At 68.6% G+C, this 115,033-nt stretch carries 105 protein-coding genes, 2 tRNA genes and 1 pseudogene (1 of these 108 only partly in view); 74 read left to right on the top strand and 34 right to left on the bottom strand.

The genetic code is table 11. The features are described 5' to 3' along the window. Positions 1–60: 60 nt before the first annotated feature. The 3 genes from OG921_RS20840 to OG921_RS20830 are packed head-to-tail and all read left to right on the top strand — an operon-like array spanning position 61 to position 2,229. A complete protein-coding gene (locus OG921_RS20840) occupies positions 61–552 on the top strand; it encodes a hypothetical protein (protein WP_266114433.1) in 492 nt (163 codons plus the stop codon). A 51-nt stretch (positions 553–603) separates the two neighbouring features. Then, positions 604–1,353, top strand: coding sequence for a precorrin-6A synthase (deacetylating) (cobF, locus tag OG921_RS20835; RefSeq protein WP_266114432.1), 750 nt, complete (start codon positions 604–606; stop codon positions 1,351–1,353). A gap of 9 nt (positions 1,354–1,362) precedes the next feature. After that, complete coding sequence (locus tag OG921_RS20830; RefSeq protein ID WP_266114431.1) at positions 1,363–2,229, top strand: Fpg/Nei family DNA glycosylase; 867 nt, start codon at positions 1,363–1,365, stop codon at positions 2,227–2,229. A gap of 8 nt (positions 2,230–2,237) precedes the next feature. Here the strand turns inward: OG921_RS20830 and OG921_RS20825 are convergent, their stop codons facing one another. From OG921_RS20825 to OG921_RS20795, 7 genes are all read right to left on the bottom strand, one after another. Next, positions 2,238–3,716, bottom strand: coding sequence for a carboxylesterase/lipase family protein (locus OG921_RS20825; protein WP_266114430.1), 1,479 nt, complete (start codon positions 3,714–3,716; stop codon positions 2,238–2,240). Then, positions 3,713–5,275 (bottom strand): carboxylesterase/lipase family protein, encoded by a 1,563-nt coding sequence (locus OG921_RS20820; RefSeq protein WP_266114429.1) that lies wholly within the window; start codon positions 5,273–5,275, stop codon positions 3,713–3,715. Before OG921_RS20820 ends, OG921_RS20825 begins: the two co-directional genes overlap by 4 nt. A gap of 22 nt (positions 5,276–5,297) precedes the next feature. After that, entirely contained in the window at positions 5,298–6,734 is a 1,437-nt protein-coding gene (locus tag OG921_RS20815; RefSeq protein WP_266114428.1) for an NAD(P)/FAD-dependent oxidoreductase, read from the bottom strand. Between the two features lie 46 nt (positions 6,735–6,780). Then, positions 6,781–7,035, bottom strand: coding sequence for a DUF2630 family protein (locus tag OG921_RS20810; protein WP_266114427.1), 255 nt, complete (start codon positions 7,033–7,035; stop codon positions 6,781–6,783). A gap of 39 nt (positions 7,036–7,074) precedes the next feature. After that, entirely contained in the window at positions 7,075–7,710 is a 636-nt protein-coding gene (locus OG921_RS20805; RefSeq protein WP_266114426.1) for a DUF4234 domain-containing protein, read from the bottom strand. Between the two features lie 64 nt (positions 7,711–7,774). Beyond that, positions 7,775–9,046 (bottom strand): hypothetical protein, encoded by a 1,272-nt coding sequence (locus OG921_RS20800; RefSeq protein ID WP_266114425.1) that lies wholly within the window; start codon positions 9,044–9,046, stop codon positions 7,775–7,777. Next, positions 9,043–9,804, bottom strand: a complete 762-nt coding sequence (locus OG921_RS20795) for a crotonase/enoyl-CoA hydratase family protein (RefSeq protein WP_266114424.1) — start codon at positions 9,802–9,804, stop codon at positions 9,043–9,045. The genes OG921_RS20800 and OG921_RS20795 overlap by 4 nt, the downstream gene beginning before the upstream one ends. Positions 9,805–9,866: 62 nt before the next feature. Here OG921_RS20795 and OG921_RS20790 point away from each other — a divergent pair, with 62 nt between their 5' ends. Both OG921_RS20790 and OG921_RS20785 read left to right on the top strand, forming a co-directional pair. After that, complete coding sequence (locus OG921_RS20790; protein WP_266114423.1) at positions 9,867–10,466, top strand: TetR/AcrR family transcriptional regulator; 600 nt, start codon at positions 9,867–9,869, stop codon at positions 10,464–10,466. Beyond that, positions 10,463–12,112 (top strand): acyl-CoA dehydrogenase family protein, encoded by a 1,650-nt coding sequence (locus OG921_RS20785; protein WP_266114422.1) that lies wholly within the window; start codon positions 10,463–10,465, stop codon positions 12,110–12,112. Before OG921_RS20790 ends, OG921_RS20785 begins: the two co-directional genes overlap by 4 nt. A gap of 11 nt (positions 12,113–12,123) precedes the next feature. Here OG921_RS20785 and pgi read toward each other — a convergent pair whose 3' ends face one another. Further along, positions 12,124–13,773 (bottom strand): glucose-6-phosphate isomerase, encoded by a 1,650-nt coding sequence (gene pgi / locus OG921_RS20780; RefSeq protein ID WP_266114421.1) that lies wholly within the window; start codon positions 13,771–13,773, stop codon positions 12,124–12,126. Positions 13,774–13,833: 60 nt separating this feature from the next. Here pgi and OG921_RS20775 point away from each other — a divergent pair, with 60 nt between their 5' ends. Next, entirely contained in the window at positions 13,834–15,300 is a 1,467-nt protein-coding gene (locus OG921_RS20775; protein ID WP_266114420.1) for an NAD-dependent succinate-semialdehyde dehydrogenase, read from the top strand. A 124-nt stretch (positions 15,301–15,424) separates the two neighbouring features. Here the strand turns inward: OG921_RS20775 and OG921_RS20770 are convergent, their stop codons facing one another. Continuing rightward, positions 15,425–15,715 (bottom strand): chorismate mutase, encoded by a 291-nt coding sequence (locus tag OG921_RS20770; protein ID WP_266114419.1) that lies wholly within the window; start codon positions 15,713–15,715, stop codon positions 15,425–15,427. A gap of 257 nt (positions 15,716–15,972) precedes the next feature. Between OG921_RS20770 and pcrA the strand changes: the two genes are divergently transcribed. After that, positions 15,973–18,492: a DNA helicase PcrA gene (pcrA, locus tag OG921_RS20765; protein WP_266114418.1), complete on the top strand. Its 2,520-nt coding sequence runs from the start codon at positions 15,973–15,975 to the stop codon at positions 18,490–18,492. Positions 18,493–18,541: 49 nt separating this feature from the next. Here pcrA and OG921_RS20760 read toward each other — a convergent pair. Next, positions 18,542–19,327, bottom strand: a pseudogene (locus tag OG921_RS20760) (M23 family metallopeptidase); the annotation flags it as partial. Positions 19,328–19,761: 434 nt separating this feature from the next. Between OG921_RS20760 and OG921_RS20755 the strand changes: the two are divergent. From OG921_RS20755 to OG921_RS20720, 8 genes are all read left to right on the top strand, one after another. Continuing rightward, positions 19,762–21,519 carry a hypothetical protein gene (locus OG921_RS20755; protein ID WP_266114417.1) on the top strand — a complete coding sequence of 586 codons (1,758 nt, stop codon included), beginning with the start codon at positions 19,762–19,764 and terminating at the stop codon, positions 21,517–21,519. Positions 21,520–21,733: 214 nt separating this feature from the next. Beyond that, entirely contained in the window at positions 21,734–22,903 is a 1,170-nt protein-coding gene (gene sucC / locus OG921_RS20750) for an ADP-forming succinate--CoA ligase subunit beta (RefSeq protein ID WP_266114416.1), read from the top strand. A gap of 14 nt (positions 22,904–22,917) precedes the next feature. Then, positions 22,918–23,832, top strand: coding sequence for a succinate--CoA ligase subunit alpha (gene sucD, locus OG921_RS20745; RefSeq protein WP_266114415.1), 915 nt, complete (start codon positions 22,918–22,920; stop codon positions 23,830–23,832). A 163-nt stretch (positions 23,833–23,995) separates the two neighbouring features. Next, on the top strand, positions 23,996–24,973 hold the full coding sequence (locus OG921_RS20740; RefSeq protein WP_266114414.1) for a DUF5336 domain-containing protein: 978 nt from the start codon (positions 23,996–23,998) through the stop codon (positions 24,971–24,973). Positions 24,974–25,045: 72 nt separating this feature from the next. Then, on the top strand, positions 25,046–26,458 hold the full coding sequence (locus OG921_RS20735) for a DUF6350 family protein (protein ID WP_266114413.1): 1,413 nt from the start codon (positions 25,046–25,048) through the stop codon (positions 26,456–26,458). 83 nt (positions 26,459–26,541) lie between these two features. Beyond that, positions 26,542–27,189: a phosphoribosylglycinamide formyltransferase gene (purN, locus tag OG921_RS20730; RefSeq protein WP_266114541.1), complete on the top strand. Its 648-nt coding sequence runs from the start codon at positions 26,542–26,544 to the stop codon at positions 27,187–27,189. Beyond that, positions 27,182–28,753 (top strand): bifunctional phosphoribosylaminoimidazolecarboxamide formyltransferase/IMP cyclohydrolase, encoded by a 1,572-nt coding sequence (gene purH / locus OG921_RS20725; RefSeq protein ID WP_266114412.1) that lies wholly within the window; start codon positions 27,182–27,184, stop codon positions 28,751–28,753. Before purN ends, purH begins: the two co-directional genes overlap by 8 nt. A 197-nt stretch (positions 28,754–28,950) precedes the next feature. Next, positions 28,951–30,276, top strand: a complete 1,326-nt coding sequence (locus tag OG921_RS20720) for an HNH endonuclease signature motif containing protein (RefSeq protein WP_323182841.1) — start codon at positions 28,951–28,953, stop codon at positions 30,274–30,276. Positions 30,277–30,329: 53 nt separating this feature from the next. On the opposite strand, the gene OG921_RS20715 is transcribed toward OG921_RS20720, so the two are convergent. Continuing rightward, on the bottom strand, positions 30,330–31,037 hold the full coding sequence (locus OG921_RS20715) for a CPBP family intramembrane glutamic endopeptidase (RefSeq protein WP_266114410.1): 708 nt from the start codon (positions 31,035–31,037) through the stop codon (positions 30,330–30,332). 260 nt (positions 31,038–31,297) lie between these two features. On the opposite strand from OG921_RS20715, the gene OG921_RS20710 reads away from it, so the two are divergent. From OG921_RS20710 to OG921_RS20645, 14 genes are all read left to right on the top strand, one after another. Then, positions 31,298–32,683 (top strand): sigma 54-interacting transcriptional regulator, encoded by a 1,386-nt coding sequence (locus tag OG921_RS20710; RefSeq protein ID WP_266114409.1) that lies wholly within the window; start codon positions 31,298–31,300, stop codon positions 32,681–32,683. After that, a complete protein-coding gene (locus OG921_RS20705) occupies positions 32,683–34,680 on the top strand; it encodes a VWA domain-containing protein (RefSeq protein WP_266114408.1) in 1,998 nt (665 codons plus the stop codon). The genes OG921_RS20710 and OG921_RS20705 overlap by 1 nt, the downstream gene beginning before the upstream one ends. Positions 34,681–34,711: 31 nt before the next feature. After that, on the top strand, positions 34,712–35,281 hold the full coding sequence (locus OG921_RS20700) for a potassium channel family protein (protein ID WP_266114407.1): 570 nt from the start codon (positions 34,712–34,714) through the stop codon (positions 35,279–35,281). A 288-nt stretch (positions 35,282–35,569) separates the two neighbouring features. Next, a complete protein-coding gene (locus tag OG921_RS20695) occupies positions 35,570–36,424 on the top strand; it encodes an ABC transporter permease (RefSeq protein WP_266114540.1) in 855 nt (284 codons plus the stop codon). Beyond that, positions 36,424–37,287, top strand: coding sequence for an ABC transporter permease (locus tag OG921_RS20690; RefSeq protein ID WP_266114406.1), 864 nt, complete (start codon positions 36,424–36,426; stop codon positions 37,285–37,287). The genes OG921_RS20695 and OG921_RS20690 overlap by 1 nt, the downstream gene beginning before the upstream one ends. Before the next feature lie 9 nt (positions 37,288–37,296). Next, positions 37,297–38,700, top strand: coding sequence for an MlaD family protein (locus OG921_RS20685; RefSeq protein ID WP_266114405.1), 1,404 nt, complete (start codon positions 37,297–37,299; stop codon positions 38,698–38,700). 2 nt (positions 38,701–38,702) lie between these two features. Then, positions 38,703–39,725, top strand: coding sequence for an MlaD family protein (locus tag OG921_RS20680; RefSeq protein ID WP_266114404.1), 1,023 nt, complete (start codon positions 38,703–38,705; stop codon positions 39,723–39,725). Continuing rightward, entirely contained in the window at positions 39,725–40,792 is a 1,068-nt protein-coding gene (locus tag OG921_RS20675; RefSeq protein ID WP_266114403.1) for an MCE family protein, read from the top strand. The genes OG921_RS20680 and OG921_RS20675 overlap by 1 nt, the downstream gene beginning before the upstream one ends. Positions 40,793–40,818: 26 nt before the next feature. Next, positions 40,819–41,904: an MCE family protein gene (locus OG921_RS20670; protein ID WP_266114539.1), complete on the top strand. Its 1,086-nt coding sequence runs from the start codon at positions 40,819–40,821 to the stop codon at positions 41,902–41,904. Beyond that, the gene (locus tag OG921_RS20665) at positions 41,901–43,007 is read left to right on the top strand and encodes an MCE family protein (RefSeq protein WP_266114402.1); all 1,107 of its coding nucleotides are present in this window, start codon (positions 41,901–41,903) and stop codon (positions 43,005–43,007) included. Before OG921_RS20670 ends, OG921_RS20665 begins: the two co-directional genes overlap by 4 nt. Continuing rightward, entirely contained in the window at positions 43,004–44,182 is a 1,179-nt protein-coding gene (locus tag OG921_RS20660; RefSeq protein WP_266114401.1) for an MCE family protein, read from the top strand. Before OG921_RS20665 ends, OG921_RS20660 begins: the two co-directional genes overlap by 4 nt. A gap of 52 nt (positions 44,183–44,234) precedes the next feature. Further along, entirely contained in the window at positions 44,235–44,801 is a 567-nt protein-coding gene (locus OG921_RS20655) for a hypothetical protein (protein ID WP_266114400.1), read from the top strand. 13 nt (positions 44,802–44,814) lie between these two features. Next, positions 44,815–45,039 (top strand): hypothetical protein, encoded by a 225-nt coding sequence (locus OG921_RS20650; protein ID WP_266114399.1) that lies wholly within the window; start codon positions 44,815–44,817, stop codon positions 45,037–45,039. 81 nt (positions 45,040–45,120) lie between these two features. Beyond that, positions 45,121–45,318 (top strand): hypothetical protein, encoded by a 198-nt coding sequence (locus OG921_RS20645; RefSeq protein WP_266114398.1) that lies wholly within the window; start codon positions 45,121–45,123, stop codon positions 45,316–45,318. Between the two features lie 17 nt (positions 45,319–45,335). Here the strand turns inward: OG921_RS20645 and rpsR are convergent, their stop codons facing one another. After that, entirely contained in the window at positions 45,336–45,596 is a 261-nt protein-coding gene (rpsR, locus tag OG921_RS20640) for a 30S ribosomal protein S18 (RefSeq protein ID WP_266114397.1), read from the bottom strand. Positions 45,597–45,815: 219 nt separating this feature from the next. Here rpsR and OG921_RS20635 point away from each other — a divergent pair, with 219 nt between their 5' ends. The 8 genes from OG921_RS20635 (at position 45,816) to OG921_RS20600 (ending at position 53,749) form a co-directional block, all read left to right on the top strand. Then, a complete protein-coding gene (locus OG921_RS20635) occupies positions 45,816–47,315 on the top strand; it encodes a DUF2079 domain-containing protein (protein ID WP_266114396.1) in 1,500 nt (499 codons plus the stop codon). A 107-nt stretch (positions 47,316–47,422) separates the two neighbouring features. After that, a complete protein-coding gene (locus OG921_RS20630) occupies positions 47,423–48,109 on the top strand; it encodes a response regulator transcription factor (RefSeq protein WP_266114395.1) in 687 nt (228 codons plus the stop codon). Between the two features lie 47 nt (positions 48,110–48,156). Then, complete coding sequence (locus OG921_RS20625; protein WP_266114394.1) at positions 48,157–49,557, top strand: HAMP domain-containing sensor histidine kinase; 1,401 nt, start codon at positions 48,157–48,159, stop codon at positions 49,555–49,557. A 141-nt stretch (positions 49,558–49,698) separates the two neighbouring features. After that, positions 49,699–51,051 (top strand): S1C family serine protease, encoded by a 1,353-nt coding sequence (locus OG921_RS20620; protein WP_266114393.1) that lies wholly within the window; start codon positions 49,699–49,701, stop codon positions 51,049–51,051. Positions 51,052–51,137: 86 nt separating this feature from the next. Beyond that, on the top strand, positions 51,138–51,635 hold the full coding sequence (locus OG921_RS20615) for a molybdenum cofactor biosynthesis protein B (protein ID WP_266114538.1): 498 nt from the start codon (positions 51,138–51,140) through the stop codon (positions 51,633–51,635). 178 nt (positions 51,636–51,813) lie between these two features. After that, positions 51,814–51,945 (top strand): hypothetical protein, encoded by a 132-nt coding sequence (locus tag OG921_RS20610; RefSeq protein WP_323182833.1) that lies wholly within the window; start codon positions 51,814–51,816, stop codon positions 51,943–51,945. A 352-nt stretch (positions 51,946–52,297) separates the two neighbouring features. Further along, a complete protein-coding gene (locus tag OG921_RS20605) occupies positions 52,298–53,014 on the top strand; it encodes an MspA family porin (protein ID WP_266114392.1) in 717 nt (238 codons plus the stop codon). A gap of 51 nt (positions 53,015–53,065) precedes the next feature. After that, the gene (locus OG921_RS20600) at positions 53,066–53,749 is read left to right on the top strand and encodes an MspA family porin (RefSeq protein WP_266114391.1); all 684 of its coding nucleotides are present in this window, start codon (positions 53,066–53,068) and stop codon (positions 53,747–53,749) included. An 80-nt stretch (positions 53,750–53,829) separates the two neighbouring features. Here OG921_RS20600 and mscL read toward each other — a convergent pair whose 3' ends face one another. The 4 genes from mscL to OG921_RS20580 form a co-directional block, all read right to left on the bottom strand. Then, positions 53,830–54,252, bottom strand: coding sequence for a large conductance mechanosensitive channel protein MscL (gene mscL / locus OG921_RS20595; RefSeq protein WP_266114390.1), 423 nt, complete (start codon positions 54,250–54,252; stop codon positions 53,830–53,832). Between the two features lie 119 nt (positions 54,253–54,371). After that, the gene (locus OG921_RS20590; protein WP_266114389.1) at positions 54,372–55,082 is read right to left on the bottom strand and encodes an RcpC/CpaB family pilus assembly protein; all 711 of its coding nucleotides are present in this window, start codon (positions 55,080–55,082) and stop codon (positions 54,372–54,374) included. Between the two features lie 109 nt (positions 55,083–55,191). Further along, positions 55,192–55,512: an FmdB family zinc ribbon protein gene (locus OG921_RS20585; RefSeq protein WP_266114388.1), complete on the bottom strand. Its 321-nt coding sequence runs from the start codon at positions 55,510–55,512 to the stop codon at positions 55,192–55,194. A gap of 73 nt (positions 55,513–55,585) precedes the next feature. After that, on the bottom strand, positions 55,586–56,203 hold the full coding sequence (locus OG921_RS20580; protein WP_266114536.1) for a 5-formyltetrahydrofolate cyclo-ligase: 618 nt from the start codon (positions 56,201–56,203) through the stop codon (positions 55,586–55,588). A 96-nt stretch (positions 56,204–56,299) separates the two neighbouring features. Here OG921_RS20580 and OG921_RS20575 point away from each other — a divergent pair, with 96 nt between their 5' ends. From OG921_RS20575 to OG921_RS20525, 11 genes are all read left to right on the top strand, one after another. After that, entirely contained in the window at positions 56,300–57,241 is a 942-nt protein-coding gene (locus tag OG921_RS20575; RefSeq protein ID WP_266114387.1) for a UTP--glucose-1-phosphate uridylyltransferase, read from the top strand. Positions 57,242–57,369: 128 nt separating this feature from the next. Continuing rightward, the gene (gene glp, locus OG921_RS20570) at positions 57,370–58,629 is read left to right on the top strand and encodes a gephyrin-like molybdotransferase Glp (RefSeq protein ID WP_266114386.1); all 1,260 of its coding nucleotides are present in this window, start codon (positions 57,370–57,372) and stop codon (positions 58,627–58,629) included. A 36-nt stretch (positions 58,630–58,665) separates the two neighbouring features. After that, positions 58,666–59,301, top strand: coding sequence for a GNAT family N-acetyltransferase (locus OG921_RS20565; protein ID WP_266114385.1), 636 nt, complete (start codon positions 58,666–58,668; stop codon positions 59,299–59,301). A gap of 135 nt (positions 59,302–59,436) precedes the next feature. Beyond that, complete coding sequence (gene glpR, locus OG921_RS20560) at positions 59,437–60,348, top strand: gephyrin-like molybdotransferase receptor GlpR (protein ID WP_266114384.1); 912 nt, start codon at positions 59,437–59,439, stop codon at positions 60,346–60,348. Between the two features lie 93 nt (positions 60,349–60,441). Next, a tRNA-Ala gene (locus OG921_RS20555) sits at positions 60,442–60,514 on the top strand. Between the two features lie 323 nt (positions 60,515–60,837). Further along, positions 60,838–61,212: a hypothetical protein gene (locus tag OG921_RS20550; protein WP_266114383.1), complete on the top strand. Its 375-nt coding sequence runs from the start codon at positions 60,838–60,840 to the stop codon at positions 61,210–61,212. A gap of 102 nt (positions 61,213–61,314) precedes the next feature. Then, on the top strand, positions 61,315–61,767 hold the full coding sequence (locus OG921_RS20545; RefSeq protein WP_266114382.1) for a hypothetical protein: 453 nt from the start codon (positions 61,315–61,317) through the stop codon (positions 61,765–61,767). Between the two features lie 7 nt (positions 61,768–61,774). Next, the gene (locus OG921_RS20540) at positions 61,775–62,353 is read left to right on the top strand and encodes a mismatch-specific DNA-glycosylase (RefSeq protein ID WP_266114381.1); all 579 of its coding nucleotides are present in this window, start codon (positions 61,775–61,777) and stop codon (positions 62,351–62,353) included. A 27-nt stretch (positions 62,354–62,380) separates the two neighbouring features. Then, positions 62,381–63,802, top strand: a complete 1,422-nt coding sequence (locus OG921_RS20535) for a bifunctional diguanylate cyclase/phosphodiesterase (RefSeq protein ID WP_266114380.1) — start codon at positions 62,381–62,383, stop codon at positions 63,800–63,802. Between the two features lie 75 nt (positions 63,803–63,877). Continuing rightward, positions 63,878–64,978, top strand: a complete 1,101-nt coding sequence (locus OG921_RS20530) for a glycosyltransferase (protein WP_266114379.1) — start codon at positions 63,878–63,880, stop codon at positions 64,976–64,978. A gap of 99 nt (positions 64,979–65,077) precedes the next feature. Beyond that, positions 65,078–65,923: an SDR family oxidoreductase gene (locus tag OG921_RS20525; protein WP_266114378.1), complete on the top strand. Its 846-nt coding sequence runs from the start codon at positions 65,078–65,080 to the stop codon at positions 65,921–65,923. Here the strand turns inward: OG921_RS20525 and soxR are convergent. Next, entirely contained in the window at positions 65,898–66,395 is a 498-nt protein-coding gene (gene soxR, locus OG921_RS20520) for a redox-sensitive transcriptional activator SoxR (protein WP_266114377.1), read from the bottom strand. The two genes, OG921_RS20525 and soxR, sit on opposite strands and share 26 nt — an antisense overlap. Before the next feature lie 111 nt (positions 66,396–66,506). On the opposite strand from soxR, the gene OG921_RS20515 reads away from it, so the two are divergent. Both OG921_RS20515 and OG921_RS20510 read left to right on the top strand, forming a co-directional pair. After that, complete coding sequence (locus OG921_RS20515) at positions 66,507–67,235, top strand: hypothetical protein (RefSeq protein WP_266114376.1); 729 nt, start codon at positions 66,507–66,509, stop codon at positions 67,233–67,235. A gap of 49 nt (positions 67,236–67,284) precedes the next feature. Continuing rightward, entirely contained in the window at positions 67,285–68,511 is a 1,227-nt protein-coding gene (locus OG921_RS20510) for an arginine deiminase (RefSeq protein ID WP_266114375.1), read from the top strand. A 3-nt stretch (positions 68,512–68,514) separates the two neighbouring features. Here OG921_RS20510 and arsC read toward each other — a convergent pair whose 3' ends face one another. After that, a complete protein-coding gene (gene arsC, locus OG921_RS20505) occupies positions 68,515–68,871 on the bottom strand; it encodes an arsenate reductase (glutaredoxin) (protein WP_266114374.1) in 357 nt (118 codons plus the stop codon). Between the two features lie 39 nt (positions 68,872–68,910). Here arsC and OG921_RS20500 point away from each other — a divergent pair, with 39 nt between their 5' ends. Both OG921_RS20500 and OG921_RS20495 read left to right on the top strand, forming a co-directional pair. Continuing rightward, positions 68,911–69,570 (top strand): SDR family oxidoreductase, encoded by a 660-nt coding sequence (locus OG921_RS20500; protein ID WP_266114373.1) that lies wholly within the window; start codon positions 68,911–68,913, stop codon positions 69,568–69,570. A gap of 10 nt (positions 69,571–69,580) precedes the next feature. Continuing rightward, positions 69,581–69,937, top strand: coding sequence for a GntR family transcriptional regulator (locus OG921_RS20495; protein WP_266114372.1), 357 nt, complete (start codon positions 69,581–69,583; stop codon positions 69,935–69,937). A gap of 54 nt (positions 69,938–69,991) precedes the next feature. Here the strand turns inward: OG921_RS20495 and OG921_RS20490 are convergent, their stop codons facing one another. After that, positions 69,992–71,548, bottom strand: coding sequence for a dolichyl-phosphate-mannose--protein mannosyltransferase (locus OG921_RS20490; protein WP_266114371.1), 1,557 nt, complete (start codon positions 71,546–71,548; stop codon positions 69,992–69,994). A 53-nt stretch (positions 71,549–71,601) separates the two neighbouring features. Here OG921_RS20490 and rsmI point away from each other — a divergent pair, with 53 nt between their 5' ends. Further along, a complete protein-coding gene (rsmI, locus tag OG921_RS20485; RefSeq protein ID WP_266114370.1) occupies positions 71,602–72,441 on the top strand; it encodes a 16S rRNA (cytidine(1402)-2'-O)-methyltransferase in 840 nt (279 codons plus the stop codon). A gap of 318 nt (positions 72,442–72,759) precedes the next feature. Here the strand turns inward: rsmI and OG921_RS20480 are convergent, their stop codons facing one another. Both OG921_RS20480 and metG read right to left on the bottom strand, forming a co-directional pair. Next, on the bottom strand, positions 72,760–73,947 hold the full coding sequence (locus OG921_RS20480; protein ID WP_266114369.1) for a S9 family peptidase: 1,188 nt from the start codon (positions 73,945–73,947) through the stop codon (positions 72,760–72,762). A gap of 47 nt (positions 73,948–73,994) precedes the next feature. After that, positions 73,995–75,536: a methionine--tRNA ligase gene (gene metG, locus OG921_RS20475; protein WP_266114368.1), complete on the bottom strand. Its 1,542-nt coding sequence runs from the start codon at positions 75,534–75,536 to the stop codon at positions 73,995–73,997. Between the two features lie 21 nt (positions 75,537–75,557). Between metG and OG921_RS20470 the strand changes: the two genes are divergently transcribed. The 3 genes from OG921_RS20470 to rsmA all read left to right on the top strand — a co-directional run bounded on the left by OG921_RS20470 (position 75,558) and on the right by rsmA (position 78,582). Next, positions 75,558–76,391: a TatD family hydrolase gene (locus tag OG921_RS20470; RefSeq protein ID WP_266114367.1), complete on the top strand. Its 834-nt coding sequence runs from the start codon at positions 75,558–75,560 to the stop codon at positions 76,389–76,391. Between the two features lie 129 nt (positions 76,392–76,520). Next, a complete protein-coding gene (locus OG921_RS20465) occupies positions 76,521–77,648 on the top strand; it encodes a resuscitation-promoting factor (protein WP_266114366.1) in 1,128 nt (375 codons plus the stop codon). A gap of 61 nt (positions 77,649–77,709) precedes the next feature. Then, positions 77,710–78,582 carry a 16S rRNA (adenine(1518)-N(6)/adenine(1519)-N(6))-dimethyltransferase RsmA gene (rsmA, locus tag OG921_RS20460; RefSeq protein WP_266114365.1) on the top strand — a complete coding sequence of 291 codons (873 nt, stop codon included), beginning with the start codon at positions 77,710–77,712 and terminating at the stop codon, positions 78,580–78,582. Here the strand turns inward: rsmA and OG921_RS20455 are convergent. The 3 genes from OG921_RS20455 to OG921_RS20445 all read right to left on the bottom strand — a co-directional run bounded on the left by OG921_RS20455 (position 78,575) and on the right by OG921_RS20445 (position 82,021). Then, positions 78,575–80,764, bottom strand: a complete 2,190-nt coding sequence (locus OG921_RS20455) for a cation-translocating P-type ATPase (RefSeq protein ID WP_266114364.1) — start codon at positions 80,762–80,764, stop codon at positions 78,575–78,577. The two genes, rsmA and OG921_RS20455, sit on opposite strands and share 8 nt — an antisense overlap. Then, complete coding sequence (locus tag OG921_RS20450; RefSeq protein ID WP_266114363.1) at positions 80,765–80,974, bottom strand: heavy-metal-associated domain-containing protein; 210 nt, start codon at positions 80,972–80,974, stop codon at positions 80,765–80,767. A gap of 78 nt (positions 80,975–81,052) precedes the next feature. Beyond that, entirely contained in the window at positions 81,053–82,021 is a 969-nt protein-coding gene (locus OG921_RS20445; RefSeq protein WP_266114362.1) for a YafY family protein, read from the bottom strand. An 89-nt stretch (positions 82,022–82,110) separates the two neighbouring features. On the opposite strand from OG921_RS20445, the gene OG921_RS20440 reads away from it, so the two are divergent. From OG921_RS20440 to OG921_RS20410, 7 genes are all read left to right on the top strand, one after another. Continuing rightward, a complete protein-coding gene (locus tag OG921_RS20440; protein ID WP_266114361.1) occupies positions 82,111–83,628 on the top strand; it encodes a fatty acyl-CoA synthetase in 1,518 nt (505 codons plus the stop codon). A 53-nt stretch (positions 83,629–83,681) separates the two neighbouring features. Continuing rightward, complete coding sequence (locus OG921_RS20435; protein WP_266114360.1) at positions 83,682–84,614, top strand: 4-(cytidine 5'-diphospho)-2-C-methyl-D-erythritol kinase; 933 nt, start codon at positions 83,682–83,684, stop codon at positions 84,612–84,614. Next, a complete protein-coding gene (locus OG921_RS20430; protein ID WP_266114359.1) occupies positions 84,611–86,395 on the top strand; it encodes an ABC-F family ATP-binding cassette domain-containing protein in 1,785 nt (594 codons plus the stop codon). The genes OG921_RS20435 and OG921_RS20430 overlap by 4 nt, the downstream gene beginning before the upstream one ends. Positions 86,396–86,560: 165 nt before the next feature. After that, complete coding sequence (locus OG921_RS20425; protein WP_266114358.1) at positions 86,561–87,820, top strand: hypothetical protein; 1,260 nt, start codon at positions 86,561–86,563, stop codon at positions 87,818–87,820. Position 87,821: 1 nt separating this feature from the next. Beyond that, the gene (locus tag OG921_RS20420) at positions 87,822–88,754 is read left to right on the top strand and encodes an Abi-alpha family protein (protein ID WP_266114357.1); all 933 of its coding nucleotides are present in this window, start codon (positions 87,822–87,824) and stop codon (positions 88,752–88,754) included. 54 nt (positions 88,755–88,808) lie between these two features. Then, the gene (locus tag OG921_RS20415) at positions 88,809–89,288 is read left to right on the top strand and encodes a nuclear transport factor 2 family protein (protein ID WP_266114356.1); all 480 of its coding nucleotides are present in this window, start codon (positions 88,809–88,811) and stop codon (positions 89,286–89,288) included. Next, complete coding sequence (locus tag OG921_RS20410; protein WP_266114355.1) at positions 89,288–89,959, top strand: pyridoxal 5'-phosphate synthase; 672 nt, start codon at positions 89,288–89,290, stop codon at positions 89,957–89,959. Before OG921_RS20415 ends, OG921_RS20410 begins: the two co-directional genes overlap by 1 nt. Before the next feature lie 150 nt (positions 89,960–90,109). On the opposite strand, the gene OG921_RS20405 is transcribed toward OG921_RS20410, so the two are convergent. Continuing rightward, positions 90,110–91,756, bottom strand: coding sequence for a peptide chain release factor 3 (locus tag OG921_RS20405; protein WP_266114354.1), 1,647 nt, complete (start codon positions 91,754–91,756; stop codon positions 90,110–90,112). Positions 91,757–91,938: 182 nt separating this feature from the next. On the opposite strand from OG921_RS20405, the gene OG921_RS20400 reads away from it, so the two are divergent. Together OG921_RS20400 and OG921_RS20395 are read left to right on the top strand one after the other, a co-directional pair. Beyond that, positions 91,939–93,567 carry a fatty acyl-AMP ligase gene (locus tag OG921_RS20400; protein ID WP_266114353.1) on the top strand — a complete coding sequence of 543 codons (1,629 nt, stop codon included), beginning with the start codon at positions 91,939–91,941 and terminating at the stop codon, positions 93,565–93,567. A 144-nt stretch (positions 93,568–93,711) separates the two neighbouring features. Further along, the gene (locus OG921_RS20395) at positions 93,712–94,476 is read left to right on the top strand and encodes a hypothetical protein (RefSeq protein ID WP_266114352.1); all 765 of its coding nucleotides are present in this window, start codon (positions 93,712–93,714) and stop codon (positions 94,474–94,476) included. A 6-nt stretch (positions 94,477–94,482) separates the two neighbouring features. Here OG921_RS20395 and pth read toward each other — a convergent pair whose 3' ends face one another. From pth to OG921_RS20380, 3 genes are all read right to left on the bottom strand, one after another. Continuing rightward, positions 94,483–95,058: an aminoacyl-tRNA hydrolase gene (gene pth, locus OG921_RS20390; protein ID WP_266114351.1), complete on the bottom strand. Its 576-nt coding sequence runs from the start codon at positions 95,056–95,058 to the stop codon at positions 94,483–94,485. 13 nt (positions 95,059–95,071) lie between these two features. Further along, the gene (locus tag OG921_RS20385; RefSeq protein ID WP_266114350.1) at positions 95,072–95,701 is read right to left on the bottom strand and encodes a 50S ribosomal protein L25/general stress protein Ctc; all 630 of its coding nucleotides are present in this window, start codon (positions 95,699–95,701) and stop codon (positions 95,072–95,074) included. Positions 95,702–95,880: 179 nt separating this feature from the next. Further along, positions 95,881–97,053, bottom strand: coding sequence for an aminotransferase class V-fold PLP-dependent enzyme (locus OG921_RS20380; RefSeq protein ID WP_266114535.1), 1,173 nt, complete (start codon positions 97,051–97,053; stop codon positions 95,881–95,883). Positions 97,054–97,223: 170 nt separating this feature from the next. Here OG921_RS20380 and egtA point away from each other — a divergent pair, with 170 nt between their 5' ends. From egtA to egtD, 4 genes are read left to right on the top strand one after another with little or no spacing between them, the layout of a single operon-like run. Beyond that, a complete protein-coding gene (gene egtA, locus OG921_RS20375) occupies positions 97,224–98,486 on the top strand; it encodes an ergothioneine biosynthesis glutamate--cysteine ligase EgtA (RefSeq protein ID WP_266114349.1) in 1,263 nt (420 codons plus the stop codon). Beyond that, on the top strand, positions 98,483–99,847 hold the full coding sequence (egtB, locus tag OG921_RS20370; protein ID WP_266114348.1) for an ergothioneine biosynthesis protein EgtB: 1,365 nt from the start codon (positions 98,483–98,485) through the stop codon (positions 99,845–99,847). The genes egtA and egtB overlap by 4 nt, the downstream gene beginning before the upstream one ends. A gap of 3 nt (positions 99,848–99,850) precedes the next feature. Further along, entirely contained in the window at positions 99,851–100,603 is a 753-nt protein-coding gene (gene egtC / locus OG921_RS20365; RefSeq protein ID WP_266114347.1) for an ergothioneine biosynthesis protein EgtC, read from the top strand. After that, a complete protein-coding gene (gene egtD, locus OG921_RS20360) occupies positions 100,600–101,583 on the top strand; it encodes an L-histidine N(alpha)-methyltransferase (protein WP_266114346.1) in 984 nt (327 codons plus the stop codon). Before egtC ends, egtD begins: the two co-directional genes overlap by 4 nt. Before the next feature lie 20 nt (positions 101,584–101,603). On the opposite strand, the gene OG921_RS20355 is transcribed toward egtD, so the two are convergent. From OG921_RS20355 to OG921_RS20340, 4 genes are all read right to left on the bottom strand, one after another. Further along, the gene (locus tag OG921_RS20355) at positions 101,604–102,230 is read right to left on the bottom strand and encodes a DUF2461 domain-containing protein (RefSeq protein ID WP_266114345.1); all 627 of its coding nucleotides are present in this window, start codon (positions 102,228–102,230) and stop codon (positions 101,604–101,606) included. A gap of 17 nt (positions 102,231–102,247) precedes the next feature. Beyond that, a complete protein-coding gene (locus tag OG921_RS20350; RefSeq protein WP_266114344.1) occupies positions 102,248–103,228 on the bottom strand; it encodes a ribose-phosphate diphosphokinase in 981 nt (326 codons plus the stop codon). Then, positions 103,225–104,736 (bottom strand): bifunctional UDP-N-acetylglucosamine diphosphorylase/glucosamine-1-phosphate N-acetyltransferase GlmU, encoded by a 1,512-nt coding sequence (gene glmU / locus OG921_RS20345; RefSeq protein WP_266114343.1) that lies wholly within the window; start codon positions 104,734–104,736, stop codon positions 103,225–103,227. Before glmU ends, OG921_RS20350 begins: the two co-directional genes overlap by 4 nt. A gap of 79 nt (positions 104,737–104,815) precedes the next feature. After that, positions 104,816–104,886, bottom strand: a tRNA-Gln gene (locus tag OG921_RS20340). A gap of 291 nt (positions 104,887–105,177) precedes the next feature. On the opposite strand from OG921_RS20340, the gene OG921_RS20335 reads away from it, so the two are divergent. The 4 genes from OG921_RS20335 to OG921_RS20320 all read left to right on the top strand — a co-directional run bounded on the left by OG921_RS20335 (position 105,178) and on the right by OG921_RS20320 (position 111,007). Next, positions 105,178–105,822, top strand: coding sequence for a TetR/AcrR family transcriptional regulator (locus OG921_RS20335; RefSeq protein WP_266114342.1), 645 nt, complete (start codon positions 105,178–105,180; stop codon positions 105,820–105,822). A 39-nt stretch (positions 105,823–105,861) separates the two neighbouring features. Then, positions 105,862–106,500, top strand: a complete 639-nt coding sequence (locus OG921_RS20330) for a TetR/AcrR family transcriptional regulator (protein WP_266114341.1) — start codon at positions 105,862–105,864, stop codon at positions 106,498–106,500. 176 nt (positions 106,501–106,676) lie between these two features. Then, positions 106,677–110,327, top strand: coding sequence for a transcription-repair coupling factor (gene mfd, locus OG921_RS20325; RefSeq protein WP_266114340.1), 3,651 nt, complete (start codon positions 106,677–106,679; stop codon positions 110,325–110,327). Positions 110,328–110,365: 38 nt separating this feature from the next. Continuing rightward, complete coding sequence (locus OG921_RS20320; RefSeq protein WP_266114534.1) at positions 110,366–111,007, top strand: MazG family protein; 642 nt, start codon at positions 110,366–110,368, stop codon at positions 111,005–111,007. A gap of 40 nt (positions 111,008–111,047) precedes the next feature. Here the strand turns inward: OG921_RS20320 and OG921_RS20315 are convergent, their stop codons facing one another. Next, a complete protein-coding gene (locus tag OG921_RS20315) occupies positions 111,048–111,224 on the bottom strand; it encodes a GrpB family protein (protein WP_266114339.1) in 177 nt (58 codons plus the stop codon). Next, complete coding sequence (locus OG921_RS20310; protein ID WP_266114338.1) at positions 111,221–111,538, bottom strand: GrpB family protein; 318 nt, start codon at positions 111,536–111,538, stop codon at positions 111,221–111,223. The genes OG921_RS20315 and OG921_RS20310 overlap by 4 nt, the downstream gene beginning before the upstream one ends. 101 nt (positions 111,539–111,639) lie before the next feature. Between OG921_RS20310 and OG921_RS20305 the strand changes: the two genes are divergently transcribed. Further along, positions 111,640–115,033 carry the 5' portion of a hypothetical protein gene (locus tag OG921_RS20305; RefSeq protein ID WP_266114337.1) on the top strand. It continues 431 nt past the right edge of the window, so the window shows 3,394 of its 3,825 coding nt (coding positions 1–3,394); its start codon is at positions 111,640–111,642; its stop codon lies off the right edge, out of view.

The following is a 115,033-nucleotide window of genomic DNA, read 5'->3' as shown; positions in this document are numbered from 1 at the left end:
CCTTGAGTAGAACACTTCCGATAGATACAGTACTGATACGTATCTATGGGAAGGTTCCCGATGACTCGAAGCAGCAACTCCGCCGTGCGACAACTGGGCATCAGCAATGACATCCTGCTGGCCACCACGCTGTCCGATGTCCTCTACGTCGATGCGCACCTGCTCGAGACCCCGCACGCCGCCGAGCGCACCCCCGAGCAGTGGGCCCGCGTGATGTTGGAGGACATCGGCGAATCAATGCGTGCACAGTTGAATGTGGCGCGGGCGAGGATCGAACTCGAGCTGGCGCCCGGCGTAAAGAACACGATTTCGGGTTGGCGAATCACGTCATCGACGTCCGAATGCATTGTACTGCAAGCGAACTCATCATGGGGGTTCCGCGCCGAGCTTGCCATCATCGTGACCGATGACGCAGTCCGGCTAGCCACGTTCGTCACGGCGAGCGATCCGCAAGCGCGTGATGCCTGGTTCGGTGTGGTTCCGGCGCACCTTGCATTGGTTCGAATGCTTCTCGAGCACGCCGAGGACGGGACTGCCCCGAGTTCAGTTTGACTCGTGGGGTTGAGTTGTTCAGGCCGACCGCACGCTCGATAGGCTGCGACGATGCGCACGCTGTACCTCATCGGCATCGGCGCCGGCGATCCCGACCAGGTCACCATGCAGGCGGTGCGGGCGATGCAGGCCGTTGACGTGTTCTTCGTGATTGGCAAGGGCGAGACCAAGCGCGAACTCCTTGAAGTGCGCACCGCGATTCTGGAAGCGCATGTTCCGTCCGGATACACGCTCGTCGAACTGGACGACCCCCCGCGCGACCGCACGCCCGACGACTACGTCGGGGAAGTCGACGACTGGCACGACCGCCGCGCCGCGCTGCTCGAAGAGCAGTTCTCTGCTGTCGACGGGGTGGGCGGCATCCTGGTCTGGGGTGACCCGTCGCTCTACGACAGCACGCTGCGCATGGTCGAGCGGGTGCTGGCGCGCCGCCGGATTACGTTCGACCACACGGTGATTCCTGGCGTGACCAGTATTCAGGCGCTCTGCGCGAGGCATCGGATCGTGCTCAACCGGATCGGCGAGCCTGTGCATGTCACCACCGGACGGCGGCTGCGTGAGGGCCTACCCGACGGGGTGCTCGACGCGGTGGTGATGCTCGACGCCGATTGCGCGTTCACCACGCTCGAGCCCGAGACGCAGATCTGGTGGGGCGCGTACCTGGGTATGCCCGACGAGGTGCTGATCGCCGGGACGGTCGGCGAGGTCGGCGAACGAATTCGCACCGAGCGGGCGCAGTTGCGCGCCCGCAAGGGCTGGATCATGGATACATACCTGATCAGGCGAGCCATTAACACCTAAGCTGCGGATATGCCCGAACTACCCGAGATCGCGGCGCTGGCGGAGTTCCTCCAGGCCCATGCGGTCGGGGCGGTCGTCGGCCGGGTCGATATCGCGGCACTGAGCGTGCTGAAGACGTTCGACCCGGCGGTGACCGCGCTGCAGGGCCGTGACGTGACCGGTGCCGGACGCTTCGGCAAGCACCTCGGCATGAACTGCGACGGCCTGTGGCTGATCACGCACCTGTCCCGCGGCGGGTGGCTGCGCTGGACCGACAACCCCAGCGCCGCACCGCCGAAACCGGGGAAGGGCCCGCTCGCGCTGCGCGTGCACTTCTTCACCCCCGAGGGCGCGACGCCGGCCTTCGACCTCACCGAGGCGGGCACGAAGAAGCGGCTCGCCGTGTGGGTGGTCGCCGACCCGAAACAGGTGCCGAGCATTGCCCGGCTCGGCCCGGATGCGCTCGAGGTCGGCGAGCAGGAGTTCGCCGGATTGCTCGCGGGCACGTCCCAGCGGATCAAGACCGCGATCGTGGACCAGGCGTTGCTTGCCGGAATCGGCAATGCCTACTCCGACGAGATCCTGCACACCGCGAAGATCTCCCCGTTCGCGAACACCAAGACACTCGACGCGGACACGGTCGCGGCGCTGTACGAGGCGATGCGCACCGTGCTCACCGACGCTGTCGAGCGCTCGGTGGGCCAAGATGCGGCACGGCTCAAGGGGGAGAAGCGATCCGGGATGCGCGTGCACGCCCGGACCGGGCTGCCCTGCCCGGTCTGCGGTGACACCGTGCGGGAGGTGTCTTACGTGGACAAGTCGTTTCAGTACTGCGCGACGTGTCAGACCGGCGGCAAGGTGCTTGCCGACCGGCGGATGTCTCGGCTGCTCAAGTAGCGCACCGCTCAGCGGCGGTGTTTGTAGCCTATCCAGGACTCGCGGACATCCCGCTGCGGATCGTCGCGCATCTCGGACACCTCGTCGATGATCAAGGTCGCGCGGCGCTCGGGAACGTAGGCGTCCCAGCCCGCAACCGGCGTGCCGTGGTGGGCGAAGTGCAGCCAATTGGACTGGAAGGTTTCGGTCACCGCGCGCAGACCGCGCCGCCCGCCGAGCAGGGTCAGGACGATGCCGAACGGGTCGTTGCGAATACCGAAGACCGCGAACAGTTCCGTCGCGTGCGTCGCGCCGAGACCGAGCAATTCGAGCAGCCGCGGGGCGAAGTCGTACCGGTAGGAATAAGTCGGTGCAACGGCTGAGTGTCCTTGCGCCACAAGAACAGTGGGCTCCCAGAAGACGACGTCTCCGGCAAGTTGCGTGCAGGCGCGGGCATTCGGGTAGCCGGGATAGCGGGCCAGGATGCCGTCGCGCAGCGCCGGATCGGTTTCGGCGAACATCTTCGTGATCCGAGCCGGCGTGGTCGGCAGGATGTCGAGCGTGCGGGGGAAGACCCGACCTTCGTGCGCGTTCGTGCCGATGATGAGGGGGACCGGCGCCGCGTCGCCGTTGGCGAACACCTCGAGCGGATCGACCGGGAGTATCTCGCCGTCGACGACCGGGGCGGTGGCGCGTTGTCCCGGGTGTGTCTCGACCTCTTGCCGGGTCAGCGTGTGAGTCGCGGCCACTAGTTCCGCCACCGTCGCGTTGCGCAGCGTCCGTGCGGGATCGGCACTGCCACCGAGGATTTCGACGAACCGCTGCGCCCAGCCCTGGGCACGCTGCGGCCCGTACGTCGACGCCGACGGCGGGCTCTGGGCGATGCCGCGATGGAACAGGCCGCGCGCCGATGGCGTGCACATCAACGTGGTGACCGCATTCCCGCCCGACGATTCGCCGAAGATGGTCACATTGCCCGGGTCCCCGCCGAACTCGGCGATGTTGTCGCGCACCCACTGCAGCGCTGCGACCTGATCGCGCAGGCCGCAGTTCACGTCGAATTCGATATCCGGCGTGGCGAATCCGCGGAAGTCCAGGTACCCCAACCCGCCGATCCGGTAGTTGATCGAGACGTAGACGATATCGCCGCGCCTGACGAGATGATGGCCGCGGTAGAGCCGGTTCGCGCTCGAACCGGAGATGTAGGCGCCGCCGTGGATGAAGACCATTACCGGCCGAGGCGGACCCGGCTGCGCCGGCGCAACGACATTGAGCGTCAGGCAATCCTCGGAAGTGCGCTTGAACCGGCCGTCCTGCGGGGCGGCGGCCCCGAATGTGGTGGCGTCGCGCACGCCCGTCCACGGCTGCACGGGCTGCGGCGCTCGCAGCCGTAGCGCACCGACCGGGGGTGCGGCGTAGGGGATTCCCCGCCAGGTGCGCATACTGCCCAGTCGGCGACCGCGTATCGTGCCGTCGCGAAGCTTGACCTCGAGTGCGTCCTCGCTCACCCCGTCGCCTCCCGTGTCGGATCCGAGTTCGTCGCACTGTCGAGCAACCTCACCGTCTGCGGCCCGGGCATACCGCGCCAGGCCAGCCGCCTGCCGCGGTCGAGATCATTCGCGACCTTCGTCGGGGTGTCGAACACGAGCGTGCGCCTGTTCTGGGTGGTGTAGCGCGGCCACGACGGCAGCGGGCGGCCGTGCCGTGCGAACGAAATCCACTGCGACTGAATCTGCTCGGTGACCTTCAATAGCGCGCGCCGGCCGCCGCCCACGGTGACGGCGCGGCCGATGGCGGAATTGGCGACGCCGAACACGGCCAGCATCTCGGAGGCATGCGTGGCTCCGAAGCCGCTGCGCTGCAATGCCTTCGGCGCGAAGTCGTAGCGATAGTTGTAGGTAGGGGCGTGCGCGCTATGCGCCTCGCAGGCGGCGATGGTTGGGCGCAGGAACATGAAATCGCCGCCGAGCCTGACCGCCTTGGCCGCAGCCGGGTAGCCCGGATATGCCGCAACCACCCGCTGTCGTGCCTCGGGAGCGAGGACGTCGAACATCTCGTCGATCCGCTTCGGCGTCAACGGCAGCTGATCGAACCGGCGCGCGAATAGGGTCCCCTCGTTGCGATTGGTGCCGATGATCAGCGGTACCGGATGTGCGGTGCCCGCGGCCATGGCATCGATCGGGGCGGCGGGCAGGTAGTTGCCGTCCACTACCGGAACCGCAGGCATGTAGCCCGGACAGTCGGTCATCGCGGACCGGACCGCCTTGGCGCCGGCCCGGCGCAGCGACTCCGCGTCGGTGTTCGCCAGCACCTCCGCGGCCGTGTCGTCGGTGGCGCCGAGCAGGTCGACGCAGCGCGCCGCGTAGGCCGCGGCGCCCGCCGAGTCGACCGCCCAGTCCGCCGGTGCACTCTCGGCAATCGCGCGATGAAACAGGCCCTCGGCCGCGGGCGTGGCCAACAGGGTGACCACCGATGCCGCGCCGGCAGACTCGCCGAAGATCGTGACGTTGTCCGGGTCGCCGCCGAACGCGGCGATATTGCGCTGCACCCATTCGAGCGCGGCCACCTGATCGCGCAGCCCGCAGTTGCTGTCGAACGTCCGCTCGTCGGTCGAGTACCGGCTGAAATCGGCGTAGCCGAAGATACCGAGGCGGTAGTTCATCGACACGAGGATCAGGTCGCCGCGCAGCGCGAGTTGGCGACCGCCGTACAGCGCCAGCGCGGACGTGCCGAAGACGTAACCGCCGCCGTGGATGAAGACCATCACCGGCCGCGGTGCGGTGGACGGGCGCAGTGGGGCCGTGACGTTGACGGTCAGCGCGTCCTCGCTGACCGGCTGGACGGTGCGTAGGCCGATCCGCGCGGCGCCCTTGTTCTGGATTGCCGCGTTGCGGAACCGGGTGGCGTCGAACACTCCCGACCAAGGCGTCGGCGGTTGCGGGGCGCGCAGTCGCAACGGGCCGACGGGCGGCGCAGCATAAGGAATCGAGCGCCAGCGTCCCACGCCGCGCTCCCGCGTCCCGCGGGCCGTTCCGTCCGCCATATCGATGTCTATTGTCGACGCCACGCTCGGATCATAACTACGTTTGCTACCGGCGGGTAAGAACTTGTTCCAGCAGCCGCAGCCACACCTCGCTCACCGTCGGATATGCGGGAACCGCATGCCACAGAGTGTCGAGCGGGACCGCGCCGACGACCGCGATCGTGGCGGCGTGGATCAGCTCCCCGACCTCGGTGCCGACGAACGTCGCGCCGAGCAGAGTATCGGTGCGCTCGTCGATTACCAGCTTGGCGTGACCGGCGTAATCGTCCTGAGCCAGCGCCGAGCCTGCGACCTCGATGTCGAGCTCGACGGTCGAGACGTCGAAGCCGTCCGAGCGTGCCTGCGCTTCCGAGCGTCCGACCGCCGCCACCTCCGGAGAGGTGAACACCACCTGCGGCACCTGGCCGTGGTCGGCGGTGGCGCTGAACCGCGCTGCATCGATCGCCTTGCCCTCGGCGCGAGCCGCGATCACGTCGCCGCACACTCGCGCCTGGTACTTGCCCATGTGGGTGAGCGCGATCCGGCCGGTGATATCGCCGACCGCGTAGAGCCACGCTCCCGGAACCCCGATCGCGGTCAGGTGATCGTCCACCGGCACGTAGCCCCGCTCGAGGCCTACGGTGTCGAGTCCGAGGTCGGCCGCGGGCGAGCGACCGGCGGCGACGAGGATCTCGTCGGCCTCGATCTGCTCGCCGCTCACCGTCACCGTCACCGCGCCGCCGTGGATCTTGCCGATCCCGGTGTCCTGCGCGTCGGGGCGTTCGACGGAGGTGAGGTCGGCGCCGAAGACGATCCGCACCGCGTGGTGGTGGAATCGATCGGCCACCCGCTCGCCGGCGAACGGTTCGTTGTTGGCGAGTAGCGCCGAGCCGCGCACGAGGAGAGTGACCTCGGCGCCGAAGGAGCGCAGCCAGGTCGCGGCCTCGCAGGCGACCACGCCGCCGCCGACGATCACGACCCGGCCGGGTACCTCGACGAGGTTCGTGGCGTCGCGCGAGGTCCACGGCAGCGCCGCGCGCAGGCCGGGCACATCGGGCACAGCGGCCGTGGTGCCGGTCGCAAGCACGACCGCGTGCCGCGCGCGCAACGTCTGCCCGCCGTCGACCTGCACCTCCCGCTCGCCGTTCAGCCGACCGGTGCCGCGGACGACGTCGATGCCGGTGTTGTTGGCCCACTGCACCTGTGACGAGTCGTCGCGGGAGTGGGTGAACGAGTCGCGGCGGGCGAGCACGGCGTCGACGTTGAGCCCGCCTGCGGCCATCCGCTCGTTGATACCGTGCATCGCTCTGGTCGTCTCGAGCAGGTGGACGGGACGCAGCAGCGCCTTGCTGGGCATGCATGCCCAGTAGGAACATTCACCGCCGACGAGTTCGTGCTCGACGATCACCGCGGTGCGGTCGCTGCCGCGGATCGCGTAGTCCGCGGCGTTTTCGCCGGCAGGCCCGCCGCCGATCACGATGACGTCATAGGTATCCGCAGCCATGCGATCAAAACTAGGCGCGGCGGGCGTGTTCCGCGCGGGAAACCGGCTACTGCAGGTAGCCCTCCACCCGTTTCACCGGGTTGACGTTGGCGTCGTCGGGGGACTCGCCGGCGTCGATGCGAGCGCGGCGCTGACGCAACAGGTCCCAACACTGGTCGAGGGTCGCCTCGAGTTGAGCGAGGCGCTGCTGCTCGATGGCCGGGTCGAGTTCGCCGGATTCGGTCTTTCTGCGGAGGTCGTGTTCGGTGTCGACCAGTTCGCCGATCCTGGCGATCAGGTCGTCTTGTGTCGCGTCGGTCATGACGCCAGCCTAGGCGCACTCTCTGCCGGCGCCTCGGGTTCAGGCATACAGCGGGACCGGGGTGTGTGCCGGCGCGCCGGGGTAGCGGTCGACCACCTTGTCCAATTCGATCTGCATATAGAGCACGTTCAGGCCGAACACCAACCACAGCAGCCAGCACAAAAGGGGCGAGCAGCTGGCCTCGAGTCCGGCGGCGCGTTGCGCGGCCCTGATGCGGTTACCGGTGTTGTGGAAGCTGATGATCGGGGCGATGAAGGTCCAGCCGAGCAGCAGGAGTACCAGCAGTGGCCCGATAACCGGGACTTCGCGTCGTGGGTCGAACTCGGCCATCTCCTTGTGGATCTTGTAGTACCAGACGAAGTTGTAGATGCCGAGCGTGATGAGCGGCAGTCCGATCCACGCCGCGAAGGGATTTCGCCGTTTCATCGCCAGGCCGTTGATCGGGGCGCCGTACGCCGTCGCGCCCGGCTGTGGTGCCGGATAGGGTGCGGTGCCGGGCGGCGGCGCCTCCGCGGGCGATCCACCCGGTCCCCACGAATACGGTTGCGGTGGAACGGGAGTCGGTGCAGGCGTGGTCTCCGCCGGGCCGGGCGGTGGCCGTTTGGTCCGATCCGGAGGCGTGGCCTGCGTCGGATCTCCGGTTGGGTTGTTCGGTTCCTCGACGTTGTCGGTCATTTCGAACCTTCCAGGAGTCGATGATCCCGGTCTGCTGTTGTCGGTATTCGGCAAGGCTACCCGGCTACCAGGGGCTGCCGGCAACGCCGAGGCGCGCAAGTTCGGTCAGGGCGAGCTCCCGGAGGTGTGCGTCGGCGACGAACTCGGCGTCGAAACTGAGCAGGGACAACGTGTAGGTACCGCGGAGCAGGCTGAGATATCCGGACAGGCGAGTGCGCAGTGTGCCGAGTCGGCGCGCATCGAGGCCGGGATGAATTGCGCGGGTGGCCAGCCCGGTGGCGCGATGCGGGCCGAGTGCGGCGACCGAGTCGGGTAGCGCACCGATGTTCGAGCACAGCACATCTCGCTCACCCGCACCGTGCGCTGCGGCATGCGCAAGCCGGTCCGGAAGCACGTGCAGCCACTCGGCGGGCCGGCCGGGCGGGCTGCCCAACGGGGCAGCGTAGGCAGCCCGGCAGCGCTGCACCACGGTATCCAGATCGTCGCCTGCGGAGATGGCGGCCGAACCCATTGTCATTGCGTTGCCGCCGGTTTCGTGGCTGCGGCCGTTGCCCTCGATTTCGCTGTCGCGAAGGCTGATCGGCAGCGCGACCCCATGCGGCTCGTCCGATCCGGCGGCGCGGGCGAGCACCCGCACCATCGTGGCGACGAAAAGGCTGTTCGGGGTGCCGCCGTTGGCTGCGGCCGCCTCGTCCCACTCCGTGCCGTCGCAGGCGATGATCGCGGTCCGGGCCGGTCCGCGTTTGTTGAATGTTGCCGGGAGTTGTTTGCCCCCACTGCTTCCGGATCGGAGTGTGGTGCCGGTGGCGATTCGCTGCCAGGTTCGGCGCGCATCTTTCCAATCCGAACCCGGCTCGCCCAGCCTGGGTTCCGGCTGCCCGGCGAGTGCTCGGTCCACCGCGTCGATCAGGCCGCGCGCGTCGCAGAGCGCATGCGAGCAGGTGAGCGCGACCAGGGCGCCACCATCCTCGACGGGGGCGGTGCGGACATGCCAGCCCGGCCCCTTCGTCGGATCGAGATCGGGCAGATTTGTCTGCGCGAACGACGAAATCTCCTCGGCCGCAATGGGTTCCTCGACGGAGTCGAGCGGATGCGCATTCCCGGCGTCGATCCAGTAGGCACGCGCGCCGGGGATCCACGGCCGCACGACGCTGCGCCCGAGCGCGCCGGTGCGCAGCCGCTCGTGTACGTGCTCGAGCACCGCTCGGTCGACCGGCCCATCGGTGCGCCACAGGCCCTGCAGCGCGATCGGTGTCCCGAATCCGCGGTGCGAACGCAGGAACATCTCGTCGATGACGCCGAGCCGGGAGGTTGGTGGTGGTGGCCCGTCGCTCATGCGGGCGAGCCGTGCCGGCCGGCGCCGGCTGCAAAGCGGTGCGCTCCTTCGAGCGCCCCGCTAGCGAGTGCGACCATGCCGTGGCGCAGTTCGTTGTGTATCGCGTCGGCATCGGACATCGAGTGCTGCTCCAGCGCGGAGAGCCGATCGGAGCGCAGGCAGTGCTGCGGTAGCGCGGCGAGTTCGGCGGCGAGTTGCTCGGCCGCGGAGCGCGCGGTTCCGGTTGGGACGACCCGGTTGGCAAGCCCGACCCGCTGGGCTTCCTCGGCGCCGACCGCCCGGCCGGTGAGGATCATGTCCATCGCGACGCTGGTGCCGACCAGGCGGGGCAGCCGCACCGTGCCGCCGTCGATCAGCGGCACGCCCCAGCGGCGGCAGAACACACCGAAGGTGGCGTCCTCCTCGACCACGCGGAGATCGCACCACAGGGCGAGTTCGAGACCGCCTGCGACCGCGAAGCCCGCGACGGCCGCGATCACCGGCTTCGACAGCAGCATCCGGGTCGGGCCGAGCGGGCCGTCACCGTCCTCGGCTACCCGGTTCGACGCGGGTGTCCCGAGCGCCTTGAGGTCCGCGCCCGCGCAAAAGGTGCCGCCCTCGCCCCAGAGCACTGCAACCGCGGCATCGGGATCGTCGTCGAACGCGCGGAATGCGTCGGCCAGCGCCGCGGCGGTGGGGCCGTCGACGGCGTTCCGGCTGTCCGGCCGCGACAGGATCACGGTGAGGACAGCGCCGTTGCGTTCGGTTCGGACGGGCATCGCCTCAATCTACGACGTGACCGGCGATTGCGAGAAGAAATGAACTATGGTTCACTACTTTGGTGCCGTACCGCCGCAGCGCCACCGTCCAAGCGCGGCTCGACGCTCAGGAAGAGACGATCCTCCGCGTCGCCGTCGCGCTGCTCGCCGACCACGGATACGCCGGCCTGTCGATCGTCGCGGTGGCAGCCGAAGCCGGTGTCGCGACCGGGACCGTGTACAAACACTTCGCGTCGAAAGCGGAGTTGGCGAGCGCCGTTTTCCGCCGCGCCGTCGGTCACGAGGTCGATGCTGTGGTGCGCGCCGCCGCGGGTCCGGGCAGCACCGTCGAACGACTCTCCGCGGCAGTGGAGACCTTCGCGGTGCGTGCCTGCAAGAACCCCAAGCTGGCCTACGCGCTGCTCGCCGAACCTGTCGATCCCGGCGTCGAGCAGCAGCGACTCGCGTTCCGGCGGGCCTATGCCCGCGCCTTCGAGGCCGTCATCCGCGACGGTGTGGCCGATGGTTCGATTCCGGCACAGGACCCGGCGCTGTGCGCCGCGGCGATCGTCGGTGCCGTCGGCGAGACGCTGATCGGGCCACTCGCCGGCGAACCGGTTCCCGAGGCGGTCGTCCCCGAAATCGTCGCCTTTTCCATCCGCGCATTAGGAGTTCGAGAGTGAAGACGCACGAGGTTTTCAACCAGGTCCCCGACCTGTTCCCCACCGATTTGTCGGCGAATCCCGCACTGCTGGAAGGACTCCGGCGTGAGGGTGCGGCGTGGGCCGAGGACGAGGTGCGCGCGCTCGGCGTGCGCGCGGGAAGCGTGCAGGCGCAGAACTGGGGCCGGTTGGCCAACGAGTATCCGCCGGTGCTGCACACCCACGATCGCTACGGCAACCGGATCGACGAGGTCGAGTTCCACCCGCATTGGCATGACCTGATGCAGGTTGCCGTCGAGTCCGGTCTGCACGGCACGCCGTGGCGCGAGGACCGGGCGGGTGCGCACGTGGCACGGGCCGCGAAGTTCTTCACCTGGGGGCAGTCCGATGCCGGGCACATGTGTCCGATCTCCATGACCTACGCGATCGTCCCTGCGCTGCGCCACAATCCGGAACTTGCCGCCCGGTACGAGCCGCTGCTCGCATCGCGGACCTACGACTTCGGGTTGCGCGAGCCGAGCACGAAGGCCGGCCTGATCGCGGGTATGTCGATGACCGAGAAGCAGGGCGGCTCGGATGTCCGCGCGAACACCACCACCGCAACGCCGAACGCGGACGGCAGCTATCGGATCGTCGGGCACAAGTGGTTCACCTCGGCGCCGATGTCGGACATGTTCCTCACCCTGGCCCAAACATCTGGGGGCGAGCGAAGCGACGGGGGAATTGGCACAGCTGGGGTGACCTGTTTCCTGCTGCCGCGCGTACTGCCGGACGGTTCGCGCAACCCGATCCGGATCCAGCGGCTCAAGGACAAACTCGGCAACAAGTCCAATGCGTCCTCGGAGATCGAATACGAGAACGCGATCGGCTGGCGCGTCGGCGACGAGGGCAGCGGCGTCAAGACCATCGTGGAGATGGTCAACATGACCCGGCTCGACTGTGTGATCGGCTCGGCGACGGGGATGCGGGTCGGCACCGTGCTGGCCGCCCACCACGCCCGGCACCGTTCTGCGTTCGGCAAGCGGCTCGTCGATCAGCCGGCGATGCGCAACGTGCTCGCCGACCTCGCGGTCGAGTCCGATGCGGCGACCACCGTGATGATGCGGCTCGCCGGCGCCACCGACCGGGCCGCGGCCGGCGACGAGCAGGAGGCCGCGCTGCGCCGGATCGCGCTGGCCGTTACCAAGTACTGGGTCTGCAAGCGGGCGCCCAGCCACGCGGCCGAGGCATTGGAATGCCTGGGCGGCAACGGGTATGCCGAGGAATCCGGGATGCCGCGGCTGTTCCGTGAGTCACCGTTGATGTCGATCTGGGAAGGCTCCGGCAATGTCGCGGCACTGGACGCGCTGCGGGCAATGGGGCGCCAGCCCGACACCGTGGAGGCGTTCTTCGCCGAGGTGCAACTCGCGGCCGGGGCCGACTCGCGTCTCGATGATGCGATCGCCCGCCTCGGCAAGGAACTGTCGGACTTCGATGACATCGAGTACCGCGCCCGCCGCGTCGTCGAACTGATGGCGCTCGTGCTGCAGGGTGCGCAGCTGGTGCGGCACGGGCATGCCGCCGTTGCGGACGCGTTCTGCGCCAGTCGACTTGGCGGCGACTGGGGCATCGCCTTCGGGACATTGCCGACCAACGTGGACGTGCCGGGCATCCTCGGTCGCGTCTGAGAACCCGCCGGTCAGGCCGAGCGGCCGCGATTGGTGCGGTACCACCGCACCAGTGCGTCGGTCGACGAATCAGATTGCGGTGCGGGCGGATTCGGGTTGCTGAGTACCGGCTCCAGTTCGAGCGCCTGCATTTTGCCCAGCTCCACGCCCCACTGGTCGAACGGGTCGAGTCCCCACACGGTGCCCTCGACGAACACCTGATGCTCGTAGAGCGCGATGAGCTGACCGACCACCGACGGGGTGAGCTTCGGCGCGAGGATCGTCGTCGTCGGCCGGTTGCCCGGCATCACCTTGTGCGGCACCACCTCCGGCGCCGTGCCCTCGGCCGCGATCTCCTCCGCGGTCTTGCCGAACGCGAGCACCTTCGTCTGCGCGAACAGGTTCGACATGAGGATGTCGTGCATGCTTCCGAGGCCGTCGATGGTGGCGAGATCGTCGGTGGGCTCGGCGAATCCGATGAAGTCCGCCGGGATCAGCCGGGTGCCCTGGTGCAGCAGTTGATAGAACGCGTGCTGGCCGTTGGTGCCCGGCTCGCCCCAGAAGATCTCGCCGGTCGGAGTGGTGACCGGGGTTCCGTCCGCCCGCACCGACTTGCCGTTCGACTCCATCGTCAGCTGCTGCAGATACGCGGCGAAGCGCGCGAGGTCATTCGAATAGGGCAGCACCGCACGGGATTCGGCGCCGAAGAAGTTCGAGTACCACAGCCCGATCAGACCGAGCAGGACCGGCGCGTTCGACTCGAACGGGGCGGTGCGGAAGTTCTCGTCGATCGCGTGCATGCCGGCCAGGAAATCCGCGAAGTTCTCCTTGCCGATCGCGGCCATCACCGACAGCCCGATCGCCGAATCCACCGAATAGCGGCCACCGACCCAGTCCCAGAAGCCGAACATGTTGGCCGTGTCGATGCCGAATTCGGCGACCCGCTCGGCGTTCGTCGACACCGCGACGAAATGCTTGGCCACTGCGTCGTCACCGAGCGCGCCGGTGAGCCAGCGCCGCGCCGCGGTCGCGTTGCTCAGTGTCTCCAGCGTGGAGAACGTCTTGGACGCGACCACGAACAGCGTCGTCGCCGGGTCGAGACCTGCGAGCGCGCCGACCAGATCCGCTGGATCGACATTGGAGACGAAGCGGCACGCGATGCCGGCGTCGGCGTAGTGCCGCAACGCCTGATAGACCATCACCGGCCCGAGGTCGGACCCGCCGATGCCGATGTTGACCACCGTCGCGATCCGCTCGCCGGTGGCGCCACGCCACTGCCCCGACCGCACGGCGTCGGTGAACTCGCCCATCCTGTCGAGGACCTCGTGCACATCGGTGACGATGTCCTGGTCGTCGACGGTGAGTTCGGCCGATGCGGGCAGGCGTAGTGCGGTGTGCAGCACCGCACGGTCCTCGGAGGTGTTGATGTGCACGCCGGAGAACATCGCGTCGCGCCGTTCCTCGACACCCGCCGCGCGGGCGAGGTCGAACAGTCGGCGCAGCGTCTCGCTGGTGAGTCGGTGCTTGCTGTAGTCGATGTAGAGGTCGCCCACCGTGACCGTCAACGTCGACGCACGGTTCGGATCGGCGGCGAACAGGTCGCGCAGATTTGCCTCGGATATCGAGTCGAAGTGGGTCCGCAGGGCCTTCCAGGCATCCGTGCCAGTGATGTCGGCGCTCATGCTTGGCAGCCTAGGCGTCCGGGGGTGTGCGCGTGCGCCGATACAGGGCATGCTCGAAGCATGGATTCCAAGCCAGCCGTGCAACGCGCACTCGAATCGGTTCCCACCGGACTCTGGATCGGCGGACGCAGCGTCGACGCGGAGAAGGGCGCGACATTCGCCGTCCACGACCCCGCCACCGGCGAGCCCATCACCCACGTCGCCGACGCGACCCCGGCCGACGCGATCACCGCGCTCGATGCCGCCGCGGCCGCGCAACCGGACTGGGCCGCGACGCCCGCGCGCAAACGCAGCGAGATACTGCGCGCGGTGTTCGAGGCGATCACCGAGCGCGCCGACGAGATCGCGCTGCTGATGAGCCTGGAAATGGGAAAGGCACTGGCGGAGAGCAAGTCCGAGGTGACCTATGGTGCCGAGTTCTTCCGCTGGTTCAGCGAGGAGGCAGTACGGGTGTCCGGGCGGTACCAGTCCTCGCCCGCGGGCAACGGCCGAATCCTGGTGCACAAGCAGCCGGTCGGGCCGTGCCTGGCGATCACGCCGTGGAACTTCCCGCTCGCGATGGGCACCCGCAAGATCGGTCCGGCGCTGGCCGCCGGCTGCACCATGATCGTCAAGCCCGCGTCGGAAACCCCGCTGACCATGCTGCTTTTGGCGAAGCTGTGCAGCGACGCCGGGCTGCCACCCGGCGTGCTTTCCGTGCTCACGACCAAGCACTCGCGTGAGGTGACCGAGCCGCTGCTGAACGACCCGCGGCTGCGCAAGCTCACCTTCACCGGGTCGACGGAGGTCGGCCGGACACTCGTGGAGAAGTCGGCAAAGGGGCTGCTGCGCACGTCGATGGAACTCGGCGGCAACGCACCGTTTCTCGTCTTCGACGATGCCGATCTCGACAAGGCGGTCGAGGGCGCGATGCTGGCGAAACTCCGCAACGGGGGCGAGGCCTGCACGGCCGCGAACCGGCTGCACGTGCAGGACGGGGTGCGTGCGGAGTTCACCGAAAAGCTCATCGAGCGGATGTCGAAGCTGACCCTCGGGCCGGGCACCGACCCGTCGACCGACCTCGGCCCGCTGATCAACTCCGACCAATTGGAGACGGTGTCCGATCTGGTCGAGGATGCCGTGGCCGCCGGCGCGCAGCTGCGGCTCGGCGGTAAGGCGCCGGGCGGGCCAGGCTGGTTTTATCCGGCGACGGTGCTCACCGATGTGCCGGCCAACGCGCGGATCCTGCGTGAGGAGGTGTTCGGACCCGTCGCGCCGATCACCGGGTTCGACACCGAGGAGGAGGCCATCGCAATCGCGAACGACACCGAGTTCGGACTGGTCGCCTACCTCTACACCGAGAGCCTGGACCGGGCCCTACGGGTAGCCGAAGCGCTGGAGAGCGGCATGGTCGGAGTCAACCGCGGCGTCATTTCCGACGCGGCCGCGCCATTCGGCGGTGTGAAAGCGTCCGGGTTCGGCCGCGAGGGCGGGTCCGAGGGGATCGAGGAGTACCTCGAGACGAAGTACATCGCGCTGACCCCGTAAGCGGCACGATCAGATCGACTGAACGGTTCCGTTCAGTCGGTACTGCGTGGCTAGGCCGTGAACGGAAGATTTGTTGCGTTCAACGGAGTGAACGCTTCCGTTCACTCCGTTGAATCCGGATCGGTCAGTGCCCGAGGCGGCCACGCCCGAGGCGCAGCAGCAGCATCGCCAGGGTGTGGCCCTCCTGGCCGAGTTCGCTGAACCGCTCGATGACCTTCATCTCGCGGCTGTGCACCAGGCGGGTGCCGCCGGAGGCCATCCGAGTGCGGCCGATGATTCGGGAGACTTCGGTGCGGCGCTTGATCGCGGCGAGGATCTGCGCGTCGAGATCATCGATCTCGTGACGAAGATTGTCGATCTCTTCTTCGCTGCGGGGCACCGCGTCGGCGTCTGCGGTGTCGGTCGTGGGGGCCATATCGTCTCCTCGGGTGGCAATCCGGACGAGCGTGTCGCGCGTGGCGGCTCGGTCCTGGTTCACCGGCGACGCGACCTCACGGTCGGTCTCGCCGTCGGATCGGCGCGTGGGCGCTGTCGAACGCCGATACGAGTCTGCCACGCCCGCAATGATCGGCCAAACCCGTTTTGCTGGGAGGATGCTGTGAATGCCTTCCGGCGACGCGCGTTGCGGGGCGTGCACGCGGCGTCGGTGCGCAGCGGTAGCGTTGACGAGCGATGAACGACGCTGCTGCCACGCCCAACAATGACACCGCGCCGACGAGGAATCACACCGTCGGGCGAAGCACCGCACGCCGTGACGGGGACTCCGACGAGGTCGTCACCCGCCTGCTCGACGGGCTGAATGCGGAGCAGCGCCGCGCGGTCCTGCATACCGGGTCGCCGCTGCTGATCGTCGCCGGTGCCGGCTCCGGCAAGACCGCGGTGCTCACCCGGCGGATCGCCTACCTGCTCGCCGCCCGTGGCGTGACGCCCGGGCAGGTACTGGCCATCACGTTCACCAACAAGGCCGCCGCGGAGATGCGTGAGCGGGTGATCGGCCTCGTCGGTCCGCGTGCACGCAATATGTGGGTGTCGACGTTCCACTCGAGTTGTGTGCGGATCCTGCGCGCGCAATCCGGGCTGTTGTCGGGGATGAACTCCAACTTCTCGATCTACGACGCCGACGATTCCCGGCGTTTGCTGACGATGATCGGACGCGACTTCGACCTCGATGCGAAGAAGTTTTCCGCCCGGATGCTGGCCACCGCGATCTCGAACCTGAAGAACGAACTGATCGGCCCCGAGCGCGCCGTCGACGATGCGGAGAAGGACGGCGGCGATCTGCCGCGCCTCGTCGCCAGGGTCTACGCCGAGTACCAGCGGCGGTTGCGCGGCGCGAACGCGATGGACTTCGACGACCTCATCGGCGAGACGGTCGCGCTGCTGCAGAGCCATCCACAGGTGGCCGAGTACTATCGCAGGCGGTTCCGGCACGTGCTCGTCGACGAGTACCAGGACACCAACCATGCGCAGTACGTGTTGGTCCGTGAGCTCGTCGGCACCTCCGGTGGCGAGGTGCCGCCGGGAGAGTTGTGCGTGGTCGGCGATGCGGACCAGTCGATCTACGCGTTCCGGGGCGCGACGATCCGCAATATCGAGGAGTTCGAGCGCGACTACCCGAACGCGCAGACGATCCTGCTCGAGCAGAACTACCGCTCCACCCAGCACATCCTGACCGCAGCCAACGCGGTGATCTCGCGCAATGTCGGCAGGCGCGACAAGCGGCTGTGGACCGACGCCGGGGATGGCGAGCTGATCACCGGATACGTCGCCGACAACGAGCACGACGAAGCGTCCTTCGTCGCCCGCGAGATCGACCGTCTCGTCGATGCCGGTGAGGCGAAGTTCAACGACGTCGCGGTGTTCTACCGGACGAACAACAACTCCCGCGCGCTGGAGGAGATTTTCATCCGGCTCGGGCTGCCCTACAAGGTTGTCGGCGGGGTGCGGTTCTACGAGCGCAAGGAGATTCGCGACGTCGTCGCCTACCTGCGGGTGATCGACAACCCGGAGGACACGGTGAGCCTGCGCCGGATCCTCAACACCCCGCGCCGCGGCATCGGCGACCGGGCCGAGGCGTGCGTGGTCGTACATGCCGAGCAGAAGGGCATCGGCTTCGGCGACGCGCTGCGCGACGCGGCGGACGGAAAGGTGTCGCTGCTCAACACTCGTTCGCAGCGCGCGATCGGTGGGTTCCTCGAGTTGATGGACGGGCTGCGCACCGTTGCCGCGCGCAGTGACGAGGGATTTTTCGACGTCGGCGAGGTGGTCGAGGCGATCCTCGACCGCACCGGATACCGGGCCGAACTGGAAGCCTCCAGCGACCCGCAGGACGGCGCCCGGCTGGATAACCTCAACGAGTTGGTCAGCGTGGCAAGCGAATTCAGCTCCGAAGCGCGCAACCTCGCGGCGCTCGCCGAGGCCGACGCCGACGGCAGGGACGCGGTCGATCTGGACACCGCCGAGGATGCGGAGGCCTCCGACGGCGAACCGGAGCCGGGGTCGCTCGCGGCGTTCCTGGAGCGCGTGTCGCTCGTCGCCGATACCGATCAACTCCCGGATTCCGGGGACGGCGTCGTCACGATGATGACCCTGCACACCGCGAAGGGGCTCGAGTTCCCGGTCGTGTTCGTCACCGGCTGGGAGGACGGACAGTTCCCGCACATGCGCGCCCTGGGTGACCCGGCCGAGCTGTCCGAGGAACGGCGGCTCGCCTACGTCGGCATCACGCGGGCGCGGCGGCGGCTCTACCTCACTCGGGCGGTTATGCGCTCGGCCTGGGGCCAGCCGATCTCGAACCCGGAATCACGCTTCCTGCAAGAGATTCCGGGCGAACTTCTGGACTGGCGACGGCTGGATCCGGCTGCTTCGTTCGGCGCACGCGGTGGGCGTGGCGGCCGGCGCGACGACCGGGACGAGGGGTTCGAACGCGACTGGACCCGAACCGAGCGGCCGGGAATGCGCAGCGCCGCGGGGCGGGCCGGCGGCTACGTGCGCCCGGCGCCCGGGTCGAAGCGCAACAACACCGAACTCGTTCTCGACGTCGGCGATCGGGTCAGCCACGACAAGTACGGGCTGGGCACGGTGATCGCCGCCGATGGGATCGGTCCGCGCGCAACCGTGACGATCGATTTCGGCACGGCAGGCAAGGTGCGACTCATGTTGATCGGCGGCGTGCCGATGGTGAAGCTCTAGGGCGTAGTGCGGGGTGCGCCACCGCGCGGCGGGTGAGTGCGGCGGATGGTCAGTCGCGCTCGGCGCCGACGCTGATGCCCCTGGAGGCCAGCCACGGAATGGGGTCGACCTTGTTCGCGCCGTCGAGCCAGACTTCGAAGTGGCAGTGCGGGCCGGTGGAGAAGCCGCGGTTACCCATCTTGGCGATCTCGTCGCCGGCCATCACGTGCTGGCCGACTGCGACCGTGGCCGAGTCGATGTGCCCGTACACGGTGATCGTGCCATCGGCGTGCTTGAGCCGGACCCACATGCCGAAGCCGGAGGCCGGGCCCGCATCGATCACATCGCCGTCGGCCACGGCCCGGATCGGGGTCCCGATCGAGTTGGCGATATCGATGCCGAGGTGCGAGGTACCCCAACGGGCACCGAAACCCGAGGTGTAGGTGCCGTCGGTGAACTTGACGTAGAGCGGGCGGAGCTTGGCGGCCTCTTCGGCGGCACGCTCCTGCGCGAATTTCTGGCCCTTGGCGATCAGGTCGTTGAACTGAGTCAGGTCGACAGGGGCGGCCACGTTGAGCACCTGCGGTGCCTTCTTCGCGGGCGCCGCGGCGGTGTCGTCGGAGCCTGCGGCGGTGGCGGTGGCGGTGGCGGTGACGTCCGGCGCGAGCGCGGAGACCTCCGACGTGCGGCCGGCAAGCGCGATTTCGGTGGATTCGGTGGCCGGAGCCTGGGCCGGGGTGCCTTCGCTCGCCGCCTGCGTGGCCGCGGCGACAGCACCCGCAGCGAGGGCGACTACCGCGGCGCGACTGCGCATACCGTGCGACGGCGCGGCTACGCGGTGCCGACCACCACGAGTTTCGACCCGGGTCTCGTTCGCGGGCTGTGCCACATCGGAGGAGGAAGCGGTTTCGGCTTGCGCTACCGCGGGAAACTCGAGGACACCGCCGGCCAGGGTTTTGAACGAGTAACCCTGCGAAGGGTTAAGGGTGCGGCTCGAACGTGGCTCGAACGGGGCGAGGTCCGCATGCCCGCTCGCCTGGCGCGATGTGCGCCTTGTTGAGCGGTGCGAAGTCAAGGTTCTAGCCTCCCCGTTGTGACCGGAATGTGACTTTGGTAAATCCGACGGTAACGAAATGGTTCCGAGGGGCGCAACCCGATCACCTGGAGGTTTGCCAAGTGTGATGCCAATCACAGCATGGATCAGGGCGTTTCGGGGAATGCGGCCGGACCGCGCGAAACGGTCATCCGGAAGCCGGTCGGTGACCTGTGCGAGACGTTAACGTTACCGGCATGTCCGTTGCAGTCGAGGTCAGCGCACTGCCCGACGGGAAAACTCTCCTTCGGGCGGGCGTCGCCGCGGTTGTTCTGGCCGTCGTCGCCTCGGCGCTCGCGCCCATGATCGGCGTGGCCGGTGCCGCCGCCGGCCCGGATCCCCGCGCCGTCGCTGCGGCGTCGTGGTGCGCGGCCCTGCTCATGCTCACGGTCGCCGGGCTGGCGATATTCGCGGCGATCCGCGGGTGTGCGGCCGCAACCGGAGGCCTGCTCGTCGGGTTCGGCGCGGTGTGCGCGGCGCTACTGGTTTTCGATGCAGGTCTACTGCGTCGCCCGATCGACTCGAATCGTTTCGAACTGCTTCGACCCCTCTCGGCCGCCGACCTGACTTTGTCCGGTGGCGCCTGGCTCGTGATCGCGGGTCATCTCGCCGGCGTCCTCGCGGGCGGGATCGGGCTGGCGCTACTGCACCGCGTGACCCTGCGCGACGGCTATGGCGATTCGGTCGATCCCGACCTGTCCGGGCGGCCGATCGGTGTCCGGCTGGGGCCATGGTTCGCCGGTACGAGCGTCGCGATCGCGTTCGCCTTCGCTATCGCCCTCATTCCCGCCGCCTGGACCGCGACGGATCCGGTGCTGGTCGTGCATCCGTTCGTTGAGTCATCGGCGTCGACCATCGCAGGCACCGTCACGCTCGGGCTCGTCGTGCTGATCGGCACCGGCTTGGCACTCGCCTCACCGGAGGCGTGGACGGCCGCGGGGCTGCTCACCGGCCTCGGACTCACCGCGTGCGCGTTCGCGGCTGCGCGTCTCGGCGCGAGCGCCGATCCCGGCCTCTCGCCGACGCCGGCCGCTCTGGTGGCGGTACTCGCCGCCGCGGCATTGGTGCTGGTCGGCGCCGCGATACCTCCCCTGGTCGCGCGCCGCGATCGTCGCGCGCTGGAGCGAGACGATCCCCAAACCACGCTGCGAGGTCGAAAGTCCCTGTCCACCTTTGTCATTCATGCTCTCGCGGGCGCCATGGGCGTGCTCACCGCGGTGCTGGTCGCGGTCGGTGCGTTGGTGCCCGCGCTGGTGGTGCCTGCCGGGCGAACGGCACCCGAGGTGCTCGCCGACGGTCCGGCACTCGTTGCCGCGCTCGGGTTGGCCGCGACCTGCGTGTGGCTGTTCTTCTCCGAGTTCGCCGCCACGGTCCGGCCCGCGGTGGTCCCGATCGCCGCTGCCGCGGCGCTCGGCGCCACCGGGGTGACGCAGGCTGCGTTGGACGGTGTGCGCATCCCTGGCATCGAGATCGGTGTCGGCGGCGTTTTCGCGATGATCGGGGTGCTCGCCGCGGCCGCGACGGCCGTTCTGGTCGGCTTCGCCGGTGCCGCCGAACGCGACGAGATCGACCTCGCCGACCTGCCGGATCGGGATCCCACGCTGCTCGCAGTCGGTGGTGCCGGGGCCGTTTCCGCGACGGTCGCCCTTGCCCTGCCGATACACCGCGGCGCCACGTCGTTCGACCTGCCTTGGGGCTGGGACACCTGGGGGCATGCGCAACTGGCCGCCGTACTCATCGGTGCCGCCGTGGTCGCGGCCGGCGCTCGTCCGGCCCGGGCGATCGCGCTGCTCACCGGCGCTGCGCTCGCCGTGCTCGGCTATCTTCTCTGGTGGCCGCTGACCGGCGAAAGCCCCGGTCCCGGTGTGCCGTTCGCGGTGGTCGCGATCGTCGCATTCGCCGTTGCCGCGCTGCTGTGCGGACGCCGCGATGCCGCCGCTGGACGCCGGACGTAGAGTCGGACCTGCGACTGGTCGCTGCGCAGGCTCCGCTCCAGCGACTGGTCGCTGCGCAGGCTCCGCTCCTGCGCGTCGCGGGACCGCACGCCGCAGGTGACATGGACCACAAGCAGTCAAGGCGGTGGGTTGTCCCACGATCCCACTGACTAAAGTCCCTACGGGCCCGCCCCTAACCCTCGGGTGGGCGTCAACGCAGACGAGACGGTGAAATATGGATCTCTTCGAATACCAGGCGAAGGAACTCTTCGCCAAGCACGGAGTGCCGTCGTCGGCAGGCCGGGTCACCGACACGGCCGACGACGCTCGTGCGATCGCCGAGGAAATCGGCAAGCCGGTCATGGTCAAGGCGCAGGTCAAGGTAGGCGGCCGCGGCAAGGCCGGTGGCGTCAAGTACGCCGCCACCCCGGACGACGCGCTCACCCACGCGCAGAACATCCTCGGCCTCGACATCAAGGGCCACGTGGTGAAGAGGCTGCTCGTCGCCGAGGCGAAGGACATCGCCGAGGAGTACTACATCTCCTTCCTGCTCGATCGGTCCAACCGCACCTACCTCGCGATGTGCTCGGTCGAAGGCGGCATGGAGATCGAAGAGGTCGCCGCGACCAAGCCCGACCGGCTGGCCAAGGTTCCCGTCGACGCCGTCAAGGGTGTCGACCTCGCGTTCGCGCGCAGCATCGCCGAGCAGGGCCATCTGCCCGCCGAGGTGCTCGACGCCGCCGCGGTGACCATCCAGAAGCTGTGGGAGGTCTTCGTCGGCGAGGACGCGACCCTGGTGGAGGTCAACCCCCTGGTCCGTACCCCGGAAGACGAGATCCTGGCCCTCGACGGCAAGGTCACCCTCGACGCCAACGCCGACTTCCGGCAGCCGGATCACGTCGAGTTCGAGGACAAGGACGCGACCGATCCGCTCGAGCTCAAGGCCAAGGAGAACGACCTCAACTACGTCAAGCTCGACGGCGAGGTCGGCATAATCGGCAACGGCGCCGGACTGGTCATGTCCACCCTGGATGTCGTCGCCTACGCCGGTGAGAAGCACGGCAACGTCAAGCCCGCCAACTTCCTCGACATCGGTGGTGGCGCTTCGGCCGCGGTCATGGCCGCCGGCCTCGACGTCATCCTGAACGACGCGCAGGTCAAGAGCGTGTTCGTCAACGTCTTCGGCGGGATCACCGCCTGTGACGCGGTCGCCAACGGCATCGTCGGTGCACTGCAGACCCTCGGTGACGAGGCCAACAAGCCGCTGGTCGTCCGTCTCGACGGCAACAATGTCGACGAGGGCCGCCGCATCCTCGCCGAGGCCAACCACCCGCTGGTCACGGTGGTCGCCACCATGGACGAGGCCGCCGACAAGGCTGCCGAACTCGCGTTCGCCGCGAAGTAAAGGGACTGGAAACAATGGCAATCTTCCTCACGAAGGACTCCAAGGTCATCGTCCAGGGCATCACCGGTGGCGAGGGCACCAAGCACACCGCTCTGATGCTCAAGGCGGGCACGCAGGTCGTCGGCGGCGTCAACGCACGCAAGGCCGGTACGACCGTGTCGCACACGGACAAGGACGGCAACCCCGTCGAACTGCCCGTGTTCGCTTCCGTCGCCGAGGCGATCGAGAAGACCGGCGCGGACGTCTCCATCGCGTTCGTCCCCCCGGCGTTCTCGAAGGACGCCATCATCGAGGCCATCGACGCGGAGGTCCCGCTGCTCGTGGTCATCACCGAGGGCATCCCGGTGCAGGATTCCGCGTTTGCGTGGGCCTACAACGTCGAGAAGGGCAACAAGACCCGGATCATCGGCCCGAACTGCCCCGGCATCATCACCCCCGGCGAGGCACTCGTGGGCATCACCCCGGCGAACATTGCCGGCAAGGGTCCGATCGGCCTGGTCTCCAAGTCCGGCACGCTGACCTACCAGATGATGTTCGAGCTGCGTGATTACGGCTTCTCGACCGCCATCGGTATCGGCGGCGACCCGGTCATCGGCACCACACACATCGATGCGATCGAGGCCTTCGAGAAGGATCCGGAGACCAAGCTGATCGTGATGATCGGCGAGATCGGCGGCGACGCCGAGGAGCGTGCGGCCGAATACATCAAGGCCAACGTCACCAAGCCGGTCGTCGGCTACGTCGCGGGCTTCACCGCGCCGGAGGGCAAGACGATGGGTCACGCCGGCGCAATCGTGTCCGGCTCGTCGGGCACCGCCGCCGCGAAGCAGGAGGCCCTCGAGGCCGCCGGTGTCAAGGTCGGCAAGACGCCGTCCGCGACCGCCGCGCTCGCTCGCGAGATCCTGGAGAAGGCCGCCGTCTCGGCCTGACAGTTTCGAAACCACCCCGACCGCCCGCACACCAGCAGTGTGCGGGGCGGTCGGGGTTTTCGCGTATTCGGGATGCACGCTCCGGGCACGTCCTCCTCGCCCGTCGGGTCCGGCTAGTAGCGTCGGCAGTGGACGAAACCACACCGCACGATGAGGAGATGACATGTCATACCCAGCCGGGCCCACCGGAGGCGCGACACCCGGTGACGCCACACCGTCCGGCGAGTCCGCGGCGACCGCCGACGAGCGGCTGCCGCGGCTGCTGCTCGCCGCGACGGCCGTGCTCGGTGTGGTGGTCTTCCTGCTCGGCTTCGCGCCGTACGTCACCTTCCACGCGATGTCGGGCATGGGCGGTGCGTCCAGCAGCATCTTCGAACTCGGCTCGGTGACGGCCTTGCTCGGCTTCCTGCTGCTCGGTGGTGTGGCCGCCGGGCTGTCGCTGCTGCCGAAGCAGGATCTGCGCGGCGTGGCCGCGGCCGCAGCGGCGGTCGGCTTCGTGACGCTGCTGGTGCAGTCGCTCAATCTCGGTGAGGGTGTCAAGCTCGCCGGCGCGGCGTACGCGACGCTGGTGATCGCGTTCCTCGAGGCTGCCGTGGCCATTGCCGCGTTCGTGCTCGGCACCGGGCTGGTCACGCTGCCCGCGAAGACCACGCAGCGCGGCTACGCGCCGTTCCAGCAGGGCGGCGGTGGTTACGGGTCCGGCTACGGCCAGCAGGGCTACGGCGCACCGTCCTATGGCGGTCAGCAGGGTTACGGCCAGCAGCCCGGCTATGGCCAGCAGGGCCAGCCGGGTTACGGCCAGCAGGGCCAGCCCTACGGCCGCCCGCAGGGCTACCCGCAGTCGGGCGGTTACGGGGCACAGCCGTCCCCCGGCCAGGGGGCACAGCCGTCCCACGGCCAGGGGGCACAGCCGTCCCACGGCCAGCCGCAGTATCCGCGGCAGGAGGGCTACGGCCAGCAGTACGGTGCCGCCGCGTCCGGCGGCTACCCGGGCCAGTGGCCGTCGTACCCGGCCGGTGAGTCCGCAGGCAAGGACACCTCCGCCGGACCCACCCAGGCGATTCCGACGCAGGACTCCGGGACCGAGGCCGGCGGCGACGCCACGCAGGCGTTCCGGCCGTCCGACGACGAGAAGAACTAGCCCAACCCCAGTCGCCCGCACCCGCGGCGCGCCTCTCCCTGACGCGCTGCGGGTGATGACAGGCTGGGCCCGATGAGCGCAGTACTCGACACCGAAGACAGCCGAGTCACCCGCGATCCCGACGGTGGACGCCGCGGCCTGCCGGAACTGTCCCCCGAACGTGCCAAGACCCTCGTCGTGGTCGCCTTCCGGCCCGCGCTGGTGGCGCTGGCCCTGGTCGCGACGCTGGTAGTGGTGTCCCTGGTCGCCGCGAACAGCGACCTCACCGGGGCGTTCGGCGGTATCGCGGGCACTTGGCTCGGCATCCACCAGGTGCCGCTCACCATCGGCGATCGCACCCTCGGCCTGCTTCCGCTGCTGCCGACCATCGGCGTCATCTGGTTCGTCGCGCGCACCTGCGAGCGAGCGGTGGCCGGCGCCAAGTCGCCGCGCGAGATCGGCGCCATCGCGGCGGCCGCGATCGCCGGGCCGCTGGTCTGCACTCTGATCGCGCTTGCCGTCGTCGCGGATGCTGCCGAGGTGATCCCGCTCGATTCGCCGTCCGCGCTCGCCGCGCTGGGCTGGGTTGCGCTGATCCACCTGATCGGCGTGGTCGCGGGTCTGCTGCACGCGCGCTGGCGGGAAATCGCGATGGCGGCCCGGCTACCGGATTGGGCGGTCGCGGGCGCGCTCGCCGCGGTGACCGCGCTGCGCAGGCTCGTGATTGCCGGGGCGGTGCTCGCGGTGCTCTCGCTACTCGTCCACGCCTCGACCGTGCTCGACGGCTTCGACGTCGTCGACGGGTTCACCGGCGTCATCGGTGTGTTCGTACTCGTAGTGGCGTATCTGCCGAACGTCGTCATCTCGGCAGCGGCTTTTCTGCTCGGCGCCCCGGTGCAGACCGGTACCGGCAGCATCGGGCTGTTCGACGTGACCGGTGCCGAGATTCCGGCGTTCCCGCTGTTCGCTGCCGTCCCCACCGGGCCCGCGGCGCCGTGGTGGGCGGCGCTGCTGCTCGTTCCCGCGGTGCTCGGCGGGCTGCTCGGTCGGGACTGCGCACTTGCCTGTGCGCACCGGATCGCCGCCGCCCAAGCCGCACTGACGGCGGGGGCGCTGATCGGGGTTGCCGCCGTGCTGGCCGCAGCGATCTCCGGCGGAACGCTCGGTGCGTTCGGCATGTTCGGTCCGCAGGCGCTGTGGGCGGGATTGTGCGCGCTCGGCTGGTTCGGTGTGCTGGGCGGACTGGTCGCGTTGGCACGCGGTGCGCGTCCGCCGCGCGCCGACGGATCAGACGAGTCACCGTTCGCCGGTGACGATTCGCCCATCGGTGTTGCAGCGGTGGACAGCGCGCCGCCCGTCATCGCCACGCCCGCGCCCGTCGACGCCGAACTCATCGGTGCACCACCACAAGACGAAGTAGACGCCGAGGCCGACACGGCCGACATCGTCGATGCCGAGGTCGTGGAAATGGACCTCGACCAGGGTCGTGGTCAGCCGGGCGGATAGGCTTTGCGGCGCAGGCGGCGGCGGGCGATTCCCATTTGCCGAGCCGCAGCGCCCACTTTCCGTCGAGTGCCAGGAGTACGACGCTGAACGCCCCGCGTGAACCGCAACGCCCGGCCCCGTCCGCTCCGGCTCGGGTGGTCGTGCTCGCATCGGGAGCCGGGACCCTGTTCGCCTCCCTGCTCGATGCCGCCTCGGCCGCCGAATACCCGGCGCGCATCGTCGGGCTCGGCGTCGACCGCGACTGCGCGGCCACCGCGCATGCGGAGCGCGCCGGCCTCACCCATTTTCGGGTCGCGTTGCGGGACTTCACCGACCGCGGCGCGTGGGATATCGCGCTCGCCGACGCCGTCGCGGCGTTCGAGCCCGATCTGGTCGTCACGGCCGGGTTCATGAAGATCCTCGGGCCGGTGTTCCTCGACCGGTTCGGTGGGCGGATCGTCAACTCCCACCCGGCGCTGCTGCCCGCGTTCCCCGGTGCGCACGGTGTCGCCGATGCGCTCGCCTACGGTGTGAAGGTCACCGGCACCACGGTGCATCTGGTCGACGGCGGCGTCGACACCGGGCCGATCCTGGCGCAGGAAGCCGTCGCCGTTCGGCCGGACGACGACGAGGACACCCTGCACGAACGCATCAAAGTGGTGGAGCGAAGACTGTTGGCGGAGGTCGTGGCGGCGGTTGCCGTGCACGGCGTCGACTCCGATGGACGAAAGGCCCGGATTCTCAGTGAGTGAACGTACCGAAATTCGCCGTGCGCTGGTAAGCGTGTACGACAAGGCCGGGCTGGTCGAGCTCGCCACCGGTCTGCACGAGGCGGGAGTCGAGCTGGTGTCGACCGGATCGACCGCGTCGCGCATTGCCGACGCCGGTATCCCGGTCACCAAAGTGGAAGAGCTGACCGGATTTCCGGAGACGCTGGACGGCCGGGTGAAGACCCTGCATCCGCGCGTCCATGCCGGCATCCTGGCCGACACCCGCAAGCACGAACATCTCGCACAGCTCGATGAGCTCGGTGTGGCGGCGTTCCAGCTGGTCGTGGTGAATCTTTACCCGTTCACCGAGACCGTGGCCAGCGGTGCCACCCCCGACGAGTGCGTGGAGCAGATCGACATCGGCGGTCCGTCGATGGTGCGCGCCGCGGCGAAGAACCACCCGTCGGTCGCCGTCGTCGTGGATCCGGCCCGCTACACCGATGTGCTGGCTGCGGTCAAGGCCGGTGGGTTCACCCTCACCGAGCGGACTGCCCTTGCAGCACAGGCGTTTCAACACACCGCGGCCTACGACGTGGCCGTCGCGAGCTGGATGTCGAACGTCCTCGTCGGTGACACCACCGACGAGGGCGATGCGCCGGTGTTCCCGGAATGGGTTGGTGCGACGTGGAACCGCGGGGCGGTGCTGCGCTACGGCGAAAACCCGCATCAGGCGGCGGCACTGTATCGCAACGATGCCGCAGCACCCGGGCTGGCGCAGGCAAAACAGTTGCACGGCAAGGAGATGTCGTACAACAACTACACCGATGCCGACGCGGCCTGGCGCGCCGCCTACGACCACGCCGAGCCGACTGTCGCGATCATCAAGCACGCCAACCCCTGCGGTATCGCGCTGGGTTCCGACATCGCCGAGGCGCATCGCAAGGCGCACGCCTGTGACCCGGTGAGTGCGTTCGGTGGCGTCATCGCGGCCAACCGGGAGATCACCGTCGAGATGGCCGAGCAGGTGGCCGAGATCTTCACCGAGGTGATCATCGCGCCCGGCTACGCCGACGGTGCCGTCGAGGTGCTGGCGCGCAAGAAGAACGTGCGCATTCTGATCGCGGAGCCGCCGCGCGCCGGTGGTGCCGAACTACGGCCGATCTCCGGTGGGGTGCTGCTGCAGCAGCGCGACGAGATACACGCCGCCGGTGACGATCCCGCAAACTGGACCCTGGCCGCGGGCGAGGCCGCTGACGCGGCAACCTTGACGGACCTCGAATTCGCTTGGCGGGCATGTCGTGCGGTGAAGTCGAATGCAATTCTGCTTGCCCACGAAGGTGCTTCGGTCGGTGTCGGCATGGGTCAGGTGAACCGGGTCGACGCGGTGCACCTCGCGGTGCAGCGGGCGGGGGACCGGGCGAAAGGCTCGGTGGCCGCCTCCGATGCGTTCTTCCCGTTCCCGGACGGCCCGCAGGGGCTCATCGCCGCGGGCATCCGCGCGATCGTGCAGCCGGGCGGCTCGGTGCGCGACCAGGAAACCATCGACGCGGCAAAGGCGGCGGGTGTCACGCTGTACCTCACCGGGTCGCGGCACTTCGCGCACTAGCAGGTCGGCCCATAGCGCTGGTCGCCGCGGAGTTGGGGTAGCGGATCGTGCTCAGCGGTTGTTCCCCGCAGTTCGTGGGTGTTGACGTCCTCGTGGATCGACGGGCCCAACTTGTCGGTGCCCCTGGATAGACTTTGATCATGCTGGGGGGCATGGATACTGCGGAGGCGTTGGACGCGCTCAACGCGGCGGTGTCCATGGTCGCCGGGCTCGATTTCGAGGCGATGAGCAGCGCTGGCCGGTTGGCGGTGCTGCGCGAGCTCGAGGCCGCTTCTCGGCGGCAGACCAGCGTGGGTTATGAACTGCTGCAAAGCCTTCGCGATCATCGGACGCTCGCGGATTTCGGTGGCGAGAATACGCATCAGGTCGTGGCGGACGCGTTGCGGATCACCCGGCTGGACGCGAAGAAACGCTTCGACACCGCCGAGCAGTTGGCGTCACGCGCCTCGTTCACCGGGGAGCCGCTGGTACCGGAGCTGGCGGCGACCGCCGAGGGTGTCCGGAGCGGCGTGCTCGGTGACGGGCATGTGCAGGTGATCCGCTCGTTTCTCAAACATCTGCCGCATGCGATCGACGCCGGCACCCGCGAGCACGCGGAGGCGCAGCTGGCGGGATTCGCTGAGTCGATGCGCCCGGATGAGTTGCGCAAGGTCGCCGACCGGCTTGCGGGGTATCTGAACCCGGACGGGGAGTTCGATGAGATCGACCGGGCCCGCAAACGCGGGCTCTGGCTCGGTAAACAGGACTTGGACGGGATGAGTAGCTTGACCGGACGCCTCGATCCGGAATTGCGGGCCTTGTTCGAGCCGATCCTCGAGAAGCTCGCCGCTCCCGGGATGTGCAACCCGGCGGATGAGTCGCCGCGGGTGGATGGTGAGCCGGACGAGGAGACCTCCCGGCGAGACAACCGCTCGATGGGTCAGCGGCACCACGATGCGGTCAAGGCGATGTGCCGCGCCCTGCTCGCTTCCGGTGAGCTGGGTCGGCATCGGGGCCTGCCGGTGACGGTGATCGTGTCCACCACGCTGCAAGAACTGAAGGACCTGGCGGGGCCGGCCGCGACGGCGGGCGGGTCACTGCTGCCGATGCGGGACCTGGTGCGGATGGCCGCGCACGCGCACCACTATCTGTGCATTTTCGATGACGTTGATCAACGGGTGTGGAATCTGGGCCGGTCCAAGCGGATCGCATCCCCGGATCAGCGGATCGTGTTGCATGCCCGCGATATCGGCTGCAGCTACCCCGGGTGCACCATGGCTGGCTACCGCGCCGAGGCCCACCACGTGCGCGAGTGGGCCGATGGCGGCGCGACCGATATCGAGAACCTGACCTTCGTGTGCCCGGCGCATCACAAACTGGCCGGCCCTGGTGAGGATCAGTGGCGCACCCACCGCTACCGCGGCCACACCGCCTGGATCCCACCAAGGCATGTCGACCCGCGACAACGCCCAAGGATCAACCACTTCCACCACCCGGGTGACACGCTCACCGCGGACTCTGCGGGCGACGGCAATCCGCCGTAGCCGCTCCCGCTCGTGGAATGCAGCCGCCGAGCTTGGCGGCTGATCTCGCGCGCTCAGCTCAGCTGCCAGGCCAGTGCCGCGCCGATCGCCCCGAACCCGTTGAGCGCCCAGTGCAGTGCCACGCCGGCAAGCAGGTTGCCGGTGTACCAGCGCAACCAGCCGAACACCAGGCCCGCCGCGGTGGTCGCGACGACCGCCCCGAGCACGCCGAGCACTTGCGCGCCGGTGTCCCCGCCGAGCCGGTCCGACATGCCGGCGTTGCTTGCGGCCAGGCCGAGTGAACTCAGCACGTGCCATAGCCCGAACGTGACGGCCGACCCGGCGATCGCTATCTGCGGGCGTGCCACGCGCAGCCAGGTACCGAGCAGGACGCCGCGGAAGATCAGTTCCTCCGGTACGGCCGTTACCAGCGGGATGATCACGAGCGCCGCGAACAGGGCAGGGCCGATCGAGTCGTAGGCCTCGTTGCGGAACAGGCTGCGAGTGAGCGGCAACGCGACACCGACCGCGACCGCGACGGCGATAAGGCCCACGATCGCCGCGGCATAGCGCGGCCCGCGGCCTGCCGTCGAACGGCCCAATCCGAGTTCGGTCCAGCTCAGCCCGCACAGCCGTGCCGCCGCGACCAACGCGAGCGCGCCGACCGGCACGACGAACGACTGCGCCGGTTCGTCGAGGAAGTGGGCGAGCAGGTTGATCGCGAGAATCGCACCGAGTACGGCGGCGAGGCCGGCCCAGCGGTGCCACCTGGCCGCGTCCATGTGAGCACGGTAACCGGCGGTCAGCTCCGAGTCGTGACGAATTCGGTGCGAAACAGCCCCCACCTGGAGTGCGGAGGAGTACAACGTGAGCCATGCAGGAAACACCGCTCGACTTTCTCAGCGGCGTGGTGTGGCTGACGGGGGAGATGTTCGTCCGGATACCGGAGTACTTCTGGGCCTTCGTCGACACCATCGTCGCGATTGTGCAGTAGCCGAACCACCCAGTGGCCGCATCGGCGGAACGCTCGTAGTTTGTAGTAGTGACCGCAACTCAGGATCGGCCCGTCACCGTCGGCGAACTTCGCGCGAGCGGGCATCGTCAGCTGTCCGTCAAACAGGAGATGCGGGCGAATCTGCTCGCTGCGCTGCGCGAGGGACGCGACCCATGGCAGGGCATCGTCGGCTTCGAGGACACCGTGATTCCGCAGCTCGAGCGGGCGTTGATCGCCGGCCACGATGTGGTGTTACTCGGCGAGCGTGGCCAGGGCAAGACCCGGCTGCTGCGCACGCTGAGCGTGCTGCTCGACGAGTGGACGCCGGTGATCGAGGGCTCGGAGCTCGGTGAGCACCCCTACGAGCCGATCACGCCCGCGTCGGTACGCCGGGCCGCCGAGCTCGGCGACGACCTCCCGGTGGCCTGGCGTCATCGCAGTGAGCGTTACGCGGAAAAGCTCGCCACCCCGGACACCAGCGTCGCGGACCTGATCGGCGATGTGGATCCGGTGAAGGTGGCCGAGGGGCGCAGCCTCGGCGACCCCGAGACCATCCACTTCGGTCTGGTGCCCCGCATGCACCGCGGCATCGTGGCGATCAACGAGCTGCCCGATCTCGCCGAGCGGATCCAGGTGTCGTTGCTCAACGTCATGGAGGAGCGCGACATCCAGGTGCGCGGGTACACGCTGCGCCTCGACCTCGACGTGCTGCTCGTGGCGAGCGCGAACCCGGAGGACTACACCAACCGCGGCCGAATCATCACCCCGCTCAAGGACCGGTTCGGCGCCGAGATCCGGACGCACTACCCGCTGGCGCTCGACCACGAGATCTCGGTCATCCGGCAGGAGGCGCACCTGGACGCGGCGGTGCCCGGCTACCTGCTCGAGGTGCTCGCCCGGTTCACCCGGCTGCTGCGCGAATCGACGTCGGTGGATCAGCGTTCGGGTGTCTCCGCCCGATTCGCGGTGGCCGCCGCAGAGACGGTCGCGGCCGCGGCGGTGCACCGCGCCGCGATCCTGTCCGAGGCCGAACCCGTCGCCCGCCCGGTGGATCTGGGCACGGTCATCGACGTGCTGCGCGGCAAGATCGAGTTCGAGTCCGGCGAGGAGGGGCGCGAGCTGGAGGTGCTGGAGCATCTGCTGCGCCGGGCCACCGCAGACACTGCGCGGGAGCGGTTGGGCGGCATCGACTTCGGTCCGCTCGTCGCGGCGGTGGAGCAGGGCGATCCGGTGATCACCGGTGAGCGCATCACGGCCAAGGCGCTGCTCGCCGAGCTGCCCGAACTCGCGGCGCTCGACGAGGTCGCGGAGCGACTGGGTGCGGGCACGGACGGCGAACGCGCGGCCGCGGCCGAGATGGCGTTGGAGGGGCTGTATCTGGCCCGGCGCATCTCGAAAGTTGCCGGCGATGACGGGCAGCTGGTGTACGGCTGATGACCGTCGATCCGGCCCGCCGCGGCGGGCACGCGAGCCGCTACGTCTCCTACGACGGCAGCGATCCGCTTGCGCCCCCGGTCGATCTGCGCGAAGCCCTGGACGCGATCGGCGAGGACGTGATGGCGGGCGCCTCGCCGAGGCGGGCGCTGCAGGAACTGTTGCGCCGCGGCACGGACCGGATGAACGGGCTCGACCGGCTCGCGCAGCAGGCGCACAACCGGCGCCGGGAGTTGTTGCAGCACAGCAACTTGGACGGCACCTTGCAGGAGGTGCGCAAGCTGCTCGACGCCGCGGTGCTCGAGGAGCGCAAGGCGCTGGCCCGCGCCCTCGATGACGAGGCGCGGTTCGCCGAGATGCAGCTCGCCGAGCTGCCGCCCTCGACCGCGCAAGCGGTGCAGGAACTGTCCGAGTACGACTGGCGCAGCGCCGCGGCGCGCGAGAACTACGAGAAGATCCGCGATCTGCTCGGCCGGGAGATGCTCGATCAGCGATTCGCCGGCATGAAGCAGGCGCTGGAGAACGCCACCGACGAGGACCGCGAACGCATCAACGAGATGCTGAACGACCTCAACGATCTGCTCGACGCGCATGCGCGCGGCGAGGACACCGCCGAGAAGTTCGACAACTTCATGGACCGCCACGGCGAGTACTTCCCGGAGAACCCCCAGAGCGTCGAGGAGCTGATCGACGCGCTCGCCCAGCGTGCGGCCGCGGCACAGCGACTGCGGAATTCGCTGACCCCCGAGCAGCGGGCCGAGCTCGATGCCCTCGCCCAGCAGGCATTCGGCAGTCCGTCGTTGATGGACCAGCTCGATCGGCTCGACGCGAACCTGCGCGCCGCCCGGCCCGGTGAGGACTGGGAGGGATCACAGCGTTTCCGCGGCAACGACCCGATGGGTCTCGGCGAGGGCACCTCCGCACTGCAGGAGATTGCCGAGCTCGAGCAGCTCGGCGATCAGCTCGCCCAGCAGTACGCGGGCGCGCAGCTCGACGATGTCGACCTCGACGCGCTGGCCCGTCATCTCGGCGACGAAGCGGTGGCCGATCTGAAGACCCTTGCCGAGCTGGAGAAGGCATTGCAGCGCGAGGGATTCCTCGACAAGGGGCCGGACGGGCAGTGGCGGCTCTCGCCGAAGGCGATGCGCCGGCTGGGCGAGGCGGCGCTGCGCGATGTCGCGGACCAGTTGTCCGGGCGCGCGGGACAACGCGACAGCCGCAAGTCCGGTGCACTCGGCGAGCCGACCGGTGCGAGCCGACCGTGGGAGTTCGGTGACACCGAGCCCTGGGACGTGACGCGAACCGTCGCCAACGCGGTGCTGCGGGAGGCGTCGAGGCGCGCGATCGCCGAGCGCGGTGGCGGCTTCGACCGGGCTCCGGTGCGGCTGAAGGTGGTTGACGTCGAGGTCACCGAGACCGAGCAGCGTTCGCAGGCTGCGGTCGCCCTGCTCGTCGATACGTCGTTCTCCATGGTGATGGAGGGCCGCTGGGTACCGATGAAGCGGACCGCGCTGGCACTGAACCACCTCGTCACCACGCGGTTTCGGGGTGATCACCTGCAGCTGATCGGCTTCGGACGCTATGCCCGCACGCTCAGCACGGCCGAACTGGCCGGCCTGGACGGCGCGTACGAGCAGGGCACCAACCTGCATCACGCGCTGATGCTGGCCGGCAGGCATCTGCGGCGCAATCCGAACGCGCAGCCGGTGGTGCTGGTGGTCACCGACGGCGAACCCACCGCGCATATCGAGCCGGAGGGCTACGCGCACTTCGACTATCCGACCAGCATGCGCACCATCGCCCTGACGGTGCGCGAGCTGGACAACCTCACCAAGCTCGGGTCGCAGGTCACCTTCTTCAAGTTGGGCGAGGACCCGGGCCTGGCGCGGTTCGTCGACCGGATGGCACGCCGGGCGGGTGGTCGCGTCGTGTCACCCGACCTCGACGGACTCGGTGCCGCGGTGGTCGGCGACTATATGCGGCTACGGAAGCGCTGACCGAACGGAGGTTGCGCTCTAGGCTCGCACCGTGATCGCCAACAGCGGTGGTGTGGTGTTCGGTCCCGATGCCCAGTTGACGCCGAAACAGCGCCGCGCGCTCATCCGCCGCGCGCTGCTGCGCCCGACACTCACCGCCGGTCTCCTACTGCTCATGTATTCGGTCGTGCCGTTGACCGATTACGACAAGCGACGCGACTGGATCCTGCTGGTCGTGGTCCTGGTCGCCTTCGGTCTGGTCGTTTATTGGCAGATCAACCGAATTCTGGATTCGGACCGTCCGGTGCTGCAGGGGCTGGAGGCGCTGGCCGCGGCGATGCCGATCTACCTGCTCGGCTTCTCGGCTCTCTACTTCGAGATGGCAGCCGGTGACCCGGATCTGTTCTCCGAGCCGCTATCCCGCACGGCGGCGGTCTATTTCACCGTCACGGTCTTCGCAACCGTCGGCTTCGGTGACATCACCCCAACAACAGACCTCTCCCGCGCGATTGTCACCGGCCAGATCATGTGCAACCTGTTCGTCATCGGCCTGGGTGGGCGGGTGCTGTACGGGGTCGTCCGGCACGGCCTCGATCGCAAGAACGCCCGGACGTCGGACTAACTGCGTCCGAATCGGGACATATTTAGCTTCGCTGTGACGTAGGTCCCACCCGCTGTCTCCTGCCGCCGACCTGTCGTCCGGTTTCGCGTGTTTGTACAGCGCACAGCGTTGTGGCGTCTTGCCGAAATTTCTGGCATGGTTTCCGGCGGTGCGGTGGGCCCGCAGAGTGGCGCAAGAGAACGGCTGTTAACTTACAGCTTGTGTCACTCGGCTCGTTTGTGACACACTCCACTGCGCACCGGCCCCTGTGGGGGAGGCCATGTGCCGGTGAGGAAAGGGGTGGGCGACGTGGTCGCGACCGAAACTGCTTCGGATCAGACCGAGTTCGAAGAGTCCGTCGAGTGGGTGAAGGGGTACTGGCGCGGTCATCCGCGCCGGTCCGTCGAGACACTCGGCCGACAGGCCGCGATGGGGGCGACGGCGGTCGGGGAATTGGTGCGTTCCATCGTCGCCCGCCGCTTTCCGTTCGGTGAATTCATTCGGCAGTGCGCCTTCATGGTGAGCGTGGCCGCAGCGCCGACGCTGCTCGTCGCCATCCCGGTGGGGGTGGTGGTATCGATCCAGGTCGGGTCGCTGGTGAACCAGGTCGGCGCGACCACCTTCATCGGTGCCGTGATCGGACTCGGCATCATCCGGCAGGGCGCACCGCTGGTCACCTCGCTGATGATCGCGGGCGCGGTCGGCTCGGCCATCTGCGCCGACCTCGGCTCGCGCACCATCCGCGAGGAAATCGACGCCATGAAGGTGATGGGGGTCGACCCGATGCGTCGCCTGGTCGCGCCGCGCATTCTCGCCGCGATCATCGTCAGCGTCCTGCTCTGCGGGTTCGTGGTGTTCGTCGGTTTCCTCGTCGGCTACATGTTCAACGTCTACGTCCAGGACGGCACGCCAGGCTCGTTCATCGACACCTTCGCCTCATTCGCGGTAGCAAACGACCTGCTCGTGGCCGAGTTCAAGGCAGCGATCTTCGGCGTCATCACGGCCGTGATCGCCTGCGACACCGGGCTGCACACCCGCGGCGGACCGGCCGGTGTCGCCAATTCGGTGAACTCCGCGGTGGTTACCGCCGCGCTGATGCTGTTCGCCACCAACATCATCGTCACCCAGATCTACAACACGGTCTTCCCGAGTAAGGCAGTCTGATGGCCAGCACCTATGTGTCTCCCGTCCTGGCGCCGCTGCAGGCCGCGCGTGAGGTTGCGCTCGCGCCGAATCGCACGCTGCAGCGGATGGGTCATCAGATCGTCGTACTGTGGCAGGCGCTCGCCGCAATTCCGTTCACGATCAAGCACTATCGGCGCGAAGTCGCCCGGCTGATGGCCGACGTGACCTGGGGCAACGGCTCGCTCGTCGTCGGCGGCGGCACGATCGGCGTCATCGTCGCGCTGTGTGCGTTCGGCGGCATGACCGTGGGCATGGAGTCCTACAGCGCGTTGAACCTGCTGTCCATGAGCCCGCTGACGGGTGCGCTCTCGGCATTTGCGACCACCCGCGAGATCGGGCCGATCCTGGCCACCCTCGCGTTCGCGCTCCAGGCCGGCTGCCGGTTCACCGCCCAGCTGGGCTCGATGCGCATCTCCGAGGAGATCGACGCGCTCGAGTCGATCGCGATCCGTCCGCTGCCGTATCTGGTGACCACCCGGATGATCGCGTCGATGGTGGCGATCGTGCCGCTGTACGTGCTCGGCCTCGCCGTGGCCTACGCCGCGACACAACTCACCGTGCTGTTTCTCGGTGGCACGTCCGCGGGAACGTATGCGCACTACTTCTACCAGTTCCTGATCGGCACCGACATCTGGTTCTCGTTGATCAAGGTCGTCGTGTTCACAATGCTGGCCACGTTCGTGCAGTGCTACTACGGCTATGTCGCGACCGGTGGTCCGGAGGGGGTCGGCGTCGCGGCCGGCCGCGCGCTCAAGATGGTCATCGTTACCGTCGTATTCGCCAATCTCTTTCTCACCCTTGCAATCTGGGGCATCGACCCCGGAATCACGATCTCCGGATAGGGGCCGGCGATGATTCAGGATCCGAGCGGACGCGGGCCGTCCGGCAGGCAGTTGACGATTGCCGGAATCTGCAGCGCACTGGTAATGCTGTCGCTGCTGTACCTGCTGACGTTGCGTTACACCGGTGCATTCGAGGACGAGGTGGAAGTCACCGCCATGCTCACCTCGACCGGCGATGGGCTGCCCGCCGCGGCGGACGTCAAGTACCGCGGGCTGATCGTCGGGTCGGTGTCGCGTGTCGACATCGTCGACAAGGGCGAGGTGCAACACGTCGACATCGACCTCGACACACATTTCGCCGAATCGATTCCGAGCGACGTGAAGGCGCGCGTCGTCCCGAGCAACATCTTCGGCGTCACCGCGGTCGAACTCGTCGATGCCGGCGGTAACGCTGCCGGCTCCGCCGGTCCCGCTGGTCCCGCGCTGACCGACGGCACGATGATCGCGGAGGACACCAGCGAGGCGACGGTGCAGTTGCAATCCACCCTCACCACGTTGCGCAACGTGCTCAATCGGGTGCAGCCGGAGCGGCTCGGCCGGGTCCTTTCGACGCTGGCAGATGCACTCGATCCGGCAGCACGCGTTCCGGGTTCGACTATCGAGCGTCTCGACGTCTGGCTTACCTCCGTCGACGCGGCAATCCCGGATCTCGGCAAGTTGCTCGGCGACTTCGGCTCCGCAACAGCGGGATTGAACGCCTCCGCGCCCGAGTTGATCGACGCGCTCGGCGAGTCCGTACACAGCGCCTCCACGATCGTGGCCCGTCGCGACAACCTCGTCGCGTTGCTCGCCACCGCAGGTGGCACGGTCGACACCGTCAACAACCTGTTCGCGCGCAACCCCGATGCAGGCAAGGAACTCGTGGTCGGTGTCGACCAGGTATTCGGCTCGTTCGCCGACGACCCCGAGGCGTTGCCCTATAGCGCAGCCAACTTCAACAGGGCGTTGCGCAGCCTCGGCGAAACTTTCCGGTGGGGACCCAGCAAGCAGATGGTCTGGTCGATGGATGTGTCGTTGACGCCGTTCCAGCAGTACACCGCCAAGGACTGCCCGCACTACGGCGAGCTCGCCGGGCCACGCTGCGGCGGACCGAGTGTGCCGACGACCGCGCCGCAGCAACAGTATCCGCCGCAGCTGCTGCCGCGCCGGGTCGACTCGGCGGGGCCGGCGCCGGCGCCGGTGGCGGTGCCGCAGCTGCCGAGCGTGCCCGGCCTGCAGCTACCCGGGCTGCCTCAGTTGCCCGGCCTCCCGCCGCCCGCGCCCCAACAGCCGACGCAGGTGCATCCTGCCGCGCTGCGCGGACCCGCCGCCGTCGAGGCAGTGGTCGGCGCAAAGCCGAATGCGACGCAGTTGATACTGCTGCAGTCGGCGCTGGCCGGCGGCTCGGTGACCGTCACCGAGAAGGGGGACTAGCCGTGCGAACACGTAAGGCGCTCATCGGTTTCAGTCTGTTCGCGGTCATCGCACTCGGGCTTACCTATGTCATGTGGTCGACGCTGCTGCGCTCGATCGACGGTGAAACACACGAGTACACCGCGACATTCAACGATGTGCTCGGGCTGCGCAGCGGCGACGACGTCCGGATGGCGGGCGTGCGGGTCGGCCGGATCGAATCGATCGCCCTCGACGACGCGAACCATCCGCGGGTCACGTTCAAGGTGCAGGCCGACCAGCCGTTGTACGCGAATACCAAAGCGCTGGTGCGCTACCAGAACCTGATCGGGCAGCGGTACGTCGCATTGGCAGCGGGGCCGGGGGATGCTGGGCCACTGTCTGCCGGCAGCGAGATCCCGATCGAGCGGACCGAGGGGTCGTTCGATATCTCTACGCTGCTGGCGGGCTTCCAGCCACTGTTCGCGGTGCTGCAGCCCGATCAGGTCAACTCGTTGTCGGAGACGCTGGTGCAGGCGCTGCAGGGCAACGGCGTCTCGATGAGCACCCTGATCACCGAGGCAGCCGGTCTCGCAGCAACGTTCGACGCGCGCGACGCCATCCTCGGCAACGTGATCGACAATATGAGCGTCGTGCTCGCCGGCCTGGCGAACCGGAGTACCGAGTTGCAGACGTTGATTGCCCAAACTCGGTCGCTCGTCGAGGGTCTCTATAGCCAGGGGGAGCTGCTCAAGACTTCGGTCGACACGGTGGCGGGTTCCACCGAGGCACTCGTCGGTCTCTTCGGGCAGGTGAAGCCGGGCATCGCGCGGGCGCAGAACACCGCGACCACGGGAATCGGGCTGTTGCTCGCCAACGGGGCGTCGCTCGATCAGGCCGCCGTCGAATTGCCGGGGGTACTCGATGGCGTGGCGCGGTTCAGCAGCTTCGGCGCCTACGGCAACGCCTACCTGTGCAGCCTCGACGTGTCGCTGTGGGGAATCATCCTGCCGCCCGGCTACTTCTCGCAGGTAGGCGGCAATCAGCACTCGGAGGTGTGCCGGTGATGTTCGAAAAGGGCGGCTCCAGATGGACCCGCCTGGCAGCCCGGATCCGCAGGCGCATCTCCTCGATTCCGCGACCGGACTTTGCCGAGCACCGGCACTTCTGGCTGGGTATCGCGGTCGGCCTCGGGGTGGTTGTGCTGCTGCTCGGGGCGGGCACGTTGTCCTATGTCCGGGTCGGTGACAAGTCGATCGACGTGGAGTTCGCGCAGGGCGCCGGACTTCGTCAGGGCGACACGGTCGACGTCGGTGGCGTCGAGGTCGGGCGGGTGCAGTCCGCGCGTATCGAGGGCGACCACGTGGTGGCAACCTTGCGCGTCCGCGGCAATATCAAGCTGGGTGCCGACGCGCGTGCGGCGATCGAGATGTCGACGATCCTCGGCCGAATCCACGTCGATCTCGCACCAGGCGATGGGAAAGGCCTGCCGGGCAACCGGATTCCGGTGGGCAATACCGATGTGCCCTACAACCTCGCGAAGGTGGTCAACGATCCCAGTTACAATTCGCAGTTCGAGCATCTGGAGCGGATCGACCCGCAGAAGCTGCGCGACGCGCTGAACGTGCTCAACGAGCAGATGGGCGGGTCCGCTGATCTCACCGTGGAGGCGATCAACAGCATCGGCTCGCTGGCCGGGGTGATCACGCAACGCACCGACCAGATCGACGGGTTGCTGAAGAACCTCGACGCGGTCTCGGAGCTGGTGTCGGACAACCGGAACAGCGTGCTTGTCCTGCTGTCGCGCGGTGAAGCGGTGGGGCAGGCGATTCGGTTGCGCCAGAACCTGATCCGCCAACTCCTCGACAACGTCGCGGCGCTGTCGAAGATGCTGCAGGACCTCGGCAGCGAGAACAACGGACAGTTCGGGTCGTTGATCGACAATCTCGACACGATGTCACAGGGCCTGGAGAAGAACCGGGCGAACCTCGACCATCTCTACGAGATCATGCCGGTCGCGTTGCGGCAGTTCAACAACGCCCTCGGCAACGGACCGTACGGCGACGTGTACGCGCCGTGGCTGTTTCCGGACAACTGGCTATGTTTCGCGCAAGTGCTGCAGGGGTGCAAATGAAATCGCCGCAGAGATCATCGATCCGAATGTGGGCCAAGCTGTTCGCCGCCTGTGCCGCAGTCCTTGTCACCTCCTCGTGCTCGATGCTGCCCGACAGCGTGTCGTCGCTGCCGAGTGCGTATCTCGCCGAGCGGATCCGGTTCACGGCCGATTTCGAGAACGTGGCAGGCGTGTACGAGGGCAACGACGTGTCGGTGCTCGGCCTGCCGGTCGGCCGGATCGAGAAGATCGAAGCCAAAGGCAGTTATGTCGAAGTGGCCATGTCGATCGACAAGAACGTCAAGGTCCCGGCGAGCGCTGTCGCGGCGAGCGTGTCGCCCCAACTGATCACCAACCGGCACGTCGAACTCACCCCGGCCTACACGGACGGGCCGACGCTGGCCGACGGCGATCACATCCCGCTCGAACGCACCCGCACCCCCGTCGAACTCGACCGGATCCTGGCCAACTTCGACGAACTCGGTGCGGCGCTCGGCGGCGACAACCAGAACGGCCCGATGGCGAGCCGGGTGGCGTTCCCGCTGCTCGACGGGAACGGCGACAAGCTGAAGCACACACTCGACGATCTGTCCGCCGCGTTCAAGGTCACCCTGGCCAACAAGGACCAGATCTCGAACACACTGGTCAAGCTCAACGACATCACCTCGATCGTGGCCGACAACGACGCAACCGTTCGCGAATTCAGCGGAACCATCACCGATCTCGTCGCCCTGATGGGAGAGCAGGGCCCGGGTCTGCAGGCCGTGCTGCGTCAGCTCGACGACTTCGTGGCGAACACGAGCGCGGTGATCGAGGAACACCGCGACCAGTTCGGCGGCGCCGTCACGCGTTTGACCGGCGTGACCGACCAGATGCGGCAGAACGCGCGCAGCCTCACCGAGCTTGTCGATGTCGCTCCGCTGTTCTTCCAGAACCTCGACAACTCGGTGAGCCGCGAGGAACGCGCGGTGCGGTTGCATGCACTCGCGGACAAGTCGGTGCTCGACGGCGAGATGCTCTCGACACTGTGTGAGCGGCTCGCAATGCGGTCCGACGGTTGCCGGACCGGCAAGCCGCAGGACTTCGGACCCGATTTCGGGCTGACCGCCGCACTGCTGGGAATGACCGAATGAACACGCGCGCAAGATCATTCCTCGCCAGCGTGCTCGGCGTGACGCTGGTCGGCGGTGCTGCGCTCGGCACCGCCGGGTGCGGTGTCACCGCGGCCGACCTGCCGCTGCCCAAGCCGGGCGTGGGCAGTTCCACTTACACGGTGAATGCGGTCTTCGCCGACGCGCTGAACCTGCCCAACCAGGCGCACGTCAAGGTCGGCGGCTCGGATGTCGGGGTGGTCACCAAGATCGGCACCGCGAATTTCGTTGCGAACGTGGCGATGAAGATCCGCTCCGATGTTGTGCTGCCGGAAGGGTCGACTGCTGAACTGCGACAGGGGACCCCGCTCGGCGACGTCTATGTCGCGATCGCATTGCCGGCCAAGCAGGAGGGTGGCGGGCGGTTGGCCGACGGTGCGACGATCGGCCTCGAGCGCACCTCGGCCGGGGCGTCGGTGGAGGACCTGCTCACCTCGGTGGCCATGCTGCTCAACGGCGGAGCGATCAGTCAGGTCGCGCGAATCACCAGCGAAATGGACTCGATGCTCGCCGGGCGCGGGCCGCAGTTGTCGCATCTGCTGACCGAACTGACCGGGGTGATCGGCAGCGTCAACCAGCGCACCACGCAGATCGACGCGACCCTGGGCGGCCTGGATTCATTGCTGGCCAGCCTCGCCGCGCGCCGCACCGAGCTCGGTCAGGCCGCCGACACGTTCCCGGCGCTCGTCGGCGTGATCTCCGAAAACAACCGGTCCATTTCGGATCTCATCGGCAAGGTCGGGGTGACGATGGCGGCCGTCGGTGACTTCACCAACACCACCGGCACCGAGTTCCAAAGCCTGTTCGACAGCGTGCAGAAGCTGATGACCGGTTTCACCGATATGGGCGACGACCTGGCCGGCACTCTGAACGGCTTGCACACCGCGTACCCGGGAGTGAAGGCGTCGTTCGAGGGCACCTCGCTGGCGGTCGCGGCGACGGTGTCGTTCCTGTCCGTCGGGGCGCTCACCGATCCGAACGGCAGTCGCGTCCCGCAGGGCTCGGATGTGCCCGCATTCATCGGGAGCATCGCCCAAGTGCTGGAGAAGGTCATCTACCGACTGCAGAGTGAGCCGCCACGATGAACCCGCCGTTGCTGAAATTCCTGGTGCGGCACAAGATTGCCGTCGCCAACCTGAGCCTGATTCTCATCCTGGCGGTGGGGGTGGCATACCTGCTCACCTACGTGGTGCGGGTAAACCCCATGCAGCGCACGTACACCGTCACGGTGAACATGACCACCTCCGGCGGTCTGCTGCCCGGCAACGACGTGTCCTTCCGCGGTGAGCGGGTGGGCAAGGTGGACAGCGTCGAAATCTCCGACCAGGGCATTGTGGCCGTGGCCCGCATCAACGCCGAGAAGCGGATCCCGCTGGGCGGCACCGTTGCGGTGCGGCGACTTTCGGCCGCGGGCGAGCAGTTCATCGACTTCCGCCCCGAGTCCGACACCGGTCCCTACCTCACCGACGGGGCGCAGGTCGATGCGTCGCAGGTGTCGGTCCCGGTGGCCATCTCCTCGGTGCTGTCGAACATGAGCGGCTTCATCGGTGGGCTCAATCCCGACCGACTCGACGTGGTGATCACCGAACTCGACAAGGCGCTCGCGGGCGGTCCCGACCAGTTGCGCAGCGTGATCTCGGGGCTGAGCATGGCGATGGCCGGCTTGAATAGCCGTCTGCCCCAGACCGAAAACCTGATCTCGAATCTCGAAACCATCGCTGATACCACATCCCAGGTGCAGCCGGACCTCGGTCGGCTCGTCGGCGGGGCAGGCGTGCTGTTCGAGCAGCTCACCGCCGCGGATCAGGAGGTCCGCGACTTCCTCGACCGCGGACCCGGCCAACTCTCGACGCTCAACGCCGTCCTGACCGAGACCGCCGACCCGCTCACGAATCTGGTGCAGAACTTCGTCGTCATCACCCGTGCGGCCAAGCTGCGCACGCCGGCGATGTCCACGCTGTTCCCGGCGCTGCGCGCGGGCTCGGACGCCCTGGCCGTGCCGGCCTACGACGGCGAGTTCCACACGCTGGTCGACATCTGGCCGCGGCCGACCTGCGAGTACGACACCATCCCGGTCGGCCCGACAACGGTAGGCGACGGTCGGGTGCGGCTCTACAACTACTGCGTCACCGACAATCCGGCGCTGCAGGTGCGCGGCTCGGCGAATGCGCCGCGTCCGGACGTGCCCGACGACACCTCCGGTCCGCCACCGGGCGTCACCGGCGACGAACTGTCCAAGCCGCCGCCGCCGGGAAATTAGCTCTACACGAAAAAGCTTGTCGCCGAACACTATCGAGAAGGGCATCGCAACCATGACAACCACCGACGAGGCCGGGACTGCACCGGGGTCGGAGCGCGACGATGCGACGCGGCGTCCGGGAGTCAAGCGCTGGGCTCCGCTGCTCGTCGCGGGACTGCTGGTTGCCGCCACCTCCGGCGCCGCGGCCTACTACTACCGAGAAGCCGCGCAGCGACAGGACCTGCTCGACGCCGAAGCCGCGGCCAGGGACGCCGCCTGCGCCTACGCGCCGACGCTGGCGAACTACGACTTCGACCATCTCGATGCGTATTTCGCCGCCGTACTCGACGGAGCGACCGGCGCCTGGAAGACGGAGTTCGACAAGACCAGCAAAGACCTCCGCGACGTCCTGTCCCAAGGGCAGGTCGTGTCGAAGGCGGCGACGACCCAGTGCGCGTTGCGGACCGGGGACACCGACCGCGCCGAGGCGATCGTGGTGATCGGGCAGTCCATCACCAGCGCCGGCACCGAGGGCAAGGAAGAACCCGGCCAGCTGTCGATGGTGCTCTCACTGGAGAACCACGACAGCCGCTGGCTGGTGAGCAAGGTCGATTCGCCGCTGTTGTCGGCCAAACAATAGGAGCGCCAACGTCATGTTGAAAATGCTCGACCGGATCTTCAGCTACGACATGAAGGTGTCCGAGTTCATCGGCACCGCAATTCTTTTGCTCATTCCATACGGCTTGATCGGCGTCGTGTGGACGCTCACGCATACCGAGCATCTGAGTCAAATGCACGGAATCGACGTCGTCGTATCATTTCTCGGCTCGATCGTCTGCTGGCCCGTGTTGACCTTCTCCAATGTCTGCATGACGTAACGGAATGGGGGAATCCGTGTTCGAAATGTTCTGCCCCACTGCTCGGACGGTCGGGTGCCGGTGGGCCGGAGGTACAAGCCGATGATGCTGCTCGTTCGACTCATCGACGTATTCGTCATTTTCATCAAGGTGCTCGGCGGACGCGGCTACGGCAACCCGGTCGCGCGCGTCCTCGCCTGGCTGGTGGTGCTATCGGTGCTGTTCTTCGCCGTCGGACTGGTCGTGTTCGCGATCGCGCACCTGATCGACTTCGTCGAATATCTCAACGGCGACGCGTAGCGCGCCTCGACGCGTAGTCAGCGATTGGTGCTGGTGAACGGGAGCAGCGCCATCTCGCGGGCGTTCTTCACCGCGACCGCGACCTGCCGTTGCTGCTGCGGGGTGAGCCCGGTGACGCGCCGGCTACGGATCTTGCCGCGATCGGAGATGAACGTGCGCAGCAGATTGACGTCCTTGTAGTCGACCGTCTCGATACCCGCCGTGATGAGAGGATTCTTCTTCGGTCGACGGCCCTGTTCGACGCGGGGCTTGCGTGACGGCGTCCTCTTGGTTGCCATGGCCAGTCCTCACCACCGCATTGCGCGGTGTTCGCGGCTTGTCGGTTTCGCCCGATCGTACCGGACCAACGCAGGGCGTACCTGCTGCTCGGATCGACAGCGGCGGGGTGGCCGGATATTCGCGATCAGCAGTGGCGCGCGGTGGTAATTGGGGTATTTCGGGGTGATATGCACGAATTTCAGGTTTGGCACAGCTTCATCCGGTAAACAAAGTTGGCCGTGAGCACAACGATCAATCGGCCCGGTGCCGACGACGTCGCAGTCCTCCCCGGCGCGCCGCGGACCGGCCGAGCGCGGGCATCCGCTGCCCGCCTGCTGAGCCGACTGCCTCGCGCGGACATCGTGATACCGCTCGTGGCGATGGCGATCCTCGCCCCGCTGTACGCCGCGCTGTCGCTGCGCAACCATGCCGAGCTACGCACGACCGGTTTCGACCTGGGCATTTTCGTGGAGGAGGCGAAGGCCTACGCCGAGCTCCGTGCTCCGGTCGTACCGCTGCTCGGGCCCGGCTACAACGCGCTCGGGGATCATTTCTCGCCTGCGATGGCGCTGTTCGGACCGCTGTTCCGGGTATTTCCTTCGGCGCAGACGCTGCTCGTCGCGCAGGCGGTGCTGTTCGCGCTGGCCGTCGTTCCGCTGTCGCGCTGGGCTGTCCGCAGCCTCGGCGTGGGCGCCGGCATCGTCGTCGCAATCGGCTACGGCCTGTCCTGGGGCGTGCAGGCGGCACTGAACTTCGACTTCCACGAGATCGCCCTGGCGGTTCCGCTACTGGCCTTCTCGGTGACCGCGCTGGGCAACCGGCGCTGGACCGCGGCGCTGCTGTACGCGCTGCCGCTGGTGTTCGTGAAAGAAGACTTGGGCCTCACTGTCGCGGTGATCGGCGCGCTGGTGGCGTTCTGGACCCCCGGGACGATGCGCCGCTGGGGCCTGGCGACGATCGTGTGGGGGCTGGGCTGGACCGCGCTGGCCGTCAAGGTGATCGTGCCCGCGCTCAGCGCCGACGGGCAGTACGGGCAGGCCTCCAAGCTGCCATCCGGGGGCATCGCCAGCGCGGTCGACGCGGTCACGAACGGGGTGATCGGCGGTGACCCGAGGGCCGCGACGCTGTTTCTGCTGCTGCTCGTCACCGGGTTCGCCGCGCTGCGCTCGCCGCTCGTGCTGGTCGCCGTACCGACGCTGGCCTGGCGGTTCGTCAGCGACAACACCAGCTTCTGGGGTCCGGTCTTCCACTACAGCGCGGTGCTGATGCCAATCATGTTCGCGGCGCTCATCGACGCGCTGGTGCGAGGCCGCCGCGACGGCTGGTTCACCGACCGCGGCCGCAGGGTGGTGCTGGCCGTGGTCGCCGTGGTCGCCCTCGTGGCGACGCCATCCCTGCCGCTTGCCAAACTCGCGCAGGCCGATACGTGGCGGCCGAATGCACAAGTCACCGCCGTGCACGCGCTGGCAGCGCAGATTCCGCACGGCGCGACGGTCGCGGCGTCGAACAACCTCATTCCGCAACTGGCCGCGGACCACGCGGTGAGTGTCTTTCCGCGGCGAGTCGGCGGGGTGGTCGGCGGCAACGTCGACACCGACTGGATCGTGGTCAACGTCGGCGATCCGCCGGGCTGGCCCCGCGACGCAGACGGCGACCGGGAAGCATTGCGCGACGCGCGGGCGGCCGGCTACGTCGAGGTCGGTAATCGGGACGGGCTGCTCCTGCTTCGTAGGCAGTAGCGCCGCTTCTCAGCCATATCCCGCGGCGAATGCCGCTTCTCAGCCATATCCCGCGGCGAATGCCGCTTCTCAGCCATATCTCAGTCGGTGTGGTCACACTTATCGCCATGCGCATATTGGTTGTCGACGACGATCGCGCCGTGCGGGAATCGCTGCGGCGATCGCTGACCTTCAACGGCTATACCGTCGATACCGCCGTCGACGGCGTCGATGCGTTGGACAAGGCCGTCGCCACCCGCCCCGACGCGATGGTGCTCGACGTGATGATGCCGCGCGTGGACGGCTTGGAAGTGTGTCGGCGGCTGCGCAGCACGGGCGACGACCTGCCGATTCTGGTCCTCACGGCCCGCGACTCGGTATCCGAGCGGGTGGCCGGCCTCGACGCGGGCGCAGATGACTACCTGCCCAAGCCGTTCGCGCTCGAGGAGTTGCTCGCCCGGCTGCGTGCGCTGCTGCGACGCACCACTGGGGATGCCGCCGACGAGTCGGCCGCGATGCAGTTCGCCGATCTGTCACTCGACCCGGCCACCCGCGAGGTCGCCCGTGGCGAGCGGTCGATCAGCCTCACCCGCACCGAGTTCGCCCTGCTCGAGATGCTGATGGCCAACCCGCGTCGGGTACTGACCCGCAGTCGCATCCTGGAAGAGGTGTGGGGCTACGACTTCCCGACCTCGGGCAACGCGCTCGAGGTCTACGTCGGTTACCTGCGCCGCAAGACCGAGGCAGACGGCGAGACCCGGCTGATCCACACCGTGCGCGGTATCGGATACGTGCTGCGCGAGACGCCTCCGTGAGATCGGGGCTGTTTCCCGGCGGGAAGCGTCGCTCCGGGCCGCAGGAGATGCGCCCGCCTTCTGTCCTCACCCGCTCGGTCTCGCTGCGCTCGCGGGTGACCATGCTCGCCGCCTCGGTCGTGGCCATCGCGGTCGCGGTGATGGCGGTCGCGGCGTACGCCGTCGTGGCCCGCGCGCTCTACGCGGATGTGGACAAGCAGCTCGAAACCCGGGCGTCCACGTTGATCGAGAACAACCTGGAAGCCTTCGACTTCCGCTCGATTTCGCTGGCCACGTTCTACTCGCAGGACATCAGCGCCGCGCTGATCTTCCCGGACCTGCGGGTGTACAACCCGCCCGGCTCGGACGCGCCGATCGGCACCGACGAACTCGCCGTCGCCAAAGGTGAACAGACGTCCTCGCTGCGCACCGTCAACGATCAGCGGGTGCTGAGCGAACGCACGAACAGCGGTTCGACACTGGTCATCGCGCAGGACCTGGCGCCGACACGGGCGGTGCTGAATCGGCTGGCGTGGGTGCTGCTGTTCGTCGGCAGTGGGGGTGTGGTGCTCGCCGCGCTCGCCGGAATGGCAGTGGGACGCGCCGGATTACGTCCGGTCGGGCGACTGACCGCGGCCACCGAGCGGGTCGCGCGCACCGACGACCTCACCCCGATCCCGGTCACCGGCAATGACGAACTCGCCCGGCTCACACTGAGTTTCAACACGATGCTGCGTGCGCTCGCCGAATCACGGGACCGGCAAAGCAGATTGGTCGCCGACGCCGGTCACGAGCTGCGCACCCCGCTGACGTCGCTGCGTACCAATATGGAACTGCTCATCGCGTCGAGCCGACCGGGTGCACCGCAGCTTCCGGCGCAGGACATGTCCGACCTGCGCGCGGACGTGATGGCGCAGATCGAGGAACTGTCCACGCTTGTCGGCGATCTGGTCGACCTGGCCCGTGAGGACGTTCCCGAAACCGTCTACGAGCCGGTCGATCTCGGCGACGTGGTGGAGCGCGCGCTGGAGCGGGCTCGGCGGCGCCGAGCCGACGTGGAGTTCGTCGCGCAGCTGTGTCCGTGGTTCGTCTACGGCTATGAGCCGGGCCTGCAGCGCGCGGTGCTGAACGTGCTCGACAATGCCGCCAAGTGGAGTCCGGCGGGGGAGCGGGTCGAGGTGTTGATGCGCCCGACCGGTGCGGGCCTGCTCGAGCTGACGATCGCCGACGCCGGTCCCGGGATCCCGGATAACGAACGCGAATTGGTGTTCGAGCGGTTCTATCGCACCACCGCGTCGCGGTCCATGCCCGGCTCGGGTCTCGGACTCGCGATTGTGCGGCAGGTGGTGGTGAAACAGGGCGGCACGATCGCGGTGGAGACGTCGAGTCGCGGCGGTGCACAGATCAAGATCGTGCTTCCGGGCGACGGGGGCGCGGCGGCGCTGGAGGCGAACCATCCGCGGACGTGATCGATCCGCGCACGGGGATACTGGTGACGGAAGGCACACCGGGCGGGCAAATGTCTCGGTGAATTAGTGGGCCCATCTCAGGCCGTTCTCAGCCCCGCCGGGAAAACTGGGGGCAACCAAGAGAACGGGAAAAGGCAGACGATGACCGACGATCGCAACCACGAGAACCAGCAGCCGTCCTACGGCCAACAGGCCGGTGGATATCCCGGGTATCAGAACTACCGGCAGCCCCAGCAGCCCTACGAAGGCCGGCAACTGCCGCCGCAGCAACCCCCACAAGGCTATGCGCCCGGCTATCAGCCGACCGCGCAGTACCCGTGGGCGCAGCCGGGCGGTGAGCCCACCGGGCAGCTGCCGAACGTCGCCACCCTCGAACCCGCGCCGCGCAAGCCGCGCCGCACCGGACTGGTCGTCGGCGCGGTCGTGCTCGCCCTGGTCAGCGGTGGTATCGGCGGCGCTGTCGGCGCCGTGGTCACCGACCAGGACAGCGGCTCGACGCAGGTGTCCAACGCGCTCGACACCAAGCCGAACACGAGTCCCGCGGTGAATGCGCCCGCCGGGTCCGTACAGGCCGTCGCCGGCAAGGTGCTGCCGAGCGTCGTGATGATCAAGGTCACCAGCCAGCAGGCCCAGGGCGAGGGCTCCGGGGTCATCCTGTCCTCGGACGGGCTGATCCTCACCAACAACCACGTCGCCACCGGCGCCGGTACGGGCGCGAAGCTCGAGGTCGCGTTCTCCGACGGCAGCACCGCGCCGGCGACTGTCGTCGGCGCCGACTCGGTGACCGATATCGCCGTGATCAAGGCCGAGGGCAAGTCGGGCCTGACCCCGATCGAGCTGGGTAGCTCGGAGAACCTCGCGGTGGGTCAGCAAGTCATCGCCGTCGGCTCCCCGCTCGGCCTGGCCGGCACCGTCACCACCGGGATCATCTCGTCGCTGAATCGGCCGGTGTCCACCAGCGGCGAGGCGTCGAATCAGGCGACCGTCATCGACGCGATCCAGACCGATGCCGCGATCAACCCGGGCAACTCGGGCGGCGCGCTCGTCGACGGCGACGGCAAACTCATCGGCATCAACACCGCCATCGCGTCCCTCGGTGGCGGCACTGGCGGCGCCGAGTCGACGGCCGGTTCCATCGGCCTCGGCTTCGCCATCCCCGTCGATCAGGCGCGTCGGATCGCCGACGAGCTGACCAAGACCGGTAAGGCCACGCACGCGCTCATCGGTGTGCAGGTCCCGACGCAGGACCAGTACAACGGTGCCGAGGTCATGGCGGTCACCGAGGGCGGACCGGCGGCGCAGGCCGGGATCCCGAAGGGTGCGGTCATCACCAAGGTCGACGACCGGGTGATCGATGCCGGTGACGCGCTCATCGCGTCGGTGCGTTCGTACGTGCCGGGCGACAAGGTGCAGATCACCTACACCGACCCGAACGGCGGCAACGCGAAGACCGTCAGCGTCACGCTCGGCTCGGCGCCGGACGGCGGCCGCTGATGCAGACCGGGGGCGGGCGGCGCGAGTTGGGCGGCATAGCCGGACAGCTCGAACTGGTCGGGGCGCTTGGCACTACGGTAAGCACCATGGAGATCGATACCCCGGTTGCCGGCCGTGCGCTCGTCGTCATCGTCGATGACCGCACCGCGCACGGAGACACCGTCGATTCGACCGGCCCGCTGGTCACCGAGCTGCTCAACGAGGCCGGTTTCATCGTGGATGCGACGGTTCTGGTCTCGGCCGACGAGGTCGAGATCCGCAACGCGCTCAACACCGCGGTGATCGGCGGCGTCGACCTGGTGATCTCGGTCGGCGGTACCGGCGTGTCCCCGCGCGACGTCACCCCGGACGCAACCGCCGATGTGCTCGATCGCGAGCTGCTCGGCATCAGCGAGGCCCTGCGCACGTCCGGCCTGGCGGCCGGATCGCTGGACGCCGGACTGTCTCGCGGGTTGGCCGGCGTCTCCGGCAGCACCCTGGTGGTCAACATCGCCGGGTCGCGCGCCGCGGTGCGCGACGGCATGGCGACGCTGACACCGTTGGCCGCCCATGTCATCGATCAGTTGTCCGGCATGCTGGACTGAACAGGCGAACCCTCCGGCTGTACTGAACCGAAAACCCCTGGTGGACCGAATAATCGACAACAAACCTACGAGCGGCCTCGGTCGTGACGAACGTGAGCAGCCCGCGACCGAGACACCGCGGCGCGTGCAGCGTTCGCCCGCCGAGGCCGCTCGTCTTGCTCGTGTGTTCGGAGATGTCTTGCCCGACACGACGAATGACGCACGGGATCCCGATGCCGGCGGCGAGAACTCCGCTCCCGAGCATTCCGGTTCGACGAGCAATTCCCGCGACGAATGGCTGCGTTCGCAGATTCCCCCGCACCACGGCTGAACCGCACGTCACGGGGGCTTTCCAACGAAATCGAGTACCCCGTTACCGCCCGCGCGATAGTGTGATATGGATCACATGAACAGCGCTTTGGTGCCGCGTTGCCGGGTCGTTACCGGGCCGTTAGTGTTCCCTCCGAGTCGTACTCAACACAGGTCCGCGAGCGAATCGTGCGCATTGAACTCTCGGCGGGTGCATCCCAACTCGTTGAGAATTCGATGGTTATCGGCGAGTTAACACGGTACGTAACTTGCCGGAAACCTACCGGCGTAAAACTTCGCTGGGCCCTACGGGTCCACTCCTCCGTTTCGATGGTCGGTACGGAGCGAAAGTAAGACACCTGATGAGGGGAATTATGAGCGAGAACCGCAACCCCGGCCTTCGCCGAGGCGCCAAGATTGCCGGCGTCGGCGCGGCTGCCGCCGTCGCGATCGGGCTGTTGTCCACCGGCGCGGCGAGCGCCGATGTGTTCGTGCCACTGCCGGACGGCCAGAAGGCCGGACCGGGCTACACGCTTGGTCATGTCGCGTCCTCGGCGATCGTTTCGCCGTCGCTTGCCGCAAACGGTGCCGGCCGGGTCGTGTGGGTTTCGGGTAAGGCCTGGGCCGATGTCACCGTCACCCCCGAGGGCGAGGTCGGACCCAACAACGGCAGCCCGACCGACGATGCCGAGAACAGCGGCACCAACAACTCCTCCACGCACGGTGCCTCGCAGTTGAATACGGGGTACATCGTTGGCTGCCAGCTGGACGTCAGCGGACTCGGCGGCGACCTCGGGGCCAGTCTCAACGCCCCACTGGGTTTGGGTTCAGACGGACCGTCGCTCGGCGCTGACGGTGGTATTACGGGGTCGATCACCGTGCCGATCTCCGCGGGTCAGGTCAAGTGGGTGGAAGTCGGAACCAAGGACATTACCAAGGCCGGCCGGTACGCCTACGACTACCAGGACGTGCAAATGGAGATCCAGGGCTGCGGTGGCTACGCGCAGGCGCGGTCGTACACGAACGTCGAGATCATCGGCAACAACTACGTCAAGGGCACGCTGTATGGCCAGCCCTTCAGTATCGGCTGATCCCGACCCGACCACCCACTTTCGCGTAGCGAACTCACACCAAGGAACAACATGAACAGCATGCTCAAAAACGGTGTGCGGCTGGCCGGTCTGGGAGCCGTCTCGACCGTCGCGCTCGGTTTCTTCTCGGCCGGCGCCGCCAATGCCGACACCTTCGTCCCACTGCCCGATGGCCAGATCGTCAGGACCCTCGATGACGGCACCGTCGTGACCGTCAGTCGTAGCGCCGAGTCGGCCCTGATCAGCCCGTCGATGGGGGCCACCCCGCTGCACCGCAACGTGTGGACCTCGGGCCTCGCGAGCGTCCACGTCAGCACCGACGCTGGCGGCAGCATCGAGCCGGGCTACATCGTCGCCTGCCAGCTCACCTTCGGCGGCGAAGGCGGCGGCGGTGCCGATCTCAGCGGCAACGGAGCGGTCGATGGGACGGGGGCCGTTACCGGGGGAGTTACGAGTACGCCCGGCGTCTCCGGCGGCATCACTATTGGCCCCGGCCAGGCGGTCAAGTTCCCGATCCTCGACCTCGAGGCCCCGGACGACTTCGGCAGCGAGGACCACAGCGCCGACAACTCGTTCGAGGGAACCGACGGTACGGTCAACTGGTCGGACGCCTCGTTCGGCGTCAGCGGCTGCGCCGGTTACGCGCAGGCCCGCTCCTACATCACTGTCAAGGTGTCGACCGACAACGTGAGCTCGAAGGTCACGCTGTGGGGCCAGCCGTTCAGCATCGGCTGATCGGCCGCACAACCGAATAGCAAACGGAACCGAGGGGCGGATGGATTGCCATCCGCCCCTCGGTTGTGTTCGCCGACCGACTACCTAGTCGGGCCGCTGCCCGGATTCTTTTCGCCGCCAGGCGCTTTCGACCCGTTGGCGAGAAGGTCGCGGATCTGGATGAGCACATCGGTGTCGGTCAGCTCTTCCTCGCCGGCCGCGACGAATCGCTTCTTTGCGGTGGTCATCGGCAGCACGATGACGAAATAGAGCACCGCCGCGATGATCGCGAAGTTGATCGCTGCGGTGATGATTGCGCCGATATTGACGAACGTCTCTGGGCTGTCGGTGATCTGGAAGCCGAAACCCAGATCGCTGGAACCACCGAACGCCGCGATGATCGGGTTGATGAAGTTGTTGCTGAACGCGGTGACTATCGCGGTGAACGCGGTGCCCATGACGACGGCGACCGCGAGATCGACGACGTTGCCGCGCATGATGAAGGCTTTGAAACCTTTCAGCATTCCTGTGGTCTCCGATCCGGTGAGAGGTCACTTTCGACGGTCTGCCCGATGCTAAACCGGACTTCGGCGCCTCGTGCGGCCTCGCAATTTTCGACCGGGTCCACTCGTGTCCGCGACCGCTAGTGAAAGACGACGGTGAGCGCGCTCGACAGCGAAGCAGCCGCGACAGCGGTGGCCTGCGCGGCGGGCAGCGCGACCATGACCATGCGTTCGGTATCGCGGACATCCGCGGCGTCGGACACCAGCACTACGGCGGCATCGATGGCCAAGGTGCGCGCCACCGGTGCGGACTCGCTCTCGTCGCCGTCCGGCAAGGGGTTCGGCTCGGTGGCGGCTACGACGTCCACGCGGTCACCCGAGCGCAGCAGTCCGGCCACGCCCCGATCGGCGAGCCGGATCGGGACGATCCGGGCGTCGGAGGAGCCGGCCGCGAGTTCGGCGAGGCGAGCGCCGAGCACCCGGACATCGGTGATCGGTTCGCCCGCGCGGGCGGCACCGGCGAGCGTCCGGCCGACCGCGAGATCGGGTGTGCGCAACGCCCCGCTGGGCACGGTGCCCGCGTCGTGACCGATCGAGCGGAGGTCGTCCGGCGCGAGGGTCCGCCCGGACGGGAGGTCGCGCGCCGCGACGATGATCGCGACCCGCTCCGAGCGAGGGTCACCGCGGACCGCGACGGCGACCGCAAGCAGGGCGAGCGCGGCGGCCAGAATGCGGCGAGCGCGGACGGTATTTGTCCAACGAGGGCGGATCAGGCCCGGTAGACGATCGAAAACCGTCGTTCCCAGTCGAGTCCGGGAGGGGCGAGAGCGGGCGGATCGCGGAGCGGCCATTCGGCCACGTTAGGTCGCCCGGAACGGTCCGAAGGGGGTGCCAAGCAAGCTGTGGACAACTCGGGTGCTGTCCACAATTACGCGCAGCGACTTGCGCTCGGGCGCGGGATCAGCTCGCGACGGCGGCGGGCTTGGGGGAGCTGGTTGACGACTCGGTCTTGGTCGACGAGGTGGACTCACTCTTGCTGGAGCTGCCCGAACCGGAGCTGCTGTCCGAGGAGCTGGACGATGCGGACTCGCTGGCGGTGGAGCCCGAGCGGCTGTCGGTGCGGTAGAAGCCGCTGCCCTTGAAGACGATGCCGACGGAGTTGAAGAGCTTGCGAAGCTTGCCCGAGCACTCGTTGCACTGGGTCAGCGAGTCGTCGGTGAAGGACTGCACGATGTCGAACCGGTTGTCGCACTCGGTACAGGCGTACGAATAGGTTGGCACTGGATCCTCCACGGGTATACACGCAAGTGTTGGCACTCTACCGTCCACAGTGCCAACGGTGCCAGTTGGGCGGTTATTCCTGGGCAATCCCGCCGGCGACCCGGCTCTCTTGTGCGTCCAGCCGGACCAGCCCGGCGCCCGGCGTCAGCGCCCAGCCGACCCGGTGATCGTGCGCCTCGTTGGGCAGCTGCGCCACCAGCTCGTGGTCGTACACCACCGCCACGATCCTGGCCTCGGGCGCGGCCAAGCCGAGCGTGCGGTCGTAGAACCCGGCGCCGCGACCGAGTCGCACACCACGGCGGTCCACCGCGAGCGCGGGCACCAGCAGCCAAGCCGCCGAGGCAACCTCTTCCGGAGGCAGCACGGTGCCGTCCGGCTCGCGTAACCCGAAAGGTGCGCTGACAAGTTGCTCGACGCCGGTGAACTCCGCCCACCGCATCGGGCCGGGCTCGCGGGCCACGGGTAACAACACGCGTGCGCCCGCCGACAGCAATGCAGTCACCAAATCGGTCGAACCGGGCTCGCGCCGGGTCGGTACATACGCGCACACCGTCGCACCCGCGACCGGCAACGCCGCGGCGTGCCGGGCCAGCGCCTCGTCCGCCTCGGCCGTGCTGGTGGCGGTCAGCTCGGCGCGTGCGGTGAGAACGTGTTTGCGCCACGCGGGTTTGTCCACTGGCTCGGCGGGCATTCTCACCGGGCCAACCCTAGGCTCTCCAGACGTCCTCCCAGGGTGTTGGCGGCGTACTGCCGGGTTCAGGTGCTTTGCGACAGATAAGGTGTGGCCATGACAGCTGCCGAGAAGACCCACGACGCCTGCTTCACGACGGCTGTGGTGCCCGCTGCGGGCCTCGGTACGCGGTTTCTGCCGGCCACGAAGACGGTGCCGAAGGAGCTCCTGCCGGTCGTCGACACGCCCGGCATCGAACTTGTTGCCGGTGAGGCCGCGGACTCCGGCGCCCGCCGATTGGTGATCGTGACCTCGCCCGGCAAGAACAGCGTCGTCGCCCACTTCGTCGAGGATCTCGTGCTCGAACACAAGCTCGAGGAGCGCGGCAAGTTCCAGCTGCTCGAGAAGGTGCGCCGCGCGCCCGGGTTGCTCGACGTCAACGCGGTGGTACAGGACGAACCACTCGGACTCGGGCACGCCGTCGCCCAGGTGGAGCACATACTCGACCCCGACGAAGACGCGATTGCCGTGTTGTTGCCGGACGATCTCGTGCTGCCCCGCGGCGTGCTCGACGTGATGTGCCGGGTGCGGCGCAAGCGCGGCGGCAGCGTGCTGTGTGCCATCGACGTGCCCAAGGATCAGGTGAGCGCGTACGGCGTCTTCGACGTGGAAACCGTGCCCGATGCGGTGAATCCGAACGTGCTCAAGGTCAACGGCATGGTGGAGAAGCCGGCGATGGAGGACGCGCCGTCGACGTTCGCGGCGGCCGGGCGCTACATCCTCGACCGCAGCATCTTCGACGCGCTGCGCCGCATCGAGCCCGGCGCGGGCGGCGAACTGCAGCTCACCGATGCGATCTCGCTGCTGATCGCGGAGGGTCATCCGGTGCATGTTGTGGTGCATCGCGGCGCCCGCCACGATCTCGGAAATCCGGGCGGCTACCTTCGTGCCTCGGTCGACATCGCTTTGGACAGCGACGAATACGGCCCGGCACTGCGAGAATGGCTCGAACATCGGCTCAGCCCCGACTGGGCGCCGCAGCTGACCCACTACGAGTAACACACCACCCCGGGCCGACCCGTCGCCCGGTATGAATGGAAGATCCGTTGCGTTGGGCGGGGTGAATGTACCGTTCACCCCCTCTAACGCACCACATCTTCCATTCACGGTGGGCCAGGAAGGGAGTCATGCGCTCGGTCGAGGAGCAGCAGGCGTTGGTTACCGCGGCGGCTGTCGCGCCGCGACCGGTGCGCGTCGCGATTTCCGAAGCACAGGGATTGCTGTGCGCCGAGGAGGTTGTCACCGAGCGGCCGTTACCCGGTTTCGACCAGGCCGCCATCGACGGCTACGCGGTCCGCAGCGTCGACGTGGCACTGGCGGGCACCGATATCCGCGGCGAGGAGGGTGAACCCGCCGAGCTGACCCTGCCCGTGGTGGGCGAGGTGGTGGCGGGGTCGCGGCAACCCATCCGGCTGCAGCCGCGCCAGACCGTCCGGGTGGACACCGGTGCGCCGATGCCGACGCTCGCGGACGCGGTGCTCCCGCTCGACCGCACGGACGGCGGCCGGGCGCGGATCAAGATCTACAAGGCGGTCCGCTCCGGCGATTTTGTCCGCCGGGTCGGCGACGACGTGCAGCCCGGTGATGTGGCGGTCCGGTCCGGGACGATCATCGGGGCCGCGCAGGTGGGTCTGCTCGCCGCCGTGGGACGCGACAAGGTGCTGGTGCACCCGCGCCCGCGGCTGTCGGTCATCTCGGTCGGCAGCGAGCTCGTCGACATCGACCGCACGCCCGGTGGCGGGCAGGTCTACGACGTGAACTCCTATGCGCTCGCCGCGGCCGGTCGCGACGCCGGCGCGGACGTGAACCGGGTCGGCATCATCGCCGCCGATGCCGGCCGGTTGCGCGAGGTCGTCGAGGGGCAGCTGATCCGGTCGGAAGTGGTCGTGATCGCCGGCGCCGTCGGCGGTGGCGTGTCCGAACTGGTCCGCGACGCCCTCGCCGATCTCGGCGACCTCGACATCGGCCGGATCGCCATGCATCCCGGCTCGGTGCAGGGCTTCGGCCGCCTCGGCCGCGACGAGGTGCCGACCTTCCTGCTGCCCGGCAACCCGGTCGGCGCGCTGGTGGTGTTCGAGGTGATGGTCCGCCCGCTCATCCGGATCGCGCTCGGCCGACGGCAGCCGATGCGTCGCATCGTGCGGGCCCGCACGGTCGCGCCGATCACGTCCATCGAGGGGCGCAAGGGTTATCTGCGGGCGCAGCTGATGCGCGACGAGGTCACCGGCGAATTCCTGGTGCAGGCACTGGGCGGGGCGCCCGGCGCGACCTCCCATTTGCTCGCCACGCTCGCCGAGGCGAACTGTCTGGCGATCGTGGAGCCCGACATCACCGAGGTGCGTACGGGCGACGAGGTCGAGGTCGCCTTTCTCGCGCAACGTGGATGAGGTAGTAGTCGAGCGGTGGGAACCACTCCGATGCGCATGACCGGTCATCCCGGCTGGCCTGCCGAGCTCGGGCCGCTCCGGGTCGCCGCCGGGACGGTCACGCTGCGGCCGATCCGGCTGCGCGATGCCGGCGCCTGGTCCCGGATCCGGATCCGGGACCAAGATCATCTGCGGCCGTGGGAGCCGACCGGCGCTGGTCCGTGGGATGCGCGTCATCATGCGTCGAGTTGGCCCGGGCTCTGGTCGAGTCTGCGTTCGGAGGCACGCAAGGGCCGGATGATCCCGCTCGCCATCGAGCTCGACGGCTCGTTCTGCGGACAGCTGACGGTGGGCAGCATCGTGCGCGGCGCGCTGCGTTCGGCGTGGATCGGGTACTGGGTGGCCAAGGACGTCGGCAACCGCGGAGTCGCCACGGCCGCGCTCGCGCTCGGCCTCGACCACTGCTTCGGGACGGTCGGCCTGCACCGGGTGGAGGCGACCGTGCGGCCGGAAAACCTGGCCAGCCAGGCGGTGCTGCGCAACGTCGGTTTTCGCGAGGAGGGCCTGCTGCAGCGCTATCTCGACGTCGACGGCGCGTGGCGCGATCACCTGCTGGTCGGGATGACCGTGGAGGAGATCGCAGGAACGGTCACCGACCGGCTCATCCGTAGTGGCAAGGCAAGCTGGGCGTAACGAATCGTGTTACTTCTGTGACACGAGTTGTAGGCGTGGTGCGGCGCGCCTGCCCTGTCCGCCCCGGCTTCCGCATTAGCCTTTGCAGGTCAGTAGTGTCTTCGCGCCGCTGCCAGACGGGAGGTATCCGGCCGCATGCCGAACTCGTTCCTGTGGATCGGCCTCGTCGCCATGTGGGTCTTCGTGTTGTTCCCGATGCTGGCCGACCGGCATCCGCGAATCCGGCAGACCACCGACGCGACCCTGTCCATCCGGGTGCTGCATCGCGGCGGATCGAGGCGCAAACCTGCGCGCGGTCCGGCGTCGGGACACGAGAGCGACCCGAACTGGCAACGCGCCACGCGCGATCGGCGTACCCATTCCCGAGGGATCGAGGCGGAGGACCCGATGGATAACCACGCTGCCGAAACTGAGCTCGACCACGACACCGAAGACGCCGGCGTCGCCGACACCGGCGAGACGGAAACCGCACCGCCCGGCGAGATCCGGCACGGTGAGGCTGTCGCGGCCGAGACGCCGACGGAAGTGTCTGCGGCAGAAGATGATCCGAGTCAGAGCGACGCCGGACCGCAGCAGCCGAACCGCAGCGTCCCGGTGCGCCGCGGCCGGGGCGGGTTCGATCCGGAAGCCGACGCCATCGCGCGCGCCGCACGATATCGCTTCCGACAGCGGGCCGTGCTCGCGCTGCTGCTTGCCGCCATCATGTCGGCCGCGGTCGCCCTGATCGCAACGCCGACCGTGTGGTGGGTGTGCGGTGCGTCGGTCGCGATGCTCGGCGGGTATTTGAGCTACCTGCGCCGGCAGGTCCGGATGGAGGAGGAAATCCGCCGCCGCCGGATGGCGCGGCTGGCGCGGGCCCGCCTCGGGGTCGAATCGACGACCGACGCGGAACTCGCCCTGGTGCCTGCACGATTGCGTCGTCCCGGTGCGGTGGTGGTCGAGGTCGACGACGAGGATCCCGCGTTCGAGCATCTGGCCCACCCGACGGTTGCGGCGCATTCGGACCTCGCGGCCGAGGCCGAAATGCGGGCTGCCTCCGGTCAGTAATCGTTCGCATTCGGCCTGGTCAGGATGCGATTCGGAAGTCCGGGCAGTCGCCTGCTAGAGTTTGCGAGCGCGGTCGGCGAAAGCGGACCGCAAGGGGCTGTGGCGCAGTTGGTAGCGCGCTTCGTTCGCATCGAAGAGGTCAGGGGTTCGATTCCCCTCAGCTCCACCCCATCACGGCGGTTCCGGTCCGGCAGGACGGAGCCGCCGATCTGTTTTCTGGACTGCGCTCCGCGCGGTGGCCGGGATGCGCCGCGCGCCGCTCGGCACTAATCTCAACTGAGGATTTGCGAGTCATCAAGGTTCCTGCCTTGTTTGCGGACAGCGTCGTCTATTTTCGACCTCTGCGCGAGCCAATTTGGTTGATGTGTGAAACACAACGGTCGGTTTGTGCGACACGAAAGTAGTCGGGCGGTCTGATCGTGCGAGGGCTTCCGCCCGCCGAATCGAATTACCAAACGGGTCTACGAACCTAGAGGGACGGAGTCTCCTATGGAATACGCGCACGACCACACTGGGTCGACAATCGCGATCACCACGCGATTGTCCGGCCCCCGATTGGCAGAGATTTCCGAATACGTCGCCGAGACGAGCGGTCCGAACGGCTCCTCGGTGTGTTTCGAGGGCTTCGAGGGCAGCTTTCCGAAGTTCTCGGTCCGCGGTACCGGTAACCCCGAGACCGACCTACGATTCCACGTCGCGATCGCCAATCTCGGTCGCGGCTCCACCGGGCACATCGAGATCGACAGCAGTCCCGCGGTGCCCGCGAGCGTGGCGGATTGTTACGCCGCGTATTTCCGGTTCATGGAGCGCCTCGGCGACATCGTCCGCCTGGAGGATCCCGCCGCACAGGTCTTGGTCGACTGACCAACAAAGCGATACCTCTGCCATAGCGCGCGTGCGTATTTCGGCGTCGGGCATGATGCCGACCGGGGGTTCGCGGTGAATCCCCGTGAGGGGAAACCGCGAATGAGTACGGGCAGTGCGATCGCCGTTGCGGTCACCTTCGTCTGGCTGGGCATGGTCATGGCGATCTCCTTTCTCGAAGCGCCACTGAAGTTCCGGGCACCGGGCATCACGATCCCACTCGGGCTCGGCATCGGACGCTTGGTATTTCGCGCCCTCAACACCGTCGAAGTGCTAATGGCGGTGGTGGTCGGGTTCGCAATGCTGACCGATCCGCCCAACGCGACAGCGACGGTCGCCCTCCTGGTGGCGATCCTCGTGCTCGTCGCTCAGGTGGTCGGCGTCCGGCCGCAACTCACCCGGCGATCCGACGCCGTGCTCGCCCGTCGCTCCGACGGCGTAGCCACCGGATTCGACGAACCCCGCTCGCATGCCCATTACGTCTATGTCGGCCTCGAACTGGTCAAGGTGATTGCACTGCTCGTCGGCGGTATCGCGATGCTGGCCTCGGTGTAGGAATTCCGTGGGATTCACACGCGCGCAACTCGAGGCATTTCACGGCGCAGAAATCGACGATCTGATCGGCTCGCACTGCGCGCTGCTTTTTGTCGGCATCAATCCGGGCCTGTGGACGGCCGCCGTCGGCGCGCATTTTGCGCGGCCGGGAAATCGGTTCTATCCGGCGCTGTTTCGCGCCGGAATCATCGAGCGACCGATCGATCCGTCCGCGGGCATGTCGGCCGCCGACTCGAAGCTGCTGACCGGTCGCGGAATCGGCATCACCAACCTCGTCGCGCGGGCCACCGCTCGCGCCGACGAACTCGACGCCGACGAACTGCGCGCCGGGGCGGCGACGCTGACTCGCACCGTCGAACGAGTCCGCCCGGCAGTGGTCGCCTTCGCCGGAATCACCGCCTACCGCACGGCTTTCGGTGAGCGGGGCGCTCGGCCGGGCGCGCAGCAGCGCACCCTCGCCGGCGTGCCGGTGTGGGTGGTGCCGAACCCGAGCGGGCTCAATGCGCACGAGACTGTCGACTCGCTCGCCGTCGCCTACCGCGCGGCGGCCGTGGCGGCGGGCATAGCGGTAATCGATCGAACCTGATATCGCACCCGCGCCTAGATTGAGAGCGTGGTGCAAACACCAGACGGCTCGCAGGCCGGTCCGGCCGACTCGGCGGCGGCAGCGGACCTGCTCGCCCAGCTGCGGGCCAGCGAAGCGGCGGTACGGGCACTGCAGCACTCCGCAACCCACGACGATCTCACCGGACTGTGGAACCGCCGCGCGCTGCGCGCCCACCTGGACGAGCGGCTCGGCGCCGGTGCGCCCGGCCCGGTGGCGGTGCTCTTCCTCGACATCGACCGGCTCAAGGCGGTCAACGACACCATGGGCCACTCGGCCGGTGACGCGCTGATCTGCCGGCTCGCCGACAGCCTGGTCGACAATGTCGAGGACGCGGACATGGTGGCGCGCATCGGCGGCGACGAGTTCGTCATCGTGCCGCACCGCGCGCTCGCCGCCGACGCGGCCACCGCGGAGGCAGACCGGATTCGCCGCGCGGTCACCGAGGACCTGCACTGGGGAGCCGATTCGATCGGCCGCGGCGTCAGCGTCGGGGTCGCTGTCGAGACACCCGGCGAAGTGACTCCTGCGACCGCCCTCGAGAACGCCGACCGCGCCGTGCTCGCGGCGAAATCCTTCGGTGGCGACCGGGTGACCGTCTTCTGCGACCGGATGCGCGCGGACGCGCGGCTCGCCGCCGACGTCGAGCGCGACCTGCCACGCGCCCTGAACGATGGCTCGTTGCAGCTGCACTACCAGCCCGAGGTGGATCTGCGGACCGGTCGGGTGCACGCGCTGGAAGCGCTGCTGCGCTGGCACCACCCCACTCGCGGCGCGCTGTCGCCGGAGACCTTCGCGCCGCTCGCCGAGGCGACCAGCCAGGGCGCCCGGCTCGGGCGCTGGGTGTTCGCCCGGGCCTGCGCCGACTTCGCCCGATGGCGGGCCGCCGGCCTGGCGCGCGATGTGCTCCTGCGGGTGAACGTCTCACCCGCGCAGCTGGTCTGTGCGGGGTTCCGGGACAACGTCGCTGCGACCCTGTCCGAGTCCGACGTGCCGGGCCCGGCGCTGTGCGTGGAGCTGACCGAGCACGAGATGGTGCGCGACCTGCCGAGCACCCAGGCCACCTTGGTCGCTGTCAAAGAGCTAGGTGTGCAGGTGGCCATCGACGACTTCGGCGTCGGGTTCAGCTCCTTCGCCCAGCTCAAAAGCCTTCCCGTGGACGGCATCAAGATCGACCGCAGCTTCGTGCGCCGGCTCGGCGTCGACCCGTCCGACCATGCCATCGTGCGGGCGGCGACCGGGCTCGCCAACGGTCTCGGGCTGCACCTCACCGCGGAAGGGGTGGAGACGACGATCGCGGCGCGGGCGCTGGTCGACATCGGCTGCTACCACGCGCAGGGATTCCTGCCGGCGCGCCCGATGCCGAGCGCCGATGTGCCCGCGGTACTGCGGCCCGGCGCCCTCGACCCGCAACGCTGGCTGCGCCGGTAAGCCCGCCGGCCAGACTTCCCGCGTCGTTCACCCGCCGTTGTCGCCACTGTGGCCCGGCCGGCGAATCCTGACGCGGTGCGGATCGTTCAGCTGGCGAACTTCTACGGTCCGCGTTCCGGCGGCCTGCGGACCGCGCTCAACCACCTCGGCGCGGGCTATCACGAGCGCGGCCACGAGGTGGTGCTTGTCGTGCCGGGGGAGCGGGCGGGCGAAGAGGTGTTGCCGAGTGGGGTCGCCCGGATCACACTGCCCGCGCCGCGACTGCCGTGGACCGGCGGATACCGTGCCGCCGACCCGCGCCGGGTCGCCGACGTGCTGGCGGCGCTGCGCCCGGACGCGCTCGAGGTATCCGACCGGCTCACCCTGCGTGGATTCGGGGCCTGGGCGCGCAGGCGCGGCGTGGCGTCGGTGATGATCTCCCACGAACGGCTGGACAGGCTGCTCGGGCAGGTGCTGCCCGGCACGGCCGCGCGGCGGATCGCCGACCTCGCCAACCGGCGCAGCGCCGATGCCTACGACACCGTCGTGTGCACCACCGAATTCGCCCGCCAGGAGTTCGCCCGGATCGACGCACCGAACGCGCGGCTCGTCCCGCTCGGCGTCGACCTCGACCTGTTCGCCCCGCACCGCCACGACGGTCTGCTGCGCGACCGGCTCGCCGGTGCGGATCTCCTGCTCGTGCACTGCGGCCGGCTCTCGTTGGAAAAGCGGGTGGACCGCAGCATCGGCGCCGTGCGGGCGCTGCAGCGCGCCGGACTGCCGGCCCGGCTCGTGGTGGCCGGGGACGGCCCGCGCCGTGCGGCACTGCAGCGGCGCGCCGGCGATCTGCCGGTGAGCTTCACCGGGTTCATCCACGACCGCGCGCGGCTCGCCACGCTGCTGGCGACCGCCGATGTGTCACTCGCGCCCGGCCCGCACGAGACGTTCGGTCTCGCCGCGCTGGAGGCGCTCGCCGCGGGCACACCGGTGGTCGCGAGCAAATCGTCTGCGCTGGCCGACATCGTCACTGCGGACAGCGGTGCCGTCGCGCCCGACTCGGCCGGTGGCTTCGCCGGCGCGATCGCCGACATCGCCGCGCGCCCGGTGCCGCAGCGCCGCCGCGGCGCGCGCGAGCGTGCCGAACAGTTCGGCTGGCCCGCCTCCGTGGACGGCATGCTGGTTGCGCTGGGCGCTTGATACCGACCCGGTGACGGCCGCGCTTCTGCCGTATTGTGAGCGCCCTCACGGGGTACCCTGCGGAGAACAGTCCCCGGCGCCGACTGCAAAGGACGAGCCGTGATCGGAACCCTGAACGAGAAGAAAACTCTGATCACCGGCGCGGCCAGCGGAATCGGCCGGGCCACGGCGGTGGCAGCGGCAGCCAAGGGCGCCGAGCTTTTTCTCACCGACATCAACGAGCATGGCCTCGCCGAGACCGTCGAACTGGTCGTCGCCCAGGGCGGCACCGTCAGTCTCACCAAGGCGCTCGACATCACAGAGTACGACGCGGTCAGCGGGTTCGCCAAGGAGGTCTACCAGCAGTTCGGCAGCCTCGATGTGGTGATGAACGTGGCCGGCGTCTCGGCCTGGGGGACGGTGGAAAATCTCGAGCACCGGCACTGGCAGGCGATGATCGACGTCAACCTGATGGGCCCGATCCACGTCATCGAATGCTTCCTCCCACCAATGATCGAAGCCCGCCGAGGCGGTGCCCTGGTCAACGTGTCCTCGGCGGCGGGACTGCTCGCCCTGCCTTGGCACGCCGCTTACAGCGCCAGCAAGTTCGGTGTGCGTGGCATCTCCGAGGTACTGCGATTCGACCTCAAACGGCATCGCATCTCGGTGCACCTGGTGGTTCCCGGCGCCGTCCGCACCCCGTTGATGGACACCTTCGAGGTGGCCGGCGTGGACATGAACGACGACCGGGTGCAGCGCTACGTGCACGCCTTCGACAAGCGTGCTGTCTCGCCGGAGGACGCGGCCAAATCGATCCTCAAGGGCGTCGAGCGCAATCACTTCCTGATCTACACGTCCAACGACATCCGGTTCGGCTACTGGTGGGCGCGCAAGTTCGCGCCGCCCTACGAGTTCGTCATGCAGTGGGCGAACAACCGGTTCAGTCGTTTCCTGCCGCCGGCGTAGCGCGTGCCGGCTGGTTGAGCTCCACGTCGAGCACGCGTGCGCCCGGTCCGCGTTCGGCGAGCCGGTCGTGACTGTTCACCAGCGTGCAGCTGGCCAGCGAGAGGCAGCCGCAGCCGATGCAGCCGGTCAGGTCGTCGCGCAGCCGGGTCAGCTGGGTGATCCGTTCGTCGAGGTTGGTGCGCCAGGTGGTGGACAGCCGGGACCAGTCCTTCCGGGTCGGCGTGCGTCCCTCGGGCAGCGTGTCGAGCGCCGCGCGGATCTCGGCGAGCGGAATGCCGACGCGCTGGGAAATCCGGATGAACGCGACCCGGCGCAGCGTTTCGCGGTGGTAGCGGCGCTGATTGCCGCTGGTGCGCCGGCTGGCGATGAGCCCCTCGCGTTCGTAGAAGTGCAGCGCGGAGACCGCCACCCCGCTGCGCTCGGAGAGCTGTCCGGGGCTGAGCTCCTTGGTCTTCCAGTCCGGCATCAGCATGCGCGGCGTCCCTCCCATTGCGGTAATACCTAAACAATAGTCTAGGTATTTCGGGGCTGCCCGGCCGAAGTTGCGTACTCGGCCGCGGGTCGCTGGCTTAGCATCGTGACCATGAGGTCCGGGCACGACGGTGCGCGGCCGCGCTGGATCCGGGTGTCCGGAGCGGTGCTGCTGCTCGCCTTCGTGCTGCCCTTCCTGGTCCGGATCCCGGTGCTGCTGCTCGCCGTCGGCGTGCTTGGGGCGTGCGTCATCGCGACGATGCTGCCGGAACGCACCGAACGCACCGAACGCGCGGCGCCCGCACCGCGCCGCCTGCCCGACGGCGCCGATCTCGCGCAACGCTGGCTCGACGCCCAGACCGCGCTGATGCAACTCGACGACGAATGGCTCTCCTTCGTCACCGACCCCGAATCGTTGTTTCTCACCCGCCCGTTGCTGCTCGACCGTGCGGACCCGGTGATCGGCGAGTACCACCGCGCCTGGGATGCCGCCAAGACTGCCGCCGCGCGGCACCCGCTCGGCGAGGGGGGCATGACCGCGGTCGACCTCACCCGCCTGGAGCGACGCGTCACCGCCGCGTGGGACGCGTGGCTGCGAGCCGACGCCCGCGCGCGTGCCGTCGGCCTGGACAACTTCCGCAGCGGCGAGCGGGTGGCGTTGCGCCGGTCGCGCAAGATCATTGCCTTGATGGACGATCCGGCCACCACCCCGGCCTTCCGTGACGAACTGCTCACCGCGTTGCGCCGGGCGCTCGACCAGCTCGAAACGATCCGGATCAGCACGCACGACCTGCGCCGGATTCCGGAGCTGATGACGATGGATCTGCGCGAACTCGAATAGCTGCGCTTCGAACCGGTGAAACCCGTAGTGCGCGGCTACCGTTGACCCCATGAGCACGGCTGACGGTCCCGATCCCGTGGTGCTCGGCGCGAACTCGGAAGTGGGCCGGCTGCGCGCCGTGTTGCTGCACCGCCCCGGTGACGAACTGCGCCGCCTGACCCCCCGCAACAACGACCAATTGCTCTTCGACAGCGTCCCGTGGGTGGACCGTGCCCAGGCAGAGCACGACGCCTTCTCCGAGTTGCTGCGCGGCCGCGGCGTCGAGGTGCTGCTGCTGGCCACGGCGCTCACCGAAACGTTTGCCGCCAGCGGCGCCGCCCGCATCCAGGGCATCAGTGCCGCGGTCAACCCGCGCCGGCTCGGGCACACGCTGGCCGACGAACTCGCTGCCCATCTGCGCGGCGTGGCCCCGGCCGAACTGGCGACCGTGCTCACCGCCGGAATGACGTTCGACGAGTTGCCGTTCGGGCCGACCGGGATGTCACTGGTGCGCCGCATGCATCACGGCGGCGACTTCGTCATCGACCCGCTGCCCAACCTGCTGTTCACCCGGGACTCGTCGTTCTGGATCGGGGAGCGCGTCGCGATCACCTCACTCGCCCTGCCCGCGCGGGTGCGCGAAACCTCGCTCACCGACCTGATCTACGCGTTCCATCCGCGCTTCCTCGGGGTGCGCCGCGCCTACGAATCGCACACCGCGCCCATGGAAGGCGGCGATGTGCTGCTGCTCGCGCCGGGGGTGGTGGCCGTCGGTGTCGGCGAACGGACCACCCCGGCGGGTGCGGAAGCATTGGCACGCAGCCTCTTCGACGACAACCTCGCGCACACCGTGCTGGTTGTGCCGATCGCGCAGAACCGGGCGTCGATGCACCTGGACACGGTGTGCACGATGGTCAACGTGGACGCGGTGGTGATGTACCCGGCGATCCAGGACACGTTGACGGCATTCACCATCTACCGCGAGGACGGTGTGGTGAAGATTCGCGGTGCCGACCCGTTCCTCGACGCGGCCGCGAAGGCGATGGGGATCGGCAAGCTGCGCGTGATCGACACCGGGCTCGACAGCATCACCGCCGAACGCGAACAGTGGGACGACGGCAACAACACCCTCGCGATCTCGCCCGGCACGGTGGTCGCCTACGAGCGCAACGTCGAAACCAACGCGCGCCTCGAAGCTTCCGGGATCGAGGTCCTGCGGATCAGCGGTTCGGAACTCGGGTCGGGCCGGGGTGGGCCGCGGTGCATGTCGTGCCCGATCGCGCGCGACCGGATCTAGCGGCTACAGGATTTCGGTGACCGACGCGGCTGGGCGAGCCAGCCGGGTGCCCTTGTCGGTGACCACGATCGGCCGCTCGATCAGGATCGGGTTGTCCACCATCGCCGCGAACACCGTCTCCTCGTCGGCGTCGGCGAGACCGAGCTCTTTGTAGAGCGACTCCCGCTTGCGTACTGCCTGGCTCGGCTGCAGCCCCGCGTCGTCGAGCAGCTTGCGCAACCCGTCGCGCGTCGGTGGCGTCTTCAGATACTCGATGATCGTCGGTTCTACACCCGCGTCCCGGATCGTCTCGAGTACTGTGCGGGAAGTGCTGCAGCGCGGATTGTGGTAGATCGTGGCGGACTTCGGCATGGTCGCCATCTTGCCAACAAACCACCGCGCCAATCGAGAGGAGCGCGCATGTCGCGGATCGTTATCGCAGGCGGGCACGGCCAGATCGCCCGGCATCTGATCGGGCTGCTGGCCGCCGACGGACACGAGGCCGTCGGATTGATCCGCAACCCCGAACACGGCGACGAGGTGGCGCGGTGGGGCGGACAGCCGCGCCTGCTCGACCTCGAGCATGCCGACGTGAGTGAGGTGACACCGGCGGTGACGGGTTCGGACGCGGTGGTATTCGCCGCGGGGGCAGGGCCGGGCAGCGGCACGAAGCGCAAGGACACCGTGGACCGCGCGGGATCGGTGCTGCTCGCCAACGCCGCCGAGCAGGCCGGGGTGCGCCGGTTCATCCAGATCAGCGCGTTCGGCGCCGGTGCACCGGTCGACGAGAAGCTCGACGAAACCTGGCAGGCCTACATCCGGGCCAAGACCGCCGCCGAGGAGGATCTGCGTCGCCGAAGGACACTCGACGCGACGATCCTGCGGCCGGGCCGGCTCACCGACGACGACCCGACTGGACTCGTCACGCTCACCAAGCCGCCCGCCGAGCGCGGCGACGTGACCCGTGCGGATGTCGCGGCGGTCATCGTCGCGCTGCTCGACGCACCGGCCACGGTGGGTAAGACACTGATGCTCACCGCAGGCGATACCCCGATCGCGGACGCGATCGCCGCGCTGTGACGGTGCCACCGTGAGACCCATCGTGATCGAGCACTACTCGAGCGTGCCGCCGCACGAGCAGCTGCGCCTCGCCATCGTGGCGCAGGTGCGCAGTGGTGACCTGCGCCCGGGGAACAAGATCCCCACCGTGCGGTCCTTGGCCGAGCAACTCGGCATCGCACCGAACACCGTCGCCCGCTCGTACCGCGATCTCGAGAAACTCGGCGTCGTCGAAACCCGGGGCCGCGCGGGCACATTCATCGCCAACACCGGCGACCCCACGATGGACGAGGCCGCGCGGGCCGCGGCCGGCTATGCGGAGACGGTGCGCAAGCTCGGCATCGCCGACGATGTGGCGCTGGACCTCATCAGGGCAGCACTGCGTTGAGGTGCTCGGAGCCTCGCTGCGCTGAAGGGCTCGGAGCCTCGCTGTGCTGAAAGATCACCGCCAGCTGGGCAACCACAGCTGCAGATGCCACATGTGCTGGGTGATCGGCAGCGCGGTCAGGATCGGGTAGAGCCAGATGAAGTTCGCGACGACCAGGCCGAGATATAGGCACACCGCGAGCAGACCGGTGCCACGACGCTCCCTGGTCGCGCGGGCCTTGCCGATGATCTGGCCGAGCGCCATCGCGACCAGCATGACGTAGAACGGCGCCATCGCCACCGCGTAGAAGTAGTACATCTGCCGGTCGAGGGTGAAGAACCACGGCACCAGCGCCGCGCCGTACGCCACCAACGCGGCGGCGTAGCGCCAATCGCGCCGAACCACGGTGCACCACAACGCCCAGCCGAGCACCGGCACCGCGATCCACCACAGCGCCGGGGTGCCGATCAGCATTACCGCCTTGACGCACTCCGCTTGGCCGCAGCCGCTCACGTTCGAGCCGTCCGCGTAGTAGTAGAGCATCGGCCGCAACCCCATCGGCCACGTCCACGGCTTCGATTCCCACGGGTGGTGATTGCCCGCGGAATTGGTCAGTCCCTCGTGGAACTCCAGGACGCCGCTCGAGTAATACCAGAGCGAGCGCAGCGCATCGGGCACGAATCCGAACGTGCCGCCGGTGCCGATCTTGGTACCGACCACGTGCCGGTCGACGCCGGTTTCGCTGGCGAACCACGGTCCGTAGGTGGCGATATAGACGAGCAGCGGGACGGCGACCAGCGCGTACAGCGCGGGTGCCACGTCGCGGCGCAGCGTGCCGATCCACGGCCGCGCGACCCGGTAGGCGTGGCGCGCAGCGACATCGAATGCGACGCACAAAAGGCCGAAGAACGCGATGAAGTACACGCCCGACCACTTCGTCCCGCACGCGAGACCGAGGCATAGGCCGGCACCGAATCGCCACCAGCGCACGCCGAGGCGCGGACCGAACGGCGTTGCCCCGATCCGCGATTCGACCGCGACGCGGGCCATCCGAAGGCGAACGTCGTCACGGTCGACGATCAGGCAGCCGAACGCGGCGGTGACGAACAGGGCCGTGAAGATGTCCAGCATCCCGATCCGGGACGAGACGAACGTGAGGCCGTCGACGATCAGCAGCAGGCCGGCGATCGCACCGACCAGGGTCGAGCGGGTCATCCGGCGCGTGATCCGCACGACCAGCAGCACCAGGATGGTGCCGGCGGCGGCGGAGGCGAAGCGCCAGCCCCAGCCGTTGTAGCCGAACATCGCCTCGCCGATCGCGATCAACTGTTTGGCCAGCGGCGGGTGCACAACGAGCCCGTAGCCGGGGTTGTCCTCCACACCACCGCCGGTCAGCACCTGCCAGGCCTGCGGTGCGTAATGCTTCTCGTCGAACACCGGGGTTCCGGCGTCGGTCGGGTAGTTCAGCATCGCGAACCGCGTGACCGCCGCGAGCGCCGTGACCACGAGCGTGACGATCCAACCGCGCTTGCGGTCGTCGGGCCCGAAGTTGGAATCCGGCCAGCGCGGGGCGGGCCGAACGGTGGACGTGGTGACGGCAGGGGCGGGTCGCTCGTCCGTCAGCTGTGTCACGCCCCGATCGTATGCTTTGGAGGAATCCGACCGAACATGGCGATGGGGGCCGCATGGAGCGCGACACGGGCCGCCTGGTGTTGGCCGGTACGCCGATGGGCGATCCGGGCGATGCGTCGCAGCGACTGCGCGATGCGTTGGGCGGCGCCGATGTTGTTGCAGCCGAGGACACCCGGCGCACCCGGATGCTGGCACGCGCGCTCGGCGTGCAGATCACCGGGCGCGTGGTGAGTTTCTATGACCACGTGGAGACCGAGCGGATCCCGATGCTGCTCGGCGAGATCGGTTCGGGCGCGACGGTGCTGCTGGTCACCGATGCCGGGATGCCGTCGGTGAGCGACCCGGGTTACCGGCTTGTCGCGGCCTGCGTCGCGGCGGATCTGCCGGTGACGTGCCTGCCCGGCCCGTCCGCGGTCACCACCGCACTCGCGGTGTCCGGGCTGCCCGTCGAGCGGTTCTGTTTCGACGGGTTCCCGCCGCGCAAACGGGGGCAGCGGCAGACCTGGCTGGCTGAGCTGCGCAGCGAGCGCCGCGCCGTCGTGTTCTTCGAGGCGCCGCACCGGCTCGCGGACTGCCTCGCCGACGCGGTCGAGGTACTCGGCGCCGGCCGACGCGCCGCGGTGTGCCGGGAGCTGACCAAAACCTACGAAGAGGTGCGCCGTGGCACCCTCGGTGAGCTCGCCGCCTGGGCCGCCGATGGCGTGCGCGGCGAGATCACCGTGGTGCTGGCCGGTGCCGAGCCGGAGGCCGTCGATGCGGAGTCGCTGATCGACCGGGTGGAAGGTCTGGTCGCGGCGGGTCTGCGGCTCAAAGATGCCTGCGCGGAGGTGGCCTCGGGCGGGGTGGGGAAGAAGGAGCTGTACGACGCGGTGCTCGCGGCGCGGAAGGACTGACCGCTCGCCATACCGCGGTGATCACGAGCAAATGGCCTCTCTGGCTCGGGTTTTGGGGGCCATTTGTTCGGCGTCGCGAGTTGGCTCCCAGGTTTGCAGAGTGTCGTTGCCGCGAGTCCGTCGAGCAGCCCGACGCATCCGCGGTCCGCCGGGGATCAGCAATGTGCCGATCGGTCCCTGTTCGGGCAGCGCCTCCGTCGCCACGAGCGCGAGACCGTTGTCCGGCACGGGCGAGCAGGTTGTTCGCGACCGAGAACACCTCGTTCGGGCCGACGACGTCGAGGGGCTGGATGTCGTCGAGAGCGACGAGCGGTGAGGTCAGGGCGCGAGAATCCGCGCGACGAACGGTGTCGAATCCGGCAGTGACGCAAGGACGGTGCCGGAATGGTCCTGGTCGGGATAGATGTGCAGCTCGACCGGCTGGTTGTTCGCGAGCATCTGCGCGTACAGGGACAGCGCCGACGGTGCGGGCACATCGGTGTCGCGCAGGCCCTGACCGAGGAAGACGGGCCGGTCGTAGCCGGTGTACGGGGTTCGCATGTACTCGGCGAGCGCGGCCTGCGCGCCGGGGATCGAGGCGAGCGGCTCGGCGAACAGCGTGCCGAACTGCTTGTTCGACATCAGCGCCGCCATGTCCGCGTAGCAGAGGGTGCGCGCCTGGTTGAGCACTTCGCGACCGGCCTGGGTCAGCACGGACGGCACGTCCAGATCGGGTCGCGCATCGCTGAATCCGGCAAAAATGTAGCCGGTGTACGCGTTGAGCGCGGCGGGCAGCGCCACCGGCGGGAATCCCGGACCGGCGAGTCCGACGAGGGTCTCGAAATTGGCGGGCGTGCCGGTCGCGACGACGCCGCGGTAGTCCAGGTCCGTCCCGGCGGAGAGCGCGCTCGCACGTTGTGCCGCGTTCAGCGCCGCGCCCGCACCCTGGGATTGGCCGACGAGTGCCCAGCGGTTCGCCAGCGGCAGGCCGAGCTGGTGCGCAGCCTTGACGGAGTCGACGATCGAGGTCGCCTCGGCCTGTCCGCTGAGGTAGCTCATCAGCCCCGGTGTGCCGAGACCGACGTAATCGGTGGAGACGACGACATACCCCTGGTCGAGCCAGTGCGAGAGATACGCCGTGTCGCGTGCGCTGCGCGGCAGTGCCGATGGAGTGCAGTCGTCACCGAGGCCGGTTGTGCCGTGCGCCCAGGCGATCACCGGGTAGCCGCCCGGCGGTGGGGCGCTCGTGGGCACGAACACCGCGCCGGTGCTCGTCGCGGGCGCGCCGTGGACATCCGGCGTCGAGTAGTGGATTCGGTAGGCCTGGGCGGCACTCGGTAGTCCAAGCTCGGGGGCCAATGCTGCCTGCGCGATCAGCGTTCCGGCCTGCGGAACCTGGCCGGTGTACTCGCGCACGTCGAGACCGGACCAGTTCGGTGTCGGTGCGGCGTCCGCGATCCCGCATACGCCGAGCAGCGCGGTGAGAGCCACTGCAAGGCCGACACTGGCCCGGAATATCGATCGCACAATCGAAGCTTATGCCCGGGCTCGAGCGGCCAGCCCGGAGTTGGCGTCTACTCCTCGACGAAGCGCGGAAATACCCCGCTCGGCGCGGGCAACTCCAAGCCGGGCGTGATCGGCGTGGCGATATCGGCGAATTGCCGCCCCTGCTGCGCGAGCAGATCGAGCAGTTTGGCCGCCGACCCCGGCATGACCGGCTGCACCAGGATCGACACGATCCGCACCATCTCGATGGTCACGTACAGCACCGTCTCCATCCGGGCGAAGTCGGTCTTGCGCAGCTTCCACGGCTCCTGCGCCGAGAAGTACCGGTTCGTCTCACCGAGCGCGAGCCAAATCGCCTCCAATGCCAGATGCAGTGCCTGCACGTCGAACTCGGCGCGCACACGATCGAGCAGCCCATTCGCGAGGTCGAGCAGCGCGCGGTCGTCGGCGGTGAACTCCCCGGGCGTCGGCACAGTGGCGTCGCAATTCTTCGCGATCATCGACAGCGAGCGCTGCGCGAGGTTGCCGAGCTCGTTGGCGAGATCGGCGTTGATCCGGTTGACGATCGCCTCGTGGCTGTAGCTGCCGTCCTGGCCGTAGGAGATCTCGCGGAGCAGGAAGAACCGCACCGCGTCGAGGCCGTACTGCTGCACCAGGGCGACCGGGTCGACGACGTTGCCGACCGACTTCGACATCTTCTCGCCCTTGTTGTAGAGGAACCCGTGCACGAAAACGCGCTTGGGCAGCTCGATCCCCGCGGACATGAGGAACGCGGGCCAGTAGACGGCGTGGAAGCGGGTGATGTCCTTGCCGATGATGTGCAGGTCGGCGGGCCAGAAGCGCTGGAAGGCCGCGGATGCGGTGTCCGGGAAGCCGACCCCGGTGATGTAGTTGGTCAGCGCGTCGACCCAGACGTACATGACGTGCTCGGGATGGCCGGGCACCGGCACACCCCAGTCGAACGTGGTGCGCGAGATGGACAGGTCCTTGAGCCCGCTGCGCACGAAGTTGGCGATCTCGTTGCGCCGCGTCGCCGGTTCGAGGAACTCGGGCCGGTCCTCGTAGAGCGCGAGCAGCTTGTCCTGATAGGCCGAGAGCCGGAAGAAGTAGCTCGACTCCTCGGTCCAGGTGACCGGCGTCTTGCTCTCGGTCGAGATGCGGGTGCCGTCGTCGAGCAGCGTCGTCTCACCCTCGGTGTAGAACGCTTCGTCGCGCACCGAGTACCAGCCGGCGTAGGTGTCGAGGTAGATGTCGTCGTTGGCGAGCATCCGGTTCCAGATCTCCGCGCACGCGAGCTGATGGTCCGCGTCGGTGGTGCGGATGAACCGGTCGAACGAGATGTCGAGCACCTTGTCCATCGCCTCGAACGCGTCCGAGTTGCGTGCGGCGAGCTGCTCGACCGGGATGCCCTCGGCCACCGCGGTCTGCTGCATCTTCTGGCCGTGCTCGTCGGTGCCGGTCATGAAGAACACGTCGAAACCGTCGAGACGCTTGAACCGGGCGATCGCGTCCGAGGAGACGTACTCGTAGGCGTGCCCGATATGCGGGGCGCCGTTCGGGTACGCGATCGCGGTCGTGATGTAGAAGGGTGGCTTCTCCGCTGTGCTCATGATGGCGACTACTTTAATCGCGTGCCTGATGGAACCCGCCCCGCGCCCGATCTGCCCGAGCCGCTTGCGCCGCTGATCGACGCGCACACCCACCTCGACGCGTGCGGTGCGACCGACGCGGAGTCGGTCAAGCAGATTGTGGACCGCGCCGAGTCGGTCGGTGTCGGTCGGGTGGTGACCATCGCCGATGACCTGGCCGCTGCCCGGTTCGCGGTCGAGGCGGCGCATTGGGACGAGCGGGTGTACGCCGCAACTGCCCTGCACCCGACCCGGGCGAATGTGCTCGACGACGCGGCGAAGTCCGAATTGGAACGGCTCGTCCGCGATCCGCGGGTGGTCGCGGTCGGGGAGACCGGCATGGACTACTACTGGCCGGGAAAGCTGGAGGGCTGTGCCGAGATCGAGGAGCAGATCGAGGCATTCCGCTGGCATATCGACCTGGCCAAGCGGGTCAAAAAGCCGCTGATGATCCACAACCGTGAGGCGGATCACGATTTATTGACCGTGCTGCTGGACGAGGGCGCCCCGGACACGGTCATCTTCCACTGCTTCTCCTCGGACGCGAATATGGCAACTGCCTGTGTCGAGGAGGGTTACGTGCTCAGCTTCGCCGGCACGGTGAGTTTCAAGAATGCCCGTGACCTGCGCGAGGCCGCGAAGATCGTGCCGGACGAGCAGATCCTCGTCGAAACGGACGCGCCCTTTCTGACCCCGCATCCGTTCCGCGGTGCCCCGAACGAGCCGTACTGCCTGCCCTACACGGTGCGGGCACTGGCCGCCGTACGTGATCAAAATCCCGAAGAACTCGCGCAACTGTGCACTCAGAATGCGCAACGCGTGTACAAACTGCGCTGACCTGGGACATTCGCCAGTATTCGGTTGTGATTGTCAAAAGGTGACTATTACCGTTTCGTAATGATTAAACGGCGAGGTGAGCGGCTATGAGTTGCCACGCCTTATCTGCGTCGTTATCGTCTCGTGATTATGGCGGCACTTTCACGTATCAACAACGCACGCTCCCCAATGCTCTACGCATCGCTCGCGGGAGTGCTCGTCACCCTCGGTGTCGGCGGCGCGGTAGCGGTCGCCGAGCACAAGACCGTCACGGTGGATGTCGACGGCGAGAAGACGTCGGTCGGCACCATGAGCGGCGATGTCGAGGGTGCCTTGAAGGCCGCCGGCTACACGCCGAGCGAGCGCGACGTCGTCGCGCCGTCCCCTGATTCGGATGTCCACGACGGCGACACCGTCGTTCTGCGCCGGGCCCGCGAGGTCGACCTGACCGTGGACGGGCAGGAGCGCAAGGTCTGGACCACCGCGCAGACCGTCGACGAGGCACTCAACCAGTTCCAGCTCGCCGGCGACGTACACGTCTCGGCATCGCGCGGCCAGCGCCTCCCGCTCGACGGCGCCGTGCTCGACGTGCTCAACGCGCGCAACGTCCGCCTGCTCGACGGTGCCGCCGCACCCACCGATGTGCGCCTCGCCGCACCCACAGTCGGTGAGTTCCTCGCCGCGAAGGGCGCCCCGCTCCAGCAGGGCGACACCGTCGTCCCGGCCCCGGACGCGCCGCTGACCGACGGCCTGCAGATCGCGGTCACCCGCAACCGCACCGAGACCCGCCTCGAGACCGTGCCGCTCGCGCCGCCGGAGAACGTCATCGAGGACCCGACCCTGAACCAGAGCCGCACCGTGGTGGAGAACCCGGGCGTGCCGGGCGTGCAGGACGTCACTTTCGCAGTGAACCTGGTCAACGGCCAGGAGATCGGCCGCAACCCGGTCGGCGCGAACGTCACCGTCCCCGCGCAGCCGAAGACCGTCCGCAAGGGCACCAAGCCGGGCACCGAGGTGCCGGCGGTTTCCGACGGTGCGACCTGGGACGCGCTCGCGCAGTGCGAGGCGACCGGCAACTGGCACATCAACACCGGCAACGGCTTCTACGGCGGTGTGCAGTTCGATCAGAACACCTGGGAGCGCCAGGGCGGGCTGCGCTACGCACCGCGCGCCGACCTCGCCACCCGCGAAGAGCAGATCGCAGTCGCCTCGGTCACCCGGGACCGTCAGGGCTGGGGTGCCTGGCCGGCCTGCACCAGCCGGCTCGGATACCGGTAACGAACCAGCAGCTTGCCGCGGCGGGCACCGGGATAATCGACCCATCGGTTAGATTCTCCCGGTGCCCGCCGCTTTGCTCGGTCCAGCCGAAGTTCGTGCGCTCGCCGCCGAACTCGGGGTGCGCCCGACGAAGACGCTCGGCCAGAACTTCGTCCACGACGCCAACACCGTGCGGCGCATCGTCGCGACGGCCGGGGTCGGCAGTGCGGACCGGGTCCTGGAGGTCGGCCCTGGTCTCGGTTCGCTGACGCTGGCGCTGCTCGACGTGGCCGGTTCGGTGGTGGCCGTCGAGATCGACCCGGTCCTGGCCGGACGCCTGCCGACCACGGTCGCCGACCGGGCTCCGGACCTCGCGGGCAACCTGCAGGTGGTTCGGGCCGACGCGCTGCGGGTGCATGCCGCCGATATTCCGGAAGCGCCGACCGCGCTGGTCGCGAACCTGCCCTACAACGTCGCGGTGCCGGTGCTGCTGACCCTGCTCGCCGAGTTCCCGAGTATCCGCACCACATTGGTGATGGTGCAGGCCGAGGTGGCCGACCGGCTCGCGGCCGCGCCCGGCAGCAAGATCTACGGCGTGCCGAGCGTGAAGGCCGGGTTCTTCGGCACGGTGCGCCGCGCGGGTGCGGTGGGCAGGCAGGTGTTCTGGCCGGTGCCGCAGGTCGAGTCCGGTCTGGTGCGCGTCGATCGGTACGCCGAACCGCCGTGGCCGATCGACGACGAGCACCGCAAGCGTGTCTTCGCGGTGGTGGACGCCGCGTTCGCGCAGCGGCGCAAGACATTGCGGGCCGCTCTCGCGGGCTGGGCCGGGTCGCCCGCCGAGGCCGAGCGCTATCTCCTTGCCGCCGGTATCGAGCCGTCTGCGCGCGGGGAAACGCTCGATACCGCCGCCTTCGTTCGGCTCGCCGCCACCCGATTCGAGGGCACCGCTACCTGAAGCGGCGCAACCGCAGGCTGTTCGTCACCACGAACACACTCGACAGTGCCATCGCCGCGCCCGCCAGCATCGGGTTGAGTAGGCCCGCCGCCGCGAGCGGGATCGCGGCCACGTTGTAGCCGAACGCCCACACCAGGTTGCCCTTGATCGTCGCGAGCGTGCGGCGCGAGAGCCGGATCGCGTCCGCGGCGCTACGCAGGTCACCGCGGACCAGCGTCAGATCGCTCGCCTCGATGGCGGCATCGGTGCCGGTGCCCATCGCCAGGCCCAGATCCGCCTGGGCGAGCGCGGCCGCATCGTTGACGCCGTCGCCCACCATGGCAACGGCCTTGCCCTGTTCCTGCAGGCCGCGCACGGTGTCGACCTTGTCGCTCGGCAGCACGCCCGCGATCACCGTGTCGATGCCGACCTGATCGGCGACGGCCTGCGCGGTCACCTCGTGGTCGCCGGTCAGTAGCACCGGGGTCAGCCCAAGCCGGCGCAGGTTGCGCACCGCCTCGGCGCTGGTGTCCTTGACCGCGTCGGCGACCACGAACACGCCGCGGGCGCGGCCATCCCAGCCCACCGCCACGGCCGTGCGGCCGAGTCGCTCCGCATCCGCCATGGCCGCGCGCGCCTCGTCGCCCGCGTCCAGGCCCTGTTCGGTGAGCAACGCGAGCCGGCCGACGAGCACCTTCCGGCCCTCGATGATGCCTTCGACGCCCAGCCCGCCATGTGCACGGAATTCGGCCACCGGGGGCAGGTCGTCCTCCGCGGCGGCCACGATGGCCCGCGCGACCGGGTGTTCGGAGCCGGACTCGACCGCCGCACCGAACCGGAGCAACTCGTCGCGATCGGGCCCGATGATGTCGACCAGGCTCATTCGTCCGGTCGTGACGGTGCCGGTCTTGTCCAGCACGACGGTGTCGACGCGGCGGGTGGATTCGAGGATCTCCGGGCTGCGGATGATGATGCCGAGCTGTGCGCCCCGGCCCGTGCCGACGAGCAGTGCCATCGGCGTCGCCAACCCGAGTGCGCACGGGCACGCGATGATCAGCACCGCCACCGCGGCACCGAAGGCGGCCTGTGCCGGGTCCCCGGCGATGAGCCAGCCGACCAGCGTGGCCAGCGCGATTGCGATGACGACCGGCACGAAGACCGCGGAGATGCGGTCGGCGAGCCGCTGCACCGGCGCCTTGCCGCTCTGCGCCTGGGTGACGAGTGCCGCCATCCGGGCGAGCTGGGTGTCCCGGCCGACCCGGGACGCCCGCACTCGCAGTAGCCCGCCGACGTTGACGGTGGCACCGGCAACCGTGTCGCCGTCGCCGACCTCCACCGGCATCGACTCCCCGGTGAGCACGCTGGTGTCGATGGCCGAGCTGCCCGACACCACGACGCCGTCGGTGGCGATCCGTTCGCCGGGGCGGACGACGAACTCGTCGTCGACCCGCAGTTGCGCGACCGGGATCCGTTCCTCGCGGCCGTTGCGCAGCACCGCGGCATCCTTCGCGCCGAGTTCGAGCAGCCGCCGCAACGCCGAGCCGGCGTTGCGCTTGGCGCGCATCTCGAAATAGCGGCCGGCCAGGATGAACACGACGACACCCGCGGCGACCTCGAAGTACACGTTCGCCGATGCGTCCGCACGGTCGATGGTCAGCTCGAAGCCGTGCGAGGGGTGGTCGGTCGCCGAGCCGAACACCAGCGCGTAGAGCGACCACAGATATGCGGACACCGTGCCGAGTGAGATCAGCGTGTCCATCGTTGCCGCGCCGTGGCGCAGGTTCGCCCAGGTGGCGCGGTGGAACGGCCAGGCCGCCCAGGTGACGACCGGCGTCGCGAGCGCCAACGACACCCACTGCCAGCCGGTGAACTGCCAGGACGGCACCATCGCGAGCGCGATCACCGGCACCGCGAGCACCGCGCCGACGATGAGTCGCAAGCGCAGGCTCGCGAGGTCGTCGGGGCCTTCGGTCGCGGATTCGGCCGGTGCGGCACCGTAGCCCGCGCTCTCGACCTGCGCGACGAGTGCCGCGTCGTCGAGTTGCGGTGGGCAGTGCACGGTGGCGGTCTCGGTTGCGAAGTTGACCGAGGCCTGCACGCCGTCGAGTTTGTTGAGCCGCTTCTCCACGCGCGCCGCGCACGACGCGCACGTCATGCCGGTGATCGCGAGGTCGACGCTGCGGACAGGTGCTGTGGTGGACATCTACGCAGGTACGGCTTCGTAGCCCGCTTCGTCGACCGCCGCGAGCACATCGGAATCGGTCAGTGGCGCAGCGCTTTCCACGACGACCCGGCCGCTGGTGAGGTCGACGTCCACCGATTCGACGCCCGGGATCCGACCGACTTCCTCGCGCACCGCGCTCACGCAGTGCCCGCACGTCATCCCGGTGACGGTGTAGGTCGAGGTGGTCACGTCGATCTCCTTAGCGCAAACGATGTCGAGGTTCCGTCACCTCAACGGTACCCCCCTGGGGTACCTCCCGCAAGGAGTTCACGCCTCGGTGTAGCGCTGCGCGAGCAGCGTGTGCCGCTGCGCGAGGCGACGGCATTCCTCCCGCAGTTCGGCCGGTTCGAGCACGGTGAACGGCACGTCGAACGCCGAGAGCCACTTCGCGAGCGAGGCCTGCGAGTCCGACCCCAGTGATACGACACAGCTGTCCGAATCGCCACCCTCCAGGGTGCCCCACTCGTCGTGCACCATTTCCGCGATCCGTTCGATCGGCGCGTGCAGCCGGACCCGCGCGCGGGCTTGCGTGGTGGCGCGGCTGATTCCGCTGGCCACGAACGCCGCCGCGCCGCCCTCGGGCAGATCGCGCGGGGTGAACCGCGGCCCGGTCGGGATCTTCGGGATCATCCGGTCCACCCGGAACGAACGCCAGTCGTCGCGACCGAGATCCCACGCCATCAGGTACCAGCGCGCGCCCGAGCGGACCAGCCGATACGGCTCGACCTCGCGGCGCATCTGTTCGCCGTCGTGGCGCCGGTAGTCGAAGCGCAGCCGCTCGCGGGCATGGCAGACCGACGCGACGGTTGCGAGCAGCGTGGCGTCCACCGCGGATTTCGCCTCCGGTCGCGCCACGATGTCGACCGAGAGGGCGTCGAGTCGGTGCTGCAACCGGGACGGCATCACCTGGCGCAGCTTGGTCAGCGCGCGCAGGGACGGTTCGCCGATGCCGATGACCGGGCCGGTCGCACCCGACTGCAACCCGAACGCCACCGCGAGCGCCTCGTCGTCGTCGAGCAGCAGCGGCGGCATCTCCGCACCCGCGCCGAGCTGATACCCGCCGCCGACACCGACGGCCGCGTTCACCGGATAGCCGAGGTCACGCAGCTTGTCCACGTCGCGGCGCACCGTGCGCGCGGTGACGTCGAGGCGATCGGCGAGTTCCGCGCCGGACCATTCCTTGCGGGTCTGCAGCAGCGTGAGCAGCCGAAGCAGGCGAGCGGACGTCTCCAACATGGCTCCACGATGCCACCGATTGCGGACGACTACAGTCCGCAATCGCGAAGCCATGTTCGGCGCCCGCGCCCGTGATTAGGGTGCGAGGCATGACCCTGGATCCGCGCTCCACGACCGTCGATGCCGTGCTGCGCCGCTCGGCCGCACGCACGCCGCAGCGCCGAGCGCTGCTGTTCGCCGATCGGGAGTGGACCTACCGCGAGCTCGACGACGCCGTCAGCAGGGCCGCCGCCGCGCTGACCGCGCTCGGGCTCGGTCTCGGTGATCGGGTAGCCGCGTTCGGGGTCAACTCCGACGCCTACCTGATCGGCTTCCTCGCCTGCGCCCGAGCCGGGCTGGTGCACGTCCCGGTGAACTACGCGTTGCGCGGCGAGGAACTCGGCTACCTGATCGGCCAATCCGGCAGCCGTGTCGTTCTGGTGGATCCGGCGCAGCGGGCGGCGCTGGACGCGGTGCTGGCCGGCCTCGATATCGAGACTGTCGTGCCGCTGCGCGACGGGAGCGATTCGCTGGTCGAGATCGCAAGGACCGGGGAGGTGCCCGATTTCGAGGCGGCGGTGAACTCGACCGACCTGGCCCAGCTGCTCTACACCTCGGGCACCACGTCGAAACCCAAGGGCGCGATGATGACGCACTCCGCGCTGGTGCACGAATACGTCTCGACGCTGCTCGCGCTCGACCTCGCCGACGACGACGACCCGCTGATCGCGATGCCGCTGTATCACTCGGCCGGGATGCACGTGTTCGCGCTGCCGTACCTGGCGATCGGCGCCACCGTGCGACTGATGGAAGCGCCCGACGTGCCCGAGATTCTGCGCCGCATCGAGGCCGAGCGGATCGGCTCGCTGTTCCTGGCGCCGACGGTATGGGTGCCGCTGGCCGGACACCCCGATCTGGATCGGCGCGACCTGTCGTCGCTGCGCAAGGCCCAGTACGGCGCGTCGATCATGCCGGTCACCGTGCTGGAGCGGCTGCGCAGCCGTTATCCGGAGCTCGGCTTCTACAACTGCTTCGGGCAATCCGAAATCGGTCCGTTGGCCACCGTGCTACGGCCCGAGGAACACGAGGAGCGGCCGGCGTCGTGCGGCACCCCGGTGTTCTTCGTGGAAACCCGGGTGGTCGACCCCGACGGCAACGACGTTGCGCCCGGCACGCAGGGCGAGGTGCTGTACCGCTCGCCGCAACTGTGCGTCGGCTACTGGGACAAGCCCAACGCCACCGCGGAGGCGTTCCGCGACGGCTGGTTCCACTCCGGTGACCTGGTGACCCGCGACGAGCAGGGCTACATCACCGTGGTGGACCGGATCAAGGACGTCATCAACACCGGTGGTGTCCTGGTCGCCTCGCGCGAGGTCGAGGACGCGATCTACACCCACGACGGCGTTGCCGAGGTCGCGGTGATCGGCACTCCCGACGAGAAATGGATCGAGGCGGTCACCGCTGTCGTCGTGCTGCGCCCGGACGTCACCGTGACCGAGGACGAGATCATCGCGCACGTGAGGGCTCGGCTGGCGCCGTTCAAGGTGCCCAAGCGAGTGACCTTCGTCGACGAATTGCCCCGCAATCAGAGCGGCAAGCTGCTGAAACGGGAGTTGCGCGGCGCCTAGCGCGCCGTGGTCGATTCGGGTACTGGTGCCCGAGACACTTAGGCTCTTACATCGTGCTGTCAGTCGTGCCAACGCCCGTCATCGTCCGGGCACCCGCCAAGGTGAACCTGCACCTTGCGGTGGGCGAGCTACGGCCCGACGGCTACCACGAACTCAGCACCGTGTTTCAGGCGCTGTCGCTGTCCGACCAGGTGCACATGGTGCCGTCGAGCACGTTGTCGGTGCAGGTGCGCGGCGAGGGCGCCCGCGAGGTGCCGACCGACGACCGCAACCTGGCCTGGCGGGCCGCGACCCTGCTCGCTCGCCACGCCGAACGCGAGCCGCTGGTGGACATCGTCATCGACAAGGGCATCCCGGTCGCCGGTGGGATGGCCGGGGGCAGCGCGGACGCGGCCGCCGTGCTGGTCGGGCTGAACGAACTGTGGCAGCTCGATCTCGGCCGCGAAAACCTCGCCGAGATCGCGCTCGAACTCGGCAGTGACGTGCCGTTTTCACTGCACGGTGGCACGGCACTCGGCACCGGGCGCGGCGAGAAGCTGCTGCCGGTGCTGTCGCGCAACACGTTTCACTGGGTGATCGCGCTCGCCAAGGGCGGACTCAGCACGCCCGAGGTGTACCGCGAGCTGGACAAACTGCGCGGTCGCGGGCAGCCGCCGCGGCTCGGCGAAGCGCAGGACCTGATGCAGGCACTCGCGGTGGGCGACGTCGAGCGGCTCGCCCCGCTGCTCGGCAACGACCTGCAGGCCGCGGCACTCTCGCTGCGCCCCGACCTGCGCCGGACCTTGCGGGCCGGGATCACCGCGGGTGCATTGGCCGGCATCGTGTCCGGCTCTGGGCCGACATGCGCGTTCCTGTGTGCCGATCACGACAATGCGGTCGCCGTCGGCGCGGAGCTTTCCGGCGCGGGGGTGTGCCGCTCGGTGCGACTGGCCACCGGGCCCACCCAGGGCACCCGCGTCATCGATGAGGACGGATACCGGGCGTGACCAACCTGATCAATCTGGAGCAGGTCTCCAAGTCCTTCGGCGTGCGCCCACTGCTCGACGCGGTGTCGCTCGGCATCCATGAGGGTGACCGGATCGGCGTCGTCGGCCTCAACGGCGGCGGCAAGACCACGCTGCTCGAGGTGCTTTCCGGTGTCGCCGAACCCGATTCGGGCCGGGTGAGCCGGGTCGGTGGGTTGCGGATGGCGGTCGTCACCCAGCGCGGGGTACTGCCGCCGGGCGCGTCGGTGGGCGAGGTGGTGCTCGCCGAGCTCGGCGATGCCGAACACGAATGGGCCGGCGACGCCCGGATTCGCAACGTGCTGTCCGGGATTGGTATTTCCGGGCTCGGGATGGACACCCCGATCGACGACCTGTCCGGTGGCGAACGCCGTCGCGTCGCGCTCGCCGCGGCGCTGGTGCAGGACCTGGACCTGCTCGTCCTCGACGAGCCGACCAACCATCTCGACGTCGAGGGCGTGCAGTGGCTCGCCGAGCATCTGCTCGCCCGGCGCAGCGCGCTCGTCGTCGTCACCCACGATCGCTGGTTCCTCGACACGATCGCCACCAGTACCTGGGAGGTCGTCGGCGGTCGGGTGGAGTCCTACGAGGGCGGCTACGGCGACTGGATCTTCGCGCGCGCGGAACGGGCCCGCCAATCCGATTCGGCGGAGTCGAAGCGACGCAATCTCGCGCGCAAGGAGTTGGCCTGGTTGCGCCGCGGACCGCAGGCCCGCACGTCGAAGCCGCGTTACCGGGTGGAGGCGGCCGAGGCGCTGATCGCGGACGTTCCGCCGCCGCGCGACAGCGTGCAGTTGTCCGCATTCGCCCGCCGTCGGCTCGGCAAGATCGTGATCGAGCTGGAGGACGTGCGGCTGACCACGCCGGATGACCGGGTGCTCGTCGACGACCTGACCTGGCGGCTCGCGCCCGGCGAGCGGGTCGGCCTGGTCGGCGTCAACGGATCGGGCAAGACGACATTGCTGCGCGCCCTTGCCGGCGACACGACGCTCGCCGCGGGCAAACGGGTACAGGGCAAGACGGTCCAGATCGGGTGGCTGCGCCAGGAACTCGACGACCTGCCCATCGGCATGCGGGTGCTCGAGGCGGTGCAGGACATCGCCGAACGCACCATGATCGGCGACAAGGAGATCTCCGCCGGTCAGCTCGCCGAGCGGCTCGGGTTCACCCCGGCCCGCCAGCGCACACCGGTGGGCGACCTGTCCGGTGGCGAGCGGCGCAGGCTGCAGCTCACCAGGATCCTGATGGCCGAGCCGAATGTGCTGCTGCTCGACGAGCCGACCAACGACCTCGATATCGACACGCTGCAGCAGCTCGAGGATCTGCTCGACGGCTGGCCGGGCACGCTCGTGGTGATCAGTCACGACCGATACCTGATCGAGCGCATCTGTGACAGCACGTGGGCGCTGTTCGGCGACGGCGGGCTGACCAACCTGCCGGGCGGGATCGAGGAGTACCTACGCCGGCGCCGGAGCAACCCGATTCGCCCGGCGCGGACAGCCGGTGCCGCGCCGAGCGGCACGGCCAGTGCGCCTCCCACGATCGGCGCGGCCGCCCAGCGCACCGCCCGCAAGGAACTCGGCCGCCTCGAACGGACGATTGCGCGACTCGACGATCGGGAACGAGTGCTGCATGAACAACTCGCCGAGGCGGCCACCGATCCGGACCGGCTCGCCACACTCGATGCCGAGCTCAAACGGGTCGTCGCGGAAAAGGAATCCGCCGAGGAGCGCTGGCTCGAACTCGCCGCCGCGCACGAGTGATTCCGGGCCGCGCCGCGCGCCACACCGGCGGCAAACCGTGACCGGCCGCACGGTAGCCTTCGGGACGCGTCACGGTAGCGGGGGAACAGCGATCCGGTATGTCTGGCGGATCTGCCGCGCAAATGGCGTCGAGGGGAGGTGGGCGACGTAGACCACAAACTGCTGATGGATCTCATCACGATCCCGTTGTTCACCGGCATCATCGGCTACGTCACGAACTGGACGGGTGTCCTGATGTTGTTCGAGCCGTTGAAGTTCCACGGCGTCCGCGTGCCCGGCCTCGAACTGATCTACCCGTACTTCCACCGCCGCATCCAGATCCTGCCGATCTACTCACCCGACGGCCGAAGGATGGGCTGGCAGGGGATGGTTCCCTCGCGCGCGGAGAAGATGGCGAGCATCGCGGTGGACAAGAGCATCGCCAAGCTCGGCAGCGTGGGCGATTTCTATCGCGAACTCGACCCGGACAGCATCGCCGAGCATTTCGTCGAGGTCGCGCGACCCGAGATCCGCGGCGTGGTGGACCGCATCGTGGCGCGCGAGAGCCCGCGGCTGTGGCGCAACCTGCCCTCGTTCGCCCGGGAAGCGGTGTACCGCAAGGTCGAAAGCGAGCTGCCGGCTAACGCCAGCAAGATCACCGCCACGCTCGGTGACCACATCGAGGACCTCGTCGACCCGAAGTGGATGGCGATCCGGCATCTCACCGAGAACCCGAAGCTGCTCAACAGCATCTTTCGCGAGATGGGGGCCAAGGAGCTGCGGTTCATGCAGAACTTCGGCTTCTACTTCGGTTACCCGATGGGTTTCGTGCTCGTCGCGCTGCTGCACGTGGCGCCGTACTGGTGGGTGCTCCCGGTCGGCGGCGTGGTGATCGGGTACGTGGTCAACTGGGTCGGCATCAACATGATCTACGAGCCGCTGCACCCCAAGTGGTACGTGCCGTGGCGGCAGGGCCTGATGCTCAAGCGGCGCACCGAGATCATCGCGGGCTTCGCCGACATCATCGCCGACGACGTCATCACCACCGAGAACATGGCCAACGAGCTACTGCGCGGTTCGCGCTCCGACCGGACGCTGCAGATGCTCGACAGCGTGATGCGCGATTCGGTCGACCGCGCCATCGGTCGCGCCCGGCTCGCGGTGGTGATGTCGCTGGGCAGCAACGAGTACGACCGCATCCAATCCGCGTTGGCGCCGGTGGCGCTCGACTTCGCCACCGACGCGATGACCGACCGCGCGTTCGCCGAGAAGCAGGCCGGCCGGATCCGTAGCTTCATCGCGCAGCAAATGGAGAAACTGAGTCTGGAAGACTTCGTAGACCTGCTGCGCTCGGCGACCAAGCAGGACGAGTGGTTGCTGTTCGTGCACGGTGCCGTCCTCGGCTCGATCGGCGGCTTCATCCACCTGGCGATCTTCGGAGTGTGACGTGAGCGATCCCGACGAGAGCGCGGAGACCGGGAAGACCGGCGCGGTCGACACCGGCACCACCGGTGAGTCCACCGAGTTGGCGCGTCCGCAGCCGAAAGCGGTCGAGCGGCAGATCAGCACCGAGGCGCGCGTGTTGCGTGGTGCGTTCCGGGCCGCCGGGCTCGCGGTCGGTACCGCGGTGCGCGGCACGCAGTGGGTGGCGGGCACCTCGCTCGAAGTCACGCGGCAGATCGCGCAGGCGGCGATCGAGGGCGAGACCTCCGCCGAGATCGCCGAGCGCGCGTCGAACTCGTTGCGGGCGCTCGCACAGACCGCGCTCGGCGTCACCGAGGGTTCGGTGCGCGAGATCGTCAGCTACGTGCCGACCACGATCCCGCAGGGGTCCAGCACGGAGACGGCGCGGCGTGCGCTCGAGTCCGCCACCGCCGCGGACCTGCGCCGGCGTGGTGACGCACTGCTCGCGATGTCGGCCGACGTGTACTTCACCGACGACGTGCACCCCGCCTACGACCGGATGCTGGGCGAACTCGCGCCGGACGAGGCCCGGATGCTGCGCTTCCTGGCGCTCAACGGTCCGCAGCCCACCGTCGACGTGCGCACCAATCGCCCGCTCGGCATCGGGTCGGAGCTGATCGCCGGTGACTTGACGTCGATCCCCGAGCAGGCCGGCGTCCGGCATCTCGCCCGGTCCCGCTCCTACGTGATCAACCTCACGCGGCTCGGCCTCGCCGAGGTGTCCGCCGACCCGGTGGAGCTGGGCCGGTACATGGTGCTCGAGGTACAGCCGATGGTGGAGGAGGCCCGTCGCAAGGCGGGCCGCGCGCCGAAGGTCGTCCGGAAGAGTCTGCGGTTGACCGATTTCGGCACCGATTTCTGCCAGACCTGCTTCACACTCGACGCATTCGCCGCCGAACCACTTCTGCAGGACTGAGCGAGGCGGGCAAAACAACCTCTCAATCAGGCCCGATGATGAGACAGTAGATCCATGGATCTCGAAGCCGTGTACGAGATCGGTCGGCTCAAGTACCGGTATCTGCGCGCACTCGACACCAAGGCGTGGGACGACCTCGGCGAGACGATGCTGCCCGAGGCGACCGCTACCTACAGCGAATACCTCCAATTCGAGTCCAGGGACGCGTTCATCGGCTTCATGCGTAACACGCTCGGCCCGCGCGTGATCACCGAACACCACTGCGACCATCCCGAGATCGACGTCGACGGCGACACCGCGACCGGGATCTGGTATCAGTCCGACACGGTGCTCATCCCCGAACACAACATGCTGATGCGCGGTGCCGCCTACTACGACGATCGCTATGTGCGTGGGCGGGACGGGCAGTGGAAGATCCTGCACACCGGCTACGCCCGCACCTACGAGGTGGTCTATTCGATCACCGATCTGCCGGGTTTCCGGCTGACGTCGAACCGCTGGGGCCCGGTCGCGCAGCCGCCTGCCTCGGCGTGATGGAGCCGGGTCGCGAGTCGTACTCCGATACCCGCGCGTGGCTGCGTTCGCTGCCGTTCGCGCACATCCGGCCGCCCGGTGGACTCCCACCGCCGGACGCCGATCCGCATCGGGCGTTCGTGGCGTGGCTGGAGGCGGCGGCGACCGGCGGCATCCCCGAACCGCACGTCGGGACGCTGTCCACCGTCGACCCGGATGGGACGCCGCAGGCCCGGGTGCTGATGTTGCGTGATGTGAACGAGCTCGGCTGGTCGGTGTCCGGTCCGGACTTCTCGCCGAAAGGTCGCGCGCTGCACGCGAACCCGAAGGCCGCCCTGACGTTCTACTGGCGCGAGCAGGGCAGGCAGGTGCGGATCACCGGCCCGGCCCGGCCCGCGGGACACGATGCCGCGACGCGCGACTTCCACAACCGGTCCGAGATCGCGCAGGCGGTGGCGATGGCGAGCAGGCAGAGCGAACCGCTCGCCGACGAGCGGGAGTACACGGACGCGGTGGCGGCGGCGCAACAGCGATTGCTGGACGAGCCGTGGCTGGTGCCAGACCACTGGCAGGTCTGGCGGATCGAGGCCGACAGCGTCGAATTCTGGCAGGCCGACCCCGGCAGGCGGCACCTGCGGCGACGGTTCACCCGCGCGGGCGGCGCCTGGTCCGCGCAGGACCTCTGGCCGTAACCGCGCGCGCCGGCGCTGTTCCGGGCGCGGAACCCCCGCGCCGCACAACTTCTGCGGCGCCGCACACGATCCAGGGCGCTGCAGCTTGTGCGGTACGTCAGGATGTGTGCGGCGAGATGGCGGGGACGAGCGAACCGGCTCCTCGGCGGTTCAGTCCGCCGCGGCGACCAGCGGTTCCAGCGTCAGTTCCGGCATCTCCTTCTGCAGGTACTGCAACCGCCACTTGTCGCTGACCAGCGCGAGCAGCACGCCGTCGGTTCGGGTGAACACCTCGACGCCGCGTTGGCGTCCGAGTTCGGCTGCCGACTCCGCGTCGGTGCGCCGCGCGAGAGCGTAGGAGAGCCCCTCCAGCCGTGCCTCGACGTTGAACTCCGCCTTCATCCGCGCGGTGACCACCTCGAACTGCATCGGGCCGACGGCGGCCAGCACCGGTGAGGCGTCGCCGCGAATGTCGTTGCGCAGCACCTGCACTACGCCCTCGGAATCGAGTTGATCGATGCCGCGGCGGAATTGTTTGTACTTGCTCGCGCTTTCCGCGCGCACCACCGCGAAATGCTCGGGCGCGAACGAGGGGATCGGCGGATACTCCACCTTCCGGTCCACGTAGAGCGTGTGTCCGGGCGCCAACGCGGTGGCGTTCACCAGACCGACCACGTCGCCCGGGTAGGCGTCGTCGACGGTGGTGCGGTCCCGGCCGAACACCGTCAGTGCGTACTTGGTGGCGAACGGTTTCCCGGTCTGCGCGTGCGTGACCACCATGCCGCGCTCGAAGGTGCCGGACACGATCCGCATGAACGCGAGGCGGTCCCGGTGTGCGGTGTCCATGCCGGCCTGCACCTTGAAGATGACGGCACTGAACGGCTCGGTGATGGTGCGCGGGGTGCCGTCGATGCCGGCGCGCGGTCGCGGCGGCGGCGCGAGCGCAACGAGGGTTTCCAGCAGTTGCCGCACCCCGAAGTTGAGCATCGCGGATGCGTAGATCACCGGTGACGTCTGCCCGGCGAGGAACATTTCCTGGTCGTGGTCCTGGCCGGTCGCGGAGAGCAGTTCGCTCTCCTCGGCCGCGGTCGTCCAGGCCTCACCCTCGCGATCGGCGGCATCGCCGGGCTCCAGCGATTCCTCCGGCGCGATCGTCGCCCCTCCTGCGGTGCGGGTGAAATGGATGTACTCCCGCGCGGCACCGTCGGGTCCACGGCGGAGCAGGCCGCGAAAGTCGCCGGCGATGCCGACCGGTAGGAAGAGCGGGGTCGGAGTGAGTCCGATGCGCTCCTCGATCTCGTCGAGCAGTTCCAGCGGCGCCCGGCCGGGCCGGTCCCACTTGTTGATCACGGTGATGACGGGGATACCGCGGTGGCGGCACACCTGGAACAGCTTCAGGGTCTGCGGCTCGAGGCCCTTCGCCGCGTCGATCAGCATCACCGCGGCGTCGACGGCGGTGAGCACCCGGTAGGTGTCCTCGGAGAAGTCGGAGTGACCAGGGGTGTCGACAAGGTTGATCACCGCGTTGAAACCGTCCGCGGTCTGGTACTCGAACTGCAGCGCGGTGGAGGACACCGAGATGCCGCGCGCCTTCTCCATCTCCATCCAGTCCGAGACGGTGGAGCGCCGGCCGGCCTTGCCGTGGATCGCGCCGGCCTCGGAGATCATCTTCGCGTGCAGCGCCAGCGCCTCGGTGAGCGTCGATTTGCCCGCGTCGGGGTGCGAGATCACGGCGAACGTGCGCCGCCGGCCGGCCTCCTTGGCGAGGGCACCGGCGGATTTCGCCGACGTGGTTTCGGCGGGGAGCGGCGACGTCAAGGACCTACCTCTTGCTCTGGATGCAGACGGATCGTGCGTGGGTCGACACACGCGATAGTCCAGGTTACTCGCCGCATTGCCCGGTGAACGAATGCCGGACCGTCGTTAACGGGCGCACCCGTCCGCGGCTATTACCGAGCAGACGGACCGCGCCCCGCGGAAGAGCACGAGGAGTCCCACCCGTGAGCAAGTTCACCGACGAGATGTACGCGACCGCACACAGCAGTGACCGCGCACTGGTGACCGGCGAACCCGACGCACCCGTCCGGCACACCTGGGGTGAGATCCACGCGGTCGCGCGCTGCATGGCCGGCGGGTTGGCGGCGGCCGGAATCGGGCACGGTGACGCGGTCGGCGTGCTGGCCGGGCAACCCGTCGACATCGCGCCCGCGGTGCAGGCGACGTGGATGCGTGGGGCGTCGGTGACGATGCTGCATCAGCCGACCCCGCGGACGGACCTCGTGGCGTGGGCCGCCGACACCGAGGCCGTGCTGCGGATGATCGACGCGCGGGCGGTGATCGTCGGTGACCCGTTCGACGCGGCCGCCCCGCTGCTCGCCGAGCGTGGCATCCGGGTGGTCACCGTCGCCGACCTGCGCACCGGGCCGGACACCGATCCGCTGCCGACCACGGAGACCGACATCGCGCTGCAGCAGCTGACCTCCGGTTCGACGGGCGCGCCGAAGGCCGTGCAGATCACGCACCGCAACTTCTACGTCAACGCCTACGCGATGATCGACCGCATCAAGTTCGACCGCAACCACGACGTGATGATCAGTTGGCTGCCGCTGTTCCACGACATGGGCATGGTCGGATTCCTCAGTGTGCCAATGCAGTACGGCGCCGAGGTGGTCAGCATCACGCCGCTGGACTTCCTGCGCAGGCCGCTGCTGTGGGCGGAGCTGATCGAGAAGTACCGCGGTACGGTCACCGCCGCACCGAACTTCGCGTATTCGCTGCTGTCCCGGCGGCTGCGGCAGGCACCGGACGGCGCGGTGGACCTGAGCTCGGTCCGGTACATGTGGAACGGCGCGGAGCCGGTCGACCCGGACACCGTGACCACGCTCGCCACCGACGGTGCCCGGTTCGGGCTCGACCCCGCTGCGTTGACGCCGGTGTACGGCATGGCCGAGACCACGCTCGCGGTGTCCGTTCCGGACGCCGGGCGGGGGCTGGTGCTCGACACCGTCGACGCGGAACTGCTCGAAGCGGTCGGCCGTGCGGTGCCGACCGACCGGGGTCCCGTTCGCCGGCTGGCCACCCTCGGTTACCTCGTCGACAACCTCGAAGGACGCGTCGTCGATGCCGAGGGCCGGGTGCTGCCCGCCCGCGGGGTCGGCGTCATCCAGGTGCGCGGTCCGGCGGTGACCCCTGGCTACGTCACCACCGAAGGCTTCGTACCCGCCCAGGACGCGGACGGCTGGCTCGACACCGGGGACGTCGGCTACTTCACCGAGGACGGTCTCGTGGTGGTGTGCGGCCGGATCAAGGACGTGATCATCATGGGCGGGCGCAACATCTACCCGACCGATATCGAACGGGCCGCGGCACGGGTGACCGGGGTGCGTCCGGGCAATGCGGTGGCGGTGCGCCTCGACGCGGGGGACAAGCGGGAGAGTTTCGCGGTGGTGGTGGAGAGCAACGCGTTCGACGACAGCGGCGAGGTGGAACGGATCGAGCACGAGGTCGCGCACGAGGTGTTCGCGGAGATCGGCGTGCGGCCGCGCCGGGTGGCGGTGCTCGGGCCGGGCGCTCTGCCGAAGACGTCGTCGGGCAAGCTGCGCCGCGGCAACACCCTCGCGCTGCTCTGAGCCTGGGAGGTCGGTGAAACGTCCGGGCGGCCGGCGCGATCTCTGTACGGAGCCGCGGACGTCCGCACGAGGGTTGTCGGTGGCACCCGTCAGACTGTCGACTCCATCCTCGCCGCGGCCGCGGCCCGAGCTTTGCCAGGAACCATGAACACCCTCAGTCCCTACCTCCGCGTCGTCGCCGGCTTCTTCGCAGCGCTCTGCACCTGGCTCGCGATCGTCAGCGTCGTCCAGCTCGACTTCGGCCAGGTCGTCGTCTTCCTGATCTTCGCCGCGGGCCTGTCGTACGTCGCGCTGGCCAAGCCACTCCGTGAGCGCGCCGCGCGGACGAAGGCCGCCAACGCCGCGCTCGCGGCCCGCGCCGATGCCGCGAACGCGGCATTTCTGGCCGGCGATACGCGCGCCGCGCTGGCGCCGCCACCAAGTCCGGAAGTCGCGCGACCGGTCCGCAAGGGGGTGGTCGTCGCCGCCGTCGTCGCGGCCGCCTTCCTGCTCATCGGAATCGTCGCGGATATCGCCGATGGGCTCGAAGCATCCACCGAGGACGAAACACCCGCGTCGGCAGCGCAACTGTCGACCGGTTCACCGGCGGCGCCGAGTCCGGTCGCAGCCGTGCCCGCCGCCCCGGTCATTGCCGAGCCGGCCGCAGCCGCCGTGCCGGTTGCTGCGCCTGCCGCGTCCGCACTGATGCCCGCGGTGGTGTGCATGAACCTGCAGTCGGCACAGGACACGATCCAGGCCGCGGGTGTCTTCTACTCGCGCAGCGAGGACGCCACCGGCGCGGGACGCATGCAGATCTCGGACCGTAACTGGGTGGTGGTCGGGCAGCGTCCGGACCCGGGCACCCCGATCGGTGAGGGCGACGCAATGCTTTCGGTGGTCAAGATCGGCGAGCGAGGTGACTGCTCGTAGCGGCGCTCAGTGCACCCGGTTCTGCGCGGCTTCGAGTCCCACCTGCAGCAGCAGTTCCACGGCGTCGGCGGCCTGTTCGCAGATCACCGGCAGATCCTTGCGCTCGGCCGCGGAGAACGGTTTGAGCACGTAGGCGGCCGCGTCCATGCGGCCGGGTGGGCGACCGACGCCGATCCGGGTGCGCAGGTAGTCCTTGCTGGTCAACGCCGCCGAAATCGAGCGCAGACCGTTGTGGCCGCCCTCGCCGCCGCCCTGCTTGAGCCGGATGGTGGCGAAGTCGAGGTCGATCTCGTCATGCACGACGATCACCCGGTCGACCGGGACGGAGAAGAACCGGGCGAGCGCGCCGACCGGCCGGCCGGACTCGTTCATGTAGCAGCGCGGCTTCGCGACGAGCACCGAGCGTCCGTCGAGGCGCGCCTGCAGCAGATCGGAGCCGGACTTCTTGTGCACGGAAAAACGGCCGCCGACGCGCTCGGCGAGCACGTCGGCGACCATGAATCCGATGTTGTGACGGGTGCGCTCGTACTGAGGGCCCGGGTTACCCAGCCCGACGACGAGCGTCGCACCTGTTTCGGTCATCGAGGGACTGAGATCAGCCCTCGGCCGACTCGTCGCCGGCGGACTCCTCGGCGGCAGCCGCTTCGCCACCCTCTTCCTCGGTGGTCTCTTCTTCCTCGAGCGCCGGCGCGACGACGTTGACGATCAGCGTCTCCGGGTCGCTCTGCAGGGTTGCGCCTGCGGGCAGGGTGAGCTCGCTCGCGAGCACCTGGGTGCCGATCTCGGCGCCCTCGATGGAGAACTCGATCTGCTCGGGGATGGACATCGCATCGGCCTCGAGCGAGATGACGTTGGCGTCCTGGGTGACCACGGAGCCGGGGGCGCCGTCGCCGGTCACCACGACGGGCACGTCGACGATGACCTTCTCACCCTTGATGATGACGAGCAGGTCGGCGTGCTCGATGTAGCGGCGGATCGGGTGCACGACAACGGACTTGGTCAGCGCGAGCTGCTCGCTGCCGTCGATGTCGAGGGTGAGCACCGCGTTGGTGCCGTTCTCGCGCAGCACGCGGGCGAAGGCCTTTGCGTCGATTGCGAGGTGCTGCGGGTCGGCCTTGTGGCCGTAGAGGACCGCCGGAACGTTGCCGTCGCGACGGGTGCGACGTGCGGCACCTTTACCGAACTCGGTGCGGACGATGGCCTTGAGGCGACTTGCGTCGGACATGATGAAACGGCTCCTACGTTCGATCGATCTGTTGTGGCTGCACGTCAAGGCGGGGTCGAACGTGGACGGCCAAAGGAGCCGTGCCGCGTCGATCACGGTGCGCGAAGCCTGTGCTTCGTCCGCACCCTCGCCGAGACAACCCGACAAGACTACCCCATCGGACTGTTCCCGGAGAAATCTCAAACCAGGCCCGCGACAGCGCTCCCCAGCCGCTCGATGTCGTCGTCGGAAACGAAGCAGTGCGGCGACGCCCGCACGACGGAGTCGAGGTTGCGCCGGGACATGTCGATCAGCGTCGAACTGCGGTGGCTGACGGTGACGGTCACGGCGTGCGCGGCGAGCCGATCGCGGACCCGGACCGGGTCGAGCCCGTCGACCGTGAACGAGACGATGCCACCGCGCCGGCGGCCGAGATCGCGTACTTCGACGCCGTCGATCGCGCGCAGGGCGGCCCGCACCCGCTCGGCTCGTTCGGCGATCGCGTCGTACACCGCGGCCGGCCCGAGCTCGAGCAGATACCGGACCGCGGTCCCCAGGCCGAGCCGGCCGGCCACATCGCATTCCCAGAACTCGAAGCGCCGGGCATCGGTCTGCATCCGGTAGGAATCGAGGCCGGTCCATTCGGCGCTGTGCAGGTCGAGGACCGCCGGCTCCAGCGCGTCGAGCAGTCCGCGCCGCACATAGAGGAACCCGGTCCCGCGCGGTCCGCGCAACCATTTACGCCCGGTGACGGACAGGGCGTCGACGCCGAGTTCGGCGACATCGATCGGCAGCTGCCCGACCGATTGGCAGGCGTCGAGCAGGACCAGCGCGCCCGCTGCGTGCGCGAGGTCGCATACCTGGGCCACCGGGTTCACCAGTCCACCGTTGGTCGGCACGTGCACCAGCGAGACCAGCCGCACGCGCTCGTCGAGCATCGCGGCGAGGGCGTCGAGGTCGATCTGTCCGGCGTCGTCGCTGGGCACCACGTCGACCAGCGCCCCCACCGCGCGGGCCCGCTGCAGCACCGCGATCGCGTTGCTGGCGTACTCGGCCTCCGAGATCAGCACCCGGTCGCCTGCGGTCAGTGGCACCGCAGCGAAGAAATCGGACCACGATCGGGTCGCGCTGTCACTGAGCGCAATGCAGTCCGCGTCGGCTCCGATCAGCGCGCCGATCGCGTCCTTCACCCCGGCGAGGTCATCGAGCCGCTCGTTCGCGGCGCGGTACCCGCCCACCTGCGCCTCCCGCCGGATATGGCTGGTCACCGTCGCGACCACCGGGTCCGGCGGCAACGAGGACCCCGCGCTGTCGAAGAACGCCTGGTTCAGGCAGCCGGGTGTGGCGGCGCGAATGCGGCCACGGTCGAGGATGGTCACGGTGTCCTTCCGGTCGAGGTGGTCGGGACGGGCTCGCCACGAGCGTGCCGGAAATTGCGGAGGGAGGTGAACGGATGATGCGCGCGAGTCGTTTTCGATTTAGTGTCGGACCCACCGGTTAGGGTTCCGCGATGTTGGCAGTCCGCCTCGGATCGGAGGTCACGATGGCAACTAAAATGCCGGCCGGCACGCTCTCGACGCGCGCCGCCGCCGAAGCGTTTGTCGGTGGAGTGTGCTTCAAGCTGGGCCCGCCTGCACTGATCGGGGCCGAGCTCGAATGGCTCACGACGGTCGACGACGGCGACTGTCCGACGTCGCAGTCCCCACCGGCACACGTTCAACGTCCGGATCTGACGATCCTCGCCGCGGCCCTCGGGCCGTACGCGCCGACATCCATCTCCCCGTCCAGCCCCGCCCGTCCGCTACCGAACGGTGGTCTTGTCACCGTCGAGCCGGGTGGCCAGCTCGAAATCTCCAGCAGTCCCGCCGCCTCGGTCGACGAACTCTGCGGCCGGCTCCGCGCCGACGAACAATTCCTGCGCACACTGCTGCGGCCCCACTCCATCGGTCTCGTTTCCGCCGCCGCCGACGAGTATCGACCCGCCCAACGCCTGCTGCAGCTGCCGCGCTACTGCGCGATGGAGAACCGCTTCCTCCAGATCGGGCCGTTCGGCAAGCTGATGATGTGCAACACCGCCGCGACGCAGGTGAGCGTCGACGCGGGCGTGGATCTCGCCGAAGCCGGCGCGCGTTGGCGGACACTCGACGCGATCGGGCCGGCATTGCTCGCGGCGTTCGCGTGTTCCCCCGTGCTGCACGGCATTCCGCCCGGATCGTGGGCATCCCAGCGAATGCGGACCTGGCTGCACCTCGATCGGGGCCGGACCGCGCCACCCATCGACGCGCTCGATCCGGCCGGGGCGTATGTCCGCTGGGCGGTCACCGCGCCGCTGTTGTGCATCCGGCGTGACGGCAGCACGGACTGGACGCCACCGCGGGACGCAACGTTCGCCGATTGGCTGGCCGGTCACCTCGACGACCTTGTCGATCGCCGCCCCGACTGGGCCGACCTCGACTACCACCTGACCACGCTTTTCCCGCCGGTACGCGCCACCGGGCACCTCGAGGTGCGCTATATCGACGCGCAACCCGGCAATACCTGGACGGTGCCGATCCACGCGATCGCGGCGCTGACGTCCGGGCCGAAGCCGCTCGCCGAGGCCGCCGCGATCGCCGCAGCCACGGCGTCGCGCTGGGTCGACGCCGCCCGCAGCGGGCTTGCCGATTCGGAGATCCGCACCGCCGCAGTGGATCTGCTTCGCCTCGCCGAAGCGCACGCCCCGACCCTGGAGGCGGCGGCGCAGCTGAGCAGGGCGGCGCGGCGCTGCCGAAATGGACGAAACCCGATCGAGGAGGCCGCCGCGTGAGCGTCGAGCACAGCACCGCATCCCCGACGACCGAGGAGTTGCGCGGACGAATCGCGCAGGTGCTCGGCCGCAGCAGGGAACGCACCGCCGGGCTCACCGATTGCATGGACGAGGCAGACCTGGTGGCGCAGCATTCGCGGCTGATGAGCCCGCTGGTCTGGGATCTCGCGCATATCGGGAACCAGGAGGAACTGTGGCTGGTCCGCGACGTCGGTGGGCGCGAGCCGGTGCGGCACGACATCGACGATCTATACGACGCATTCAAACATCCGCGCCCGGATCGGCCGGCGCTCCCGCTGCTCGACCCGGCCGAGGCGCGGGGTTATGTCGGCGCCGTCCGCGACAAGGTACTCGATGTGCTCGACCGCAGCGCGCTCGCCGGGCGTCCGCTCGAGCGGGACGGGTTTGCCTTCGGGATGATCGCCCAGCACGAACAGCAGCACGACGAGACGATGCTCGCCACTCACCAATTGCGCAGCGGCCGAGCGGTTCTCGACGCCCCACCCCCGCCCGCGGCGCCGCCGGGTGGGCCCGTCGCCGATGAAGTGATCGTGCCGGGCGGCGATTTCGTGATGGGCACCTCCACCGAGCCTTGGGCGCTGGACAACGAACGTCCCGCGCACCGAGTGTCCGTGCCCGCCTTCGCGATCGGTGCCGCTCCGATCACCAACGAGCAGTACCTGGCGTTCCTCGCCGACGACGGCTATCACCGCCCCGAGTTGTGGACCGAGCGGGGCTGGCAGCACCGCGTCGAGGCCGACCTGACGGCGCCGCAGTTCTGGGAGCGCGACACCGACGGGAACTGGTGGCGCAGGGTCTTCGGTGCGATGCGTCCGGTGGCGCCGCGGCAACCGGTCGTGCACGTGTGCTGGTTCGAGGCGGACGCGTTCGCGCGCTGGGCGGGCCGGCGGCTCCCGACCGAGGCGGAGTGGGAGAAGGCGGCGCGCTTCGACCCCAGCACCGGGCGTTCGCGCCGCTACCCGTGGGGTGACGGCGACCCGACACCCGAGCGCGCGAATCTCGGTCAGCGCCACCTGGAACCGGCGGAGGTCGGTGCCTACCCGGCCGGCGTCACCCCGATGGGTGTGCACCAGCTGATCGGTGATGTGTGGGAGTGGACGGCGTCAGGGTTCGAGCCCTATCCCGGTTTCACCGCGTTCCCGTATCGCGAGTACTCGGAGGTGTTCTTCGGCGGCGACTACCGGGTGCTGCGCGGTGGATCGTTCGGCACCGACTCGGTCGCGTGTCGCGGCACGTTCCGCAACTGGGACCATCCGATCCGGCGGCAGATCTTCGCCGGCTTCCGGCTGGCGCGCGACCTGACCCCCGCTGAGAACTCGGCGGGCGTGGGGGCGCGGTAGCGCATGTGCAGGCATCTCGGATACCTGGGCCCGGCGGTCCCGGTCGGCGAACCTGTCGTCCGCGGGGCGCACTCGCTGCGCGTACAGGCATGGGCACCAAGGGAAATGCGCGGCGGCGGTACAATCAACGCCGACGGATTCGGTATTGCCTGGTGGCAAGCCGGTGCAACCAGCCCGACGCGGTATCGCAATCCGACGCCGATCTGGAGCGACCCGGCCGTCGAGGAGGTACTCGGCCAGATCGCCGCGCCGGCGGTGCTCGCCGCGGTGCGTTCGGCGACGCCGGGCATGCCGGTGGATCGCGCCAGTTGCGCGCCGTTCGTGCACGAGCAGTGGGCTTTCAGCCACAACGGCATGGTGCCGGACTGGCGGTCGACCCTTGCCGCGGTTGCGGCCGAATGCGGGGTGCCCAACCTTCTCGACGTGGAGGCCACGACCGACTCGGCGGCGCTGTGGCTGGTGCTGCGCACCGTGCTCGGGGTGCACAAGCCCGAGGTGGCGTTGCTAGAGGTGAGCGCGCGGATCCTCGATCGGCAGCCCGCGGCACGGCTCAACCTGCTGCTCGGCGACGGCGAAACAATTTGGGCGACAACGTGTTATCACGCGCTTTCGGTCCTCGTGACCGATCGTGAAGTCATCGTGGCCTCCGAGCCCTACGACGACGACCCGGGCTGGACCGGTGTTCCGGACCGGCATCTGGTCATCGCCCGCCCCGGCGATGTCCGTATCGAACCCTTCGCGAAGCAGGAGTCATGACCGCGCCCACGCTGGAAATCCATCTCTCCGAAGACATGATGACCGAGGCGTTGCGCCACGACGCCCGCGTCGGGCTGACCGCGGACCCGAAATGGCTGCCGCCCAAATGGTTCTACGATGCTCGGGGCAGCGAACTGTTCGGGCAGATCACCACGCTGCCGGAGTACTACCCGACGCGCACCGAGCGCGCCCTGCTCACCGCCGTCGCCGGCGAGATCGCCGAGGCCGCGGCGCCGGAGATGCTCGTCGAGCTCGGCTCCGGCTCGGCGGAGAAGACGGTGCTGCTGCTCGACGCCTTCGTCGCGCATGGGGGGCTGGATTCCTATGTTCCGCAGGATGTCTCGCCGAGTGCGCTGGAGGAGGCCGCGGCGCAGATCAACGACCGCTTCCCGAATGTGACGGTGCACGGGGTGGTCTCCGACTTCACCGGCACCCTGCACCACCTGCCGCGGCCGAAGGGCAGGGACGGCAAGCGGATGATCGCCTTCCTCGGCGGCACGATCGGCAACATGGTGCCCGACGAGCGCGCGGAGTTCCTGACCGGCGTGCGTGAGGTGCTCGATCCGGGCGAGCACCTACTGCTCGGCGCGGGACTCGTCGTCGATCCGGCGGTGCTCGTACCTGCCTACGACGACGCGGCCGGGGTGACCGCGGAATTCAACCGTAACGTGCTGCGCGTGCTCAACGCCCGCCTCGACGCCGACTTCGAGCCCGAAGCGTTCCGGCACGTCGCGATCTGGGATCCGGAGCAGGAGTGGATCGAGATGCGGCTCGAGGCGAGCCGGGATATGCGGGTCGTGGTGCGTGGGCTCGACCTGACCGTCGACTTCGCCGCGGGTGAGCAGTTGCGCACCGAGATCTCGGCGAAGTTCCGAATCGCCGGGCTCGAAGGGGAACTGGCCCATGCCGGTTTCGCCATCACCCGGCATTGGACCGATCCGGACGAGCGGTTCGCGCTGGTGCTCGCCACCGCGAAGTAGTCGGACTCGAGCCGGGTTGCTCAGCCGACGGCCTCGTGCAGCCACTGCACGAGTGGGCGAAGTGCGCGCCAGGACGCGCGCACCTCATCGAGTGCCTGCGGTGTCTCGAGCCAGTCCGGACAGCCGACGTTGATTCTCGCGGTGAGCGATTTGTGCCGCAGCAGTTCGATACGCGGGTGGTCGGCGTCGTAGCCGCGCGGCACCGTCTTGAGCCGCTCGCCACCGATCTCGAAGCCCGCCTTGCGTAGCTTGGCCAGGATCCGCTCGAGCTTCTTGCCACGGTCCTCGCGGTCGACCGCCGCGCGGTAGCGGCCGATCTGCTCGGTCGACCCGTGGTAGCACCCGCCGGCCAGGACCAGCCCGGACGCGTCGACCTGGATGTAGTAGCCGGTGCTCGGCGCGACCGCGGCGAAAGCGCCCTGCGCGGTCTTGTACGGCGTCTTGTCCTTCGAGAACCGCACATCGCGATAGGGCCGGAACACCTTGGCGGCGCCGAACTCCGACTCGAGTTCCGCGGCGAGTGCGGTGATCGGCTCGCGCACGGAATGGTCGTAGACGTCCTTGTGCGCGGTCCACCACGCCTTGCTGTTGTCCGCTTCGAGGTCCTCGTAGAAATCGAGTGCGGCGACGGGTATCCCGGTGAACACGCGGCCCAACCTCGGGCCTACGCGCTGCCGTTGAACAGGCTCGTCACCGAGCCGTTCTCGAATACCTCGCGGATCGTGCGCGCCAGCAGCGGGGCGATGGAGAGCACGGTCAGCTGCGCGAACTTCTTGCTCTCGTCGATCGGCAGCGTATTGGTGACGATGACTTCCTTGGCGCCGCTGGCGGCGAGCCGCTCCGCGGCCGGGTCGCTCAGCACGCCGTGCGTCGCCGCGATCACCACGTCGCCCGCGCCGGCCTCCTTGAGCACCCGGACGGCGCCGGCGATGGTGCCGCCGGTGTCGATCATGTCGTCGATCAGGATGCAGGTCCTGCCCTCGACCTCACCGACGACGCGGTTGGACTTCACCTGGTTGGGCACGAGCGGGTCGCGGGTCTTGTGGATGAACGCCAGCGGCGCGCCGTCGAGCGCGTCGGCCCACTTCTCCGCCACCCGGACGCGGCCCGAGTCGGGGGAGACGACGGTGACGTGCTCCATGCCGTAGCCGTTGCGCACGTGCTGGGCGAGCTGTCCCTGGGCGTGCATGTGGTCGACGGGGCCGTCGAAGAAGCCCTGGATCTGGTCGGTGTGCAGGTCGACGGTGATGATCCGGTCCGCGCCCGCGGTCTTGAGCAGGTCGGCGACCAGGCGGGCCGAGATCGGCTCGCGGCCGCGGTGTTTCTTGTCCTGGCGGGCGTAGGGGTAGAAGGGCAGGACCGCCGTGATGCGCTTGGCCGATCCGCGCTTGAGCGCGTCGATCATGATCAGCTGTTCCATCAGCCAGGTGTTCAGCGGCGCCGGGTGGCTCTGCAGCACGAACGCGTCACAGCCGCGCACGGACTCCTCGAAGCGCACGAAGATCTCGCCGTTGGCGAAGTCGCGGGCGATCTGCGGGGTGACCTGGACGTCGAGTTCCTTCGCGACCTGATCGGCCAACTCCGGGTGGCCGCGCCCGGAGAACAGCATCAGGTTCTTCGAGTTGTCGACTGAGAACACGCTCACTGGTTTTCGCCATCCTTTTGTCGCTTGTCGATCCCGGCGGTGCCGAGCGTCTCGTGCGGCTGTTCGTTTTCGGCCCGAGCCCGGGCTGCTGCCCGGGCGGACTCCGTATCGGCCCGGTTCCGCTCCACCCAACCCTCAATATTGCGTTGTGATCCACCCGACACGGCGAGCGCCCCCGGGGGAACATTATTCCGCAGCACCGTACCGGCGCCGGTATATGCGCCATCACCGACTTCGAGCGGCGCGACGAACATGGTGTCGCTGCCCGTTCGGACGTGCGAGCCGACAACGGTGCGGCTCTTCTGGACGCCGTCGTAGTTGACGAACACGCTCGAGGCGCCAATGTTGCTGTGCTCGCCGATCGTCGCGTCGCCGACGTAGGTCAGGTGCGGCACCTTGCTGTGCGCGCCGATCTGGGCGTTCTTCGTTTCGACGAAGGCGCCGAGCTTGCCCGACTCGCCGAGTTCGCTGTCCGGGCGCAGATAGCTGAACGGGCCGACCGTGGCCCCCGCCCCGATGACCGAGCGGGTGGCGTGGCTGCGGACGACGCTCGCGCCCGCACCCACGGTGACATCGACCAGTGTCGTGTCCGGACCGATCTCCGCGTCCTCGTCGATCACGGTCGCGCCGAGCAGTTGCACGCCCGGGCGCAGCACGGTGTCCCGGCCGATCTGCACCGCCGCGTCCACCCAGGTGCTCGCGGGATCGATGACGGTCACGCCGGCGCGCATGTGCCGCTCCAGAATGACGGTGTTCATCGCCCTGGCGACCTCGGCGAGCTGCACGCGGTCGTTCACGCCGGTGACGCGGGTCGGGTCGGCGAGCAACGCGCCGTACACCGCGCGACCGCCGTCGCGAGCGAGCTTCACCACGTCGGTCAGGTAGAGCTCGCGCTGCGCGTTGTGGGTTCCCAAGCGCGCCACCGCGGCCCGCAGCAGGGTCGCGTCGAAGATATAGACACCGGAGTTGACCTCGGTGATCGCCGACTGCTCCGGGGTCGCGTCCGCGTGCTCGACAATCTCGGCGACCTGATTCTCGTCGGACCGGATGATCCGGCCGTAGCCGTTCGGGTCGGCGGGCTTGAACGTCAGCAGGGTCGCGCCGGGCCGCTCCGGATAGCTGCGATGCTCCTCGACGAGGGCTTCGAGGGTATGTCCGTCCAGCAGGGGCACGTCGGCGGAGGTGACCAGCACGTCGCCGGTGAAGTCGGTGGGCAGCACAGCGAGCGCGCAGCGCACGGCATGGCCGGTGCCGAGTTGCTGTTCCTGGACCGCGAGATCGATCTTGCGACGGAGTTCGCCGGACACTTCCGCGACTGCCGTCGACACCTTCTCCCGGTCGTGACCCACCACCGTGATCAGGTGCTCGGGGTGTACGTCGTTCGCCGCGTGCAGTGCGTGGGCGAGCATCGACCGTCCGGCCAGGGGATGCAGAACCTTGGGGGTCTTCGACCGCATTCGAGTCCCCGCTCCGGCGGCGAGAACGACGACCGCGGTGCGCTGTCGCATTGAGCTCCCTCTAGCGTCGGTATTTCGGTCGATCCGCTCGGTCCGGCACTGAATCCACCGATCAGCGCCGGGCTCTGCGCTCCGCCGCCAGGACTCGAACCTGAACTATCTGAACCAAAATCAGAGGTGCTGCCATTACACTACGGCGGATTGCCGCACCGACGGGCGCGCACTCCTGTAGAGCAGTCCCGCCGCTGCGCCACGATCCTTGCACGCCGACGGCGCGCGCGTCGAACCGCTCGCCGATTTTGCGCTCCGGTGTCGCTAGGGTGATCTTCAGGTGATCGATGCGTCACGTCACTGACGAGAACGGCGGTACGACCGCGTCGGACACAGCGATGACAACCGAGGGGGACGGGGACATGGCTGCGGATCGGTTCAGCGCTGAGTCTGTGGTCGGATCCGGGTATCCGGGTCGAAGCCGGACGCGGAGGTAGCGCCATGTCGGACCCCGAACACGCCGGCAGCGGCGAGCGCGCACCGCGGGTGCGGATGACCGGAACCCAGCGGCGTCAGCAGTTGATCGAGGTTGCGCGCGCGCTGTTCGCCGAGCGCGGTTACGACGCCGCCTCGATCGAGGAGATCGCTCAACGCGCGCATGTCTCCAAGCCCGTCGTCTACGAGCATTTCGGCGGTAAGGAAGGGCTGTACGCGGTCGTCGTGGACCGCGAGATGTCCACCCTGAACGAGATGATCACGTCCTCGTTGTCGCAGAACCGCTCACGGGTCCGCGTCGAGCGGGTCGCGCTCGCGTTGCTCACCTACGTCGAGGAACGCACCGACGGGTTCCGCATCCTGGTTCGCGACCAGCGGGTGACGGCAGCCGAGGGCACCTATTCGAGCCTGTTGAACGAGGCGATCGGCCAGGTCGGCTACATCCTCGCCGGCGACTTCGCCCGTCGCGGCCTCGATCCGGCGCTCGCACAGCTCTACGCGCAGGCCCTCGTCGGCATGGTTTCCACCACCGCCACCTGGTGGCTCGACGAGCGCAACCCGCCCAAGGAGGTCGTCGCGGCACACCTGGTCAACCTCTGTTGGAATGGACTGACGAACCTCGAGCCGAACCCCCAACTGGGCGATGAATGACGGTGCACTATCGGACCATGACCCGTGCAGGTGATGCGCGTGGCTAGGCAGGCGCGCGCGGAGATCACCCGCGACGCGGTGCTCACCGGCGCCGCGGAGGTATTCCTGCGCCTCGGCTACGCCAACGCGAGCCTGAACGAGATCATGGCCCAGGCCAACGTCACCAAGGGTGCGCTGTACTTCCACTTCGGGTCGAAAGAGGAGCTCGCCCGCGCGGTCGTCGACCTCGGGATCGAGCGGCTTGCCGCATCCAGGGACCGCCTCGCCGACAACGCCCCCGCGCTGGAGGTCTGTATCTCGTACAGCTATCTGGTCGCGGATCTGGCGTTGCGCGACCGGATGGTGGCGTCGATGCTGGCGCTCAACCATCAGATCGGCGACTACCGCGGCACCAGCAACCAGAACATGCTCGCAGTCTTCATCCACGAACACACCCTGTTGGTCAAACGGGCGATCGAGGAGGGCGACGTGCTCCCGGATCTCGACCCGGACTCGGCGGCCCGGTTGATGCAGGAGCTCACCGCCGGTGTGCACGTGATCGCGCTCGGCACCGGTGAGCTCGAGCAGATGCCCGCCCGGATGGAACGGATGTGGTTCCATCTGCTTCCCTCGCTCGTCCCGGAGAGCAAGCTCGGTTACTTCCGCGAGTACGCGGCGCGCCGGGCCCGGCGGTACTGACCGGTCGGACCGGACACCCCCCCTCGATCGACTGAACGGAACCGTTCAGTCGATCAGATCGACTGAACGGTTCCGTTCAGTCGAAGCGGGGCGTGGATTCGAGCCGGCCCGTGCGCCCATATCATGGAGGGGCCACCCACCGATCTGTCCACACATCGGGCACCAGGAGTTTGCCGTTGCCTTCCACTAGCCCGCCGCTGGCGGGGCTGGCCGCCGTCGCTTGCGCGGACACCGCCCTCACCCGGGTTGCCGAGCTGACCGGCCGGGCCGGCGTCGAACTCGTCGGCCCGTCGTCCGTCCGAACCTTCGTCGCCTCCGCGATCGCCGCGCGGGACTTCCTGCTACTGGTCACCGCGACCGGGCGCGAGGCCGACGACCTCACCGCCGAACTCACCGAGACGATCGGCGACGCGGTCGCGCAGTTCCCGTCCTGGGAGACGCTGCCGCACGAGCGGCTCTCGCCGGGCGCGGACACCATTGGGCGCCGGCTCGAGGTGCTGCGCAGGCTCGCCCGGCCGACCGACCCGGATTACGGCGCACCGCTGCGGGTCGTGGTCACGACGATCCGCTCGATGATGCAGCCGATGGCACCGCGCCTGGGGGAGATCGAGCCGGTGACGCTGCGCGTCGGTGCCGAACTCGACTTCGACAAGCTGATCGAGCGGCTCGTCGAGTTCGCCTACACCCGTGTCGACATGGTCGGCAAACGCGGCGAGTTCGCGGTACGCGGCGGCATCCTCGACGTGTTCTCGCCGACCGCGGACCATCCGGTCCGGGTGGAGTTCTGGGGCGACGAGATCACCGAGCTGCGCGCGTTCTCGGTGGCGGATCAGCGCTCGCTGACCGACGTCGGGATCGACTTGGTGATCGCGCCGCCGTGCCGCGAACTGCTGCTCACCGAAGCGATCCGGGACCGCGCCGGACAACTCGCCGCCGATAATCAGTCCGACGCCGCGCTGGTGGAGTTGCTCGACAAGCTCGCCTCGGGCATCCCGGTCGAGGGCATGGAAGCCCTGCTGCCTGTGCTGATGCCGGGCAAGCTGCAGTTGCTCACCGAAACGCTGCCGGACGGCGCGCACGTGCTGATCTGCGATCCGGAAAAGGTGCGTGCCCGGGCCGGGGACCTGGTCCGGACCGGGCAGGAGTTTCTGGAAGCGTCGTGGACGGCGGCGTCGGTGGGCGGCACCGCGCCGATCGATACGGCGAACCTGCGTGACGGCAACGGTGCCCGCCTGTCGATCGACCTCGGTGCATCGGCGTACCGGCAGCTCGGCGAGATCGAGGCGAGTGCCCGTGACCGGCACCTGCCGTGGTGGACGATCAGCCCGCTGGCCTCCGGTGCGGAGTCCGAGATCGAACTCGAGGTCGCACCCGCACCGGAGGCTCGCGGCTCGGATGAGGAATTGGCCACGACGTTCGCGCTGCTGCGTGGCCACGCCGGCACCGGGGGCCGGGCGGCCATCGTGGTCGCCGGACACGGCACCGCGGAACGCGTCCTGGAACGGCTGCACGAGGCCGACGTGCCGAGCGCATTGCTCGCCCCGGGTGCCGAGCCGCAGCAGGGGATCATCGGGGTGCTCTGCGGCACACTGGGTTCGGGCTTCGTTCTCGCCGATGCCGGCCTCGTGGTCATCACCGAATCCGACCTGACCGGGCACCGGGCGACCGCGGTCGGCGACGGAAAACGCCTGCCCGCGAAACGCCGCAACCAGGTCGATCCGTTGGCGCTCAACGCCGGTGACATGGTGGTGCACGATCAGCACGGCATCGGCCGGTTCGTCGAGATGACCGAACGCACCGTCGGCGGCGCCCGGCGCGAGTACCTCGTCATCGAGTACGCGTCGAGCAAACGCGGTCAGCCCGGTGACCGGTTGTTCGTGCCGATGGACGCGCTCGATCAGCTCTCCCGCTACGTCGGCGGCGAGATGCCGAGCCTGTCGAAACTTGGCGGCTCGGACTGGGCGAATACGAAACGCAAGGCGCGCAAGGCAGTTCGTGAGATCGCGGGCGAGTTGGTGCAGCTCTACGCCGCCCGGCACGCCGCACCGGGCCATGCCTTCGCCCCGGATACGCCGTGGCAGAAGGAGATGGAGGACGCGTTCGCGTTCACCGAGACCGTGGATCAGATGACCGCGATCTCCGAGGTGAAGTCGGACATGGAGCGGCCGGTCCCGATGGACCGGGTGGTGTGCGGTGATGTCGGCTACGGCAAGACCGAGATCGCGGTCCGCGCGGCGTTCAAAGCCGTGCAGGACGGCAAGCAGGTAGCCGTGCTCGTGCCGACAACGCTTCTCGCGCAACAGCATCTGCAGACCTTCACCGAGCGGATGGCGGCATTCCCGGTCACGGTGAAGGGACTGTCCCGGTTCACCGATACCCGCGCGTCCCGCGAAATTCTCGACGGACTCGCCGAGGGCACCGTGGACGTGGTGGTCGGCACGCACCGACTGTTGCAGACGGGGGTGCGCTGGAAGGATCTCGGGCTGGTCGTGGTCGACGAGGAGCAGCGCTTCGGCGTCGAGCACAAGGAACACATCAAGGCGATGCGCACGCACGTCGACGTGCTCACCATGTCCGCCACGCCGATTCCGCGCACGCTCGAGATGAGCCTGGCCGGGATCCGCGAGATGTCGACCATTCTCACGCCGCCGGAGGAGCGTCACCCGGTGCTCACCTATGTGGGTGTTTACAACGACAAACAGGTCGGCGCCGCGATTCGCCGCGAGTTGCTACGCGACGGCCAGGTGTTCTACGTGCACAACCGGGTGAGCTCGATCGACAAGGCCGCCAACCGAATAAAGGAACTCGTGCCGGAGGCGCGGGTGGTGGTCGCGCACGGGCAGATGAACGAGGACAACCTCGAGCGGACCGTGCAGGGTTTCTGGGAGCGCGAGTACGACGTGCTGGTGTGTACCACGATCATCGAGACCGGACTGGACATTTCGAACGCGAACACGCTCATTGTGGAACGGGCTGATGCACTTGGCCTTTCGCAGCTGCATCAGCTGCGCGGCCGGGTCGGGCGCAGCCGCGAACGCGGGTACGCCTACTTCCTCTACCCGGCCGAGAAGCCGCTGACCGAGACCGCCTACGACCGGCTCGCCACGATCTCGCAGAACTCCGACCTCGGCGCGGGTATGGCGGTGGCGATGAAGGACCTCGAAATTCGTGGTGCGGGAAACGTTCTCGGCGCCGAACAGTCCGGGCACGTGGCCGGCGTCGGGTTCGACCTGTACGTGCGGCTGGTAGGTGAGGCGGTCGAGGCCTACCGGGCGGCGGCGGACGGTAAACCGATAGAGGCCGCGGAGGAGACCAGGGAGGTGCGGATCGACCTGCCGGTGGACGCGCACATTCCGCCGGATTACGTGACGAGCGACCGGCTGCGGCTCGAGGCCTACCGAAAGCTCGCCGCCGCAGGCGAGGACGCTGCGATCATGTCGGTCGTCGAGGAGCTCCTCGACCGGTACGGCAGCCTGCCGGTCGAGGTAGGCAGGCTGATCTCGGTGGCGAAGCTGCGTTTGCTGTGCCGCGAATACGGCGTCGACGAGGTCGGCGTGAGCGGATCGCAGCTGAAGTTCGCGCCGCTGCAACTCACCGATTCCAAGCAGGTCCGGCTCAAGCGGCTCTACCCGTCGGCGGCCTACCGGGCCACCACCGGTGTGGTGCAGTTGCCGATCCCGCGGTCCGGCGGTATCGGCTCGGACCGGCTGCGCGATGCGGCGCTGCTGCAGTACGTCGCCGATTTCCTGCTCGCGCTGGACGGCAAAGCGCCCGGCGCGGTGAGCCTTTCGGTGGCCGAGGTCACGGGCGCAGGTGCGGCCACGTGACCGACCAGGGGGAGGGCCTGGTCGAGGCGGTCGAGCTGATGGACCGGCTGTGGCGCCTCGGCGGCTGGGAAGTGACGCAGACGCACGATTCGCTGCGGCCCTATCTGCTCGAGGAGACCTACGAGCTGCTCGACGCGATCGGTTCGGCGGATCCGGAGGCGATCAAGGAGGAACTAGGCGACCTGTTGCTGCAGGTGCTGTTCCACGCTCGGATCGCGCAGGACTCGGATCGGCCGTTCACGGTCGACGACGTGGCCGCCACGCTGGTCGCGAAGTTGGTGCACCGCAGCCCACATCTTGGCGACGATCTGACCGGCCCGATCGACATCGCCGCGCAGGAACGGGCGTGGGAACAGCGCAAGGCCGCGGAGAAGGCGCGCCGATCCTGCCTGGACGGCATCGCCATGGACCTGCCGGCGCTCGCGCTCGCCGAGAAGGTGCTCGGCCGTAGCGCGACCGCGGGTCTGCCCGACGATCTGGTGCCCGACGAGTTGCGAGTCGTGCGCATCGGCGGCCCGGGTAGCGCCGAGCAGCAGCTGCGTACCGCGGTGCTGTCTTTCGCGCAGCGGGTGCGTGCCGCCGAGGATCATGCGGAAAGCGTTCGGGGTGAACGAAAGTCGCTCGATGCTGGGGTCTGGCGGGCGTGCTGGCCGACCGAACTGCGAGCGGGCAGAAAGTGATTGGTTGCCGCCATCGTCCAGGCTCGCGCCGGACGTGTACCTATCCGAGCAGGTGACGTCGTTCCCAATCGCTGCCGACAGTGCACACGTGGACGTGCACATCCAGCTCGGACGTCCGGACCATTCGATGCCCCGGTTCGCGCACCCGCAGCTGGTAACCCGCGTCGAGCAGTGGGCCGAGATACGCCCGCTCGTCCTCGACGTCCGGCACGCTCATTCGATGTCGACTATTGGCTTCGCGGCCAGATCGGGTACGGAGGTCGATCCGATGTGATCGATGCGGCAGGCGGTATCACCGAGCGCCTCGGCGATACGTATGCGCTCACGGTTGAACCGCTCCGGCCAGGTCGGGTCATAGTCCACAATGTGGATGTCACGCTTATCGATGCCACCGACCAATTCCGTCCGCTCATCCACGTAGCCATCCTCGCGGCTGCGTGAGGTCGTCGCCAAGATTGCCGCGACCAATGGATCGGTGCGGGCAAGTGTGAGATCCACGATTGTGGTGCAGTTCTGTGAGGTGTCCGACATGTGGTCTGCGCCATCGTGCAAGCCCGCGCCGGACGGGTATCCGTAGCGTCGATTGTGGAGCGCCGCCCGGTCATGCGGTGCCGGGACGAGAGTTGAGGACGTTGAGCTCCCCCTTACGTGCCGAGCTGGCATACCGGCTCGGCGTCCTCTATTCCGATGCCGGGTCCCCACCGCTGAAGGCGGTCAGTGCTCGGGCCACCCGGGAGTTGCGGGCCCGGAACCCGCGTGGTCGTGAGGTCAGTGCCCAGCGCATCTCGGACTGGCGAGGTGGGCGCAGCGTGCCCGCGAAGTTCGACGGATTGGCTGCGGTCCTGAGCGTTCTCGTCCCGGCCGCAGGGCGCAACCGCCCGGAACCCACGCTGCCGGGGCTCTATTCGATGCCGGCGTGGCGCAAGCTGTGGTCGAGAGCGCAGCAGGAACGCGCCTGCGCCGAACCTGCCGGGCCTGCGGTCTGTCCTTACCCCGGTCTGGCCGCGCTCACCATCGACGATGCGGAGTGCTTCGCGGGTCGGGACAGCCAGACCGAAACGATGCTGGCCAGGTTCAACAGTGGACTCGGAAGCGGCGAGTTGCTCGTCCTCGTCGGCGATTCGGGCGTGGGCAAATCATCGATGCTGCAGGCGGGGTTCGCGGCGCGGCTCAGCGACGACATCGACGTGCTGCTGGTGACGCCGGCGGCAGTCGAGGCCGATGAGATCGCGTCGTGGACGCACGACCGCGCATCCGAGTCGCGGCCGTTCGTGTTGGCTGTCGACCAACTCGAGGAGCTGTTCCTGGCTCCGTTCGACGACGACTACGCCGAGCGGTACCTCGCGGTCGTCGCTGGCATGACCTCCGTCGGCCCGGTCGAACCCGGCCGCTGCGCGGGTGTGGTCGTTGCGCTGCGGGCCGACTTCTACACCCAAGCGGCACGGCATCCGGCGCTGGCAACCGCGCTCGAGAGCAATCAGATGCTGCTGGGGCCACCGACGGCCGCCGAACTGACAGCGGCGATCGTCGAACCGGCGAAGAAGATGGGTCTGACCGTCGGTGACGGCCTCGTGGAGCTGATGCTCGCCGATCTCGGCGTCCGCAGCACCGGTACGCGCGGGGTGATCCCGGCCGGAACGTTTCCGCTCCTCGCGCACGCCCTGCGCAGCACCTGGCAGGCCCGCGACGGCAATGTGCTGAGCGTCGGCGCATACGAGCAGGCCGGCGGCGTCCGGGGTGCGATCGCCACCAGCGCCGAGCGGCAGTGGGAGTCGTTCGGCCCGCAGGAGCGCGACATTGCCCGCACCGTCCTGCTGGAGTTGGTCATCCCCGTGCCGGACGGTTCCGCGGTCGGGCGCCACGTCGATCGTGACGCGCTGGTCCGGCGTTGTCCCGATCGGGCGTCGGCCGACGCCGTGCTGAACGCGCTGGCCGAGGCCCGGATCATCACCCAGGATGCACACGGGACGTCGCTGGCGCACGACGCGGTGATCGGCGCGTGGCCGCGCCTCGCCGTCTGGGTCGAGGACGACCGTGAGGACGCGATCACCCGCCATCGAATCCAGACCGACGTCGAGGAGTGGACCGCGTCCGGTCGGGACCGTGCGCTGCTCTACCAGGGCACCCGCCTTGCGGTCGCGAGCGATCTGCGCGCCCGCACCCCCGGCGCCCTCTCGCCGTTGGGTGTCGAGTTCATCGCCGCTGGGGAAGAGGTCCGCAGGCGCCAGAGCACGGTGAAGCGCGTTCTCGTGCTGGTGCTGGTCCTCGCGGCAGTCGCGACCTCGGTGCTGGCGGTCGTGTCGATGCGCCAAAGCCAACGTGCCGAGCGCGCACGCGCCGACGCCGAGCACGCGGCGCTGATTTCCGCGGCCAGGTACGACCAATCCGTGAACCCGACCGAGTCCGCCCGCCTCGCGCTCGCCGCCGAATCCGAACGTCCGGATGATCCGCAGGCGCGCGGGCTGGTGCTCGCGTCGCAGTCCGCGCCGCTCGCCGCAACGGTGCCGGCGCACCGAGGTGCCGTCTACGGGACCGCCCAATCCTCGAGTGGGCAGTCGTCGACGGGGCTCGTCGCTTCGGGTGGCTACGACAACACGGTTCGCCTCTGGCGCCGCGACGACGCTGCGGGACTCGTGCCGCTCGGGGTACCGCTGGACACCGAGTCGTGGGTCGCCTCGGTCGCGTTCTCGCCCGATGGGAACACGCTCTTCGCCACCGGCGGCTCGGGCCGCGTCCAGCGCTGGGACGTTTCCGACGCAAATCACCCGGTCCGCGGCCCGGACATCGAGCTCGGCGGCCGGGGCGCGGTCTACTCGCTCGCGACACGCGCCGACGGCCGCTGGATCGCGACCGCGGGTGACGACCACCTGGTTCGCTTGCACGACCTGGTGACCGGCATGACCCGCGTCCTGACGGGTCACGACGGCGCCGTCCGCACGGTGGCGTTCAGCCCCGACGGGAACACCCTGGTGAGCGGCAGCGATGACCGCACCGCCAGGGTGTGGGACGTCGCGGATCCGAACGCGGCGAGGCAGCTCGGTGCACCGCTGACCGGTCAGTCGCTGACCGTCCACTCGGCCGCGTTCAGCCCGGACGGGGCAACGCTGGCCACCGGTAGCGACGACCAGACCTTCCGGTTGTGGTCGATGCGCGACCGAGACAACGTCGTCGCACTCGGCCCGGCAATCGATGCGCACGCGGCGGCACTGTGGTCGCTGAGCTTCGCGTCGGACGGCAAGACGCTGGCCACGGCGGCGTGGGATGGCGCGGTCAAGTTGTGGAACGTCGCGGATCCCCGCACTCCGGTTCAGTTGGGACAGCGGATGACCGGCAGCCGCGGCGGCCTCACGACGGTGTCCTTCCTCGACGATCACCGGGTACTCACCGGCGGACAGGCCGGCAACCTGCAGGTCTGGTCCCTGTCGCCGGCAGTGGTCACCAGCCACACGAGACGTGTGCAGGCGCCGAGCTTCGATGCGTCCGGCGACCTGATGGCGACCGGATCGTGGGACGGGCAGGTGCTGCTCTGGCGGACCGGTGGTCCGGCGCCGGAACCAGTTTCGTCGGTCACCCCGCTCGCCGACGATCTTCGCGTCGAGAACGTTGCCCTCGCGCCGGATGGCCGAACGCTGGCGGTGACGTTTCTGGAATCCGGCGATGTACAGCTGTTCGACACCACCGTGCCCGCCGCGCCCCGGTTCCTCACGAGCGTGGTCATCCCCGGCTCCAGGTACGCACACGAGATCGTGTTTTCACCGGACTCCAGGTTGTTGGCCACTGCTGCCGACGACAGCAGCGTCCAGTTGTGGGACCTCGCCGACCGCGCGCATCCCGTTGCCCGCCCCGAACCACTCACCGGGCCCGCTGGATGGGTGAACGCCGTGGCGTTCAGCCCCGACGGATCGCGCCTGTACGCGGCAGCGGCCGATCGCAGGCTGCACCGGTGGGATCTCACCGGGGGTTCGCCGACTTCGGCAGTGGTCGCCGAGCAGGGTGGACCGGTCAACTCCCTGTCGATCAGCGCCG

It is taken from the genome of Aldersonia sp. NBC_00410 (genome assembly GCF_026342035.1).
Taxonomy (GTDB): Bacteria; Actinomycetota; Actinomycetes; order Mycobacteriales; family Mycobacteriaceae; genus Aldersonia.
The sequence above is the reverse complement of the archived record's forward strand: the minus strand, read 5'-3'. Positions and strand labels throughout refer to the sequence as shown.

What these genes read in the sequence shown, in the direction of transcription:
- OG921_RS20840 (WP_266114433.1), top strand. Translation starts at nt 61, where the DNA reads ATGACTCGAAGCAGCAACTCCGCCGTGCGACAACTGGGCATCAGCAAT.
- cobF (WP_266114432.1), top strand. Translation starts at nt 604, where the DNA reads ATGCGCACGCTGTACCTCATCGGCATCGGCGCCGGCGATCCCGACCAG.
- OG921_RS20830 (WP_266114431.1), top strand. Translation starts at nt 1,363, where the DNA reads ATGCCCGAACTACCCGAGATCGCGGCGCTGGCGGAGTTCCTCCAGGCC.
- OG921_RS20815 (WP_266114428.1), bottom strand. Translation starts at nt 6,734, where the DNA reads ATGGCTGCGGATACCTATGACGTCATCGTGATCGGCGGCGGGCCTGCC.
- OG921_RS20810 (WP_266114427.1), bottom strand. Translation starts at nt 7,035, where the DNA reads ATGACCGACGCGACACAAGACGACCTGATCGCCAGGATCGGCGAACTG.
- OG921_RS20805 (WP_266114426.1), bottom strand. Translation starts at nt 7,710, where the DNA reads ATGACCGACAACGTCGAGGAACCGAACAACCCAACCGGAGATCCGACG.
- OG921_RS20800 (WP_266114425.1), bottom strand. Translation starts at nt 9,046, where the DNA reads ATGAGCGACGGGCCACCACCACCAACCTCCCGGCTCGGCGTCATCGAC.
- OG921_RS20795 (WP_266114424.1), bottom strand. Translation starts at nt 9,804, where the DNA reads ATGCCCGTCCGAACCGAACGCAACGGCGCTGTCCTCACCGTGATCCTG.
- pgi (WP_266114421.1), bottom strand. Translation starts at nt 13,773, where the DNA reads ATGAGCGCCGACATCACTGGCACGGATGCCTGGAAGGCCCTGCGGACC.
- OG921_RS20775 (WP_266114420.1), top strand. Translation starts at nt 13,834, where the DNA reads ATGGATTCCAAGCCAGCCGTGCAACGCGCACTCGAATCGGTTCCCACC.
- OG921_RS20770 (WP_266114419.1), bottom strand. Translation starts at nt 15,715, where the DNA reads ATGGCCCCCACGACCGACACCGCAGACGCCGACGCGGTGCCCCGCAGC.
- pcrA (WP_266114418.1), top strand. Translation starts at nt 15,973, where the DNA reads ATGAACGACGCTGCTGCCACGCCCAACAATGACACCGCGCCGACGAGG.
- OG921_RS20755 (WP_266114417.1), top strand. Translation starts at nt 19,762, where the DNA reads ATGTCCGTTGCAGTCGAGGTCAGCGCACTGCCCGACGGGAAAACTCTC.
- sucC (WP_266114416.1), top strand. Translation starts at nt 21,734, where the DNA reads ATGGATCTCTTCGAATACCAGGCGAAGGAACTCTTCGCCAAGCACGGA.
- sucD (WP_266114415.1), top strand. Translation starts at nt 22,918, where the DNA reads ATGGCAATCTTCCTCACGAAGGACTCCAAGGTCATCGTCCAGGGCATC.
- OG921_RS20740 (WP_266114414.1), top strand. Translation starts at nt 23,996, where the DNA reads ATGTCATACCCAGCCGGGCCCACCGGAGGCGCGACACCCGGTGACGCC.
- OG921_RS20735 (WP_266114413.1), top strand. Translation starts at nt 25,046, where the DNA reads ATGAGCGCAGTACTCGACACCGAAGACAGCCGAGTCACCCGCGATCCC.
- OG921_RS20720 (WP_323182841.1), top strand. Translation starts at nt 28,951, where the DNA reads ATGGTCGCCGGGCTCGATTTCGAGGCGATGAGCAGCGCTGGCCGGTTG.
- OG921_RS20715 (WP_266114410.1), bottom strand. Translation starts at nt 31,037, where the DNA reads ATGGACGCGGCCAGGTGGCACCGCTGGGCCGGCCTCGCCGCCGTACTC.
- OG921_RS20705 (WP_266114408.1), top strand. Translation starts at nt 32,683, where the DNA reads ATGACCGTCGATCCGGCCCGCCGCGGCGGGCACGCGAGCCGCTACGTC.
- OG921_RS20690 (WP_266114406.1), top strand. Translation starts at nt 36,424, where the DNA reads ATGGCCAGCACCTATGTGTCTCCCGTCCTGGCGCCGCTGCAGGCCGCG.
- OG921_RS20685 (WP_266114405.1), top strand. Translation starts at nt 37,297, where the DNA reads ATGATTCAGGATCCGAGCGGACGCGGGCCGTCCGGCAGGCAGTTGACG.
- OG921_RS20675 (WP_266114403.1), top strand. Translation starts at nt 39,725, where the DNA reads ATGTTCGAAAAGGGCGGCTCCAGATGGACCCGCCTGGCAGCCCGGATC.
- OG921_RS20670 (WP_266114539.1), top strand. Translation starts at nt 40,819, where the DNA reads ATGTGGGCCAAGCTGTTCGCCGCCTGTGCCGCAGTCCTTGTCACCTCC.
- OG921_RS20665 (WP_266114402.1), top strand. Translation starts at nt 41,901, where the DNA reads ATGAACACGCGCGCAAGATCATTCCTCGCCAGCGTGCTCGGCGTGACG.
- OG921_RS20660 (WP_266114401.1), top strand. Translation starts at nt 43,004, where the DNA reads ATGAACCCGCCGTTGCTGAAATTCCTGGTGCGGCACAAGATTGCCGTC.
- OG921_RS20655 (WP_266114400.1), top strand. Translation starts at nt 44,235, where the DNA reads ATGACAACCACCGACGAGGCCGGGACTGCACCGGGGTCGGAGCGCGAC.
- OG921_RS20650 (WP_266114399.1), top strand. Translation starts at nt 44,815, where the DNA reads ATGTTGAAAATGCTCGACCGGATCTTCAGCTACGACATGAAGGTGTCC.
- OG921_RS20645 (WP_266114398.1), top strand. Translation starts at nt 45,121, where the DNA reads ATGATGCTGCTCGTTCGACTCATCGACGTATTCGTCATTTTCATCAAG.
- rpsR (WP_266114397.1), bottom strand. Translation starts at nt 45,596, where the DNA reads ATGGCAACCAAGAGGACGCCGTCACGCAAGCCCCGCGTCGAACAGGGC.
- OG921_RS20630 (WP_266114395.1), top strand. Translation starts at nt 47,423, where the DNA reads ATGCGCATATTGGTTGTCGACGACGATCGCGCCGTGCGGGAATCGCTG.
- OG921_RS20625 (WP_266114394.1), top strand. Translation starts at nt 48,157, where the DNA reads ATGCGCCCGCCTTCTGTCCTCACCCGCTCGGTCTCGCTGCGCTCGCGG.
- OG921_RS20620 (WP_266114393.1), top strand. Translation starts at nt 49,699, where the DNA reads ATGACCGACGATCGCAACCACGAGAACCAGCAGCCGTCCTACGGCCAA.
- OG921_RS20615 (WP_266114538.1), top strand. Translation starts at nt 51,138, where the DNA reads ATGGAGATCGATACCCCGGTTGCCGGCCGTGCGCTCGTCGTCATCGTC.
- OG921_RS20605 (WP_266114392.1), top strand. Translation starts at nt 52,298, where the DNA reads ATGAGCGAGAACCGCAACCCCGGCCTTCGCCGAGGCGCCAAGATTGCC.
- OG921_RS20600 (WP_266114391.1), top strand. Translation starts at nt 53,066, where the DNA reads ATGAACAGCATGCTCAAAAACGGTGTGCGGCTGGCCGGTCTGGGAGCC.
- mscL (WP_266114390.1), bottom strand. Translation starts at nt 54,252, where the DNA reads ATGCTGAAAGGTTTCAAAGCCTTCATCATGCGCGGCAACGTCGTCGAT.
- OG921_RS20590 (WP_266114389.1), bottom strand. Translation starts at nt 55,082, where the DNA reads ATGGCCGCTCCGCGATCCGCCCGCTCTCGCCCCTCCCGGACTCGACTG.
- OG921_RS20580 (WP_266114536.1), bottom strand. Translation starts at nt 56,203, where the DNA reads ATGCCCGCCGAGCCAGTGGACAAACCCGCGTGGCGCAAACACGTTCTC.
- OG921_RS20575 (WP_266114387.1), top strand. Translation starts at nt 56,300, where the DNA reads ATGACAGCTGCCGAGAAGACCCACGACGCCTGCTTCACGACGGCTGTG.
- glp (WP_266114386.1), top strand. Translation starts at nt 57,370, where the DNA reads ATGCGCTCGGTCGAGGAGCAGCAGGCGTTGGTTACCGCGGCGGCTGTC.
- OG921_RS20565 (WP_266114385.1), top strand. Translation starts at nt 58,666, where the DNA reads ATGACCGGTCATCCCGGCTGGCCTGCCGAGCTCGGGCCGCTCCGGGTC.
- glpR (WP_266114384.1), top strand. Translation starts at nt 59,437, where the DNA reads ATGCCGAACTCGTTCCTGTGGATCGGCCTCGTCGCCATGTGGGTCTTC.
- OG921_RS20550 (WP_266114383.1), top strand. Translation starts at nt 60,838, where the DNA reads ATGGAATACGCGCACGACCACACTGGGTCGACAATCGCGATCACCACG.
- OG921_RS20545 (WP_266114382.1), top strand. Translation starts at nt 61,315, where the DNA reads ATGAGTACGGGCAGTGCGATCGCCGTTGCGGTCACCTTCGTCTGGCTG.
- soxR (WP_266114377.1), bottom strand. Translation starts at nt 66,395, where the DNA reads ATGCTGATGCCGGACTGGAAGACCAAGGAGCTCAGCCCCGGACAGCTC.
- OG921_RS20515 (WP_266114376.1), top strand. Translation starts at nt 66,507, where the DNA reads ATGAGGTCCGGGCACGACGGTGCGCGGCCGCGCTGGATCCGGGTGTCC.
- OG921_RS20510 (WP_266114375.1), top strand. Translation starts at nt 67,285, where the DNA reads ATGAGCACGGCTGACGGTCCCGATCCCGTGGTGCTCGGCGCGAACTCG.
- arsC (WP_266114374.1), bottom strand. Translation starts at nt 68,871, where the DNA reads ATGGCGACCATGCCGAAGTCCGCCACGATCTACCACAATCCGCGCTGC.
- OG921_RS20500 (WP_266114373.1), top strand. Translation starts at nt 68,911, where the DNA reads ATGTCGCGGATCGTTATCGCAGGCGGGCACGGCCAGATCGCCCGGCAT.
- rsmI (WP_266114370.1), top strand. Translation starts at nt 71,602, where the DNA reads ATGGAGCGCGACACGGGCCGCCTGGTGTTGGCCGGTACGCCGATGGGC.
- metG (WP_266114368.1), bottom strand. Translation starts at nt 75,536, where the DNA reads ATGAGCACAGCGGAGAAGCCACCCTTCTACATCACGACCGCGATCGCG.
- OG921_RS20465 (WP_266114366.1), top strand. Translation starts at nt 76,521, where the DNA reads ATGGCGGCACTTTCACGTATCAACAACGCACGCTCCCCAATGCTCTAC.
- OG921_RS20455 (WP_266114364.1), bottom strand. Translation starts at nt 80,764, where the DNA reads ATGTCCACCACAGCACCTGTCCGCAGCGTCGACCTCGCGATCACCGGC.
- OG921_RS20445 (WP_266114362.1), bottom strand. Translation starts at nt 82,021, where the DNA reads ATGTTGGAGACGTCCGCTCGCCTGCTTCGGCTGCTCACGCTGCTGCAG.
- OG921_RS20440 (WP_266114361.1), top strand. Translation starts at nt 82,111, where the DNA reads ATGACCCTGGATCCGCGCTCCACGACCGTCGATGCCGTGCTGCGCCGC.
- OG921_RS20425 (WP_266114358.1), top strand. Translation starts at nt 86,561, where the DNA reads ATGGATCTCATCACGATCCCGTTGTTCACCGGCATCATCGGCTACGTC.
- OG921_RS20415 (WP_266114356.1), top strand. Translation starts at nt 88,809, where the DNA reads ATGGATCTCGAAGCCGTGTACGAGATCGGTCGGCTCAAGTACCGGTAT.
- OG921_RS20410 (WP_266114355.1), top strand. Translation starts at nt 89,288, where the DNA reads ATGGAGCCGGGTCGCGAGTCGTACTCCGATACCCGCGCGTGGCTGCGT.
- OG921_RS20395 (WP_266114352.1), top strand. Translation starts at nt 93,712, where the DNA reads ATGAACACCCTCAGTCCCTACCTCCGCGTCGTCGCCGGCTTCTTCGCA.
- pth (WP_266114351.1), bottom strand. Translation starts at nt 95,058, where the DNA reads ATGACCGAAACAGGTGCGACGCTCGTCGTCGGGCTGGGTAACCCGGGC.
- OG921_RS20385 (WP_266114350.1), bottom strand. Translation starts at nt 95,701, where the DNA reads ATGTCCGACGCAAGTCGCCTCAAGGCCATCGTCCGCACCGAGTTCGGT.
- egtA (WP_266114349.1), top strand. Translation starts at nt 97,224, where the DNA reads ATGGCAACTAAAATGCCGGCCGGCACGCTCTCGACGCGCGCCGCCGCC.
- egtC (WP_266114347.1), top strand. Translation starts at nt 99,851, where the DNA reads ATGTGCAGGCATCTCGGATACCTGGGCCCGGCGGTCCCGGTCGGCGAA.
- egtD (WP_266114346.1), top strand. Translation starts at nt 100,600, where the DNA reads ATGACCGCGCCCACGCTGGAAATCCATCTCTCCGAAGACATGATGACC.
- glmU (WP_266114343.1), bottom strand. Translation starts at nt 104,736, where the DNA reads ATGCGACAGCGCACCGCGGTCGTCGTTCTCGCCGCCGGAGCGGGGACT.
- OG921_RS20335 (WP_266114342.1), top strand. Translation starts at nt 105,178, where the DNA reads ATGTCGGACCCCGAACACGCCGGCAGCGGCGAGCGCGCACCGCGGGTG.
- OG921_RS20320 (WP_266114534.1), top strand. Translation starts at nt 110,366, where the DNA reads ATGGACCGGCTGTGGCGCCTCGGCGGCTGGGAAGTGACGCAGACGCAC.
- OG921_RS20315 (WP_266114339.1), bottom strand. Translation starts at nt 111,224, where the DNA reads ATGAGCGTGCCGGACGTCGAGGACGAGCGGGCGTATCTCGGCCCACTG.
- OG921_RS20310 (WP_266114338.1), bottom strand. Translation starts at nt 111,538, where the DNA reads ATGTCGGACACCTCACAGAACTGCACCACAATCGTGGATCTCACACTT.